Source organism: Caldiplasma sukawensis, assembly GCF_052315375.1.
Taxonomy (GTDB): domain Archaea; phylum Thermoplasmatota; class Thermoplasmata; order Thermoplasmatales; family Thermoplasmataceae; genus Cuniculiplasma.
The window spans coordinates 1-81,809 of sequence record NZ_JBLSDG010000006.1 but is presented as its reverse complement, the minus strand read 5'-3'; the positions used below and the strand labels follow the sequence as shown (position 1 = coordinate 81,809).

The 81,809-nt window shown below is 36.7% G+C and carries 88 protein-coding genes and 3 tRNA genes; 52 read left to right on the top strand and 39 right to left on the bottom strand.

Annotated features, from left to right (window positions below; genetic code table 11):
* Positions 1-400 precede the first annotated feature (400 nt).
* Positions 401-1,273: a hypothetical protein gene (locus ACNF4Z_RS04800; RefSeq protein WP_458328106.1), complete on the bottom strand. Its 873-nt coding sequence runs from the start codon at positions 1,271-1,273 to the stop codon at positions 401-403.
* Between the two features lie 1,039 nt (positions 1,274-2,312).
* Here ACNF4Z_RS04800 and ACNF4Z_RS04795 point away from each other — a divergent pair.
* Positions 2,313-2,600, top strand: a complete 288-nt coding sequence (locus ACNF4Z_RS04795) for a PIN domain-containing protein (RefSeq protein WP_458328105.1) — start codon at positions 2,313-2,315, stop codon at positions 2,598-2,600.
* A 318-nt stretch (positions 2,601-2,918) separates the two neighbouring features.
* Here ACNF4Z_RS04795 and ACNF4Z_RS04790 read toward each other — a convergent pair whose 3' ends face one another.
* Positions 2,919-3,065 carry a hypothetical protein gene (locus ACNF4Z_RS04790; protein ID WP_458328104.1) on the bottom strand — a complete coding sequence of 49 codons (147 nt, stop codon included), beginning with the start codon at positions 3,063-3,065 and terminating at the stop codon, positions 2,919-2,921.
* Between the two features lie 735 nt (positions 3,066-3,800).
* Here ACNF4Z_RS04790 and ACNF4Z_RS04785 point away from each other — a divergent pair.
* The 6 genes from ACNF4Z_RS04785 to ACNF4Z_RS04760 all read left to right on the top strand — a co-directional run bounded on the left by ACNF4Z_RS04785 (position 3,801) and on the right by ACNF4Z_RS04760 (position 6,592).
* Positions 3,801-3,977: a hypothetical protein gene (locus tag ACNF4Z_RS04785; RefSeq protein ID WP_458328103.1), complete on the top strand. Its 177-nt coding sequence runs from the start codon at positions 3,801-3,803 to the stop codon at positions 3,975-3,977.
* A 448-nt stretch (positions 3,978-4,425) separates the two neighbouring features.
* A complete protein-coding gene (locus ACNF4Z_RS04780; RefSeq protein WP_458328102.1) occupies positions 4,426-4,638 on the top strand; it encodes an antitoxin VapB family protein in 213 nt (70 codons plus the stop codon).
* Complete coding sequence (locus tag ACNF4Z_RS04775; RefSeq protein WP_458328101.1) at positions 4,620-5,012, top strand: type II toxin-antitoxin system VapC family toxin; 393 nt, start codon at positions 4,620-4,622, stop codon at positions 5,010-5,012. The genes ACNF4Z_RS04780 and ACNF4Z_RS04775 overlap by 19 nt, the downstream gene beginning before the upstream one ends.
* 256 nt (positions 5,013-5,268) lie before the next feature.
* Complete coding sequence (locus ACNF4Z_RS04770) at positions 5,269-5,628, top strand: transposase (RefSeq protein ID WP_458328100.1); 360 nt, start codon at positions 5,269-5,271, stop codon at positions 5,626-5,628.
* A 183-nt stretch (positions 5,629-5,811) separates the two neighbouring features.
* The gene (locus ACNF4Z_RS04765) at positions 5,812-5,952 is read left to right on the top strand and encodes a hypothetical protein (protein ID WP_458328099.1); all 141 of its coding nucleotides are present in this window, start codon (positions 5,812-5,814) and stop codon (positions 5,950-5,952) included.
* Positions 5,953-6,406: 454 nt separating this feature from the next.
* Positions 6,407-6,592 carry a hypothetical protein gene (locus ACNF4Z_RS04760; protein WP_458328098.1) on the top strand — a complete coding sequence of 62 codons (186 nt, stop codon included), beginning with the start codon at positions 6,407-6,409 and terminating at the stop codon, positions 6,590-6,592.
* A 330-nt stretch (positions 6,593-6,922) separates the two neighbouring features.
* Here the strand turns inward: ACNF4Z_RS04760 and ACNF4Z_RS04755 are convergent, their stop codons facing one another.
* The 4 genes from ACNF4Z_RS04755 to ACNF4Z_RS04740 all read right to left on the bottom strand — a co-directional run bounded on the left by ACNF4Z_RS04755 (position 6,923) and on the right by ACNF4Z_RS04740 (position 9,471).
* Entirely contained in the window at positions 6,923-7,240 is a 318-nt protein-coding gene (locus ACNF4Z_RS04755; RefSeq protein WP_458328097.1) for a type II toxin-antitoxin system PemK/MazF family toxin, read from the bottom strand.
* On the bottom strand, positions 7,233-7,457 hold the full coding sequence (locus ACNF4Z_RS04750) for a hypothetical protein (RefSeq protein WP_458328096.1): 225 nt from the start codon (positions 7,455-7,457) through the stop codon (positions 7,233-7,235). Before ACNF4Z_RS04750 ends, ACNF4Z_RS04755 begins: the two co-directional genes overlap by 8 nt.
* Before the next feature lie 934 nt (positions 7,458-8,391).
* Positions 8,392-9,216: an MFS transporter gene (locus tag ACNF4Z_RS04745; protein ID WP_458328108.1), complete on the bottom strand. Its 825-nt coding sequence runs from the start codon at positions 9,214-9,216 to the stop codon at positions 8,392-8,394.
* 81 nt (positions 9,217-9,297) lie between these two features.
* Entirely contained in the window at positions 9,298-9,471 is a 174-nt protein-coding gene (locus ACNF4Z_RS04740; RefSeq protein WP_458328095.1) for an MFS transporter, read from the bottom strand.
* 926 nt (positions 9,472-10,397) lie between these two features.
* Here ACNF4Z_RS04740 and ACNF4Z_RS04735 point away from each other — a divergent pair.
* Positions 10,398-10,541, top strand: a complete 144-nt coding sequence (locus ACNF4Z_RS04735) for a helix-turn-helix domain-containing protein (RefSeq protein ID WP_458328107.1) — start codon at positions 10,398-10,400, stop codon at positions 10,539-10,541.
* A gap of 281 nt (positions 10,542-10,822) precedes the next feature.
* Here ACNF4Z_RS04735 and ACNF4Z_RS04730 read toward each other — a convergent pair whose 3' ends face one another.
* The 3 genes from ACNF4Z_RS04730 to ACNF4Z_RS04720 form a co-directional block, all read right to left on the bottom strand.
* Positions 10,823-11,278 (bottom strand): type II toxin-antitoxin system VapC family toxin, encoded by a 456-nt coding sequence (locus tag ACNF4Z_RS04730; protein ID WP_458328094.1) that lies wholly within the window; start codon positions 11,276-11,278, stop codon positions 10,823-10,825.
* Positions 11,279-12,567: 1,289 nt separating this feature from the next.
* A complete protein-coding gene (locus ACNF4Z_RS04725; RefSeq protein WP_458328093.1) occupies positions 12,568-13,077 on the bottom strand; it encodes an aspartyl protease family protein in 510 nt (169 codons plus the stop codon).
* On the bottom strand, positions 13,078-13,302 hold the full coding sequence (locus ACNF4Z_RS04720; RefSeq protein WP_458328092.1) for a hypothetical protein: 225 nt from the start codon (positions 13,300-13,302) through the stop codon (positions 13,078-13,080).
* A gap of 760 nt (positions 13,303-14,062) precedes the next feature.
* Here ACNF4Z_RS04720 and ACNF4Z_RS04715 point away from each other — a divergent pair.
* Together ACNF4Z_RS04715 and ACNF4Z_RS04710 are read left to right on the top strand one after the other, a co-directional pair.
* Positions 14,063-14,878, top strand: coding sequence for an alpha/beta fold hydrolase (locus ACNF4Z_RS04715; protein ID WP_458328091.1), 816 nt, complete (start codon positions 14,063-14,065; stop codon positions 14,876-14,878).
* 7 nt (positions 14,879-14,885) lie between these two features.
* Entirely contained in the window at positions 14,886-15,434 is a 549-nt protein-coding gene (locus tag ACNF4Z_RS04710) for a WHG domain-containing protein (RefSeq protein ID WP_458328090.1), read from the top strand.
* Between the two features lie 88 nt (positions 15,435-15,522).
* On the opposite strand, the gene ACNF4Z_RS04705 is transcribed toward ACNF4Z_RS04710, so the two are convergent.
* Positions 15,523-15,594, bottom strand: a tRNA-Ala gene (locus tag ACNF4Z_RS04705).
* 99 nt (positions 15,595-15,693) lie between these two features.
* Here ACNF4Z_RS04705 and ACNF4Z_RS04700 point away from each other — a divergent pair.
* Complete coding sequence (locus tag ACNF4Z_RS04700; protein WP_458328089.1) at positions 15,694-16,119, top strand: hypothetical protein; 426 nt, start codon at positions 15,694-15,696, stop codon at positions 16,117-16,119.
* Here the strand turns inward: ACNF4Z_RS04700 and ACNF4Z_RS04695 are convergent.
* Positions 16,106-16,855 (bottom strand): DNA adenine methylase, encoded by a 750-nt coding sequence (locus ACNF4Z_RS04695; protein WP_458328088.1) that lies wholly within the window; start codon positions 16,853-16,855, stop codon positions 16,106-16,108. The genes ACNF4Z_RS04700 and ACNF4Z_RS04695 overlap by 14 nt on opposite strands.
* 94 nt (positions 16,856-16,949) lie before the next feature.
* Here ACNF4Z_RS04695 and ACNF4Z_RS04690 point away from each other — a divergent pair, with 94 nt between their 5' ends.
* The 12 genes from ACNF4Z_RS04690 to ACNF4Z_RS04635 all read left to right on the top strand — a co-directional run bounded on the left by ACNF4Z_RS04690 (position 16,950) and on the right by ACNF4Z_RS04635 (position 29,706).
* Positions 16,950-17,912, top strand: coding sequence for an NAD(P)-dependent oxidoreductase (locus ACNF4Z_RS04690; RefSeq protein ID WP_458328087.1), 963 nt, complete (start codon positions 16,950-16,952; stop codon positions 17,910-17,912).
* Positions 17,913-17,958: 46 nt separating this feature from the next.
* A complete protein-coding gene (locus ACNF4Z_RS04685) occupies positions 17,959-19,056 on the top strand; it encodes a hypothetical protein (protein WP_458328086.1) in 1,098 nt (365 codons plus the stop codon).
* Entirely contained in the window at positions 19,053-19,871 is an 819-nt protein-coding gene (locus ACNF4Z_RS04680) for a hypothetical protein (RefSeq protein WP_458328085.1), read from the top strand. The genes ACNF4Z_RS04685 and ACNF4Z_RS04680 overlap by 4 nt, the downstream gene beginning before the upstream one ends.
* 37 nt (positions 19,872-19,908) lie before the next feature.
* Entirely contained in the window at positions 19,909-21,360 is a 1,452-nt protein-coding gene (gene gvpD / locus ACNF4Z_RS04675; protein WP_458328084.1) for a gas vesicle protein GvpD P-loop domain-containing protein, read from the top strand.
* A 32-nt stretch (positions 21,361-21,392) separates the two neighbouring features.
* The gene (gene hemB, locus ACNF4Z_RS04670; RefSeq protein ID WP_458328083.1) at positions 21,393-22,361 is read left to right on the top strand and encodes a porphobilinogen synthase; all 969 of its coding nucleotides are present in this window, start codon (positions 21,393-21,395) and stop codon (positions 22,359-22,361) included.
* Positions 22,362-22,387: 26 nt separating this feature from the next.
* Positions 22,388-24,142 carry a M61 family metallopeptidase gene (locus ACNF4Z_RS04665; protein ID WP_458328082.1) on the top strand — a complete coding sequence of 585 codons (1,755 nt, stop codon included), beginning with the start codon at positions 22,388-22,390 and terminating at the stop codon, positions 24,140-24,142.
* Between the two features lie 253 nt (positions 24,143-24,395).
* Positions 24,396-25,226 carry a fumarylacetoacetate hydrolase family protein gene (locus ACNF4Z_RS04660; RefSeq protein WP_458328081.1) on the top strand — a complete coding sequence of 277 codons (831 nt, stop codon included), beginning with the start codon at positions 24,396-24,398 and terminating at the stop codon, positions 25,224-25,226.
* The gene (locus ACNF4Z_RS04655; protein ID WP_458328080.1) at positions 25,207-26,046 is read left to right on the top strand and encodes a hypothetical protein; all 840 of its coding nucleotides are present in this window, start codon (positions 25,207-25,209) and stop codon (positions 26,044-26,046) included. The genes ACNF4Z_RS04660 and ACNF4Z_RS04655 overlap by 20 nt, the downstream gene beginning before the upstream one ends.
* Positions 26,046-27,905 (top strand): ATP-binding protein, encoded by a 1,860-nt coding sequence (locus ACNF4Z_RS04650; protein WP_458328079.1) that lies wholly within the window; start codon positions 26,046-26,048, stop codon positions 27,903-27,905. The genes ACNF4Z_RS04655 and ACNF4Z_RS04650 overlap by 1 nt, the downstream gene beginning before the upstream one ends.
* An 88-nt stretch (positions 27,906-27,993) precedes the next feature.
* The gene (locus tag ACNF4Z_RS04645) at positions 27,994-28,686 is read left to right on the top strand and encodes a TenA family transcriptional regulator (protein ID WP_458328078.1); all 693 of its coding nucleotides are present in this window, start codon (positions 27,994-27,996) and stop codon (positions 28,684-28,686) included.
* 45 nt (positions 28,687-28,731) lie between these two features.
* Positions 28,732-29,283 carry a histidine phosphatase family protein gene (locus ACNF4Z_RS04640; RefSeq protein WP_458328077.1) on the top strand — a complete coding sequence of 184 codons (552 nt, stop codon included), beginning with the start codon at positions 28,732-28,734 and terminating at the stop codon, positions 29,281-29,283.
* Positions 29,284-29,292: 9 nt separating this feature from the next.
* On the top strand, positions 29,293-29,706 hold the full coding sequence (locus ACNF4Z_RS04635) for a PPC domain-containing DNA-binding protein (RefSeq protein ID WP_458328076.1): 414 nt from the start codon (positions 29,293-29,295) through the stop codon (positions 29,704-29,706).
* Here ACNF4Z_RS04635 and ACNF4Z_RS04630 read toward each other — a convergent pair whose 3' ends face one another.
* From ACNF4Z_RS04630 to hppD, 4 genes are read right to left on the bottom strand one after another with little or no spacing between them, the layout of a single operon-like run.
* A complete protein-coding gene (locus tag ACNF4Z_RS04630) occupies positions 29,707-30,756 on the bottom strand; it encodes an iron-containing alcohol dehydrogenase (protein WP_458328075.1) in 1,050 nt (349 codons plus the stop codon).
* Positions 30,741-31,886: a homogentisate 1,2-dioxygenase gene (locus tag ACNF4Z_RS04625; protein ID WP_458328074.1), complete on the bottom strand. Its 1,146-nt coding sequence runs from the start codon at positions 31,884-31,886 to the stop codon at positions 30,741-30,743. Before ACNF4Z_RS04625 ends, ACNF4Z_RS04630 begins: the two co-directional genes overlap by 16 nt.
* A 1-nt stretch (position 31,887) precedes the next feature.
* Positions 31,888-32,745 (bottom strand): fumarylacetoacetate hydrolase family protein, encoded by an 858-nt coding sequence (locus tag ACNF4Z_RS04620; protein WP_458328073.1) that lies wholly within the window; start codon positions 32,743-32,745, stop codon positions 31,888-31,890.
* 4 nt (positions 32,746-32,749) lie between these two features.
* On the bottom strand, positions 32,750-33,832 hold the full coding sequence (gene hppD / locus ACNF4Z_RS04615) for a 4-hydroxyphenylpyruvate dioxygenase (RefSeq protein ID WP_458328072.1): 1,083 nt from the start codon (positions 33,830-33,832) through the stop codon (positions 32,750-32,752).
* A gap of 174 nt (positions 33,833-34,006) precedes the next feature.
* Here hppD and ACNF4Z_RS04610 point away from each other — a divergent pair, with 174 nt between their 5' ends.
* Genes ACNF4Z_RS04610 through ACNF4Z_RS04600 form a run of 3 tightly spaced genes read left to right on the top strand, consistent with a single transcriptional unit; the run spans position 34,007 to position 36,055 of the window.
* Complete coding sequence (locus tag ACNF4Z_RS04610) at positions 34,007-34,222, top strand: transcriptional regulator (protein WP_458328071.1); 216 nt, start codon at positions 34,007-34,009, stop codon at positions 34,220-34,222.
* 50 nt (positions 34,223-34,272) lie between these two features.
* Entirely contained in the window at positions 34,273-35,397 is a 1,125-nt protein-coding gene (locus ACNF4Z_RS04605) for a DUF373 family protein (protein WP_458328070.1), read from the top strand.
* Entirely contained in the window at positions 35,387-36,055 is a 669-nt protein-coding gene (locus ACNF4Z_RS04600) for a 6-hydroxymethylpterin diphosphokinase MptE-like protein (protein WP_458328069.1), read from the top strand. Before ACNF4Z_RS04605 ends, ACNF4Z_RS04600 begins: the two co-directional genes overlap by 11 nt.
* Here ACNF4Z_RS04600 and ACNF4Z_RS04595 read toward each other — a convergent pair.
* Positions 36,045-36,695 carry a 2-phosphosulfolactate phosphatase gene (locus ACNF4Z_RS04595; protein ID WP_458328068.1) on the bottom strand — a complete coding sequence of 217 codons (651 nt, stop codon included), beginning with the start codon at positions 36,693-36,695 and terminating at the stop codon, positions 36,045-36,047. The genes ACNF4Z_RS04600 and ACNF4Z_RS04595 overlap by 11 nt on opposite strands.
* Before the next feature lie 58 nt (positions 36,696-36,753).
* On the opposite strand from ACNF4Z_RS04595, the gene ACNF4Z_RS04590 reads away from it, so the two are divergent.
* The 4 genes from ACNF4Z_RS04590 to rpl12p all read left to right on the top strand — a co-directional run bounded on the left by ACNF4Z_RS04590 (position 36,754) and on the right by rpl12p (position 39,203).
* Positions 36,754-37,227 carry a 50S ribosomal protein L11 gene (locus ACNF4Z_RS04590; RefSeq protein ID WP_458328067.1) on the top strand — a complete coding sequence of 158 codons (474 nt, stop codon included), beginning with the start codon at positions 36,754-36,756 and terminating at the stop codon, positions 37,225-37,227.
* Positions 37,228-37,297: 70 nt separating this feature from the next.
* Positions 37,298-37,942: a 50S ribosomal protein L1 gene (locus ACNF4Z_RS04585; protein WP_458328066.1), complete on the top strand. Its 645-nt coding sequence runs from the start codon at positions 37,298-37,300 to the stop codon at positions 37,940-37,942.
* A complete protein-coding gene (locus ACNF4Z_RS04580) occupies positions 37,939-38,874 on the top strand; it encodes a 50S ribosomal protein L10 (protein ID WP_458328065.1) in 936 nt (311 codons plus the stop codon). The genes ACNF4Z_RS04585 and ACNF4Z_RS04580 overlap by 4 nt, the downstream gene beginning before the upstream one ends.
* A gap of 17 nt (positions 38,875-38,891) precedes the next feature.
* On the top strand, positions 38,892-39,203 hold the full coding sequence (gene rpl12p, locus ACNF4Z_RS04575; RefSeq protein ID WP_458328064.1) for a 50S ribosomal protein P1: 312 nt from the start codon (positions 38,892-38,894) through the stop codon (positions 39,201-39,203).
* 292 nt (positions 39,204-39,495) lie between these two features.
* Here the strand turns inward: rpl12p and ACNF4Z_RS04570 are convergent, their stop codons facing one another.
* Positions 39,496-40,161: a DUF981 family protein gene (locus ACNF4Z_RS04570; protein WP_458328063.1), complete on the bottom strand. Its 666-nt coding sequence runs from the start codon at positions 40,159-40,161 to the stop codon at positions 39,496-39,498.
* 89 nt (positions 40,162-40,250) lie between these two features.
* Here ACNF4Z_RS04570 and ACNF4Z_RS04565 point away from each other — a divergent pair, with 89 nt between their 5' ends.
* Genes ACNF4Z_RS04565 through ilvA form a run of 4 tightly spaced genes read left to right on the top strand, consistent with a single transcriptional unit; the run spans position 40,251 to position 43,573 of the window.
* Positions 40,251-40,787, top strand: a complete 537-nt coding sequence (locus ACNF4Z_RS04565; protein ID WP_458328062.1) for a hypothetical protein — start codon at positions 40,251-40,253, stop codon at positions 40,785-40,787.
* Between the two features lie 52 nt (positions 40,788-40,839).
* The gene (gene ftcD, locus ACNF4Z_RS04560; RefSeq protein WP_458328061.1) at positions 40,840-41,736 is read left to right on the top strand and encodes a glutamate formimidoyltransferase; all 897 of its coding nucleotides are present in this window, start codon (positions 40,840-40,842) and stop codon (positions 41,734-41,736) included.
* A complete protein-coding gene (locus ACNF4Z_RS04555; protein ID WP_458328060.1) occupies positions 41,736-42,350 on the top strand; it encodes a cyclodeaminase/cyclohydrolase family protein in 615 nt (204 codons plus the stop codon). Before ftcD ends, ACNF4Z_RS04555 begins: the two co-directional genes overlap by 1 nt.
* Positions 42,338-43,573 (top strand): threonine ammonia-lyase, encoded by a 1,236-nt coding sequence (gene ilvA, locus ACNF4Z_RS04550; RefSeq protein ID WP_458328059.1) that lies wholly within the window; start codon positions 42,338-42,340, stop codon positions 43,571-43,573. The genes ACNF4Z_RS04555 and ilvA overlap by 13 nt, the downstream gene beginning before the upstream one ends.
* On the opposite strand, the gene ACNF4Z_RS04545 is transcribed toward ilvA, so the two are convergent.
* A complete protein-coding gene (locus tag ACNF4Z_RS04545; protein WP_458328058.1) occupies positions 43,570-44,655 on the bottom strand; it encodes an OBG GTPase family GTP-binding protein in 1,086 nt (361 codons plus the stop codon). The two genes, ilvA and ACNF4Z_RS04545, sit on opposite strands and share 4 nt — an antisense overlap.
* A 145-nt stretch (positions 44,656-44,800) precedes the next feature.
* Here ACNF4Z_RS04545 and ACNF4Z_RS04540 point away from each other — a divergent pair, with 145 nt between their 5' ends.
* The 3 genes from ACNF4Z_RS04540 to speE are packed head-to-tail and all read left to right on the top strand — an operon-like array spanning position 44,801 to position 46,970.
* On the top strand, positions 44,801-45,484 hold the full coding sequence (locus ACNF4Z_RS04540) for a hypothetical protein (RefSeq protein WP_458328057.1): 684 nt from the start codon (positions 44,801-44,803) through the stop codon (positions 45,482-45,484).
* A 31-nt stretch (positions 45,485-45,515) separates the two neighbouring features.
* Entirely contained in the window at positions 45,516-46,130 is a 615-nt protein-coding gene (locus ACNF4Z_RS04535; RefSeq protein ID WP_458328056.1) for a cyclase family protein, read from the top strand.
* A gap of 15 nt (positions 46,131-46,145) precedes the next feature.
* Positions 46,146-46,970 carry a polyamine aminopropyltransferase gene (gene speE, locus ACNF4Z_RS04530; RefSeq protein ID WP_458328055.1) on the top strand — a complete coding sequence of 275 codons (825 nt, stop codon included), beginning with the start codon at positions 46,146-46,148 and terminating at the stop codon, positions 46,968-46,970.
* On the opposite strand, the gene ACNF4Z_RS04525 is transcribed toward speE, so the two are convergent.
* From ACNF4Z_RS04525 to ACNF4Z_RS04495, 7 genes are all read right to left on the bottom strand, one after another.
* The gene (locus ACNF4Z_RS04525) at positions 46,963-47,337 is read right to left on the bottom strand and encodes a DUF3198 domain-containing protein (RefSeq protein ID WP_458328054.1); all 375 of its coding nucleotides are present in this window, start codon (positions 47,335-47,337) and stop codon (positions 46,963-46,965) included. The two genes, speE and ACNF4Z_RS04525, sit on opposite strands and share 8 nt — an antisense overlap.
* 27 nt (positions 47,338-47,364) lie before the next feature.
* The gene (locus tag ACNF4Z_RS04520; protein WP_458328053.1) at positions 47,365-47,922 is read right to left on the bottom strand and encodes an XTP/dITP diphosphatase; all 558 of its coding nucleotides are present in this window, start codon (positions 47,920-47,922) and stop codon (positions 47,365-47,367) included.
* On the bottom strand, positions 47,919-49,505 hold the full coding sequence (locus tag ACNF4Z_RS04515) for a bifunctional N(6)-L-threonylcarbamoyladenine synthase/serine/threonine protein kinase (protein WP_458328052.1): 1,587 nt from the start codon (positions 49,503-49,505) through the stop codon (positions 47,919-47,921). The genes ACNF4Z_RS04520 and ACNF4Z_RS04515 overlap by 4 nt, the downstream gene beginning before the upstream one ends.
* Before the next feature lie 36 nt (positions 49,506-49,541).
* Positions 49,542-50,753, bottom strand: coding sequence for a glycosyltransferase (locus ACNF4Z_RS04510; protein ID WP_458328051.1), 1,212 nt, complete (start codon positions 50,751-50,753; stop codon positions 49,542-49,544).
* Positions 50,754-50,794: 41 nt separating this feature from the next.
* The gene (locus ACNF4Z_RS04505; protein WP_458328050.1) at positions 50,795-51,673 is read right to left on the bottom strand and encodes a pirin family protein; all 879 of its coding nucleotides are present in this window, start codon (positions 51,671-51,673) and stop codon (positions 50,795-50,797) included.
* A gap of 74 nt (positions 51,674-51,747) precedes the next feature.
* Positions 51,748-52,584 (bottom strand): Mrp/NBP35 family ATP-binding protein, encoded by an 837-nt coding sequence (locus ACNF4Z_RS04500; RefSeq protein ID WP_458328049.1) that lies wholly within the window; start codon positions 52,582-52,584, stop codon positions 51,748-51,750.
* Between the two features lie 35 nt (positions 52,585-52,619).
* Positions 52,620-54,047 (bottom strand): DNA-directed DNA polymerase II small subunit, encoded by a 1,428-nt coding sequence (locus ACNF4Z_RS04495; protein ID WP_458328048.1) that lies wholly within the window; start codon positions 54,045-54,047, stop codon positions 52,620-52,622.
* A 66-nt stretch (positions 54,048-54,113) separates the two neighbouring features.
* Here ACNF4Z_RS04495 and ACNF4Z_RS04490 point away from each other — a divergent pair, with 66 nt between their 5' ends.
* Complete coding sequence (locus ACNF4Z_RS04490; RefSeq protein WP_458328047.1) at positions 54,114-54,977, top strand: DMT family transporter; 864 nt, start codon at positions 54,114-54,116, stop codon at positions 54,975-54,977.
* 9 nt (positions 54,978-54,986) lie between these two features.
* Here ACNF4Z_RS04490 and ACNF4Z_RS04485 read toward each other — a convergent pair whose 3' ends face one another.
* The gene (locus ACNF4Z_RS04485; protein ID WP_458328046.1) at positions 54,987-59,729 is read right to left on the bottom strand and encodes a glucodextranase DOMON-like domain-containing protein; all 4,743 of its coding nucleotides are present in this window, start codon (positions 59,727-59,729) and stop codon (positions 54,987-54,989) included.
* A gap of 179 nt (positions 59,730-59,908) precedes the next feature.
* Here ACNF4Z_RS04485 and ACNF4Z_RS04480 point away from each other — a divergent pair, with 179 nt between their 5' ends.
* From ACNF4Z_RS04480 to ACNF4Z_RS04470, 3 genes are all read left to right on the top strand, one after another.
* Positions 59,909-60,343 carry a 4Fe-4S binding protein gene (locus ACNF4Z_RS04480; RefSeq protein ID WP_458328045.1) on the top strand — a complete coding sequence of 145 codons (435 nt, stop codon included), beginning with the start codon at positions 59,909-59,911 and terminating at the stop codon, positions 60,341-60,343.
* 17 nt (positions 60,344-60,360) lie between these two features.
* Positions 60,361-60,433: transfer RNA gene (locus ACNF4Z_RS04475), tRNA-Gln, on the top strand.
* 14 nt (positions 60,434-60,447) lie between these two features.
* Complete coding sequence (locus ACNF4Z_RS04470; protein ID WP_458328044.1) at positions 60,448-60,642, top strand: MoaD/ThiS family protein; 195 nt, start codon at positions 60,448-60,450, stop codon at positions 60,640-60,642.
* On the opposite strand, the gene cca is transcribed toward ACNF4Z_RS04470, so the two are convergent.
* Both cca and ACNF4Z_RS04460 read right to left on the bottom strand, forming a co-directional pair.
* Positions 60,617-61,942 (bottom strand): CCA tRNA nucleotidyltransferase, encoded by a 1,326-nt coding sequence (gene cca / locus ACNF4Z_RS04465; protein WP_458328043.1) that lies wholly within the window; start codon positions 61,940-61,942, stop codon positions 60,617-60,619. The two genes, ACNF4Z_RS04470 and cca, sit on opposite strands and share 26 nt — an antisense overlap.
* Positions 61,942-62,322 (bottom strand): nascent polypeptide-associated complex protein, encoded by a 381-nt coding sequence (locus tag ACNF4Z_RS04460; protein ID WP_458328042.1) that lies wholly within the window; start codon positions 62,320-62,322, stop codon positions 61,942-61,944. The genes cca and ACNF4Z_RS04460 overlap by 1 nt, the downstream gene beginning before the upstream one ends.
* A 122-nt stretch (positions 62,323-62,444) precedes the next feature.
* Here ACNF4Z_RS04460 and ACNF4Z_RS04455 point away from each other — a divergent pair.
* Positions 62,445-62,517, top strand: a tRNA-Phe gene (locus tag ACNF4Z_RS04455).
* A 146-nt stretch (positions 62,518-62,663) separates the two neighbouring features.
* Positions 62,664-64,208: a DEAD/DEAH box helicase gene (locus ACNF4Z_RS04450; protein ID WP_458328041.1), complete on the top strand. Its 1,545-nt coding sequence runs from the start codon at positions 62,664-62,666 to the stop codon at positions 64,206-64,208.
* On the opposite strand, the gene ACNF4Z_RS04445 is transcribed toward ACNF4Z_RS04450, so the two are convergent.
* A complete protein-coding gene (locus ACNF4Z_RS04445) occupies positions 64,205-65,158 on the bottom strand; it encodes a replication factor C small subunit (protein WP_458328040.1) in 954 nt (317 codons plus the stop codon). The two genes, ACNF4Z_RS04450 and ACNF4Z_RS04445, sit on opposite strands and share 4 nt — an antisense overlap.
* 250 nt (positions 65,159-65,408) lie before the next feature.
* Here ACNF4Z_RS04445 and purN point away from each other — a divergent pair, with 250 nt between their 5' ends.
* Both purN and ACNF4Z_RS04435 read left to right on the top strand, forming a co-directional pair.
* A complete protein-coding gene (purN, locus tag ACNF4Z_RS04440; RefSeq protein WP_458328039.1) occupies positions 65,409-65,999 on the top strand; it encodes a phosphoribosylglycinamide formyltransferase in 591 nt (196 codons plus the stop codon).
* A 58-nt stretch (positions 66,000-66,057) separates the two neighbouring features.
* Positions 66,058-66,444, top strand: coding sequence for a DUF302 domain-containing protein (locus tag ACNF4Z_RS04435; protein ID WP_458328038.1), 387 nt, complete (start codon positions 66,058-66,060; stop codon positions 66,442-66,444).
* A gap of 53 nt (positions 66,445-66,497) precedes the next feature.
* Here ACNF4Z_RS04435 and ACNF4Z_RS04430 read toward each other — a convergent pair whose 3' ends face one another.
* Positions 66,498-67,679, bottom strand: a complete 1,182-nt coding sequence (locus tag ACNF4Z_RS04430) for a glycine C-acetyltransferase (RefSeq protein WP_458328037.1) — start codon at positions 67,677-67,679, stop codon at positions 66,498-66,500.
* 41 nt (positions 67,680-67,720) lie between these two features.
* Positions 67,721-68,443: an alanyl-tRNA editing protein gene (locus ACNF4Z_RS04425; protein ID WP_458328036.1), complete on the bottom strand. Its 723-nt coding sequence runs from the start codon at positions 68,441-68,443 to the stop codon at positions 67,721-67,723.
* A gap of 143 nt (positions 68,444-68,586) precedes the next feature.
* Here ACNF4Z_RS04425 and ACNF4Z_RS04420 point away from each other — a divergent pair, with 143 nt between their 5' ends.
* Positions 68,587-69,093: a hypothetical protein gene (locus ACNF4Z_RS04420; protein ID WP_458328035.1), complete on the top strand. Its 507-nt coding sequence runs from the start codon at positions 68,587-68,589 to the stop codon at positions 69,091-69,093.
* Here the strand turns inward: ACNF4Z_RS04420 and ACNF4Z_RS04415 are convergent.
* Positions 69,085-69,996 carry an acetamidase/formamidase family protein gene (locus tag ACNF4Z_RS04415; RefSeq protein ID WP_458328034.1) on the bottom strand — a complete coding sequence of 304 codons (912 nt, stop codon included), beginning with the start codon at positions 69,994-69,996 and terminating at the stop codon, positions 69,085-69,087. The two genes, ACNF4Z_RS04420 and ACNF4Z_RS04415, sit on opposite strands and share 9 nt — an antisense overlap.
* 108 nt (positions 69,997-70,104) lie before the next feature.
* Between ACNF4Z_RS04415 and htpX the strand changes: the two genes are divergently transcribed.
* The 3 genes from htpX to tmk are packed head-to-tail and all read left to right on the top strand — an operon-like array spanning position 70,105 to position 72,163.
* Positions 70,105-71,073, top strand: coding sequence for a zinc metalloprotease HtpX (gene htpX / locus ACNF4Z_RS04410; protein ID WP_458328033.1), 969 nt, complete (start codon positions 70,105-70,107; stop codon positions 71,071-71,073).
* A 5-nt stretch (positions 71,074-71,078) separates the two neighbouring features.
* Positions 71,079-71,504, top strand: a complete 426-nt coding sequence (locus tag ACNF4Z_RS04405; RefSeq protein ID WP_458328032.1) for a hypothetical protein — start codon at positions 71,079-71,081, stop codon at positions 71,502-71,504.
* Positions 71,505-71,548: 44 nt separating this feature from the next.
* Entirely contained in the window at positions 71,549-72,163 is a 615-nt protein-coding gene (gene tmk / locus ACNF4Z_RS04400) for a dTMP kinase (RefSeq protein WP_458328031.1), read from the top strand.
* On the opposite strand, the gene map is transcribed toward tmk, so the two are convergent.
* Together map and ACNF4Z_RS04390 are read right to left on the bottom strand one after the other, a co-directional pair.
* On the bottom strand, positions 72,156-73,028 hold the full coding sequence (gene map / locus ACNF4Z_RS04395) for a type II methionyl aminopeptidase (protein ID WP_458328030.1): 873 nt from the start codon (positions 73,026-73,028) through the stop codon (positions 72,156-72,158). The genes tmk and map overlap by 8 nt on opposite strands.
* Before the next feature lie 3 nt (positions 73,029-73,031).
* Positions 73,032-73,661, bottom strand: a complete 630-nt coding sequence (locus ACNF4Z_RS04390) for a helix-turn-helix transcriptional regulator (protein ID WP_458328029.1) — start codon at positions 73,659-73,661, stop codon at positions 73,032-73,034.
* Between the two features lie 84 nt (positions 73,662-73,745).
* Here ACNF4Z_RS04390 and ACNF4Z_RS04385 point away from each other — a divergent pair, with 84 nt between their 5' ends.
* Both ACNF4Z_RS04385 and ACNF4Z_RS04380 read left to right on the top strand, forming a co-directional pair.
* On the top strand, positions 73,746-74,066 hold the full coding sequence (locus ACNF4Z_RS04385; RefSeq protein WP_458328028.1) for a Rieske (2Fe-2S) protein: 321 nt from the start codon (positions 73,746-73,748) through the stop codon (positions 74,064-74,066).
* On the top strand, positions 74,063-75,766 hold the full coding sequence (locus tag ACNF4Z_RS04380; RefSeq protein WP_458328027.1) for an FAD-binding protein: 1,704 nt from the start codon (positions 74,063-74,065) through the stop codon (positions 75,764-75,766). The genes ACNF4Z_RS04385 and ACNF4Z_RS04380 overlap by 4 nt, the downstream gene beginning before the upstream one ends.
* 2 nt (positions 75,767-75,768) lie before the next feature.
* On the opposite strand, the gene ACNF4Z_RS04375 is transcribed toward ACNF4Z_RS04380, so the two are convergent.
* Entirely contained in the window at positions 75,769-76,344 is a 576-nt protein-coding gene (locus ACNF4Z_RS04375) for a hypothetical protein (protein ID WP_458328026.1), read from the bottom strand.
* A 59-nt stretch (positions 76,345-76,403) separates the two neighbouring features.
* Between ACNF4Z_RS04375 and ACNF4Z_RS04370 the strand changes: the two genes are divergently transcribed.
* Positions 76,404-76,952, top strand: a complete 549-nt coding sequence (locus ACNF4Z_RS04370; protein WP_458328025.1) for a GNAT family N-acetyltransferase — start codon at positions 76,404-76,406, stop codon at positions 76,950-76,952.
* Here the strand turns inward: ACNF4Z_RS04370 and ychF are convergent.
* The 4 genes from ychF to ACNF4Z_RS04350 all read right to left on the bottom strand — a co-directional run bounded on the left by ychF (position 76,924) and on the right by ACNF4Z_RS04350 (position 81,671).
* Positions 76,924-78,078 (bottom strand): YchF-related putative GTPase, encoded by a 1,155-nt coding sequence (gene ychF, locus ACNF4Z_RS04365; RefSeq protein WP_458328024.1) that lies wholly within the window; start codon positions 78,076-78,078, stop codon positions 76,924-76,926. The two genes, ACNF4Z_RS04370 and ychF, sit on opposite strands and share 29 nt — an antisense overlap.
* Complete coding sequence (locus ACNF4Z_RS04360) at positions 78,078-78,518, bottom strand: UPF0179 family protein (RefSeq protein WP_458328023.1); 441 nt, start codon at positions 78,516-78,518, stop codon at positions 78,078-78,080. Before ACNF4Z_RS04360 ends, ychF begins: the two co-directional genes overlap by 1 nt.
* A gap of 13 nt (positions 78,519-78,531) precedes the next feature.
* Complete coding sequence (locus tag ACNF4Z_RS04355; RefSeq protein WP_458328022.1) at positions 78,532-79,593, bottom strand: NAD(P)-dependent glycerol-1-phosphate dehydrogenase; 1,062 nt, start codon at positions 79,591-79,593, stop codon at positions 78,532-78,534.
* Positions 79,594-79,673: 80 nt separating this feature from the next.
* The gene (locus ACNF4Z_RS04350) at positions 79,674-81,671 is read right to left on the bottom strand and encodes a M13 family metallopeptidase (protein ID WP_458328021.1); all 1,998 of its coding nucleotides are present in this window, start codon (positions 81,669-81,671) and stop codon (positions 79,674-79,676) included.
* Positions 81,672-81,809: the final 138 nt, after the last annotated feature.

Here is an 81,809-nt window from a genome sequence, read left to right as displayed (position 1 = left end):
TTCCATTTTGCTCTGATTATAAAATGTGAAATGAAACTCTCTTTTTTTCCCAATATTACCACCTTCAAATGCATTGATTCAATCTTGGTTCAAACCCGGGAGCAGGATTTGTATTTAATAGAGGATAATGTTCAGAATATATATCATTATCGAGTAGGCTTATCTATCCATTTTACACCGAATAATGAGTAGAGCATAATAAACATAGAACCTATTAGTAATATTGAATAGATCTTTACCGAAATTACATATGAAAGTTCTTCGTTAAGCAGAATGGCTAAAAAACAAATTATAGCCGCACTGGCAACAATCGAGAAAATGATTCGGTTTCTTCTGTTCCATTTTGCTCTTATTATAAAATGTGAAATGAAACTCTCTATTTTTCCCAATATTACCACCTTCAAATACATTGATTCATTATTGGTTCAAACCCGGGAGCAGGATTTGAATTTAAGACAGGATAAGGAACATTTACTGTAATGAACCACAGGTTTATGGTGACATAACCCACTCCGAAATAGATTCCTTGATAACCTCCCATAGCGTCAATAAGTTGCAGAACTGAGGCTGTAAATGCTGCGATCGCAATTACAGCCGAAAAAGCTGTCACTAAGGTATCTGCTGAAACGGCGAGAAAATCGGCGATTACCGGAGCAGCCTTACTAACTAAAAACCCAAAACCACTTCCACCTATTCCAGGAAGAGCTATATAAGTTATCAATCTTTCAGTGTTTTCCTGATTGAATGATAGTATGAATGCATTATTGGGGCCTATTTCATCTGTCCAACACAGTATTTTTCCAAAATTTATGTTTTCTTTGTGTATTCTTCCTCCTACTCCTCCTGTATCTGATATTTTTGCCCTCGTTATATTAAAATTGCTTGTTAATTTTAGAACTTCGATTTTTTTGTTTGTAATGGAGACAAATGAAGATGAAAAAATTTTTCCTTTGTAATAAACAGATTCCTTTATTCCCAGATCACTTTTTGGATTTGTTTTTGATATATAATATGTCAAGTGTATACTGACATATGGATCAATATTTTCAGTAATCTGTTTTGCATCAACCATTTTGTTTTCCCTAATGATTGATCTTTCAATCATTAAATTTGAATTGTTTATATTTGATAAATGTTTTACTCCTGGTAAAGTAACTTCAGAATCACCTGCAACATGACTATTATGAACAGTGGCAGGTTGAATCCCTGTACCTAACAAAATCACAACAATCATTATAGCTGTTATTTCCAATAAAGATAGTTTTAAATTCATATTAAGGAAGTAATGTTTTTAGATATATATATATATATATATATTCATTATTTATATATTACATTGTAACTAAACAATCTGAAAACGTAATACTAAAGCCAGAAAGATAACTACTTTAAAAGTCTGTTCTGAATATAAGTATTTCAGTTGCATTTTTTATTTTGAATATGGTGAAAATTCTTATTGTAAAATAGCAGGAGAGTATAACTAAGGATTAAATTAGATATAACTTACCTGAATCAATTCAATTAACACATATTAGTTTAATCTCATGAAACAATTGAATATATTCCCAGATCACATGTTTGATTAATTCATTCTAAATACTGTAATATTCTGCAAAGTTTCCATTTCAAGCATTTCAAGTGGGAACGTGTAAATACTATTGACATGTATTAACACACCTGTCCATGATGGATGGTGCACCTGAACCTGTTAAGAAAACTTAGTTTATTATGAAAGTAGAGCATTGAGAGAATATGGAACTCAAATCGATAGGAATGAACTATTATCTGTATGTTGCAGGGGAGTATGGAATATAGCAAAACAAATGAAAAAAAGAACGTTATCATGGTATCTATAATTTACAAACAAATAATTTGGATAGAAATCTACGTTGCTTATGGATGAGCATTTTGAAATCTTTATTGAGAAAGGTCTCAAGATTTTCAACTAATTTTAGAATGGAAGGGGAATATTTGATTAAAATTTTAAGCGAATACTATGATCTCTGATTAACTACAAATACCATAAATAAAGATAGAATTTAACCGTAATATGTTTATGTAGTATAAATATCAAAATTCACGGTCTAAACAACCATTAACCTTGATGATGACATATATGCATAAATAGTTAAGGAATCAGCAGAAAAGTGAGGTAGCACAAAGAATATTTCTAAAATCATAAATCAGCATCTGGGGAGCCGGATGAAATCTACAAAAAGGGGGAAGAGCAGAATCACTTTCAAGGTTATTGAGAATTTTTCATCACTTGACGCAAACAGTGAAATAAGGGCTGAATGGGAGGAGAACAACAAATGAGAGTGTATATAGACACAAATGTTCTGGTGTATGATACCATAGAGAATCCGCCACACCATACCAGTGCAAATGAGCTTATGGATAGTTCCAATGATCCCATAATAAATTTGCTCTCAATTGTTGAACTTGGTTTTGTGCTTCCAAGATATGGAATAGATAATAATAATGTCAGAAATAAAATTGATGAATTATTGCATAGTGAATATTTCACCAAATCCTGGCTTTCTGGAAAGACAATAGAGAAGGTAACCAATTTAATGGTTGAAAACAAGCTCAGCTTCTGAGATTTTAATGACTGGATAATAGAATAAGATGCATATTCGTGAAAGACATCTTTGGTCACATTTGACAAAATATTATATAATGAATACAAGAACCTTGGCATTCAAGTTATTGAGATATAGTTTGATGAAAATTTGGATTTAATTAATGTTTCAAGCCAATACTATGATTAATTGATTTTAGTAAGCTCGGCCATTAATATGTATCACATCCTAAATTGTTTTCTAAATTTTCCGCATTAAATATTCTTCTACAGAATTGAGTGGTCCGTGTTTTCCAGTTAATCTCGTAATGAATTTTTTAGCCACATCTTCTATTGCCTAATATCTTCTTATTACAATAGATATAATGCTTTCAATTGTGCCTTTTTCTATAATTGGTACCCCAAAAGACTTAAATAGTATTTCCCTAGCTTTGGTTAGGTCCTCGTCACTCTCCACTATATTGAATGCCAGTAACTCATCCATTACTCACGCACATCCTTGACTATGAGCCTGTTCTAATCCGCTGACAATTTTGGCTTTTTATTGATCTAATTTTTCACTATTAAGGATACTAACCTTGATCGTTCTATACTCAATCAATTTAATACGATTCTTTGAATCTGGCGATTCTTCAGTAGGTTTTAACATGCTTACTAACCTAACGCATACTCCTTTTTTAGTTATATTCTTTGCTATCATTGCTACATGCTTAATATACGAATTCTGATATTCACCGAACATAAAAATACTGAAGAATGTGGAGTTTTCTAGATTCAAGAGCTGTATCATAATGACACATCTCACACGAACAATCCAAGGTAGTGTATCATCTTTCTCGGTTTTTTTCTAAATCTGTGATTTGTATAACTGTACTACTCTTTCAAAGGACTTTCTTTTTCCTCGACAATCAACGAAATGATTTTCTATATGGTTCATCTTAAACAAAAGAGATCATCCTGGCTAAATTTCAACAAATCATGAATTAACAAGTCTTTTCATAGTTTCATATATTTTATTTCCTGGAATATGATTATGTGGTGAATATCAGATACAATGGCAACATCATTATTGATCAGACATTCTATGATCTTTGCCTCGTTTACGGACAATCCCATTTTTATCAGATGATCTAGTAAGTCTGCTATTGTTACACCAAAAGTGAACAATTTACAATAAGATATCTAAAACATAACTGTGAAATGCCATTGGATGATAAAAATGAAGAATCACGGAGATAAACCTATAAAATTAATCGAACATGGAAAAACAAACTATAATGTGAGGATTCGAAAGGTAAACTTTTTCTTTCTTTCCATTCTGATTGAACAGTTCTGGCTGGGAATTACAATTAATCCCGAGATGAACATATCGATGAAACACATTGGAGCAATTTAGTCTATACTGTAGTTTGGAGTTCACTTTGATTTTGTTATGGTACACATCATTAATGGATTTATCATTCTTTTAGTATTTCTAGTATTCCTTGTCATTAGTTTTAAAACTCAGTTATTGTCAATAAGAATATGTGCGATTGTAATCCTTGCTGGAGTAATTGGTGAAATAGAAAACGGAATCTTGTTCTAAATGTCTGGATAATTCTTCGTTTGGTCCATAGGAATGGCAATCCGGGCTATCACTTTCATGATAGTTTCTGCAATCAGTCTATAAGGAATTGGCATAAGAATAGAAATCAAGACATCTATTGGCATTGTTTTCTGCCTTTAAATGCATTGGTGGTGGCGTTGTCAAAACATTTAACAGATCCTTAAAATCAGAATGCGTAAGGCAATTTTAACTTCATCCGTATAAAAGTATAAATAATGTTTAAACATAAACATATGTTATGTCAAAAACCATAACCATTAAGAAATCAGTTTATGATGAACTATTAGGGTGTAAAAAAGAAAACGAAAGCTTCAGTGAACTTCTTCACAGACTTGTTAAATCACAGAACAAAAAAGAAATGCTTTTGTCTCTACGTGGAAGCATGGAATTTGAAAACAAGAATGAGTTTATGGCGGGAATAAAAGATAAAAGGTGGGAGAGGAGAAATTGATTCTTCTGGACACCGATGTTATTATAGAGATAATGAACAAGAAATCAAGCATAGGCAAGGTATTCATGGACAAAATTATGGAAAGTGGAGAAGAATATTGCACGAGTTCAGTCAACATGCATGAGTTACTTTATGGCATACAAAAATACTCAAAGGACTCTCGCCTAATCGTGCAGATGACAACACTGGAATACACTAAAAAAGATAGTGAACTGTCTGCCCTGTTAGAACTAAGTGCGGAAAGAAAAGGAAAGTCAGTTCCAAGAATGGACGCTATTATTGCGTCAATAGCAATTAATAACGGCTGCTCGCTTTATACCATGGATGAGCATTTTGAAATCTTTATTGAGGACGGTCTCAAGATTTTCAAATAAAGTTAAAATGGACAAGTTAGGATTTGATTAAAGTTTTAAGCGAATACCGTAATTTAAGACATAAGAACCTAATTTTCTTATGAGCAGTTCTAATAACCCTCTCATTAAACACCTAACTTTTATTCATGAAACACCCATGTTAAAGTATTGGTGGCCTTCTTGTTCATGCGTTGAAAGAGAAATACAATTCAATGAAGATAAACGATCCATTGGTATCCATTAAGAATGCCATTGACTGGGATGCATTTACACCCTATTGAATTCTCTGTATCACAATGATACAGATAATTGTGGAAGGCCAAACATACCTGTGAAAACCAAGATCAAGGTACTGTTCTCACATAGCATGTTCAACATGGTTGATGAGCAGTCTGAAACACTCATAAAATATAGAATTTCATTCATAAACTTTCTTGATTTTCCTGATCAGTTCCAGGATGCTAAGACCATATGGTTATTCAGGGAAAAATTATCCAGAACAGGAAGATATCGAATCATATGGAATGAGTTACAGAGAAAGCTTGAATTGAAAGGCATCAGGGTGAAAAAAGGTTCAGTTCAGGATGCAACATTCATAACGTCAGGTCCTAGACATTTGAAGCATGATGAACAATGAGCAGAAGGAAATACAAGAAGTTCAAAGGATTGATCATTCACCAAGAAAAACAAAAAAATTCTTCTATACAGGATAAACACAATTGTTGATGACAACATTCCTTTTCCAGTTATAAGATCCTATGCTGTCACAACAGCAAAGGATCATTACACAACAATCGATCTTTCAAAAAGAGGAATCACAGTGTACAGAGACAAAGGATACTTCGAACATGATCCAAAGGGAATAGATGGCACAATGGATCGATCCGTAAAGAATCATAAATTATCAATTGAATCCATAAGGAGGAATCTGGTGATATCAAGAAAGAGATCACTTGTGTAATATCCATATGCAATCATGAAAAGAGTATTTCATTTTTCACTTGTCATGGTTACAAAATTGAGAAGAGAGGGTGAAGTTCATGTTTGCATGTTTTGCTTACAATGTACTTGCATTGAAGATCATCAATGGATAGCATTAGCTATCAGATATTCAAGAAATTTTAGGGGAAAAAATGATAAAAAGAGATAATTAAGAAATTAAACAGTCAAAAAGAGCTTGATTTTCAGGTGTAATCTGGAAGTTATTCAGAAAATTTACAGAACGAGGTAGAAAATAAAAACCTTTTATATATTTCTGCATTTTATGAATAGGGAATTTTTCGGAAAAAAAGGACAATGTCAACGCTGGCTTCACCGATGAAGAAAAATTAGCTAGGGAAGAGAGAGCAAAGGAGATATATTCAATCAGAAAGAAATTATATAAACAGAATCCCGAGGAGTCTTAAAAAGAAGTAGTGTTTAAGATTTCAGAAATGGATGAACCTGGTCGGTCAATTGCAACATACTTGCATGCTTTAATTAAGGGGGCAGATCCAAGACTCACTCCACGAACATTTTACAATATGCCATTTTATGAGAAAAATGGTTCAGTTCTTTTGTTTTTCAGGAAAAACTTAAGTTTAAAACGAGATATGCCCTAGTTGGTTTAAGTCATAAAGCGAACCTGGGCAACAGAACCATATGGCTTACAGGTTTCGCAGTAGCAGAATGGAACCCGGATGCGGGGAAGAGGTTAAAGGAATTAATTTCAAAAGCAATTTCTTAGTCAAAATATATCTCTCAGCCCGTGAATTAGAAACTTACCTTTTAATGTTTTAGGTTAACACTACTTTTCATGCCTTAGGTAGTTTTTAGATCTACGGCTATATTGAGGATATTACGAGATTTACGTGTGAATTGTACAAATGGTTTTATATAGGTCCGATATGTGAAGTTAGGTAATATTGCTCATTATAGTAGATGCGAATCTATTATACTTGCTTAAGTAGCGAAAGTTTCTTTGTGAATTCGTCAAAGACCAAATTCCTTTTTTCAGGGGTCAATCGGAATACAGTTTTAATTATGGCACTATTTGTAATAGTAAAGATATAATTCAACTTAATTACACTATCCTGGGCAGCTCCTTCACTTTTCAATATGCTTATACCACTCATTTTTGTGTTAGTTGTTATGCCTGCTATTACAATGTTCCCAAATTCCTCGAATAATATGAGGGCTGGTCGAATTTTAAAGTCATCTGAATCAGGGAATTTCACTCTTGTCAATATGACGTCTCCAGGTTCAGGCATTTTCCCACCCAGAGTAGTCGCCCTCTCCCCATAACTCTTTCATCCTCTCTTCCTGAGCCTTTTGCACAAATGTTTTAAGTTCACTAACCTCTCCTGCATTTTCTATAAGATTAAGAATTATCTCGCTATAGGTTTCCCGCCGATATCTTTTAAACTTTTTAAGTGCCTCTACAACCGACCTATCAAGTTGAATTGTTGTTACGCTAGATTTTGACACTATGTGTTATCTATATTTTGTATATAATGTTTTATACCATCTACTATAGTTCTAATATAGTACATTAATACTCGCCATTATATTATCTGTGATACAAATCGACCACAAGTAACTTGATTTCCTTAAATCACGCGTTATAAATTCTATTTTGAACCACTATTACGTTCAAGTTGAAAATAATGCATTGGATTTTATGCATTACATATAAAGAAATTCAGTTATAGCCAGGTTGGACCGATCGGGATTTGCTTAATTTATTAAGCGAATACTATGTCCATGATTTTTCGTTTTTCATAGCCTTTCATTTGTTGGATCTTTATAGGACAATTTTTCAATTGGTTTGTGCTTCTATAAGTATTCCTCAAAGAAAAATTCAGGGTAAAAATCTCTCTTCTTATCAGTTTTCCTGAAAGCATAAGGAGGCAAAAAATGCCAAGATTACCGCTATGGCCTGAAAGATTTCTGCCATCCAGCCATATCTACCCCTTTAAAGGTTCAAGTATCTCCGCAATTGTCCTGAAAAGCGTAATCTTCACAGCTACGTTGTGGCCATGCACCACCTATAGAGAAAATTCAGAGGCTTTGAACATAATTTCATTTATAACGAATTTCCCGTTATAACCTGATTCTATGTCTTTTAATTCAAATGTGTGCATATTATTTCACCAATTTATACTGATTGTAAGAATTTGTGTCAAACGCTCACAATCATTTTTGATCCTTATTCTCAATACTGTTTTTCTTCCTAAAAGATTCTCTCAGGTATGTATCAGGGTACCTATCAGAATTATTGTCAAATCCACGTAAAACACTTTTCTAAGAGAAGACATGAGGGCTGGAGCAAATATCCTTGGAAACCACTTTGTCGCAGAGATCGCTGAAAGAGCAGATGGAGAAATTTGCGACGAAATATGAAGCAGCGTTACAATTTCGTCTATTGGATTAATGCCAAGCAATGCACTGAAATGGGATACGTGGACGGAAGTGATGAAAGCGATTTTGCAACAGAGGTATTAATGCCAGCACTGGTGAGGCCTGAAAACGGAGTGTGTGGGAGCATGGCAGTCAATTCTATTATTAGTAGAGTAAAGAATATTACCATACTTGCGGTTGATCCTACGTTTCTCAAAGTTGAAAACATCCCTGATGCTACTCCCCTATCCTCAGGCGAAACAGAAGACATTAATGCTGATGCATTTGGTGCGTTGAACCTACCGTAACCTGCACCGAAAACAAATAGCAAAACCCCCTTTTCTGCATACAAGAAATTCGCACTTATAGTGGTGAGCACGAATATTGCAAATGCTGCCATTACCAGCCCGGTATTTGCTATGCCATTCGAACAGTACTTATCAGATAGCTTGCCGCCGATAGGGCCAAATATTGTCATTCCAACTGTCATTGGTAACATAAATATTCCAGCCCAAAAAGGAACGCTATTATAGGAATAACCATGCAGAGGAAGCCATATCCCATGCAATAGAAAGATGATCATAAACATCATTCCCATCATGCCCATCCCAGTGATCATAGCAGCAAAACTGCCAAGTGCAAATCCACGTATCTTGAACAGGCCTAACCTGAACATGGGCTGTTTCTCTCTTCTTTCAATAAAGGGAAAAGCTATGAGCATAACAGTTCCAATAACTAAAGCAGCTATGACCCATGGACTTCCCAACCCCATTGAACTCGATCTATATGGAACTAGGCCATAGGTGACACCTAAAAGTAGGATGACAAGCCAGATACCGAATGTCAAATTTCCAGGGATATCAAGCCTCTTTATTCTTATAGGAGAGGTCTCCTTCAATTTTAAGTATAACCATATTGTGCCAAGAACTCACACAGGCACACTTATAAGAAATACGTACCTCCAAGTTATCACAGAAAGAACGCCTCCGAGTAAGATACCAAGACTCATCCCCTCCGTAGCTGCGATTAGATTTATGCCCAGTGCAAATCCTCTTTCTTTCTTGGTAAAGTTATCCGTTATTATTGCGTTGGAATTTGCCATCAGGAATGCCCCACCTAAGGTCTTAACCATTCTAAATAAAATCAGATCCAATGCTCCGAGATCTCATTTGTTGGGTGTGAAGAAGAGGAGTATTGATCCGAAGGTGAATATTGCAAATCATAAATTGAAAAGTTTTACTCTGCTAAACATGTCCGAGAGTCTTCCAATTGTAACAAGAATCACTGCGGTAATTATCATGTCAGCAATCAGAATCATAGTAGATAGGCGAACGCCCCCTGCGATAGTGGATTGAGATCTATCCCTTTGAATATAGATGGAAGCGCAATGAGAAGAATACTGGAGTTTATTGCTGCCATAAGTACACCCATAGTCGTGTTTGAAAGTGCAACCCATTTCTCTTGAATCATTTTTATCATCTTTGCATATTATCACTAGCCATAAGTTAATTGTAGAGTATACTCTATATTATATAAGAAAGACTATTAAAGCAGGTGCTTTAATGAAATCATGCAAAGGTAGTCATCGAAATTGAAAAAAGTAGCGAGATTCCGAATAAGGAACCAAGTGGCGCCATAGAGATTGCTTTAATGATGCGAAATGTTGAATTTTTCAGGGTAATTTACTTTCTCAGGAAAAGGGCTGATGAGTTTTCGATTATTATACAGGTGAAATTTTTGGGGAAGGGTCATGGTGTCGAGGATCTTCCGTTCTTGAATTTCCCATAGATCAACGTTCAGATTCTCGATTTCAATTCTTTAAATGAAATCTATACAATATTTGTAAAAGGTAATCCACCCATCAATTTCATCGAATCAGACAAGACCAATGCTAAACTCTAAATTTTTCCTTTATCAATTGACGTCAACAACGGCAAATACCTCCTTACATTCCTAAACAATTTAGAAGATATATTGAAATTCATTGAGGCCAGAAAAAGTGAAGGGTTTGATTTAAGAGTCTTATCTGTGACAAAGGCAAGACTGCCAATAAGTTCGCCATTGGATAGTCTTACATGTAGGCAACTCGTGGTTCTTAAGGAATCGTACTATTCCGGCTATTACGATATTCCACGAAAGATAAATTCTGACCAGGTAGCAAAAAAACTATGAATTGCAAACTCAACATTTGTTACTGATATAAGAAGAGCAGGGAACGCATAATGGACGAGCTATTTAACAGCCATTAATAATGAAATAACAAAGTTCCCAATGTTTTCTTTATTTTAATGCTAAGGAGAATATTAACATACACGGAGGTCTTGAATTAATCTATGAGAGTGAAATACAAAGAATAAAAATAATGGACCGGTTGAGATTTAATTAAAGGATTAAGTGAAAACTGTTGAGCACACTGGAATTAAAGCACGGTTGTTTATTTAAGGGGACAATGTTCATCCTATATAAAACGAATTTAAGCCGGAGGAGAGTGCCAACTTATGAAGTTTTTCATCTCCAGTGTAAAACTCGTTACATCCAGCTTCAATAGCACTTGTAATCTGTAAGGCATCAGCAACATAGATATGGTGTTTTATCACAACATCCCAGCTACTTTCCAGTACGCTTTCCGATAAGGTAATTATCCTGATTCTGCTTATCTTCTTGAGCCTCGCAGTCTCATTCGAGAATCTGCCCATAACTTCATCCAACTGTTCCCTTGTAATTCTTTTCTGTCTGTGTGCCCTGTCAAATACTCCAATAACCTCCCCAATATTCCAAACATTAAAAGAAAGCAGAACGTTTCCTAGATAAGCTTCACTGTATTGTGCTCGAATAAATTCCGAGCCAGTTTCATACACATACCTCTTTACTATTGCGCTACTGTCAAGATATGCGACTTTCTCTGTCATCCCGCATGCTCCTTACTAGGTCAGATACCTTGCCCTTTGGTTTAATCGGCTCAAAGTCCAGTTCAGATTTACCACATCTGGAATATTTCATCAAGGATTTGTCTAAATTTAAATACAGCTCGTTTTCGATAGCATCCTCTAGGATGGAGCTTATATCCATACCTCGCTGTAATGCGAAATTCTTAAGCTCCATCCAAATCTGTTTGTCTATGGATATACTCGTTTTAACTTTCATTTAAATTTAAATGGTATATTGGTATAATACTATTTACCTTCATACCAGAACTATGGGTAATGAAAGCCCTTCCAAAAACAAGTAGAATTGATAGAATAACACTAAGAAGAAGGCTCTCCAACAAAAGCCATAGGGGTAAAATAAATCTATTATAAAAAAAACTTTTGTCCCAAGCGCCTAAATGGCACATCTCTTAGCCATTTCACAAACCAAATAGGAGCGTATCTTCATTCTTGCGCCCTTCGAGTTTGCTTTCAAAGACATTATGAATTAAAGGTTTCATCATCACAAGCCATATTGAATCAAGTGGCAAAATTGTATGGGTACCAATTGTGGATATCAATTGAAATAAGCTTTGAACTGAATTTATTGATAATTTTCCTAATTATTTTAGCAATATGAACCACTTGCCTATTTCTCATCTTTGAACAAAGGGAAATTGGAATCCAAAGACCATGATCTAGTTTGTAAATCCGAGCCATTGGTTCGTATAATGTGGACTGGAGAATCCTTATTGTCATCGACAGCCACGATGTGATATCAGAAATCTTAAACAAGGGCAACTATTTCTCAATTTGCACTGAAGCTTCAAAGATTGACCAGTACATTTTTGCCGGAACTGGGAACTTCCCTGAGTAGCAAAATGCATTAAATGGACCTGTCTGGATTTGATTAAAGTTTTAAGCGAATACCAAAAATCCATGATAAAAAGCCTAATCTTAGGAGGCAAATTCTATCTTTAGCCAATAGTTAAACAAGGATATCCTTTCGTGATTTATAAGTTCCCAATAGCCTTTGTCAATAAAAAAGGTCAAATAAGCACCTTTTTGTATATTATCGATCATAACTTGCAATGATGTGTGATCAACAAGAATAAGTTTCAAACTAGCAAAACCAACGATAAGTGTATTGTTAGCAAGCAAAAGAACCTGTCAATTCCCTTTGAGTCCCCTTTAATTTAAATCTCCAAAAATCTCCAATTGCCATATTATATGAGATAGAATCTCAGCAAATAGGGGACTAACACTAACATAACAAATAGTTACTTAAATAGCTAATCAGATATACTTATTTGACCTGTTTGTCCATTATAATGCATATGCCAATTACTCATAGTCTCCCTTCCAATAAGACAATGAAAAGATTGGTTAGCTAAATCAACTTCTGTTGCTCTCAGCATGTCATAACTCTTAAGGTTAGAGCCTGGAAAACTTAGAGATACAAAATAAACTGGAGAAATTTTCGCTCCATTTGCTGTTAGATTGTTCGTCACTCCCTTCTTCTTTAGACCAAGGGCAGAGGCAATTTTCTTATCAATAGCAAGACCTGATGCCCCAGTATCAACTAGAGCATTGCAAAGAAATGGTTGAGGAGTTTGCAACCCCTGAGTCTGGAGTGTGGAAACAGTAAGCATGTCTGGAGATATCGCAACATTCAAAATTATACCTTGTTGTGCCAAAAATAATGCCCCAACTGAAGGATTCCATTGCAAATTGATTTTTTTAGGGTCACTAGGATCTGCGGCTGTTTTGAAACCCATTGGGGATATTGTAAGTAGCCCCATTTACGCCACCGAAGCCAGAAAATTCAATGGCTGTTGTTCTGTCATTTGTATTATTAATACATCTTCTACGCCAAATAGCTCGAGGGCTTTTCTATGCGCATCCTGAAAATTAGAAAATGAACCATGTACTTTTTTATCCTTAATTAGAACAAACATATTTTTGTATTCTCGCATAAATTTCTGTTCATTTTTTTTATAAAATTCAAGGTCTTCTTCAAATGTCATAATCTTATATTTCGGTCTTGTGTATATACTTTTTCAGATCTGACATTGTTATTTCTCAGTCGACTTTTCTATTATTCAAGGCTCCTGACCGAACGCAAGAAATGTTATTGAAAAATTTAATTGCATGCGAATGAGAAAGGCGCTTTTTAATGAGTTTGATAGGACCTCACATTCACTTAACGACTTCTCTCCTTTAGGCATCTCTACTGTCTTTATGACCCACAATGCAGCAATGAAGGATATAGAGATCAAAAATGTCAGAAAAGGGAAAAACAGCTATCACTCACAAACTCTCATAAATATAGGATGAGTGCAGACGGTTATCTTATCCTCTTCTCTCTGCATAGCTATCCAATGCTGTCTAAAAAATTAACTCAGTCTGAGGATACTGTATTACCTGTTTACAAATAATCGTAGGAAATTAAAATTCACTTGATGGAATAAAACTATGAATTTCTTGTATTCCTGTGTGTATATATGCGCATAATGACACAAAAAAGAGAGAGTGGGTTTGTTCATTGATAGTGAAATCCTGGACAATGCCAGAGCATATGGCCTTAATCTTTCAACCTTCAAGACCTCCTACCTGAAAGTCTGGCGAAAAAACCCATCCTTTATTTTCTTTGCAGACTCAGAAAAATTCCGAGTGGACCGGTCGGGATTTGATTAATGTTTTAAGTGAATACTGCGAACGCACTAACCTTATATAATTAGGATAAATCTTAATATTAATAGTTAATAACTGGAGGAGGAAATCAAAATGACGACCACAAGGTATATGACAGTTGGTGAGGGAAGAATTGCATTTGAGGACACAGGAGGAAGTGGAATGCCTATACTGCTAGTTCCAGGCATGGGTGATCTGAAGGGTGTTTACAGGTTTATAACTGGTGATTTGAATAAAAGAGGATTCAGAGTTATCACTATGGACTTGAGGGGAATGGGTGATTCAAGTGCTAGATGGAAGGATTATTCCGAATCATCAATTGCTCTTGATATTGTTACACTCATCAATAAACTTGACTTGAAATCAGTTGTTCTTGTAGGTAACTCGATATCAGCGGGGGCCTCCATTATAGCTTCCGCCAAGCACCCTGAACTAATTACAAAGCTAGTCCTCATCTCACCTTTTGCACGCAATGTTCCTATATCACATTTCAAGCTTTTTCTTTTCAGGGTAGCCATCGTAAGACCTTGGGGCCCCTGGGTTTGGGCCAATTACCAGTCTTCCGTTCTCTATCCTTCTGTCAAACCTCCAGACATGGAAACCTATCGTTACTCTATACGGAAAATGCTTTCCCAAAAAGGCAGGATGAAAGCTTTCCAAAAGATGGCCGCAACTAACCATGACAAAGCGCAAGAGAACATTGAAAAATTGAAGGTGCCTACTATGGTAGTGATGGGTTCCAAGGATCCAGATTTTCCAAATCCCAAAAATGAAATGGAGTGGCTAGCTGAACAAATCGGTGCAAAAACGTTAATGATTGAGGGTGCAGGACATTACCCTCAAGCCGAATATCCGGAAGAATTTATAAAATGTTTAATAAATTTCATAGGTGAAGGCAGTGTCTCATAGGGCTGGGTTGACTACAGAAATTGTCGTAGATACAGCAATGAAGATTGCAGATGAAGAGGGTTTAGAAAAGCTAACTCTATACAGGATAGCCGAGGAGCTAGGAGTAAAGCCACCGTCTCTGTATGAGCATGTAAAAGGAACGGATGATTTGATCAAACTCTTGAGATTAAAAGGTCTCAAGCTCATGGCTCAGAAATTGCAGCACGCTGTTATAGGAGTTTCAGGAGATGATGCCATTAAAGCGTTTGCCGATTCATTCAGGCTTTTTGTAAAGAAACATCCTGCAGTGTATAGTGTAACAGTGAAAAGTGATGTTGCAGACAGTAAAGATGTCATATCTGTTGCAGAAGAAATAATTGATACGATTTATGCTGTACTGAAAATTTATGGTATAAAGGAAGACAAACTCGTTCACGCCACAAGATACTTACGCAGCGTGCTACATGGGTTCGTTTCACTGGAAATGTCTGGTGGATTTGGAATAAAAATCAGTCCAGATAAAAGTTTTGAGATGGTTAAAGAAATCATAATATCAAATATGAATTATTGGGTTTGAAAATCTTTTTGTGAAACCATTAGGAAACTATGGCTCATTACTTGACTATTAACAAAAGAAATGGACTTAGATTCCTTGAACAGAAAAGTGGACCGGTCGGGATTTGAACCCGAGGCCTCCTGCTTGCGAAGCAGGCGATCTACCGCTGATCTACCGGCCCGTAACCCAAAATGTTTTACCTGTAATATACCTTTTTTATTTGATCAAATAGAGTTCTGATCATGGTGAAAATTATAATCCTTGTTCTAATAATCATGCAATGAAGCCAGTTGAATATGAAAGGCCATGGATCAGGGATAAACTGGGTCTAAAGGTTTTCACCATAGTTGTTGTTATTTTATTTTCAACAATAGGGCTTCTTTCCCTGCAAAATTCATTTTTTGGACCAACCATCAATATCCAGTCTATTTCAGTTGTAACCAAAGTTAATAATGGTGCTGAGAATTCCTACATCTTTGATTATGGGAAATTTACATATTCAGGCAATTCAAGGATTTCCATTTCATTTCCTTTAAAGTTTGATGCATCAACTGGTGTGATAACAAAAATTGCTGTTTCTGATGGATTTTCAGTAGCGTCATACACTTCTGGAATCATAAGTTCTGGTCAATCTGTCAATGTGATTCTAATTTCACCGGATTACAATTTTTTTGGCAACCTTAACATTTCAATCACTCTTTCCTGAATTTATAGTAGAAGGACAGATAAGTAAATTTTCTCTCTTTCTCTTTTCCTCTGTTCAGATCATATTTCCTTGTAAATGAAGGATTTCCAAATATTCTTTCAATCATGGGATTTCCACTCTCAAAATTAATCAGGTATGAACCCTCAATGCCATCAAGCACATCTTTCAGTTTTTTGTAATCTTCCTCATTGAAATTCTTCACATACCATTTCTTTCCTGGATATGGTGGATCAACGTAGAAAAAGGCATCTCTTTCATCATTCCTGAAAACTTCTGTCCAATCAACTGAACTCAACTCCCATGAAGAAACTCTTGAAATTATGGCAGGCATCCTGTTCAGTGAGTATTGAAATCTCTGCAATCCTCCTTTTTCCTTCTCTGTTCTATAACTCTTACCGAGCCCGCCAAATCCAACATTATACTCATATATGCTTATTATTGCTCTCTCCACAGGATCTCTTGTTTTTGAATTTTTCTGATCAACTATTGTCTTCCATCTCTTAATTTTTTCAAGCAGCTTTTCAGGCTCATTCTTTATAACAAAGAATATGTTAAAAAGTTCACTGTTAATTTCATTGTATGTTATGCGTTTAGCATTCACATTGAGAGAAACGTTTCCTGAACCACCAAAAACATCAATGAATGTTTCTGCATTTGATTTCAGGAAAACTTCATTTATATCCCTTAAGCTTTGCCATTTTGCACCGGGATATCTAATTATCCTGTAATATTTCACAAACAACATATATTGAGAAAATTTAAGTTTTCCCAAATTAATGTAGTAATAAAAAAAGCATCTCTTTTTAAATAACTTCCTTTAATTCAATTTCATGGATAAAGAAAACACTCTTCTCTTAATGATAACCTTGAACCAGGAGGATAGAAAAAAAATTATGGATATTGGTCAAAAATATGGAGTTAATATTGAATTCTACAGAGATGGCATGGATTTATCAGAATACAAATTTTTTCTATTCGGTTTCGGAAAGCTCCGTGAGATTTCAAAATATACAAACATGATGAAAAATCCAATAATGATACAATCTCTTTCTGCAGGAGTTGACATGGTTGATCTGCGGAGTATCCCTAAGGGGACAGTTTTCTGCAGCAATGCTGGTGCATATTCAGTTCCAGTGGCAGAGCATGCCTTCTCTATGTATTTGGCCTTATCAAAAAATCTTCTGACAAATCATATGAAAATGAGGGAAGGGATATTTGATCAGAATACAGAAAGTGACCAGATAAAGGGAAAAACAGCGGGAATAATTGGCTACGGTGGTATTGGAAAAGAGATCGGAAGATTATGCAAAGGGGCCGGAATGAATCTTTTTGTAATTTCAAGGAAGGAGGAGGATAATGTTGATTTCTTCGGAACCTTAGATAAGATCGATTATGTGTTGAGGAACAGTGATGTAATCTTCATTTCAATACCACTGAATAAGTACACGAGGAATCTTATAGATAAGAACAAACTGAATATGATGAAGGAAGAAGCAATTATAATAAATGTTGCAAGAGGGGACATAATAAAAGAGGAGGATCTATATGAACACCTGAAGAGCCATAAAAAGTTCAGGGCAGGTATTGACACATGGTGGCATGAACATCCGGGCAGATTCTCAGAAAAATTTGATTTCCTCTCTCTTCCAAACGTGCTGGGTTCTCCCCACAATTCGGGAATAGTTAAAACAATGGAACAGTACGAGAAAGCAATAGAGAACGTTTCCAGTTGCATGAGGGGAGAAAGACCTAAAAACATTGTTAAAATGGAAGACTATTTTGATATATTATAAAGAAAACGATAAAAAAATATAGTAAAAGAGTATGTGAAAACAGGAAATGCAAAACACAAAATACACACCAATTGATGAAATAAAGAAAGAGCTAACGGATATCACAATAAGAGGTAGGATACTGTCAAAGTCAAAAAGGGAGACAACAACACAAAAGGGTCCCCTTGTATACTTCTACGGTTTGATTGGGGATGAAACAGGTGTTCTTCCATATACTGCCTGGTATATGCCGGACACTGCTGTTGAAAAATCATCTTACATTATCAAAGGGGCATATTCAAAAATTTTCAAGGATAAAGCAAGACTTTATTTTGACAGAAGAACAGTTTTCACACTAATCCCTGATCAGATAGAGGTAAAGAGGGAATACAGGAAGTATAAAATCAGGGATATATCAATGAAGGATCGGTTTGTCTCTGTTGAGGGGGTCGTGGAATCACAGGATGAAAGGGAATACACTTCAAAAGAAGGGGAACAGAAAAAGCTCTACAGATACGTTATGAGGGATAATACAGGGTGGATAAGCATAACCTCATTCAATAAAAAACTGGAGGTGGGCAAGGCTTATGAAATAGAGGGTGCAAGGGTTGATGAATTCAACGGTTATTATTCATTATCACTTTTCGGTTCCTCAAAGATATCTGAGATATCATACAACCTTAATGATAAACCGGGCATTTCATTCATATCTGAGATAGAGAACCCAGTGGGAGGATTGAGGATCACAGGATTTCCTGTATCTTCAGGAGACAGAAGTGGACTAGTTACCAGATGCCCGGAGTGTAGAAAGCTCGTTGACGATCTCAGGTGTCCAGATCATCCGGACAAAGAGCTTGAGCTTGATATCTATCTTTCCTTCACAATTGATGACGGATCAGGCTATATAATGGTAAATGCAGGGTTTGATGCTCTCAAGGAAATACTGGAAAAAGATGATTCATATCTAAAAAACAAGGAAAAACCACCTTTAAAAAGAGAAGTTTCGAAAATGTTGGAGGAAAAAGTACTGTCAAGAGCTCTCGAAATTCATGGAAACGCAAGAAATACAACAAGAGGACTCGCATTCAGGGCACTTAAAATTCTGCCTATTGATGAATCAAATGTTAAGGAGATAGAGAGCATACAGGAGGAAGAATTCTTATGATGGAGAGAAAAAGGGAACCATCCTACTGGGTATTTTCAAGAGAAATTTCAGAGAACTCTCAGACAATAGAAGAGAGCGATGAGGACGGAAAAAGGGAATATACAATAACACCAACAGGGGTCATTGGAAGAAGATTCGTTTTTTGCGGTACAGTGACTGAGAAGAGGGTTGAGGATAACAGTACAAGGCTTGTTATATCTGATAGAACGGGGGCATTTTACGTGAATGTATTTCATAAGGAATTCAATGAACATATATGGAAAAACATGGAGAAAATAAATGAAAACAGTAACGTTTTTGTGGTTGCAAAGATAAATTTTTTCAGAAGTGCTGAGGGAAGATTGTTTTCAAACATGAATCCGGAAATAATCAAAGAAACTGATCTGAATTCGCTGAATTACTGGAATGCCAGAACAGGCCATTTTTTAAGGAGGAGACTGATGGCCATAAATGAGATCAAAAAAAGTCCTGAGATCGACATAAAGACACTGAGTGGAATGGGATTCACAGAAGAGGAGGCAAAGGGTGCTGTGGAAGCAGTTGCAAGATATGTAGATTACAATTATGGAACATTTGAGGAACTTCTTTCAGTGGTAAAGAAGCCTGAACTTCCTGAGGACACTTCCCTCCTGAAAGAGGAGGTTCTTGAAGAGATAAGGAAACAGACACCATCAGGTGGAATACACTATGATGATCTTCTTGTGTTTGTGAGAAACAAGGGAAAGGATGCTCTTGAACTTGATGAGATTTTAAACTCACTTGGAATAGAGGGAGAGATATATGAATCATCTAAGAGAAAATTTAAATCCCTCTAACAAAATACTTATTCAATTTAAGTAGAAGATGATTTAGATGCCAGATGATATATTTCAGATTTTCATAGACTTCTTCAATCAAAAATTTGGAAAATCACTTGTGATCAAGGGAAATCCAGGAACCGGAAAGACCACATTTGTTTTGGAACTTGCAAATAAACTAATAGAAACGCAGCCAGTTTATTATCTGTCTTCAAGATTCACAGATGAACCTCTTAAGGAAAGTTTTCCAATTGTGGAAAAAATATCATACCGTTTCAATGAGGATAAATTCAAACTCACTGGTGAATACAAATATGTTGTCACTGAATCCCTTCAAAAACTGGCTAAAAAAATTGAGGAGGAAACTGCAAGTGGAACATCAAATTTTAACACTTCAGGAATAGTATTCAATTTTGCTGATGTCATGCCGGAACTTAATTCCATATATTCATTTGTTGACACCAACATTGACAAGGGGCCTGTCATAATAATTGACTCAATTGAGGCAATATCTAATTCTTACGGCATTTCAGACAACCTGCTTTTCTCAATACTCCAGAATGATATTGTGGAGAAGAGCGGAGGCGGTTTAATAGCAATACTTGAGACAAGTGAGAATAAGGCTATTGAGTACTATTCTGATGGATCAATAAGTACCAGGATACGTTTCGAGAAAAACTATCTTTACAGGTATCTTTCAATTGAAAAGATGAGGGGAGTACCAATAGGCTCATCTCCATTTTTTCCATTCTCGTTAAAGAATGGAAGGTTTAATCTATATCCACAGATACAGATAAATTTCAGAATCGCAAAAATAAACAAGGAAATGGAAAAGGAGTCCGATGGTAAGATAGTTATGGGAGATTCCTCATTAATAGAACTTGGTATCAACAAGATGAATGAAATACCAACCGGCTCCATTTACATGATTCATATTGAGGGAAAAACAGACAGGCTCCAGTATGTTGCAGATATAATTAAAAATAATATGATAGTTTTCAATCTTTTAAAGGGAAACGGGGTTGTGGACTCAACATCATCCTCCTATGATACACGAAGATATCTTGAGATTGTGTTGGGAAAGAAAAATATGAAAAATTATCTTGCTTCGTGGATAACCAAGGAGAAGAAATTAAACACTTTTACAATTGAAGGGAAGAGCTTGGTTGAAGATTTCTCCCTTGAAACAATTGATTACAATTTTGCGGGAGAGGGAAGGATGAAACTCTATATTTTCTCTTCAGACTACATATCCCATCTCTACGGTGAAAACTATTCCAAAGACCTTCTGACCATGATAAACAACATAAGGTCAACAGGTGCAATAGTAATCTTTGCTGATGATAAGATGGCAAAGGAATACTCTCATTATGCAACAGTAACCATACATCTGATTGATTTGGATGGGTTGGTATATGCAAATATAGGTTCAACAAAAAATTACATTATTTATGAAAACATAAACGAACTTGGCCTGTCATCAATAGGTCTTATGGAAGTGTTGTAAAATAATATTATGAGGTATTACATACTGACTTCATGTATCCAGATCAAAGGCCTAGAAGACTCAGATCCTCCTCAGTGCTAAGGGACCTTGTTTCGGAATATTCAATTGATCATAAGAAAATGATCATGCCTGTTTTTGTGAACGGGAACATTGATAAAAAAATGGAAATCAAAAGCATGCCTGGCATTTTCAATTATCCACTGAATGGTGAACTGGAGGATTACGCCAGGTCCCTTAATGAAAAAGGTGTCAGATCAGTAATTTTATTCGGCATACCGGATCACAAAGATTCTGAGGGAAGCGATGCCTTCAGTGAAAAAGGTGTTGTACAGAGAGCCATTCAATATTTCAAAAGTAAGGGAATGTTTGTCATAACCGATCTGTGTATGTGCGAATACACAGATCATGGGCACTGTGGAATTGTGAAAGGTAATGATGTTGATAATGATGAGACACTTTCCTACTATGAAAGAATTGCTGTCAGTCAGGCAAAGAGTGGTTCTGATATGATTGCACCAAGTGGAATGATGGACGGACAGGTTGCAAGCATAAGAAAGGCTCTGGACTCTCATGGTTTTAAAAATATACCAATAATGGCATACTCTGCAAAATATGCATCATCACTGTACGGTCCTTTTAGGGATGCAGCACAGTCAAAACCAGGCTTTGGAGACAGAAAGACATATCAGATGAATCCATCAAACATGAATGAAGCAATGAAGGAGATTGAAATGGATATACAGGAGGGGGCAGACATAGTCATGGTGAAGCCCGCAACATTTTATCTTGACATAATCAGGCTTGCCAGGGAAAGATTCAACGTTCCAATTGCTGCCTATAGTGTCAGCGGGGAATATTCAATGATAATGAATGCAGTGAGATCAGGTTTTCTGGATGAATCAGCAATAACGGAACAAATTCTTTCCATATTCAGGGCCGGGGCCTCCATGGTAATATCCTACTTCACTGAGTATCTGGCAGAGAAACATAGGAACATTTAAAATTATATTAATATGGGTGTATCATAATGAAGCTCTCTTACTTTATAGAAATGAGGGATTGTAATTCAGGTTTCTACGAAATAGCCATGAACATTGAAAACATAGAGGAAGACAGTGTTATTGTAACAATGCCTGCCTGGACTCCTGGATCCTATCTCATAAGGGATTTTGCAAGGAATGTGAGAATGCTACGTGCAAGATCATTGGAGAATGAACCTATCGATATTGTAAGAAAGGACAAGTCAAGCTGGAGAATACTTAACGGACAGGCAAAATCATTCATAATAACATATGAGGTGTATGCGGGTGAATTATCAGTAAGAACATCACATCTTGACGGAAGGCATGGATTTGTTCTGGGTTCAAGTGTGTTTCTGTATCTTGAAGGATACAAAGATCAATCGGTGGAATTGACTGTAAAACCGCCACAGGGCTGGCATATTTCAACAGGTCTTGAAAAAATAGGAGAGAACAGGTTTAGGGCAACAAATTACGATGTGCTTGTGGACTGTCCAATGGAGATAGGAACACACAAATCCTTCATGTTTACAGTGGATGGAAAGGAACATGAGGTGGCCATATTTGGCGAAGGAATTTACGATGAGAACATCATAATAAGGGACATGAAAAAAATTGTGGAGGCCGCAAGAAATATTTTTGGTGGCTTTCCTTACAAAAGATATGTTTTTCTTATTACCATTATTGATCAGGAGGGTGGAGGCGGTCTAGAGCACATGAATTCATGTGCAATTAATATAAATCGTTTTTACCTTACGGAGGAGGAGAATTACAAAAAATTCCTTCTTATAGTGGCACATGAGTTTTTCCACCTTTGGAACGTTAAGAGAATAAGACCTTCAGAGCTTGGTCCTTTCAATTATAAGGAGGAAACTTATACAACACTTCTTTGGTTCTCTGAGGGGGTAACCGACTACTATGCAAAACTAATTTGCCTTAGAGCCGGACTTATTGATGAAAAACAATATTATGAGTTGATTGCAGATGACATTATGCAGTATTCAATAATGCCAGGAACGAAATACGAATCTGCAGCTGACTCATCTTTTGATGCTTGGATAAAACTTTACAAACCATCCCCCAACAATATTAACAGTTACGTTTCATATTATCTAAAGGGTCAGATACTCGGACTTCTCATAAATATAAGGATTGGGGAATTCACAAAAGGCACTAAATGCCTGGATGATGTCATGCGGGGCCTTATGGATAAATTTAACAGGGATGGAAAGGGAATAGGTGAAAAAGAACTCTTACAGATACTTAACGATGTGTCTGGTATGGACTTTTCTCCCTTTTTCCAAAGATTTGTAAGAGGAACTGAAAAGATAGATTTCCAGAAAGAACTAAAGAGAATAGGCCTTGAATTAAAGGAAATATACAGAAAGGATGGAAAAGAGGAAAAAAATGGTACCATGGGACTCTTTCTGAGGGGGGAAAAAGTAGAATCCGTTATAGAAGGTTACCCCGCCCAGAAGGCAGGCATATCTCCAGGTGATGAGATAGTTGCTGTTAACAATTACCGTTTTACATCACATTTCAGGAAGCCTTTTATAAAATCCTATTCACAGTTGGAAGTTGATCGATTCCCTGAATTCAAACCCGGTGATGAAGTCAACGTGAAATATTTCAGAAATTCAATTCTTTATGATACAACTGTAATTCTTGCAGAACAGTTCCCGGAAAAAATTGACATATATCCATCAGCAGAAAGGGATGAATCAAAGGATAAAATCAGGGGAAAGATATTGAGAGGGCAGTGAAGAAAAATCTTAAAATTTTACAAATTTCATTTCACACATATCTCAGATAATCTCTCTAAAAGAATAGGAATCTATTTATCAATAAAATTCAGAACGAAAGAGGAATGGGAAAAAATCAGGATGAAGTTACATCAACAATTGAGACTGAAAGAACGGTCTCAAAAAAATAGTAAAACTCTTCGTATAATATGACCTTACGAAACTACTATTTAATTTGAAAAACAATATTATTCAATTTTGTATTTCCACAAATATGATGGGAAAATTTTTAATCAGAAATGGCAGAACTTATATTGCAAAAATTTCTGGAGATGACATTCTTGTATATTCAGATCCTGTGGAAATAAATTCTGCGTTTTCAATGATAAACAAAATAGATAATTCTGAGTCAAAGTTTCATCCTATTGATGCCTCATATGAAGAACTGTTGATACCGGTTGATCCGGAAAAAATACTCTGCCCCGCTTTGAATTACGCTAAACACTCACAGGAAACGGGGCAGAAAAGGCCTGATTTTCCATATTTTTTCAGCAAATTCAGGAACTCCCTTAATACGATGCATGGTAACATTGAAAGATACAGGGAAGACAAACTTGATTATGAAGGAGAGATATGTGCCATAATTGGGAAAAAGACAAAATTTTGCTCCATAAGAGAGGCAGAGGAATCAATAGGAGCATATGCCGTGGTAAATGACGTCAGTGAAAGATCAGAACAGGATAAGTTCAGTGAGTCTCTGGGAAAAAACTGGATACCTGCAAAAACAAGGGACGGATACCTTCCCATTTCTAATACATTCTCCACGGAACCAGAGGAAAGGTTCAGGATAGAAACTTTTGTAAACGGTGAAAAGAGACAGGATTCAATAGACGAAGAAATGATCTTCAGTTTCCCGGAGATGATCTCATACATTTCTAAATTCATGACATTGTATCCAGGAGATATGATTCTTTCAGGAACACCATCAGGTGTAGCTAAATCAGGTAAATTTCCATACCTGAAAAATGGTGATGTTATTGAAGTGAAAAGCGAAAAAATTGGACTATTGAGGAATAGGGTTGTGGATGCCTCTTCAGAACGTTAACTTGGGTTCACTTAAAAAAATAATTCTGCCATTTTCCAAATTATATTCTGATATGTGTGACAGTTATTCTATAAGAAAGCAGGAAAACAGACATATAACAGTGAGATTTTCCATTTATGATGTGACTGTTAAATATTTTTTTATGGATTGGTTTTTCTTCGGTTTTCCAAAAAACATGATGAGGACATCTACTGAATCTTACGGAAATTTTCAGTGTTTTGAGAAAAATGTTTGCAAGATTAACACCAATTATTTCAGAGGCATAGATTATCATGGAGCGGAGGCAGCTTGCTTTTACATAGATGATCTATGCGTTGAGATGCATGGAAATCCTGAAAATTTTGAAAAAGTTCTGAATTCTCTTAACATAATAAGAAGCACGAATAGCTCATTTTTAGTCAAATCATTTTACTGCCATGCAAAACCTGAATCTATTGAATGGTTTGAAGAAAAAAATATTGCAATGTTAAAATGGATAAAAAAAACTGATAGACAGGGTGATCTGATTGGTGATTCTCAGGGAACAGGAAAAAATATGATGATAAAAATATTCGTGAATGATTTGAAATCGTATTTCTGGTTCATGAGAGCAAGGAAAAATGAGGAAAGCACCTCCATTTATACATTCTGGAAAAAAGGTGATATTTTCAGGGAAAATTTCAGACTGGATGAATGGGAAATATATGGAATAAGCAGGAACGGGCCATGGATTTCATTAAGAAGGAATGGTGAATGGATTGAATACTTTTCATCTCCGTCTGGTAATGAAAAATATGTCACACATTTGATTGAAAACATTCATTTAGAGAGGAATATGTAATGGTTTACAGGTATTCAAGAACTCATTACCTGGAAAATAAGGGTGAGAAGTATAAGGGTCAAGCTGGAAAATACATTCTTGGCAAAAGATCAAATGGCAGCAATGTTTATTTCAGCGAGAGAGAACTTTTATTTCACTCACTCATTATAGGACGAACTGGCACTGGAAAATCAACATTTTTAAGATCAATTTTGAAAAATATAGGATCACTTGAAAACACCAATATTATAATGATCGATTTCCACGGTTCACTTGCAAATCAAATCTGTTCTGATCTTTCAAATAAGGAAATAGTGTATTTCGGAACTGATATGGAGAGCCAAATTGGTGTGGGCATTAACATACTGTCAGGTGCCAGAAATAACCCTGTATCACTATATCTTTTATCAAAGATACTTTCAAAGGAAGAGAGTTTTTCCTCAGGAACATGGGGACCAAGGCTTCAGACGATCTTCACCGCAATACTTAGAAAGGCTGTTGAGTTGAATGAAAATCTAACACTTGGCGACTTCCTGAATATAATAAACAATAGAGAAAAGATGAAAGAAATAATAAATAAATCGGACGAGCATTCAAAAAACGCAATTAAAAACCTAATAATCAAATGGGACCGATGGTCAGAGTACATATCAAGTTCAATCAACAAACTTCTACCTCTGGTGAGCGATTGTGAAATCTCATCATTAATAGGAAGAAGAGAAGATACCGTAGACATACACAGATTACTCCGTGAAGGAAACAGTCTAATCATAATTGACACATCAAAAACAAGGCACTCTCAACAACAATCATCAATAATAGCGGGTGCAATTTTAAACAGAATATGGACGGATGTAATTTCCAGAGGAACGGTAAAGAAAACTGTTATAATAATTGATGAGGCACAGAACCTTAACTCATCACTGGTAAATGAAATATTGAGTGAGGGGAGAAAGTTTAACCTTTTTCTTTTCCTGTCATCACAGTTCTTTCTGCAATACGATGAAGAAATTCAGGAATCAATACTCTCAAATTGTGGAAACTTTTACATTTTCAACGTATCAAAAAAGGATGCTGACAGAATTTCATCCCTTGTTGGCAATATTAGATTAAGGGATTCCATATTGAAATCCATACTGGAGGGAGGAATGCATAATATTACATACGTTGGTACAAGAGCAGAAAATGGATTAAGAGTGGACTCTTTCAAATCCATTCTTTTGGAAGACGATTATAAAATTCCAGATTTCAAAGGAAGTATAAGGAAATACGGAAGGAAAATTGAGAATGAAACAAATTTATATGGGAATAAAGAGGATCATAAACACCAAAGCCTTGAAATTCTCATTGAAAGCTATTTAAAATCCAAGGGCTACAGGGTATTCAAGGAGACAGACATAGGTGGATTAAAGCCCGACCTTTTCTTTTTTAAAAACGGTGTTCCTGTGTTTGTGGAAGTTGAAAACAGCGATATTAAGCACAAGAGTAGGATAGTGGAGAAGGCAATAAATTATAGTGCATCATATATGATCTTTTTATGCGGTGAAAATGAATCAACTTCCTTGAGGGATTTCTTTCTGAACAAGGAAAAAATTATACATTACCTAGATGAATTGAAAATGGAAGGACGTAACACTTTTTTCAATCCCTTGAAAATTTCCATAATAGAAGAGAGAAAAAATACATTTTACATATCAACAGAGAGTGGTCTAAGAAGATGGTCACCAGAATTCCTTTTCAACTCATCTTTCAGAATGAAGGAGAATGAAGATCCTCATTTACTGGAAATTATGGAAAAAAGCAAAACTCATTTTATAAAAAATTATAATAATATTAACAACTCAGATGAAAAGAAAACAGTTTTAGATTTTTTCATTTGAGTAAATATTAAAATAATGGTATCCAGTCTAATTGTTAACATATATAAATAAAAGGAATACTTTTATAATAAATTTCGATAGTTGAAATATGATAAACGAAGAAGTAAATGAGGAAAACTTTTACGAAAAAACATACAATTTTGTTAAGAGGCATTCTGCAACAAACAACGCATTTATCGACAGATTTGCTCGTGGAGATATAACCGTGGATGAATTTAAAAGATTCTCCATAGAGTTTTACCACTTTACAAGGGAATGGCCAGCCATTCTTGGAACACTACTTGTTAATACACCAAATGAAGATGATGCAGCAAATCTCACAACCATATTGGTTTCAGAGCTTGGAGACATGGATCCAACAAAGAGGCATGAACTGTTGTACAGAAAGTATCTGAGAAGTATAGGGATGGAGCCAGCGGATCTGGTTAAGAGAAAACAGTTGCCCACTACGAAGGAATGGCTTGACGGAATGAGAAGTTATTTCTCAGGAAACTACTACGAAGCACTTGGTGCTGAATTTGGTCTTGAAAACATGGCAATACCTATGTGGGACAAGATACTTTCTGGTTTCAGGGAATTTTTCAAAAAGCATCCCGAATTTTCAAAGGCAGATATAGAATATTTCACATTTCACAGAGAACTTGAATCTCACCATGAAGAGGCAATGGAAGATGTGCTTGGAACTCATAAGAAGGAAAAAGAGGCCAGGGAGGCTTTCTTCAGGGGTGCAGATGGTATACTGAACCTTGAGGAAAAGTTCTGGCTCGGTCTTTCAGATTAATATTTTTTGATAACAGTTTTTTATTCTTTTTTAATAATCCCAATAATGGATTTATTTCTCATTAGGCATGGCCAGACAGATTGGAACCTGGAAGGAAGGTGGCAGGGTTCCCTGGACATCCCACTGAATGAAAGGGGTGTAATGGAGGCAATCTCCTTAAGGGAAAAGGTAAATTCAATAAAACCCGATATAGTTTATTCATCAGATCTTAAAAGAGCATATGAAACAGCCAGGCTTGCCTGCAAGGATATGAATGTTCAGATCATTAAGGACAGCCGCCTAAGAGAAAGAAATCTTGGAGATTTTGAAGGGCTCACAACAGATGAGGTAAGCAGACTTACGGGAACTGAAATGAATATCCTCAGAATAATATCCTCAGACTGGGATGAGTATGGTGTTGAACCCCTTTCCTCACAGTTTAAGAGGGCAAGAGACTTTCTGAAAGATATCTCAGGTAAGAATTTTGATAAGGTGCTTATATTTTCACATGGAGTGATGATTGGTGTTATAAGTGAGATCATAACTGGTGAGAATTTTACCAAAAAAAGGATTGAGAACGGGCAGATCATCAGGTTAAGATTAAATAGGAATCTGTGATATTTTTCTATGATATGGAAAAAAGAGGGAAACATCATATATGCTAAACTGGAATATGAAAAGGATATTTTTGAAGAACTTGAAAATCTTGTTAAAGAGGCGGGAATTAAAAATGGTATGATCATTTCAGGTATAGGGGCAGGCTACAGTATGGATATAGGTTATTTTAAAGATGGAAAATATGAAAGGGAAGTTTATAAGAATCAGATGGAAATAACATCATTTTCAGGCTCAATTTCAGAGGATGAACCAAGGTTCCACATACACATAAATCTTGCGAGACAGGATCATACAATTATTGGTGGCCATTTATTTGGTGGGAAAATCAGGCCACTATTGGAATTAACCATCCTTGAAACAGGTGTGGCATTCGGAAGAAAGATGAACGAAAAATCAAATCTTAAGGAACTTTATTTCAAATAATTATTTTTTATTCACCAACTCTTTTATTAGATCAAGATGCCATGGTTCCCTTTCCCTTAGTTCTCTGAAAATTCCTTCCGCATCCTCCATCTTTATCCCGTACTTTGACATGGTTTCATAAAGTCCCAGATCCTTTAAAAGTCCCTGGATAAGATATGCGGCATCGTCCGCCTGATGCTTTTCTGCCTTAACTCCATCAATTGCTTCTGCAATCTCTTTCATTTTTTCAGGGAAAAATTTCCCATAGAATTTCATGGTCTCAGGTAAAGTGATGCAAGACGTTATTCCATGTGGAATGGAAAATCTTGCACCAATGATCTTACCTATGTTATGACTAACTCCCATTGGCGAATCATAGACCTGAAGATATGAATACCAGGCCCCAATGAAGCATTTTAGCCTTGCCTCATCTGTTGTGTATTCTATGTTATTGTAAAGTAATGAAATTGCTTTAAGTGCAGCCATTTTTCCAATATCTGAAATAGTTTCGTGTATGTATGTTTCCACAGCGTGATCAATGGCCCTTATGCCAGTTGACCTCCACAATCTCTCAGGGGTTTCCCTTGCAGATTCTGGATCGATCAGGATTGCCTTTGGAGTTATTGCCTTATCCCTCACTCCATTTTTGATACCGCCAACGCTGTAACCAGCTATATGTGAAAACTCTGATGCTGAAAGGGTTGTTGGGATGGCAATCTGTGGGATTTCTACATTATACTCATATCTTATCATTTTTGCTGCATCAATGACACTTCCGCCTCCCATTGATATTATTCCTGTACACTTTTCCCTTCTCATGGTATCTACAGCAATCTCTATATCTGAAATTGGTGAGTGTTCCCTGATATAATTTCCAATAACATAGTCAATGTCAATATTATTGATTACTTTCCTGAATGCGTTTGTTTTAGAAACGGAGGAGGATGTTATTATCATTACCTTACCTATTGAATAATCGTGTATTATTTTCCCTGCCCTCTCCAGAACACCCTTTCCGTAAATTACCCTGTCAATGGGAAGATAATTAAATTCCATTATTTCCTGTGCCATGATCTCATGTATTCTTGATCTTCAACATCAATTGCAAGCCTGGTTGGTATCATTGGATCGTAGGTCTCTATCATTACCGCAACTTCATCTGTCCCTTCTTTTCCTATTGCAGATTCTATGGCACCAGGTTGTGGCCCATGGATAATGCCTCTGACGTGTACGGTTATTGATCCTGGTTCTATTCCCTTTCTGCTCATGAAATTTCCGGAAGAGTAAAACAGAAATTCATCAACATCTATATTGTTGTGATAATATGATATTGGTATACTCCTCGGATGAAAATCATACTTCCTTGGAAGGAATGTTCCAACCATCATGGATTTAGACGAGAATGTTTCATGCACAGGGGGTGGTTGATGTAATTTTCCAACTATTGGGGCCATCTTGCTGACATTAATGGCCCATGGATAGAGATAACCATCCCATCCAACAACATCCATCGGGGAAGTTTCTCTCTCCTCTATTGCAAAATAATCCCCATAATCCACATACACTCTGAACTTTCCCTTTTTATCCTCAGGAGTCGTAAATTCAGGAATCCTTATGTCCCTTGTGTAGAATGGTGTTCCTTCCTTTAGCTGACCATACACATTCATGTATCTCTTTGGAATTGTTATGTTATCCCTGCTTTCTATTATCAAAAAATAAGAATCTGCACTGGAAGAAAACTTAAAAGTTAGCCCCTTTGGAACATAAATGTAATCATGTTTAGAGAACTTCACTTTTCCAAGAACAGAATTTAACTCACCATCACCTTCGTGAACAAAAATGATCATGTCATTCAGGGCATTCCTGTAAAAATCATCACTTTTCTCAAGAGGTTTTAAAACACTCACCTTTACATTACCTGCAATTAATAGCTTCCTTCTACCGTTTATAAAGTTCCCATATCTATCTATTTTTCCGGTTCTGTAATGTCTGTGTTTTAATTGGAAGTTTTCAATATTATCATTCTCAATTTTCTCATACTTTATGTCCACCACATCTGTAGGTTCATTTATGTGATACAGAAGGGAATATGGGCCATCAAAACTCTCCTCTCCAAAAAGTTCCTCTCTTCTAATTCTTTCCTTACTATCAAAGGTGTGCCTAAGTTCCGGCACTTCACCCATCTTTACGTAAAAAACCATATCATATCACCTCATTTTCAAGTTCACCAAGAACATTGGATTTAATTCTTACCACATCACCCTTTTTCAGATAATCTTCATCATTTGGGTTTCTTTCAAAAATGCACCCTCCTGGCAGTGTACCTGTCATTATGACATCTCCTCTGAGTATCCTAGAATCCATTGATATATATTCAATAAGCTCCCCGATTGACCAGTACATTGATTCCATATTTGACGAAGAGAATTTCTTTCCATTAATGTAAGATTCAACATTTATGTTAAAAGTTTTTCCATTCCATAGATCCATGATAGTATCAACAGTTGTCACATAGGGTCCAATACTTGTTGCAAAATCCTTTGATTTAGATGGGCCAAGATTTAATTTTGCCTCATCTTTCCAAACATCTCTTGCACTCCAATCGTTCATGAGTGTGAGTCCATAGATATATTTGAGGGCCTCTTCTTTTTTAATATTTGAACCGTTTTTTCCTATGATTATGCCTATTTCAACCTCAAGATCAAGACATTTAGTAAAATAAGGATACTCAAGTTTTTCCATATTCCCAAGTAATTTATCCTTGTTGGTGTAATAGTATACCGGAAATTTGTACCAGGTGGGATCCATATCAAGGCCTCTGGCCTTTCTTGAATTTCGCACATGTTCCTCGAATGCATAACAATCCCTTATCTGATTGACCACTGGAATTGGAGGGAGAAATTTTTCAAGAGTACCGTCTATTTTGATTTCATCATTGAACTCCCTAGTAATGCCATAATAACCATTTAGGTATACATTTTCAGTGATATCAAAATAATTTCCGTTTTCATAAGAAAAAAAAATTTCTCTGTTTTTGTAAAAGCCTCTACCAATTCTCATGATTTCACAGATTCCCTCTCTTTGCCTGGTCTTTTTCTATGGATTCAAAAAGCGCTTTGAAATTTCCCTTACCAAAGGAAGTTGCACCTTTCCTCTGAATTATCTCATAGAAAAATGTTGGCCTTGCTCCAGTTGGCTTTGTGAATATTTGAAGCAGATATCCATCATTATCCCTGTCTATAAGTATGTCAAGATTTTTAAGTTCTTCAATATCCTCATCTATTTTTCCTACTCTGTCTTCAATGTTGTCATAGTAGGAATCGGGTGCTTCCTGAAATTCAATACCATTCTTCTTCATTTTCCCAACAGTCTCAATTATGTTTTCAGTGTGTATGGCAATGTGTTGTACTCCAGGCATATGATAATAATCAAGGTATTCCTGTATCTGTGATTTTTTAAGTCCCTTTGCTGGCTCATTTATTGGGAACACTATCTTTCTGTTATTGTAATGCACAACCTTTGATCTCAGAGCTGAGTATTTTGTGCTTATATCCTTATCATCAAAACTTATTAAAGGTTCAAATCCAAAGCCCTCAACGTAGTAATTAACCCAATTCTCCATTTTTTTCTCTTCAACATTTCCAACTATGTGATCGAATCTCTTTATACCAAAATTTTTCGAATCATCTTCCACTCTGACAAAGCCCGGTGGTAAATCACCATCATACTCACCGTAATCAATGAGGGAATGTACAGTCTCTCCATAGGTACTTGCAACCGCTTTATAAATCGTACCATTATCTGTTTTTATTTTGGATGGTTCAGTAACCTTAACTATCTTCCTCTCCTTCACCTCACTTATGGTGTCATCCATGTTTTTCACTCTTATGGCAATATCTTTAACACCATCACCATGCTGAGCAATATGCCTCGCAATCTCTGAATCACCATCCAGAGGGGTGGTCAGCATTATTCTTGTATTGCCCTGTTCCACAAGATATGATATTCTGTCTCTCACCCCGGTTTCAAGTCCTGCATAACCTATTATTTTGAATCCAAGACCATATTTATGATAATAGGCCCATTGCTTTGATGATCCAACATAAAATTCAACATAGTCTACCTTATCAAGTGGTTTTTCCGTCATACTGTAATATCTAATATTTTATATAATAAGATTTCCCGACTTAATATATTCCATGATACTGATTATCATATAATTTTCACCTGTTTTTCAGTCTTTTCCTTTAAACCTTGTTTTTTTAATTTTAAATGTAATATAAGTATTTATATGCATTATATATCCCCCATTGATCATATTATGGACGAATTAACTCCAAATGCTAAAAAGGTTTATGAGTCACTGAAAAAAATCGGGGCAGTTAGTGAAGAAAAACTAAAAACTGCTGATGATATAATGAAGGCATCTTCCCTGGGAAAGGCCATAGTAAACGGGGCGCTTCAGGAATTACAGAATAAAGGATATGTAAAAAGAGTGGCAAGACAGAAAAGCGCAGGATATTTTGTGATAAAATAAATATTTTTCAGATAAATATTTATTCCTAACTTTCCTTTACATTATAAAGGATGAAAACTCTTATTCTTAACATAGACAGGGACAATGATTTTGGTGTAAAATGCGGAATCACTGCACCTGTCATAGGTTATTCTCAATGTTATAGTGCAGCCGTAAGGCTAATAACAGTTGACCCTGAAGATTCAGACGCAAATGCCCTTTTCGGTGCGCTAAAACACTATGAAAAACTACAATCAGAGGGGGAAGACATAGAAATAGCTCTTGTGACCGGGGACGAAGACGTTGGAGAAAAATCAGATCAGATCATATCAAAACAGCTGGACGCAATATTTAACGAGGAAAAATACGACAGCGTGATTTTGATATCAGACGGGGCTGAGGACGATTATGTGATCCCTCTGGTGTTGTCAAAGGCAAAGATAAGATATGTAAAACACATAATAGTGAGGCACAATCAGAACATAGAATCATTATACTATTACATTGTAAAGGCTGTCCAGGACAAAAAGATGATTAAAAAAGTTGCAGTTCCCGTTGGTCTTCTTCTTCTCACATACGGTGCTGTCTCTCTGATTTTTAACATAATTTTCGATTTCATGAGCGGAAAGTTCGTAAGCAATAACCCTTCAGATTATGCCGCAATATTTGTCACAGTGGTTATCGGGGCATATTTTGTAGACAAAGGTTTCGATATGGGGATGCATTTTTCCTCTCTTATATTGAGGTTGAGAACTTATTCAGAGGAAGCAAGAATAATGTTCATCGGACTCATTGTTGCAATAGGTCTTGTAATGGTTGGTATAGCTGACACATATTCACTTCTTATCGTTAAGTCACTTCCCGGCCTTGATAATTTTCTTAGATTCATTCAGAATTTCAGCCTTTGGATTTATGCAGCTCTCTTCACATTGGGCATATTCCGGATAGTTGACAGTTTCATAGGAAACGGTAAAAGAGATTTCAAAAATTATTATTCAATAATATTCCTTCTTGCTGCAGAATTGGTCTTCTTCGGCATGACGGGATACATAAGATTTGTTTTGAAGTATGAGACAAATCATTATGGAATTTTTTCTATGATACTCCTGTTTACGGGAATCGGCATAGCAGTTCTTACCGCAGTAATGAGGAAGAGATTACAGCCCGGTTTGGGGGCAGAAACAAGTGGAAACTGAAGAGGAACGATGGTGCAGAAAGTACAAAAACATATGTGAAAATTTAAAAATAAATTGTGCCGACGACTACACTTCATTTTCTATTCTAAGATCAAAATGTAAGTTTGAAGATGATGTCATTAAAAAATTGGAACTATTTCGTGGAAAAGATTTTAAAATAATCGGTGGTGCAAAAAAGGGCATTTCATTAAATGTGGGAAAAAATTCTGTGGTCTTAGTCGCAGATTCTGGCATTGAAAATTTGTCAAACATAGTGCCTGACATCATAGTTACTGATCTTGATGGGGAAAACGAAAGGATAAAAATGTGCGTTAAGTCTGGCTCCATACCAGTTGTACATGCACATGGAGATAATATGAATAAAATTAAAAATGAAAAGAATATTTTCGAAGGTTATTTTTTTCCTACAGGGCAGTCTTGCCAGATTCCTAAAAAGAACAACCTTTTTGGTTTTACAGATGGAGACAGAGCAGTATTGCTAGCAGATAGACTTGAAGCATCTTCAATTGAACTTCTATGTTTCGATTTTGAAAACCCTTCAGACAAAGGAAATCGTGAATTGAAAAAGAAAAAACTAGAAATTTCCAAGGAAATAATTAATGAAATTAGCATGAAAAGAACTGGAAAAACAATAGAGAAAAATGGTTTTATTTTTTGATAATTTCTCCATCTACAAATATTACTGGAAAATTCACAATGTTTGGCGTCAGAGCCTCATCTATATCCCTTCCCTGGCCAATCATCTTTAACCGTTTACTTCCATTGCTGTTTCTCACTTTTTCTATGAAATCATTTAAATTTACTTCTCCATTATGAAAATACGTCTCAACCGCCTGAGCGAAATAAAAATCCTCATCAGCAGTTCCGTCTGGCCTTCCGGACATAAAAATGTCAATTTCGTCAAATTGTTTAAGTTGGTCAATTGTTGCTGTGAAATTTACAAATGATCCTATATAAATAGGTCCATTATTTTCTATCCGTTTTAAAACCTTTGTACCATTTGTAGAGGTGAATGCAACAATTTTTCCTTTTAGATCTGTATGGTTTGCTTCATATGGTGAATTACTCATCTGAAAGCCGGGAATCTTGAAGCCATATCTTTCCCCTGAAAGAATTACTGATGGATCTTTTTTTTTCAAAAGTTTTACCTCTTTAATACTGGAAAATGGTATGACTTTCAATGCACCAGACTTAAGCATCAGTGGAATGGTAGTGGTCGATCTGAAAACATCTACAAGAAGCTTAGGATTGTCAGAAATTTTTAGGGCTTTTCTACCCTCAACAATGTTAACTCTCAATGAAGGGTTAATGTAAAAAAGTATTAAAATAAATCATCAATACAGTTTGGATATTCAAATGGCACAGGAAGTCAAAACAATGGTAGAGGGTGGAAAGGCAACAACTGGTCCTCCTCTTGGTCCAGCTCTAGGTCCTTTGGGGCTGAATCTTGGTCAGGTGGTAAAGGAAATAAACGAAAAGACAAAGGATTACGCTGGAATGCAGGTACCCGTCATAGTTAGGGTGACAGATCCTACAAAAAAGCTTTATGAGATAGAAATAGGCATTCCTCCAACATCTGCTCTAATTAAGAAGGAGATAGGGATAGAAAAGGGTTCAGGAAAGAGGAAAGAACAGATTGCAGGGAACGCCACATTGGATCAGATAAAGAAGGTTGCAAAAGCAAAGATGGATGCAATGTTATCAAATGATTTGAAAGCAGCAGTAATGGAGGTTCTTGGAACAGGACTCACACTTGGAATTACAGTGGATGGAGAAGACTGCAAAACAGTTCAGGAAAAAATAAGGAAGGGAGAAATCAAAATAGAGTGAAACATTTATTTAGTATTTTCCACTTTACCAATCTACCCGCATTACTGTGTTTTTTCACAGGAGGGATAATATGAGTTTGGAAGATAAGATTAAGAAAGCAAAACAGGAATCAAAGGAAAGAAAATTTACGGAAACACTTGATCTCGCAGTGAATCTGAGTGGCGTGGACCTCTCAAATCCGAAAAACAGGATAAATGAGGAGATAATACTGCCCAATGGAAGAGGTAAAGAGATGAAAATAGGAGTTTTTGGCAGTGAAGAGATGAAACTAAAGGCCAGAGATCATTCAGATTTCATTTTTGGTGTTGAGGACATAGGTAAATTTTCGGAAAATAAGAAAGAGTTTAAGAAGATAGTAAATCAGGTTGAATTTTTCATATCAGAGTCAACTCTGATGGCTAATATCGGTAAATCCCTAGGTACTGTTCTTGGTCCAAGGGGTAAGATACCAAGACCATTGCCACCAGGTCAGGACCCAGTTCCTGTAATAAACAACCTTAAAAAGACTGTAAGAGTAAGAAGCAGGGACAGAAGAACATTTCATGTTCCTATTGGCTCCAAAAATATGAAGGAAAAAGAGGTTGCGGACAATATAAGGGAAGTCATGAAAAGAATAGTTTCAAAGCTGGAAAAGGGATATGGAAACATTGAAAGCATATACATTAAAACAACAATGGGTCCAGCAGTTAAAATTGAGGAGGAGGATCTTAGATGAGCAAAATACCTTCATGGAAGCAGGAACTTGTTGCGGAGACTTCAGATAAGATATCAAAGAGTAAAGTATCCGCAATCGTAAGTATCAAAGGGATAAGAAACAAACAGCTTCAGGATATAAGGTTTAAACTAAAGGGCGTTGCATCTCTGAAAGTGATGAGGGGTACACTTCTTGTCAAGGCAATAGAAAGGGCAGGATTGAAGAACGGAGAGAAACTGATACCTTCAGTTAAAGGCCAGGTTGCTCTCATAACAACAGATGAAAATCCGAACAGATTATACAAACTTGTAGAGTCAACAAGGCAGAAAGCACCGGCCAGGGGTGGTGAAATATCTGAAGAGGATATAATAGTACCAGCAAAGGAGACGAATTTTCCACCAGGTCCAATGATTGGAGAGTTTCAAAAGGTTGGATTACAGGCTGCAATAGAGAAGGGAAAGATTGTAATAAAGAAAGAGTCTGTATTTGTAAAAAAAGGTGAAAAGATAAGCAGAGATAAGGCAAAGACTCTTGAGAGGCTAGAAATTTTCCCTATTGAAGTTGGTCTTGATCTTATTTCTGCATATGAGAGTGGAATAATCTTTAACAAGGAAGTACTCTCACTTACACCAGAAAAGATCATTTCGCAGATCGCTGGTGCATTTTCACAGGCAAAGGGTGTGGCTAAGGAGGCGCTGTTCTTTGTAAAGGAGATTATTCCAGACTACATTGTGAAGGCAACATTGGAGGCAGAGAATCTAGCGATTGCTGCCAACTATGTGGACGAGTCGAACGTGAGAATATTCCTGGTTAAGGCAATCAAAGAAGCAATGACCTTGAATAGCGCAATTTCTGGAGAGCCAAAAAAACAAGAGGAGCAAAAGGAAGAGGCTAAAGAGGAGAAAAAAGAGGAAGAGGACGGTACGTCAGGTTTAAATGCATTATTTGGATAAGGAAGGAGGTAATTGAAATGGAGTATATATATGGAGCATTGCTGCTACATGCAGCAGGAAAAGAAATAGATGAGGAAAAGTTGAAAAAGGTTCTGTCAGAGGCTGGAGTAACACCGGATGAAGCAAGGCTGAAATCTCTTGTTAACGGCCTTAAAGAGGTTAACATAGAGGAAGTACTTAAAAATGCAGCCGCAGCACCCGTAATGGCCGCAGCAGCACCCGCCTCTGGACCGGCAGCTGAAGCAAAACCGAAGGAAGAAAAGAAAGAGGAAAAGGAAGAGGCAAAAGAAGAAGAGGCAATGGAAGGACTGAGCTCACTCTTCGGATAAACACATGTTCAGTTTGAAAAGATTGCTGGCAGGTCTTCTTATATATGTCCTGCCTCTAATAATTTTTATCGTTTCGATCATAGTGATTCCTAATATATTATGGACAGCTATATCTTTGATATGGATTTTATCAGCCATTACCTATAAGATACTTATATTGCCAGATGACAGTAAAGAGACTGGCGTCAGGCAGAGAAATTAAATCTTTAGGCATTTGATTATTGAATATTAAAATTTAAAAATTATTTTGATTATTTAAAAAATAATTAAAAAATATCTTATAATCTCAAAATCATGGTGGAACTGCAAGATGTGAGAACACTGCATCAAATCCAATGTATCCTGATGCAATCATAGCTCCAAGAACCGCAATCCAGAAAAGTATTAAAATGACAGTCCACCCCTTCCAGGAAGGATTTCCCTTCTGAGGAACCCTATCTATTATGAGTGATACCGGGTATGAAAGGATTCCAACAAATCCAAATGCAATATACATCAGTAGAAGATCTATTGTTGTAGGTCCAATTATGCTAAGTTCATAGGCTCTTATTCCATAGTATATTGCCATTACACCCGCATAGGCTGCAAACAGTCCCACATATTGCATTTTATATTCCAGCCTTATACTTATGGCAAAGGCAATGATGACTATTGCAACAAGCGTGTACATGTCGAAGTAGAGGATATTAAATGAGCCCGGCAAAGGCCATACAAATTCTCCTTCCAGACCAAATGACAACATTACCAATCCAAGAATTGCCAGTGGAGCCATTCCAGGTTTCAGATGCTTTTCAATATCCTTCTCACCGTTTCTTCTGTAGTCAACATATATGCTGAGAGACATATACAGTATCATTAGGGCTGCCAGAGATAGTGTCAGAAGTTCAAAAGCCAAATCGTCTATAAACTTATTTTTCACCTTCCTTATGATATATCTTACTCTATAATTTGAGGACATAACTTTACAGTTCAGCTATAATATTATATTAATTGCAAATTCATTTGAAATCCAGGAAAATATTAATAATAAAATTTGAATTATAGGATATGAGAAAAGGTATTGCAATAATAGGTGCAGTACTACTTGTTCTAGCAATAATATTCTTTTTTGTAGGTCTTCATATAATAGTACCAAATGCTTCATCACTTGCAGGATCAAATGTAACAGTGAATCAGTATTCTGCAGGAAAATTTGATGCAGGCCCATTTAGCATAAACAGTACCTCTTCACTTCTTACACTCACAACCACAAATTCATCATCTGTGCTGGTGAGTGCTCAGAATTTAAGCAAGGTTAGCAATATGACGGGGGCTTGTGTTATAACCCCATCAGATAGAACATCATCCTCCGGTGAGACCATATTAATATATGATCACCTATCCAAAGGGGAATACTATCTTGTAACCTTTTCAAATTCAGCACCTACTGTTAAGGAGGTAACAGTTAACATAACGGGTACACTAATAGTGGGTGCCCTTTTAACTGTAATGTCTTTTATTATTGGTGTTATTGGTCTTGTTGTGCTTATAATAGGATTGGTAATGAAACCAAAGCGCCCAAAAGATCCGGAAATGATGTATTAAAAGTTATTAATACATATTCAAACATTTTTTAATATCATAATGATAACTGTATATGGGAATAATTGAATGCGTTCCTAATTTCAGTGAAGGAAGGAGAAAAGAGATCATTGATCAAATTGTTAAGAGTATAGAATCCGTAAAAGGAGTTAAGATTCTTGACACGGAAATGGATTCAAGTCATAACAGAAGTGTTGTAACATTTGTGTGTTCTGAGGAAAACGCCCTGGAAGCAGCTTTCAACGGAATAAAAACAGCATCTGAATTAATAGATATGAACAGTCACTCGGGAGAGCATCCAAGGTTTGGCTCTGCGGATGTGATTCCATTTATTCCCGTTCAGGGAGTTTCAATGAAAAAATGCATTGAACTTGCAAAGGAACTTGGAAAGATGGTTGGTGAACAGTTAAAAATTCCCGTATATTTATATGGTGAAGCTGCAATCAGAGAAGAAAGGAAGAATCTTGAAAACATCAGAAATAAAAATTTTCAGTTTGAGCAATTGAGGGAGCATATATCAGAGGAGAAAAATTCCCCTGATTTTGGCCCTAAAACCGTTGGGAAATCAGGGGCAAGCATTATTGGTGCAAGAGAATTTCTTATCGCATATAATGTTAATTTAAAAACACAGGATATGGAGATAGGAAAAAAAATAGCAAAGGCACTGAGGGCAAAGGACGGCGGACTGACATTTGTGAAGGCACTACCGTTCTTCATAAAGGAAAAAAACTGTGTACAGATTTCCATGAATCTCACAAATTTCAGAAAGACACCTATTTACAGGGCATTCGAACTGGTGAGATTAGAAGCCAACAGATATGGCGTGGAACCGTTTGAGTCAGAAATTGTAGGCCTTGTCCCTCTGGATGCAATTTCAGACTCCCTTTCCTATTTTTTGAAAATTAACGATTTTAAATCTTCTCAGATATTTGAAAAGAAGGTGTGGGAATAATGGATCTCTCAAGATTCCTTGAGGAATTAGAATCTGAAAGTCCTGCTCCAGGTGGAGGTGCAGCAAGTTCCCTTTGTGGAGTAATATCTGCAAGCCTTTCTCTTATGGTATCCAGATTAACAGTAGGAAGAAAAAAATATGAAAGTGTACAGATGGAGATTCAGAAATTAATATCCTCTTACATGAAAATAAAAGAATCACTGATGAAAATGATAGAGGAAGATACGGACGCTTTCAATAAAATTTCAGAGGCAAGAAAACTTCCAAAAGGCAGCGAGGAAGAAATAGCAGTTCGTGAAAAAGCCATTGAAAATGCAATTAAGCGTGCGACCATTGTTCCCTACAAAATAGGAAGACAATGTTTATCAATTCTTAGCCTGAACAGATATCTGATTAAAATTGGGAATAAAAATGCCTGGACAGATTGTGTGGCCTCATCAAAGATTGCGCAAGCCTCACTGGAAAGTGCTCTTTTAAACGTGGAAATAAATACATCATTTATGAAGGACAAAGATTTTTCCACAGAATACAGGATGAAGAGTTTGTTGATGATTGAGGCTGGAAGAGAAATGCTTAACTACATTCAGAAATCGGTGGGAAAATGGAATCAATAAAGGATGAGATGAAGGATCCAACAATAACTGACATATATGAGGCATCCAACTATCTAAAGGGAAAAATAGAAAACACCCCTCTGCTCTATTCAAAAACATTTTCCAATATTCTCAAGGCTCAGGTTTACTTCAAGCTGGAGAATTTTCAGAAAACGGGATCATTCAAATCAAGGGGGGCTCTATTCAAGATATCAAAATTGAGCCAGAAAGAAAAGGAGAAAGGAGTCATAGCATGCAGTGCCGGAAATCATGCTCAGGGTGTTGCGTTTGCAGCAACCACAGTTGGCGTTAAATCAACAATAGTGATGCCAACATATACTATCAGTGCTAAGGTAAATGCGGTAAGAAATTACGGTGCAGACATAATCCTGAAGGGCGAGAGTTATGTAGAATCCTTTTCAATAGCAAAGGAGATATCTGAGAAAGAAGGAAAAACCTTCATAGACGGATTTAACGACAGGTGGATAATATCAGGACAGGGTACAATAGGTCTTGAGATAATTGAAAAACTGGATCATCCAGATATGGTTGTAGTTCCTGTAGGCGGAGGAGGTCTGATCTCTGGTATATCTACGGCAATAAAATCAATATCACCAGACACAAAAATGATAGGTGTTCAGAGCAGCAATTGTGACTGTGTAATACAATCACTAAATGGTATAGAGAAGCCATCATCAAAAGGGTTCACAATAGCCGATGGAATCGCAGTTCAGAATCCTGGGGCACTCAATATAAGCATTATAAAAAAGAATGTGGATGGCATTGTCACGGTAAATGATGAGGAGATGGCTTATAGCCTTTTCAAGCTTCTTGAAAGGCAAAAAATTGTGGTGGAGCCATCAGGAGCTGCCCCACTTGCCGCGGCACTTTCTGGAAAAATTGATGTCAAGGGAAAGACTGTGGTTTTTGTGGTTTCAGGGGGGAATGTGGATCTCCTACTTCTCTCAAAAATCATATACAAAGGACTTGAAACCGATCTTGGCCTTGTTAGAATAGAATGTAAAATACCTGACAGGCCTGGAACACTTGAAAAAATAACAAACGTCATTGCTTCAGCCAACGCAAACATTTTTCATGCAGAGGTAGACAACCTATCAAAGGGAACACCTCCGGGGTACCAGAGTATAACCTTCAGCATAAACGTGAGAGACAGGGAACATCTTGAAATGCTACTGGACAAGCTAAGGGAGAAGGGTTATATATTCACAATAACTGAAAACTAATTTTTAGTATATATGGTGAGTATGTCTCCATCTGAAAGTTCATAATCAATACCAACTCTCATTTCCCTGATCTTTGAATTTTTAGAGATTACCAGTCCATATCTAAAAGAGTCAAGCATCTCCCTAGATATTTTTCTGCATGCTTCCCTTACAGTTGCCCCTTTCTTCAAAACCAGTGGTTTTTCAAAATCTGTCTCCCCTGCCCTATTTCTAAGGTATACCCTTACAAAGTCAAGGGAATTGTATATGCCATCCTTAAGTTCATCTATGCCTATCCCTGTTGCTGCAGACACTGGAAAAACCTTGCCGTACTTTTCCATGGATCTTATCTTTTCCTCATCATGTTGCATATCTATCTTGTTAACAGCAACGATGGCGGGTATGTAAACAACATTTCCCTTGAAATATTCTATTATATCGTCCAGTGTCACGTTCTCCCTGATGTAAAGCTCTGCATTGGTTATCTTGAATTCTTTCATGACCATTCTTATCTGTTCTTCGTCAATCTCAACGTTTTTAGGCTTTCTTATCCTTATTCCTCCACTTGATCCCTTCTTAATTCCAATATTCTTTCTTTTCTTGTTAACTTCAATACTTGCCTTTCTCAATTCTTCAATTATTCTATCCATCCCTTTGCATTCAATGTCAGTGGTCAATATTATAAGGTCAGCAGTCCTGACCATGCTCAAAACTTCCCTTCCCCTCCCGGTTCCAAGGGCGGCATTCTCTATAATTCCAGGAAGGTCAAGAAGCTGGATCTGTGCTCCATGGTACCTTAGCATTCCCGGTATAACTTTAAGTGTTGTGAATGCATAGTTTCCAACCTCACTTTTTGTATCAGTAAGTGCATTTAAAAGGCTGCTTTTTCCAACATTTGGGTATCCCACAAATGCAACCGAAGCATCCCCGGATTTCTGTAATGAGAATCCTGTTCCTCCACCTTTTCTATGTGACTCCTGTTCCATCTGAAGTCTTGCAATCTTAGCCTTTAGCATTCCAATATGTGCTTCCGTTGCTTTATTGTATTTTGTCCTCTTTATTTCATCCTCTATCTCCTGGATTCTCTCTTCAATGGTTGCCAATGAAAGATGTATTCAATTCACAATTTAATATATTTGATCATTCTGAAAAGATAATGTCTTAAGATCATTCTCCTTTAATTAATAAAGTAGATTGAATTCCATTTTTTAAATACACTTTTAAATAGTAATAAAAAATTCAACCTGAATGATGATAGATCCAGGAATATTTCTGGCAGCTCTGGGAATAATAGTTTTGGAGATGTCAGAAGCATCCGCTGTTTCAATTGCACTGGCTGCAGATCAGAAGAACATATACCCTTATCTTTACACAACAGCCGGTGTCATAACGGTTCTCATACCAACTGCCCTTGCTGGGGATTTCTTTCAAATTTTTCCAATCATATATGTAAGACTCTTTTCTGCAATACTCATCCTTTACTTTGCCCAGAGGCTGGCAAGAAGTGCAAGAAGATCAATGAAATTCCAGTATGCAAAGAATTTTCCAAAATCACACAAGGAAGAGGTTGGTGAGAAGGGCGTTAATGTTACTGCATACTCCGTGGGAATCGTGGAAGCCTTTGAGGCTGCAATAGTATTGATTGCTCTATTTCCAGAGAATTATTCTTCAACACTCATAGGGTTGATTGTTGGTGTATTAATAGTGCTTGCGTTCTCATACGTATTGAGGCAGAGTATAAGAAAACTAAAACAGGGAATAGTAAAAGTTTCAGTATCTGCAATTCTGTTCACCTTTTCAGCCTACTGGTTCATAGAAACTATAACAACAATTAACGATATATTCCTAATACCTATGTTCGTGCTTTTCTTCATACTGGTATATATATTTGCAACTTATGGAATTAAAAAATCAACAACTTCCCCGGCATAAAAACATTTAACTTTTGATTTCATAACTAACCATGATTAATTTCAGGGAAATAATAGATATAAGCATGCCAGTGGATGATACCACCCCTGTTTACGAGGGAGATCCTCAGATTTCAATAAAGGGAATAAGAAACAAGGAAAAAAATTACATACATATCACAGACCTGCATTTTGGAAACCATACAGGAACCCATTTTGATGCACCATTTCATATGATACCCGAAGGCAAGAAATCATCTGAAATTCCGCTTGACCATTTTATTGGAAATGCCACTGTGATCCAGGTTAATGGAGATTCGGTAAAAGTGGAAAATATACCGGAAAAACATAATGAAATAGTACTCTTCAAGACAAAAAATTCCGATTTTTCAGGGCAGTTTCATCGGGATTTCGCCTATATAGAAAAAGAAGCAGCCAAAAAACTTGCATCACACAATGTCAAGCTTGTGGGAATTGATTACCTTTCGGTTGACCCATTTGGGTTCGATTATCCACATGCGCACATGGAATTTTTACCCAGGGGTATTGTTATAGTAGAGGGGTTAAGTTTAAAAAATGTCACTCCTGGAGATTACTATTTCATAGGACTTCCCCTTAAACTTTCAACTGACGGAGCTCCAATGAGGGCAATACTTTTAAAATCATAGGTATTACTGAACGAGATGAAGCTCATAGAAAACTGGTTCTCAGAGAGGTATTCAGACAATCTTCAGCTATCCTTCAGGGTGAGTGATCAGCTGCTTTCTATAAGGACTGATTACCAAAGAATAGATGTTTTTGAAACCTACGATTTTGGAAAACTACTGTCAATAGATGGCACTGTTCAGCTGACTGAGAGGGATGAATACGTCTATCATGAAATGATAACAATGATGCCATATTACCATGCAAGGAAGAGACCTGAAAATGTCCTTGTCATAGGCGGAGGAGATGGGGGTGTTGCAGGAGAACTTCTGAAACTTGGGATTAAAAAAATTGTGAATGTTGAGATAGATGGACATGTGGTGGAGGTATGCAGAAAGCACTTTCCTCAACTCTCATCCTCATTCGATCAAAAGGGTGTTAATCTTATTATTGGAGACGGCATCAAATACGTAAAGGAGACAAAAGAGAAGTTTGATATGGTAATCGTTGATTCAACAGATCCAGAGGGCCCTGCTGAAGGACTCTTTGGCAGAGACTTTTATTCCAACGTAAGAAAAATACTTTCAGAAGATGGAATTGTTGTTGCTCAGACTGGTTCACCATACTATCAGCCCAGGGCAATAAAAATGGCAACTGATGCAATGAAAGCAAACTTCCAATACGTTATAACTTACACAGCTTTCATTCCAACCTATCCAAGCGGTTTCTGGAGTTTTACAATGGCTGCACAATACAAGCCAGAGATCAGGGAGGAGATTAAAATTAAGGGAAAGTACTTTAACGAACAGATATGCAGAGGCTCAACTGCACTGCCACAGTTTGTCCTGGATATGATCACCTGATCTTCCAGTAAGCTTTTCTTTCTTTTATCATCTCTTCGTAATTTTTTCCATGTTTTCTTGCAATCCTTTCAAGTTTTCTCAGATTCTTGATAAAATTTGCCTTACTTTCACTATTTATGTTCTTTCTGAAAAAATTATCATCCCTTATCCAAGCGTAGGAATAATAGAGGAAGACAAAAAAACCTATGAATGAGAGGGCAAAGACCCAGTATTGCCAGTTGCCTATTGAAACAAGGGAAAGACCAGAATTTTCTATGGCCATATTTCCTGTTATAAGGTCGTTAAATGTGATCAGGAAAAATATAAAGGAAATCACCATAAGGGCCATATAAAAGTACACATACAGGTTCTTGAAACTAAATGACATATCAGTCATCAATAAAACATGTATATTTTAATTTGAGCCTTTATTCAACCATTCCATGAATTTTTCAAGAGCCCTGATCCTGTGTGAAAGCATGTTTTTTTCATCCACGGTCATCTCTGCAAGTGATTTTTTGGAATCCACAGGTATGAATATTGGATCATATCCAAATCCCTTAACTCCGGAAGGTTTTGTTGAAATATTTCCTTCCACTCTTCCAACAAATTGATCTATTTTCCCCTCATTGCAATATGATATAACGGTTACAAAAAACGCATTTCTTTTCGAAATTCCGTTCATCAATTTTAATATCCCCTCATTTCCAATTTTTTTCTGAACATAGGAGGAGTAAGGACCGGGAAAACCGTTTAAACTTTCAATGTAGAGGCCTGTATCCTCCAGGAAAAAAGGCCCCTCAATTTTTTTATATAGATCTTCAGCACTTCTCCTGGAAATCTCCTCAGTGGTATCTGCCTGTATTTCATCATATTCAATATTTATCCATTCGATCTTTATGTTCTTTTTTTCAGCATACTGTTTCACTTCAAGAAACTTATGTTCATTGTGGGTTACAAACTTCAGAATCATGCATATCTCCTTCTTTCTTCGATTTTTTTCATTTCTTCAATCACTTTCTCCCCATCTCTGTAGCATTTTACATAAGATTTTAGGAAAATTTTAAAGAATTTTTCCCACTCCTCATATTTTGATTTCAAACTTTCCTTCATCAGTCTTATATCATATGCTTTTTCTGTAATATCCTCTGTTTTCTTCCCCATGGAAGGATCTATGAAATAGGACTTTTCATCTTTGTATAATATATTGTTCAGTGTCAGATCACCATGACACAGATTCGCCTGGTGCATCTTTCCTGCCTGTTCTCCGGCATCATTCAGGCATTTTTCCATTTCAATTCCTTTTAACAATGATGCCTGTTTACCATCTATGTATTCGGCGGCATAGGAAATATCATCATATATCTTCAGGGGAAGGGGGACATTCACACCGGCGGATCTCATCTGAAAAAGCATGGATATCTCATTTCTCATCCTTGATTTTCTTATAATATTATCCAGTTCCTCCCTTCTGTAAATTTTTTGGGGTCTGCTCTTTTTTATGCATATCAAACCTTTTATTTCTTCTATTGAAATTATGGATTCCGCCCCTTTCATCCGGTATTTGGTATTTTTGTCCTCTATCCATGGGGTTTTCACTTCATCTATTCTGTAATACTGATCTATAGCAGTATCTTCAATTTTTTGAAATCCTGAATATTTAGAAATGAGAAGCCCTGCCTGCCCTATCATTGCTCCATTGTCCATACAGTATTCAAGTGGCGTATCGAAAACTCTAACTCCATGCTCATTGGCCATATCCGTTATCATCTGATTAAGTCGTCTGTTCCTTGCCACTCCTCCAGCGGTGAGTATTTCACCCTTTCCGGAGGTGAACAGTGCTCTTTCAAGAATCTCAACAACCATTGAAAATGAGGTTTCCTGAACACTGAAAGCTACGTCTTCAGGCCTTTCACCCTTGCCTATGAGTGAAACTGCTGCAGTATATATGCCTGAAAATGCAACATCCATTCCTCTCACTGAATAAGGTATTTTTAGAAGCTTCTTCCCTTTTTCAGCCAGTTTTTCAATTTCAGGACCTGCTGGAAAAGGTATGTTAAGGGCCCTTCCCAGCTTATCTATCATGTTGCCTATACCAATGTCAAGTGTCTCTCCAAGAACAGAATAATGATCTGCCATATGTGCAATGATCTGTGTGTTTCCACCGGAAACATACAACATTACCGGATCATATGCACCGGATAACCTTCTTCCTATCTCAACATGGCCCAATGGATGATTGACACCCACGATTGGAACATTGTATTTAAGAGCAAAGGCCCTTGCTGAAGCTGCTGTGATCTTTAGAGATGGTGGCAGCCCAGGCCCCCTTGAAAAGCACACCAATTGTATATCTTCAGGCCTGATGCCTGCCTCTTCTATTGCCTTCTTAATCACAATGGGCGCATACTGGAAATGATGATCTGCTGTCTCTCTTGGATTTATCCCACCATTGGCTGGTTTGTATGTGTGAGAGACCATTGAATAAATTTTATTCTCGTCCAGCACAGACGCACTTATTGTATGGGCCGTACCCTCTATCCCAAGAGCGAGCATTAAATGTGTATGTTTTATTATTTAATACTCTTATTCCTATGCTTTTTTCAATGTGAACAGAGTATAGATACTTGATAAAAAGAGTATCAGAGAGCCAAGTGAACCCCACGCAAGGAGTTTAATATTTCTCTTAACATTGAAGTTAATAATTGAGAGTCCAAAGACCACGGAAGAAAGTGACGAAATATAGTAAAAGCTTCTGAAAATCATAAAATATGATCCCCTGTAAAACAGCTTCATAGAAAATGTATGAATAATCAGATTAATGAGTCCAAATCTGTATACCAGTTCCGCAGTCACAACGCCTCTAAAAAGTAAGGAGCCAAATAGCAATATTGGAATAACAAATGTGAAAAAGCTTTCTATCTTGTAAAATCTGTTTGCCTTCTTCATTGTACCGTTTCTTATATTTTCAAAGAAATTTCTCCAAGTGGTTCTTGTCCATCTCCCCATCTGTTTCCAGAGTGACTTGAAGTTAGCCTTTGGCTCCACAGTGACATTGCAGGAGAAGCATTTCTTTGCGTGGTAGCCTTTTCTTATTACATAAGATGTGAGTTCTGCATCGTCCCCGCCCCCCTGGTATATTATTTTTCCCCTGTATTTTTTTGTCCTGAATTCTTCAGAAACCACAAGATCTTTTATAACGTCCGATCTGTACATGCAAAAAGCTCCATCTATTAGCATTACTGAACCAAAATAGTTCATGGCTTTCTGTATTTTCTCCTTTGCCATTTCAAAAAACTCCATTGCATATCCTGTTGGTTTTCCATCGGATGTATCAAAATGAAGATTTCCACCAATCCCTCCAGTATCCGGTCTCACATTTTTCAATAATTGGCCAACTGCATCATCCGAGGGGATAACATCCCCATCCATGAAAACAACAAATGGTGTTTCAACACTTTCCATCCCAAGGCCCATGGAATCTCTCTTTCCTGATCTAGCCTTTTTACCAATGATTTCCACATTCATACCATTTAGCGCATCCCTGTAAATTTCAGGATTTCCGTCAACAACAACTATTGTTTTGTATACCTGTGGGATTATGATTCTCAAAGACTCTCTTATTCTTAACGGGTCTTCGTTGTAAACCGTTACTATGCAAGTGATATCTTCCTTCCCATAATGATTCAGAGGGTGATGTTCCTCATTCTTTTTGCTGAAATGGTAATTCAGAATATAATATAGCAAGGAAGTGATTGACCCAACCACACTCAGTAAAATGAAGATCAGGAATTCAATTCTCACAAAGATCTATTCTCCAGCTATTTAATTGTTTATTGGTACGATCATACAAACAGCACCTGCTTATCTTTCACAAAAGTGCCTTTTTGAAGATCGAGAAATGCCTGGTTTAGTTCCTCTTCTGTTGTCATCACAACAGGCCCGTACCATGCAATTCTTTCTCTCTGTGGCTTTCCACCTATTATTATGGCCTCTGATCCATTCTGGCCTGAAACGCTGAAAGTTTCACCAGTATCTGATAAAATGATAACCTGTCCTCTTGATATTCTATTTGAATTTACTGTAATTTCCCCATTCAGGCCAAGAACTAAGATCTTTTTGCCCTCCATCTCATTCAAGGTGATAGTTTCTCCATTAAATTTAAAGTGGAAGTAGGATATCTGGCTTGATTCATTAACATACGGGCCAGTAACATCTCCGTACTTTCCTCCTATTACCTTTACCTGTGTACCACCTTCCGTCTTATAAGTTTCAATTTCAGAACTCTTTCTGTAAATGTAGGTTGGTTTCTGCATCTTTTCCCTTGATCTGAGGTTAATCCACAACTGGACTCCATACACCTCTTTTTTTCCGCTTTTTCTCAATTCTTCATCATTGTATGCCGGCATCTCCTGATGAAAAATTCCGCTTCCGGCAACCATGCTCTGTATATCTCCTCCGTACATTCTTCCTCGATTTCCGTTGCTGTCTTCATGATCCGTTATCCCTTTAATCTGATATGTGAGGGTCTCTATGCCTCTGTGAGGGTGCCATGGAAAACCTGCCTCATATTCCTGTGGGATATCTGAGCCGAATAAATCCATGAGAAGAAAAGGATCTGTCATTTTAAATGTATTAGGACCTCCAAAAGTCCTAAGGAGTTTTACTCCAGCACCATCATAGGCAACTCTGCCCTGGATAATGCCTATTATACTTTTTTCCATGATACAGCAATGGATTTTTAATAAAAATAAGTATTATTTATTACATTCGTTGATACTAAATTACACTTTTAATATCATTTTTCAACTATTTTGATTAATTTTTGTCCAACCTCTTCATATATTTTTCTCACGGGCTCAGAAGATGTAACAGCAGGTATACCGGAATCTCCTGAACTCACAATCTCAGGAAATATGGGTATCCTTCCAAGGAAATTTATCCCCTTTTCCTTTGCAAGCCTTTCAGCTCCACCAGTCTTGAATATTTCTGTAACCTTTCCACAGTGGGGGCATGCAAAACCAGACATGTTTTCCACTATTCCAATAATATTCATCTTGAACTGCTCAGCAAAATTTATTGCTTTCTTTGCATCATTCAAGGCAACATCCTGAGGCGTGACAACAATGATCACACCATCTATTTTAGATGGTATCATCTGGGCAACGGTTATAGCCTCATCTCCAGTTCCAGGAGGAAAATCAATTATAATATAGTCTGTACCAGCCCATTCTGTATCCTCAAGAAAGTTGTGCATTATCCTTCCTCTCAATGCCCCCCTCCATATAAGTGCTGTATTCTCGTCAGGAAGTATGAACGCCATTGATACAACCTTAACCTTATTAAAGTTTGAAACTGCAGGTACTATTCTGTTACCATTTGCGGACAGCTTTTCTTTTCTAATTCCAAGCATCATTGGATCATCAGGGCCATTCAGATCAGCATCTATGAGGCCAACACTCCTCTCCTTCCCAAGGGTAACCGCAAGATTGACTGAAAATGTGCTCTTTCCAACACCACCTTTACCGCTCATAACAAGTATTGTATGCTTAACTCCAAGGTATTTGTCAGATTCCTCTGGAGGGATCTGTTTTACCGGTGGAGGTTCATTGATCTTAATTGTACCTTTTGGCATGTTACCTGTATTTCATCTTATTATAAATATGAAGATTATGAAAAATTCTTCTTGATCACATTCTTGGAATTCAGATCAAAAAGTGTCACTATGCAAGGGTCAGGTGAATAGTTCATCATTTTCTGATATTCTGTCTGGGACTGCCATGTTGAAGAATTAACATACCTCACACCATTATAGTTCCCAAGGAAATGCCCATGTATATGCCCAGTAATGAAGATGTCAGGTACCTCTTCTATTATGTGATGATCATCACTGGATGGTATTATGGGAGTTCTGCTTCCATATGGTGGCCCCAGATATCTTCTTTTTAACATGAGCTCTAGTACCTTTCCAACACTCTTGAAACTGCCGCCCGGTATGAGTTCAATAAGATCGTTTATGGCCATTCCATGGTATATGAGAATGTTTTTAGTGCCTATTTTCAGATTTGTTGGATTTGGAAGCATTTTAACATTTTTACCAAACAAATTTTTCACACCTTCTCCGAATGCTGGCTGAGGTTCTGCCAATCTCACAGTGTCGTGGTTGCCGGGCATAATATAAACGCTTATATCTTCAGGTATCTGGTTCACATATTCTGCAAGTGATGCATACTGCTCAATAGGATTCACAATTTCAAGATCATTCGCCTGTCCGGGATAAACACCAATGCCATCAACAACATCTCCACTCATTATTATGTGTCTTACATTGGCAGCATCCTCGCTGCTTGAATTGAACCATTTTATCATTCTTTCAAAATTTTCCTTGAGCAGTGTCTTACTACCTACATGTATATCAGAAATGGAACAGACATATTCTGGCTCTCTCACATCTTCTTGTATAATTCTGTTTGGAATGTCTGGTCTTATTATTTCCGAAGTAAATATCGCAGGTTTCTCCCTTCCATTAAAGTTTGAGGATTTTGGCTTTCTACCCACCAGCCCTATAACCTCGTCATTCAGTATTATCTCCTCAGATAGGGGATTGTTTTTCATTACTATTGCATCTATTGTAGAATCTTCATCTTCTACCGTTATTTTCAGATGACCATTCTGTGTCTTTTTAACATCAGCTACCATTCCTATAATCCTGTATTCTCCTGGTCCTCCGTCAACCACAGACCTTATATCCGAAACCTCTCTGAGTCTGCCCGCATTAAGTATTATTGATTTGAGTTTTTCATATCTGCTAATGAACATTCCTCTGAAGTCCTCTATGGAGTCACCCGCCTTTAACTGGCTGAAATCTATCTCCTTTATAACAGGAATGGATTCACTTTTCCCATCCATGAGAAGTGAAATAACATCGGAGTATCTGATTATGCCCTTTGAAATGTATTCATTTGAAAGAAATCTCATAATACTAGTTCCAAGTGATTTCTCAATTATGGTTTTAACTGCCTTTGGTTCTATGAGAATCCCATGTTTTTGGAAGAATTCAATTATCTCCTCCCTTTTTGTGAAAAGGCCATTATCCATTATGAATATGATATCATTTTAATGAATAAACGTAACCATTATTGCTTAATTTTAAATTCAGAAAAATTGGAAAAAACTGACAGTCTTTTCTTTCTTTCCATGATAATATTCTGGGGGCTTAACTATCCCCTTGTAAAAATAGGTTTCAGGTATGAAAATCCTTATGTTCTATTGTTTTACAGGCTTATTTTTGCAGCAATTGGCACACTAATTATTTTTAACAGACATCTTGTTTTCAGGTTTTCAAGGCGTTCATTTCAAAAACTCATTGTACTTTCACTCTTCAACATATTAATTTTTATGGAGCTCTGGTTCATAGGGGAGCAGTACATTTCAGCCTCCTTAACATCAATTATAATCTATACATATCCCATAACGTCCACCCTTTTATCAATCATATTCCTCAAGGAAAAATACAGAAAGGAAAGCATCCTTGGTATAATACTGGGATTTGCAGGAATTTTTGTTGTATTTTACAACGGTATTGATGTGCAGTATGTATATGGTATACTGATAGCCCTGGGCGGTTCAATTTCGTGGGCAATTGGTACAATATTTTACAAAAAATACATAGTTACTGAGGATAAGGCATCCGTTAATTTCTACCAGATTTTACTTGCAATAGCCCCTTCATTCATAATTGCCTACATTTCGGATCCTGGTACTTTAATATTCACCCCTCCACCAATTTTCATAATAATCACAATTCTGATGGGTGTTCCCGGTACCGCTCTTGCATATTATGCATACCTTCATCTGTATAGAAAGCTCAATGTATCTGTGGTGTCATCATTTCTTTTCCTTGTACCAGTTTCATCAGTAATATTTGCATATTTCTTATTAAATGAAAGCCTCAGCTATTTGCAATATTCGGGACTTGTTCTTATAGGTATAGGTATATATTTTTCTTCCCTGGGTTCCAGGCAATGATTAAAATTTTTAAAATAAAGTTTGGAATATGTTTAAATGATGATTAAAAAAGAATGAAAAATGAATAATGTTCACTGAAAATGCACTGTTGTAGGATATGAATACAAGATATTCTGGAAGAAATCCATTTCCATAAATTTCTGCAAAGGAAAGATCAGTTCCTGCATCATTTAATTTTTCACTCCTGCTGTCAAATGAATTGATCAAATATATCTCATTAGTTCCATTGTCATTGATATCAATTGCATAAATTCCAGATACTATAGAACCCTTATAGGAAGAGATGCCCGTTACATTTGAGTAGGGAATGTCTGAAAAGTCTTTTATTTCATAAAATGGGTATAAAATTAATCTGTGGAAAATTGGAAATTCAAAGTAATAGTAGGAGTATGCTCCCGTTGAATTTATAAAGGAAAGATCCACAATTAATCCAAGCTCTGATATTGTAATGTATTCTGCATTTATGTCAAGAGTGAACATTTTCTTAAATTCAATGTTATAGAAATTAATTGAACCATTGAAAGCCAACACTATACTTTTAGCATCTCCAAATTTAAGTATTGATGCTGAAGTTATATTCTGATGGAATGTTCTCTGTTTTTCAACAATCCCTTGGTTGACCGAATATATGTATGCGGTTTCACCAGATGTAATGAGGAGTTTGATTCCATTTTTGAATGTAAAGGGGGAAAGGGATGAAATGGTATCATTGAATTTCATTAGCTTCTCCTTTACCCAAACAATTCCATTTGAGGACATTGATCTGTATATCCAACCATCTGTGTAATAAAATACATTAACAAGACCTCCAAATTCAATTAAGGTGTCGAATCTTATATCATTCACTCTTAGCGCTCTCTCCCTTGCACTTCCATTGAGGTATATTCCTGGCAATGAAGCCAGATGTGTTGATGAGTAGTTTGATAGGAATATTTGTTGAGTCTGTGAGCTGTTTCCATTCACATCATATGGTGCAATGTAACTGAATATGTTTGGAGAATTGGGCCCTGTGGAGCCACCTCCCTGATATTCTGTTGCACTTTGGTATACCGGATCCCATCCATTTATTCCATAACCATCCTGAAAGCCAGATACAACAACGTATCCGTAATCAAGAAGGTTAGTGCCCGTTACTGATAATGGAACGAAAATATTCACCGTTGATGTGCTTAAATTAGACAGAATGTAATAACCGTTGTTCTCAAGCTGTCCAGTATTAGTAATAATGTATGCATTTTCAGGAAATCCATCTGCCTGTATAGCTAACTCCCAGGCAAAATTTTCTGTTACATCAGCATTAGGTCCTGCAAGCATGCCTATTGATCCATTTTCCCCAGGTCTGTGTATGTAAATATCTATTATTGGTTGGGAAAAACCGTATGGACCTCCAAATGGGTTGGAGAGGTTTCCAAACTTAACTGAAAATTCTGCATACTCTGAATTTTCTGAAACGTTAAAGTAAACCATTTTAACGGAATTTGCAGGATAATCGTATGAATTTTCCGGGTATGTGTAGTATCCAGGCCCATTTGATGGCTCATTATTTCTGACAGATGCAATCAGGTTAAACGAATTTATATTCAAAGGTATTTTTCCCTCAAGCGGGCCAAACATTTCACTTCTTTGTTTAATTTGAAGTACAATGGTGAATTCGAAGTTATTTCCAACTGAATATCCAATGGCGGAGAAAGGTATGTACATCTCCTCAGATATTCCAGTACCGCTGTAAATGCCCGAATATCCATTATTTATGAAAGAGCCGTTGAAAGATATGAATTCCTGTAAGGGTATGCCGTTGGCTAATGAATTATTGCCTTTAAAGTAAATAGTTGAGCTGTAATGAAGGGGCTCCCCATCAACAGTTGAGAATGATGCTCCTGGGTAACTAAGGCCTACAAGGTCCCCCTCACCTATGTTCGGGTTTGAAAAGTAAACCTCCATTCCATTTAACATAATGTGAGAATAATCACCAGCAAGCAAAAAAATCCCTGATGAGTTGAATTCATACCTCACATAGAATTTCTGCCCATTTACTTTGAAGTTGAAAAGTGCACTTCCATTCCACATGCTGTTGTTGCTCACTGATATGTATGTGCCAAAACTGGACTCACCAAAATTAAGGTAAGAACCATCCATTGGTGGTGTAACGGGCCCGGATGTAAGATTTTGGTATGGCTGTTGAGGTACTGTCCAGTTGTAACTGAGATAAGTGGGAATTGAAAGGCCAAGCACACTCAGGGCATTTCTCAAATCCCTTCTCAATTCATGTTCGAAAACTATATCGTTTTGAGCATAGAGATTCTGATCACCAGGATCAAATGAAAAGTATATGTCAGAACCCTCTGCTGCATAGATGGAGAACCATGCCTCGTCGTACCTTTCCTGCAGTGTTGTAACATTCCACTCACCAATGAATGGATAGTCACCTGCTTCATCTATGTATGAAAGATTCTTTGGTTGGATAAGATTTTTTTCCTCTCCATATTTCAGAACTTCAGATCTGACCTTTCCTAGCCATATCCAGGCCTGATCCTGAGTTGGATGTCCAGCCCATTGTGTAAGGTATGGAGAAACACTTCCAGCAGGACCCTGATAATTCCATGAACCAGTTGGCAAATAAGATAGATTCCCATGTGAATGATTCTCCTCAAAAATATACTCTTGAGGCGTTACTGTTCTGATAAATGAGCTATTTTGCTGAAGGGCCTTATAAAGATCCATAAGAAATGGGACTGCATCCTCAGGAAAGGGCGACTCAAACATCCAGTTTTCTCCATCTATTGCCACAGTTACAAGTGTATTGTAATGTCTGGATGCAGGTATTGTATTATATACATTTTTCAGATAGGCAATAAATTGATCAACAGCTGCCCAAGTTCCCTGAGATTGTGCCAATCCTCCGTAATTGAATGCCCAGTCGTTTGAAAGGGTTGAATCTCTGAAAACTATGTACACCTTGCTTCCATTTTCATTTACAAGATAGGACTCATAAAGAGATTCCATATTTGCAAGATTTGAATTTGATGATGACAACACACCCGCCTCACCAAGAACTGCCTGATCAGTTGAAGTCCATTTGACACCAGCTGAATAGAGGTATGGAATTATGGCATTGGATACAGCCTGTTCAGGAGTCCACTGGCCGCTTGGATAGAAACCGAAGTTTCTGAAGAATATTGTTCTTCCAATGTTTAACTGTGCCTGTACGTCTGTGTTAAAGGTACCCTTGTAAACTTCATTTCCATTCTGGTCAGTCCAAGAAGAAGTGAGTAGAAGTGGTAGAATAGGATGATCAAATGGAGTTGTCATTAGCTCAACGTTATTCAATTTATTGTGATCAAGTGCAAACTGGGTGATCACAATTCTTGCTTCTACTGGATAATACTTTATGATTGTGAATATATCATTTATTGAGAAATTTGTTGTGTAATACAGTGGAAGCAATGTAGTATTCTCATACTGTTTTCCAAGTTGCCCTGAAATTATTGGATAACTTACAGACCAGAGGAAGAATTCAACAAGAGCATCTTTCAATTCACTGTTGTTCAGTTGAATTCCTTTTGAATAGTATGAGAACAATTTTGCGTAGAGATTTCCAGCAGGTGTGCCTGACGAATATACCCAGGAAGGGGTATTAAATGCAAGGTCATTCTCAAGCACATACCTTACGGTTGTTGTATTCCAGGCGTACCTACCAACAAAGCTTTCCAGGAATGAATCGCCATATTCTTTTATTTCCCTGTATACAGTGTTATTCCACTGGCTTTGTGGAATAAGGGCTGCCATAATGTAGCTGTTATTGTAATTACCGTTCATTATTGCATCAATCTGGTACAGCAATGATCCTGATAATGAATAGGTAACATTAACCTCGGGATACTCTCCTAATATTATTGCCTGTTCTGCATACTCTTCCAGATGCACATCAGTCCAGGGTAGTAGCCAGTATGATGATCCCACAGAGGTGTAGAGAGGCTGATGATCATTGTAAATTATATCAAGGTTAATGGGATTGGTTTTGGCCGGTGAAGGTCCGTTGTATTTCAGGCTAAGATTAAGAAAATTATTTACAGTGAAATAATTTTCTTGATTTCCATCATTGTAAGTTCCTATTTGATTGAAGGGAATTCCAGTACCTACCCAGGATCCGCTTCCACCAACAATAAATGCTGCAAGTTTTATATTTTCTAATCCAGTATGGTTCTGGAAAATTTCACTCAAAGGTATAGCAATCTCAACACTGTTTGTACCATAATAGGTTTTTACATTTTCACTTTGCCCCTGAGGTGCCCTATCACTCATGTTTAAAGGTGTTTTGATTGAATATAACTGAGACGGGCCGCATGCATAATTTGCAAAAAAAACATTTACGGGTGAGGTGAAAATTATATTCCTTGTCCAAACGTTCATATTTGTGAAATTATAGGTACCAAGTGTTGAACCTGTGCCATTATTTATGAAAACAATAAAACCGTTATTGACATAATGGGCATAAAATCCCAAAAAAAGGCAAGTTTCGTTATACGCAGAGTAGAATGAACAAATATTATTCTGTGCACCCCATGCAGACTCATTTGTATTATCATAAATGAGAGCATTATTTCCAAAGTCAATGTAAGGATTACCTGTAAAATTTACATTTTTTTCAATTATTGTGTGATTATGTGTAATACTTGTGCCTAAACTTCCAGAGATAGAGGCTGCTGATAAGATCATTATAAAGGCTAGCGAAAAAGCTAATTTCTTTAGCATAGAAATAATAGAAATATTAAATATTAATAATTTGTTATTTTTATAAACAAACTACTACTCTTTATAGTTAAAAAGTATTGATACAATCTAAAAAAGTAAAAAAACATAATATTTATATTGCAAAGTACCACATACAAATAATTAAATAAGTTTCATTTAATATGGTTTCAGGTGCAAATATGGTAAAACTGGAAGAACTGGATTATAAGCCAAAGCCAATAGATGAGAACTTTGCAGAGAACTCTGATACCTACCCTGTTGTGGGAAAGCACAACGAACATGAGGTAAGGGGAGAGGGAGTTCAGAGAACAGATGCTGACGGGAAACCATATCCCACAAAGCTAGGTATACATGGAACCCATGTGGCTGTGGATTGGGAAGCTTGCATTGCTGACGGAGCTTGCATGGACGTATGCCCTGTAAGTCTTTATGAGTGGTTTTTGAATCCAGGTCAGTATGGAGCAGGGAATGATAAGAAGATAGCAGATGACAAAGAACTTTACGAAAAGTTCAGAACTGACAAATGCGATCCTGTAAGGGAAAACGAATGCATTTTCTGCATGGCTTGCGAGAGTGTTTGTCCAACAAGAGCAATAAAGATAACTCCCGCATAAACACATAACTTTTTTTTAGCCCCGTGGTGTAGTGGCCAAGCATATCGGACTTTGGATCCGACGACGGCAGTTCAAATCTGCCCGGGGCTGTTAATTGGATAATTATGATAAAAATAATAGGACGAATCTCAAAAAATGAAACCCTGGAAAAGAGTGCAAGTGTAGAAGAAATTTACAGATTACTGAACATCAACAGGGACAGATTTATTGCCGTGAAGAATGGTGTACCTGTAACTGAAGATGAAATTGTGAACCCTAATGATGATCTTTCAATCATTGAGGTTTTTTCCGGGGGATAAATGGCTCAATTCTCTCACAATATTTTTTATAAACCTGCTCTATCTTAACCTTTTCATTCTCAAATATAAATTCCCCACTATTCTTCATAGAATTCAGATTTTTTCCAAAATTTAAATCTGAAATTTTACTCTTGATTATGTTAAGTATGTCGGTCTCTTCAACTTTCAGATCCACCACAAGTCTCTGTTTATTGATATACGGACCCCTGAGAACTGAAGGATTGCCAATGTATTTTTTGTAAAACTTCAATGCGTTTTCATTGTCCACCTCCGGGCCCCAGTGCATTTTAACCGATGATATATTTCGGGACAAAAATTCCATAAGTATACTTACATTGTTTTCATCAGCATAGACCTCTCCATCCAGAAATGGTAATTCATTAATTTCTGAAAAAGTTTTTAATGATTTTAATGATAGATGAAGTTGCGGATATATTATATCATCAACAAGTTCAGGTCTTTTCATTTTAAATATAATTATAAAGGTGTCTCTCTCTCTGCATTTTTCCTTTTTATTTTTAATCAGTTCATAATCGAAGAATAAGGGTGACGGCTGATCAACATAAGCCCTAGCCGCCATTTTTAATACTGAAAGTGAATGTTCTGTGACAGCTGCCGCTGCATTTCTTGTTGCGTCCACAGGATCAATAAGAACAACAGGGGAATCAAATTTTTCAATATTATTCAGCACCATCCTTCCTTTCAATGATGAACAATATTTTATGAATGATTCAAATGTTCCAAACATTGTTATAAGCAGTTCAGAAACGTATCCTGAAAAACCTCCCGTTTTAAGTTCAGAACCATAAATTGACTGCCCCTTCAGAAAAAGCTTCAATTTTATTGCCTCATTTCTCATTTCATCGTTCATTCTTTCTTTTAGATATTTGGAATGAAGGGGAGTTCTGTCAACAGATGAAATAATTCTTTCTCCAGGTTTTATTTCAAAACAGGGGACAATATCAACCTTTGTTTCCCTAAAATAACCTGATACATATGGGTGCTCTGCAAATTTTGAAACAGGTTTTTCAAGCAGAGAGAAACCTGTATCTAACCCAATTTTCTCCATTTCCCTTTTGGAATAAATTTCTCTTGGAAATATGAGGAATATATCCATGTCGCTGTTTTTTAATGATGTTCCTCTAGAAAGGGAACCCACAAGTTCTGCCTTTCCTTTTATATTGTTTCCATTAAAATATTCCTCTATTTTTTTGATCAGAGATTCAGCTTTTCTAATCTCTCTCTCCAGTTCCTCTTTGGAAGGCCTGTATTTAATGATTATATCATCAATTTCTGTCATCATTTTTTTTTCTGTAATATTCTCATTATGGCTTCTGCCGGTTCACCCTCAGCTTCTTTCAGTGCTTTTAGAGCCTCTTCCCTGGTACCACCGGACTGTTCCATAACAAGCCTGACATCATCTTCCGGAAATTCTTCTTTTTTCTCACCAATCTCTGATGGCTGTTTCACAGGGCCCTTAATCTCCTTCATATCCCCAACTATCTGAAAACTCTTCTGCCCCTGTGCCTCTATCATAACAACCTGGGGGTTCTCTATTACATATGATTTGGAGCCGGCCTCCATCACTATTCTCTTAACATCTGTCATTTCAGTGGATTTGATACCCATCTGCTGCATCATTCTCTTAAGGTCTCTGGAGTTCATCCTTCCCGGTATCATATATGGTTAATTCATTAATCATAATGAAATTTATTACTGAATCATATGAAATATAAGAAGCCCATATTATTATCATTCTCACTTCTTAAAGGTTATATAAAATAATGGTATTGAGAGGTCAGGCCGTGATAGCTCAGCAGGGAGAGCGCCAGACTGAAGATCTGGAGGTCGCTGGTTCAAACCCGGCTCACGGCATCTTCTTTTTGAATTTCATGATTTAAAATTTCATATTACGATATCTTTTAAATAAATTAAATTAATAAATATAAGCAGAGGTTCAAAACTCTAAAATCTTTTCATTTTTCTGACAATCCATATAAACAATATGATAATATGTATATGTGGATGAAAGCGGTAATGAATTTCCAAAGATAGGGGGAATGAATCCAAGGAAATATCAGGTTGAGGCTTACAGAAAGGCTCTTCAATATAATTTATTACTTGTGCTACCAACAGGACTTGGAAAGACACTTGTATCTGCAATGGTAGCCCTTTCTTATCTTAAAAATGAAAAAAGATGCCTGATGCTTGCCCCAACAAGGCCGCTTGTTGATCAGCACCTGATAACAATGAGAAAACTTTTGAATGGAAATAATTTCACCATAGACTCAATAACAGGTGGAGACACAAAGGATGTAAGAAAGGATAAATGGGTATCCTCACATCTTCTTATAGGTACTCCACAGACTGTGGAAAAAGATATAAAGAATGGTATCGCAAACCTTGAAAAATACTTTCTCCTCATAGTGGATGAGGCCCACAGGGCAACCGGAAACTATTCATATGTTTTTGTTGCGAAGACTTTTCAGGATATGGGTGGTAGAAGAATCCTGGCAATGACGGCAAGCCCGGGCTCAAAAAACGAGAAAGTAGATGAGATAAAGGCAAACCTAGGAATTTCTGAGGTATACATAAAAACCGATAAGGATCCTGATATTATAGAATACATACACGGCTATGATATTGAACCAATTTACATTGAGATACAAAAAGAACAGATGGTCTGCATATCAATGTTAAGGGGTGCCAGGGAAGAACTTATATCATCTCTGGCAAGGTATGCCCCAGAGATAAAAAGGAGATCTGGAAGGCAGGATATATCCAGGTACATGCGACAGCTTTCAATGAAGGCAGCATCTGGAGAGAAGAATCTTTTCAGTGTGATTCCATTATTCACTGCACTTATGAGACTGGACGTCCTTTCGGAATATGTGGAAACCCAGGGTATAGAAGTTGCTTACAAAACACTTGAGGAGATGGAAAGATCTGAGGAAAAATCCATGAAGAGGACAATGGCAATACTTGATAAAAATGATTATTTTTTAAAGGCTAAGAAAATAATGAAACAGGAATATGAGGAGTTTGAAAACCCTAAATTCAAAAAAATTCTTGAAATGTGTGAGGATAAAATAAAGGAGAATGAGTCATCAAGGTGTATAGTTTTCACACATTTTAGAAAAACCTCAGAGTTTCTGTTAAAATATTTAACAAAAAATTCTACTTTAATAAAGCCAATAAGATTCGTTGGTCAGGCAAGCAGGGAAAATGATCCGGGGATGTCTCAGAAAAAGCAGAGGGAGGGAATAAGCGAATTTTCATCCGGTAAATATAATGTGATGCTTGCTACCAGTGTGGCAGAGGAGGGGCTTGATATCCCAGGTGCTGATATGGTAATTTTTTATGAACCTGTTCCATCTGAAATAAGGGCAATACAGAGAAGAGGAAGAACTGGAAGATTCAGGCATGGTTCTGTATATATCCTCATATTTGAAGGAACAAGGGATCAGGCTTATTATTATTCAAGCCTGAGAAAGGAGAAAAAGATGGTGAGCAGCCTTTCCAAAGATATGGAAAGGAAAAATCCAAGAAAAATTGATGAATATTAGACTTTCTCAACAGATACGCTGCATAATCTTGCTATAAGATAGTCAATCTGTATCTTCTCCGTACCTCCCTGAACTATTCTGTATTCTGCGTCTGCAAGTGCAAGAATGCTCTCCCTCTTAAGAACAGGAGGAACCTGTTCATACCTCATAAGAATGTGAAGACCTTTTACTATTTCAAGACCTGAATAACCCCTTTCCACAAGAAGATCCTGAGCTATCTTTGATGCCTCCTCAAAGTTTCCATTTCTCACATTTGCAAGAAGGGGTCTAAGTTCCTTCTCTTCCACTATTCCTTCCAGTTCATAAACGTCCCTGACCTTAGGCTCTTCAATATAAGAAATGGATTGAAGAGAGTTTATGGCTTTTCTAAGATCTCCATCAGAAAGCTCACCTATTGCCGAGTACACATCATCGTTTATTTTTAGATTTTCCTTCTCTCCAATTTTTTTAAGGGCCCTTACAACATCATCCTTTTCAAGTCTCTTGAATCTTAACACAATTGCCCTTGACTGGATTGGCTCAATTATGTTCGAAGAGTAATTGCATGAAAAAATGAACCTTAGATGTTCCGAATATACCTCCATGATCCTTCTAAGAGCGGTCTGCGCCTCCTGTGTCAGTTGATCTGCTTCATCAAGAAAAACTATTCTGTAACTATTCTCAGATAATGATCGCATCTTTCCAAAATTTTTGATATTTACCCTTATGGTATCTATTCCACGCTGATCTGAAGCGTTCAGTTCCATCAGGTTGTCCTGCCAGTTTTCACCAAGTATTTCTTTTGCCAGGGCCAATGCAGCGGTGGTTTTTCCACAGCCCGGGGGACCCGCAAGTATAATATTCTGAATTTCTCCAGCTTTTACAAAACTTGATAATACTTTCACGGCATCTTTCTGTCCTTCAAGATCCTCTACTCTGGAAGGTCTGTATTTTTCCACCCACATTTCCATATAAGGTAATTGCTCTTTAATAATATAATAATTCTCACATTTACAGAAATATATTGCATCAATCAGAATATTTGGAAATAAATTTCAAAAGAACATCAGTTTTATTTTTAAAAAATAAGTTTTTAATTTAAAACGCCTATATGCCAAAAAAAGTAATTTCTTAATTTTAGAATATTCTCTTTACACTTTTTTAAGAATAACTATCTTGTTATAGAGAAGTATTTTAAATTATCATAATATAACATAATGTATGGTCAGGCACAAGATTGCGGTTTTTGCTTCAGGCTCAGGAACAACATTTCAGAGCATTGTAGATCGAACAAAGAGTGAATCATCTTCATATCATGTTATCTTCCTGGTCACCGACAGGGAGGATTGCGGTGCTGTTTCAATAGCAAAAAACAATGGCATTGATGTGCTCCATTATGGTAACCGAGTAGTAGAGACGCTTCTGGATTCATCGGTGAGTCTTATTGTTCTTGCCGGGTTCCTCAAAATACTAAAACAGGATTTTATAAAAGCGTTCAACAATCGTATTGTTAACATTCACCCATCCTTACTGCCATCCTTTGGGGGCAAGGGTTTTTATGGAATGAATGTTCATCACGCTGTGCTAAGATCAGGGGTAAAATATACAGGGTTCACGGTACATCTGGTGAGGGAGGGTATAGATGATGGGCCCATAGTTTATCAGAAAATTGTGCCCGTACTTCCAGGGGACACTCCTGAAGACCTGCATGCAAGGGTTCATAAATATGAGTTGCAGATCTATCCGGGAATAATTGATATGATGCTTTCCAATGGATACGATGTTGTTGGAAACACTGTAAACATAATGTAAGACATGAAAGCATAAATTTTCAGAAATATTTTTGTATTAAAGTTTCATAAATATTTGTATGATTGATTTTATAAAGATAAAAAGTGCTTTTGATTTTGAAGAGACAATGAAAAAGGTTCTTGACTTTTTAAATTCAAGAAAAGTTCTGGTTTTTACAATTATAGATCATAAAAAAAATGCAGAAAGGGTAAACATGTTCTTGAATAAAGAATCTCTAATTTTATTTGGAACACCAGAGGTGGGCACCAATCTGATGATTGAAAATCCAGACTCAGGTTTTGAACTTCCATTGAGAATCCTGATATATGAAAAAGATGGAAGTGTCAACATTGTATTGCCAGACATTGATAAAACAGCTCAGAGATTTTCCCTCACAGATTCATCAGAATCTTTGAAAAAAATGAAAAACCTAATGGGAGATTTAATTGCCAACTTTAATATGTAATGAGATTGGCAGCTTAAAATTAATTTTTTATTTTTCAATATAATTTAGATTTTTTATATTAATTTCAACTTTTTCCCAACATTCTGAAAACCGTCAATACACATTGAAATCTCTTCATCTGAATGCAATGCAGATGGCATCAGTCTTATTCTGGCCATTCCTCTTGCAACAGTAGGATAGACTATAGGGGAGGCAAAAATATTTTCCTGTTCATACAGGAGCTTGCTCATCTCCTGGGTTTTTTTCTCGTCTTTTATGAGTACGGGTGTTATTGGCGTCTTCGTGTTTGTAAGTTCAAAGCCTGAATTTTTAAGACCATCCTGAAGTTTTCTAGCATTGTTCCATAACCTCTTAATGTAAGAATCATCCCTTTCCATTATTTCAATTGCCTTAATTACGGCTGCTGTGTCTGCAGGATTTAAACCACTACTGAAAAGGAAGGGCCTTGCCCTCTGTTTTAATAGTTCAATCAGTTTGGAACTTCCTGCAACAAATCCACCCATGGATCCAAGGGCCTTGGAAAATGTTCCCATTTCAACTTCAACCTTATGGGATAGCCCAAAGTGGTCAACTATTCCCCTTCCATTTTTCCCAAGAACACCCTCTCCATGGGCATCATCCACATAAAGCATTGCATCATATTTTTCCTTAATTTCCGCAAGTTCATCGAGCTTTGCCATGTCTCCATCCATACTGAAGACACCATCTGTGACTATGAGAGCTTTTTTACCTTCTTTTCTGTGCTCTTTCAAATTATTCTCAAGATCCTCCGTGGATAGGTGTTTGTAAACATATCTTTTGGCCGAACTCAGCCTCATTCCATCAATTATACTGGCATGATTCAATTCTTCGCTGAATAAAAGATCTTCCTTATTTACAAGCACCGGGATTGTACCAAGGTTTGCCAATAAACCGCCTTGGTAGACAATTGCTGCTTCCATATGCTTGAATTTTGCAAGTTTTTCCTCAAGCTTTATATGGAGTTCATTTGTTCCCGCTATTGATCTTACTGCACCAGCTCCAATTCCATAAGTTTCAATTGCGTCTATTACCGCTTTTTTTATTTCTGTGTGATTGGCAAATCCAAGGTAATTGTTGGAGCACATATTTAGAACGATCTTTCCTCCGATTTTTATATAGGCTCCCTGTGAGCTTTCCAGGGTTTTGTGGTTAACATACCTCCCAGAATTTTTAAGTTCATTCAGTTCATCATCAACCCATTTCATGTCAGTCATATTTTTCACATGTTTCCTTCTTAATTAAAAATTTCCAAAATTCATAGAAGATTGAAATACATTCTCTTGTTTTTGCTCCCTTTATTTTCAATTTTCTGCAGAACAATCGTTCCAACTTCAGATGTATTCTTCACATGTGTACCGCCGTCGGATTGCATGTCAACACCTTCGATTTCAATTATTCTTACCGTTTCCAGTGATTCCAATAGTTTTCTGCCCGGTTCCGTTCTGGCAAGGCCCTCAATTTTTAAAGCTTCATCCTTTGGCAAGAATTTTACGTTTATATTATGTTTTTCAGATATGATCCTGTTTGCATTTTCAATTATTTCATTGGCCAGGTCCTGAGAGAAATTTGAAACCGAAAAATCAACTCTTGCACGATCATCATATATCTGGCTCCCGGTTATCAACGTTTCATTATTGTAAAGATGAACTGCAGCATCAATTATGTGGACAGCACTGTGAAATCTCATCAGCATATGTCTTCTCTCCCAGTCAATTATTGCCTTTACATCCTTTCCTTTTATATTATGATCTAAATCATTTAAATCAGCCACATGAAGAACATCATCGCCAGACTTCACGGTATCAATTATTTTCATCTTCTTACCTTCACTTATAATCCAGCCTTTGTCTCCCGGCTGACCTCCTCCAGCTGCATAGAATACTGTCTTATCGAGAATAATCCCTGAATCTGTTATATCCAAAACATTGGCAGTGGTTTCCTTCAGATATGCATCCTTAAGGTAAATTTTTTCAGTCATTTTTTCACATTTTTTCATTATATTTGTCTTTTTTCAATTATTCACTTTTAAATTCTTGTTAAAATTTTCTTTCAGAGAAATTATAAGGAAAATAACAATTTCTGTTTACGAAATCAATATGGGGAAAAACCTTTGAATACTGGATGGGAATATTTGCAATTCTCATTCCACTAATGTCTCTTTACATTATCATAAGATTATTTGCCAGGTCAGTATATTCCTGGATATTCCTCCCTGTTAATGGAATACTTGTTTTTTCAATCTACTATGTTTATGGTAATATTGTAAGTGTAAATCTTACTGGAGGAGCACTTGCAATATTGATATTTCTTGTTTTTGTATTCAGTCCCTTACTGATGATAGTTATGAGATACAGAAGAAAGCATGAATTTTCAACAGGTTCATGGAAGGTTTCAAAAGCCTTCTACAATAATGCAATCCCGTATGTTTCTTCATTTATATACTACATTTTTTCCATAGTTTTTATTATTTCAGAAACATCTATTTTGAACAGTTTTGTCCAAAATTATATGTTTTATGTATTCATTATATTTAGCAGCATCTATTATATGGTCCTGGTTGCTGCAATTGTAAAACATGGAAAAATTATGGGATCAAACCTGAAAAATGAAAAAAATAGTTCAGAGTAAATCCGATGGCATTTTTAGAGAAACTACAAAATTTGGCTCATCAACTATTTCTGTAATTTCAAGATCTCCTACAATGCTTGCAAGTACATATGTCTCAGTATTATTGAGACCAAGGTAAGAGAATTCCCTAATCATTTCAAATAGAGCTTCCCTGGCACATTGGTAAAGGTCAGGGCCTACCCCTGTTGTCCATAAATATTGTCCTGATTCACTGAAAGAACCCCTTGCAACAGGTGTTTTTATTTTAGAATTTTTTAGAATTTCTAAATGAAATTCTATTACTGAATCAGTTTCTATGGCGGTTCCACACACCTCTCCATTACCCTGGCTGCCATGCGAGTCCCCAAATGAGATGTTTCCACCTTTGAGAAAAACTGGAAAACTTATGTGGAAACCCTCTGTCATATGCCTGAAGTCCATGTTTCCTCCAAAATGCTGTGGTGGAATCATTCCATACTCATTGGTGGCTGGTGACACCCCAACCACGCCAAGAAAAGGTCTATCTTTTATCCTGATACCTTTAAGAAAGTTTTCAGGATATACGCACTCCCAGTATCCATCCTTTTTCTTCCACTTTATCAGAATGCTTTCTGCATCCTTAATCAGTCCGAATCCTGGAATTACTGCTGACCAGCCAAAATTTCCACTTTTTATGCTGTCAATGTTAAGAACAATAGCATCTCCAGGTTCTGCCCCCTCAACTGAAAAAGGCCCGAATGCCCCGTCAAATGAATCCAGATTCATGGATTTAAATTTCTCCAGTGTGGTGTTCTCCCGGATCTTACCAACAGAAGAATCTGGTACATGAAGAATTACCTTTTCTCCTGGTTTAATGGTTCCACAAGGTACATTTTTAGCAGTCCATGAATAATGAATGAATTGTTCACTCCATTTCATTTCCATAATGTTCCATATTATGCAAATATTTAATTTATGACCTTCAAAATTATTACTTAACTCAATAAAAAATTTATTAGTAAAAGTTTATAATCCAATTTTTAATATATCATTATGAACCTAATGGGTGCAAAATTAAAAATTGCAACCATATTTGCCGGTATTGGAATAGCATTGCTGGCATCTCTTTTAATTATGGGAGTATCCTCTTATTTCTTTGGCACTTCAATTTCTTTTGGACTATTTGGAATTCTAATAATATTCGTATTTATCATGGATATCATTCAGTATCTCATATCGCCATACCTGATAGGATACATGTATCACCTGAAGGAGATAAGCCCTGGTGATTTTCAGTATTCTTCAGTGTATCAGTCATTGGAAAATGTCTGCAGGGTAAATAACATATCAGTTCCAAAGCTTTACATAGCCAACGTCCCTTTTCCAAATGCATTTGCATATGGGAATATAATATCTGGAAAGAGAATGGCAGTCACAGCACCAATATTACAGATTCTTAACAAGGATGAATTGGAGGCCGTTATGGCTCATGAGATAGGCCATCTGAAGCATCACGACGTTGCCCTTCTTATGGCAATAGGGCTCATACCTACACTGATCTTTTATTTCGGATATTCACTTCTATTCTCAGGTGGAGGAAGAAGATCAAATGGAACTGCTATGCTTGTTGCAATAGCACTTGTTGCAGTCAGTTTTCTTTTCAATATAATGATACTTGGTGTCAACAGAATAAGGGAGAGTTATGCTGATTACAATTCAGCAATTACAATGGAAAATGGCCCTCAGAACCTTCAGACGGCACTTGCAAAAATTGTCGCCACATCTTCAAGAAACACCTTTTTCAGAAGGAGGAAATCAAGAAGCAATCCATCATCTTCCCTTGGGAGTATGCTAATGTTTTCAGGTGAAAATGACGGTAATGACGCACAATATCATATGAACCTTATTGAGCAGTGGAAAAGAATGAAAGTCCCTCTCTCAAAGAGAGTATTCTCAGATCATCCTCACCCTGCCCTAAGAATACAGATGCTTGAAAAACTTAAAAATAATGGCTTTCAGTGAAACCGATGAATAAAGAAAGATTGCAGGAAGTTGCAATTCGAATAAAAAAAAGTATAAAAATTCCAGATTTTTCTTTTTTTGAAACATCTAATGGCCAATATGTTCCTGTAATGCAGGGTGATGAGATCTCCATGTACAGGCATGATGAGGAAACAATAGTGTTGATAGATGGTAGGAAGATTTATTTTAACGAGAGGGCAGTGGCAAAATTATACTTCTTTGCAGCTATTCTTGCAATAAAGGCTATAAGATTTCCATCTCCGGAGGAAAGCGGAAGACTTGTGTCAATAGTTGAAAGGGCAATTAACAGTGACAGAAGCGTAGTGATGAGAGAAATAGAAAAATTTGAAGAAAATGAAAGGAGGGAAATTATGGATTTTCTAATAAAAGAGGACAGATATTTCCTCCTGTTATTGTATGACTATCTTTAAAGTGGCATAACTTTAATTTTGAAAAATTATACAGATTGACTTTAATGACTCCATTTATAGTTTTAGAGGGCATTGACAGAACAGGGAAGTCCAGTCTCGTTGATCTTCTGTATACACATATCTCTGAATTGAATAGGGAAACAGTGAAAACACATGAGCCTACAGAGAGATTTGGAATGGGGTTGAATTTGGAGGGAAAACTAAAAAAGGAAGAGTTTCTCATACTCACAGCTCTGTTTTTGAGAGACAGGATGTTTCATAATGTGGAGATAAATAGATGGCTGGGAGATAGCAAAATTGTGCTATGCGACAGATATTCCCTTTCCACAGTGGCATACCAGGGTAAATATATGGCTGAATTCCTGGGTTCAAGAGAAGCAGCCCTTAACTATATGGGCATGGTGTGCAAACCATTTCACATTATGCCAGATCTTACAATTCTAATAACAATAGATCCGGAAGAGGCTGCAAGAAGAAAGACAAAGGAGGACAAATTGAATTTCTTTGAGAATTTTGAATTTTTGAAGGATGTTCAGGAGAATTTTTTAACAGCGATACAAAATAAAATTTTGTGCGAAAACACATTGATCTTGGATGGAAACAGATCACTTGACCAGCTTTTTAAAGATATATTAAAAAAAATTGAGGCATTTATTTAGTTGTTACTATTACTTCATCTCCATCAAAAAGAACAGTATGCTCATGCTGTGAGATCCTTGCATCACGGTGTTCCTTTAAAATTGGAAAATGTGATATCTGTTTCATAAAAATGTTCTTTTTTAGGTAATCCCTGTAATCCGGATATACGTCCTTTAACCACCTTTCTGCAAATGGCAGTGTGTTGAAATTGTCCACAACTGGATCCCCTTTCTTCAGTTTTGTACCATCAAATATGTATATATTCCCACCTGGCCCGTTGTGTATCATGCCTATACCCGTTGATGCAAATGGTTCAATGGCTATAAGTTGTCCTGGCTCAATTCTTCTTCCGTTTCCATCGTTATAGTTTGGAATGAAGATAGTTGAGTGAAGATCATACCTTTTTATACCATGTCCACCAAGATTCTTTACAGGTTTGAAACCATGTGCGACTATCTTCTCCTCTATTGCCTGGCCTATTCTCCAGATCTCAATACCGGGCCTTAACTTTGAAATTGCATTTTCAAGTGCCTCTTTAGAAGCGTCTATCAAATCTGAGTAATCACCTTTCCCTCCAACTTCCATTGTGGCTGCGTTATCTGAAATGTATCCATCCACCTGTGCACCTATATCAACCTTAACAAGATCCCCAGTTTTAAATGTCTTTTTATCATCAGGTGACGGTGTGTAATGTGCAGCCTCATTATTAACTGAAAGATTTAATGGAAAAGAGGGCTTTCCACCATTATCTCTTATAAATTTCTCTGTATTTTCAGCCACATCAAGAAATCTGGCTCCTGGCTCAATTAGGCTTAAAGCCTCCTGCAGTGCAAGTTTACCAAGTTTTCCCGCTTCTAGTATCTTTCTTTTCTCTTCAATTTCCAAGATTCAATCCCTCCTCTTCTCACTTCTGAATTCACAATAAGGGCGGCCTTCTACCTTGGTCCCGATTATTTCAAAATCCATTTCAAGCAGATCTCTAATCATAATTTTTTCCCTCTCACATGTTCCTGCATACCTTCTTGAAATCTCAATTATGGGACAATTGTGCTCAATAATTGATATTATTCCATCCTCCCTGCTTTTCAACTCAGGTTTGTATCCTTCTTCTCTTTTAATTTCCAGAAATTTATTAATTTTTCTTGAACTTTCTATGATATATTTTCTGTACTTTTCCGTTTTCTTTTTGTAAATTGAGGAGATTGCATTCATACTGGCTTCAACACCATAGTTTTCCTCAATGTATTTCAGGGTCTCTACAGCCATATTATCACATTCTTTAATGGAATCTTTAAGAATTTTGTCTGTATATCTTATAAAACAAACTGGCCTTCCCTTTTTTTTCTGTCTGTACTCTTTTACTATGAATCCTTCATTTTCAAGTTTTTTGATCCATTTTACAACTGCAGCCTTTGAAATACCAAGTTCTTTGCTGAGTTGTGAAAGAGAGGGATTCCCGAGTTTTATAATTGTATTTAACACCCTTGATCTCTGGCTACCCTCATAAACTGTTTCCATGATATTTCTGCATCAACAGAAATGATATAACGATTTCTTAAACAATCTAAAAAACCTTAAAATAATGTAATATGATAATCATACATGACTTGGTATAAAGTTGGAAAGGCCGACAAGATAGCTGAGGGTGACATAGCGAAGGTTAAGGCTGGAGACAAAGAGATTCTGATCATGAAGGACAGTGGAAAGATATATTCAACTTCAACTCTGTGCACCCATGAGGAGTACGATCTTGCTGACGGCTTTATGGACGAACATTGCCTAACTTGCCCCAATCACTTTGCTGCCTTTGATCCTGCTACGGGAAAAGTTGTTCATCCCCCAGAGGGTTCTGGTGATATTTCTCCACTGAAAGCATACAAGGTTAAGATTGAGAATGGAGAAATAATGGTGGATGTTGAATGAAAATAGTTGTTCTGGTAAAGCAGATACCGGACGTTAACAAAATCAGATTCAACCCTGAGACAGGAAGAATTGTGAGAGAAGGGGTTGAACTTATGATGAATTCATTTGACAAGAAAGCCCTGGAAGAATCACTGAGAATAAGGGAAAGAATAACAGATACAAAAATATTGGCAGTATCAATGGGGCCACCTCAGGCCATAGATGTACTTAATGAATCATTAAAATTTGGCGTTGATGAGGCATATCTAATTAGTGACAGGCTTTACGGTGGCTCAGATACCTGGGCAACCGCAAAAATAATATCTGAATTCATTAATAAGGAAAGGCCAGATATGGTACTTGCTGGAAAATATTCTCTTGATGGGGAAACCTCTCAGGTTCCACCTGAAATAGCAAGAATGTGCAATTACAATTTTATATCCTCTGCAATAAAGATAGACATTGATGGAAGAAGAATTAACGCATTGCAGTCATTTGAAAAGGGTACTAGGGAAGTTTCAACACTAATGCCGGTTGTTATATCTGTGGATGAGAAGATAAACAAGATAAGGGCAATGCCGGAAAACGTTCCTGATATGAGAGAAAAAGTAAAGATTGCTGACAGTAAATACCTGAATTTCAACTTCAACGGTGCTGAGGAATCCTTGACGGTTGTGAAGGGAACAAGCGAGGTTAAGAGCAGTAGAAGTGTGAAATTCATTGACATTAAAGAAGCAATAAAAATTATCAGAGAAGAGGGCAGAAAGAAATCTCAGGTGGAGGTTGAATATATAGAAGTTCCAGCTTCTGAATCAAAAAAAACCTGCATTTCTGTGGGTCTTTCAGATCCAAATCTTTTCCTTGAAATTGCAGGCAAATGCCAGCAGATTTCACTGGAATCCTCCTTGAGGCATGTTGCAATTGGAAATATTTCGCCAGAATCTGTTAAAGATCTTCCAGCATCTGAATACAGATATTTCAAAAGTGAAGATCCATCTGTTATTGCATCAACAATTGAAGAAGCAATCAAAGAGTTGAAACCAGAATTTGTAATTTTTCCGTCCACAAATCTTGGAAGGGATGTTTCATCGTTCATAGCAGCGGATATGTCATTGGGACTCACTGCAGATTGTATTGATATTAAGTATGAAAATGAAAAATTGATTCAATATAAACCAGCCTTTGGAGGAGGTGTACTTGCAAGAATAGAATCTAAAAAGGTTCCTGCAATGGCATCCGTAAGACCTGGAATTTTTATTCCATTGCGCTCTAAAAATAAACCTTCGGTTTTAAATATTGAAACAAAGGGTAAGGAATCAATTGAAATTAGGGGCGAATCAAGAGAATTCTCAACTTTTCCATCTATTCAGGGGGCAAGAATTGTATTTGGAATAGGAAGAGGAGTCAAGGGTAAGGGTAACGTCCAGAATATTGCAAATCTCATAATTTCAAAAGGATTTGCTGTGGCTGGCACAAGACCAGTTGTGGACATGCATTTTCTACCAAGGGAGGTTCAGGTTGGCCTCACAGGTGTCTCAATATCACCAGATCTTTACGTGGCACTCGGTGTTTCTGGCCATGATAACCATATGGTTGGTCTAAGATATGCAAAAAAAATTCTGGCAGTGAACAGTCAAAATGATGCACCAATTTTCAATAATGCAGATTACGGTTGTATTGCCAGCGTTGAAGAGTTCATAAAAGAACTGGAAAATCTCTAAAATTATGAACTATCATAATTTTTTATAGATTCTTCATACATCTGAATGCCTATTCCGGCTATCAAAAGGAGGCCTGCTACTATTTCTGCCTTTATGTTTACTAGTCCCAGGCCTAGGAGAGAGAACCATACAGCGAATGATCCAACAATCACGGACAATATAAGCTTGACATCGTCCTTTTTCCATAGTGCTATTATAAATGCAATCGCACCTCCCATAAGAGAATAAATTGCACTCAATCCTCCGATTTCGTAAAGTCCAAAAAGTACAAAGAAACCAAAAAAAGCCCCAAAAATTACATCCTTTACCCTATAAAAGATTAATCCTCCCACAACAGCACCGATGATCAATACAAGTATAACAGGAACCCCTGTGGGATGAAGCCTTATGAGTAAGAATGCCGTAAGAAGGAAACCAGCATATGCTCCAAATAACCATGATAATGCATCAAAGGCCTTTTTTCCAACAAAGAGGAGTATTATCCCCACAATGAGTATCAAAATGTATATTGTAAAAGAGGAAAAACCGAAAACGTCAGATGGTATCAGAGATTTGGAAGTGAGAGGGGTGATATTCATTGTCTAAAAAATATTTCAGCTTAATTAATATATCTGTATAAATTCATTGAGGGTTATTCATGGAAAGACCAATTATAAAAGCAGGAAAAAATGTATCTCTAGGATTGATAGAAAGATCAGACGCCGAATTTTTTTATACCACACTTAACAATCCTGATGTAAACAGAAATCTCACATCCTTCATGCATGCCTATACACTCATTGGGGAGTATGAATGGATAGACAACAATTCCATTGTTGGTGATAAGCAGATAAATTTCGCAGTGATCGAGAACTCATCAAAAAGGATATGCGGAGTTGCAGGTCTTAGCAACATGGATAACAGGCAGGTAGGAACTGCAGGGTATTTCCTATCCAAAAATTCCTGGGGAAAGGGTTATGGCACAGAGGCTCTGAAACTTCTTCTTGACTATGGATTCATGACACTGAATTTAAGGAAAATAATTGCATATGTTTACCAAACAAATCCTGCCTCATACCGGGTGATGGAAAAAAATGGGATGAAGCTGGTGGGCAGACTAAGAGAACAGTGTTTTATCCCGGAACATGGATATTCAGATGAACTGATATACGAGATACTCAGGAGTGAGTATGTGAAACTATCCTGATCACATCTCCATTTTTCAGTTCATGATTTTTTCCAACAGCTATTTTTTTTCTGCAATCGATGGCCTTTATGAATCCTTCTCCTATTTCAGTGTGAACAGCGAATGCAAGTTGCTGAGCAGTGGCTCCGTTATTCATAACAAAAGCATCAGGGAGAACGTTTCCATCCTTGTCTGTCCACTTTGTTTCGTCATATACAGGATAAACAACTATCCTGTTCATCCTATCAATTATGAGCCATTTCAAAAGATCCTGGGCTCTCATAATGCTTTTTGAGGCATAGGCATTTCTGATTATTGATATGGCATTTTTTTGTTTTTCCTTGGCTTTATCTGTGGCTTCAATGTGAAGTATGTCACTTAAAATGGAGTTATTAACAGCTTTTGCAATGGAAAGTTCATAATCCGCACTTATAACAGGATATTTAAGAGACTTCAATTCACCGTTTTTCAGGAGGTCTCCTTTGTTTATCACCCTCACTATTGGTCTCACCTTTGAAAAAAAGACCTCTGCAAATTCCTGGAATTGTGCGTCTCCCCAGTCTTGAATTTTGGATGGAAAAGAGCCGGCTATAAGTACCTCTTTAAGTTCTTTCATACCTATTCCAAAAAAAGAGACCTTTTCAATTATTTTATCTTCAAGGGGAAGATTTGACTGCTTGTATTTTCTTACAAGTTTTTCCCAGTCTCTGGAAAGCCTTGAAACCATCCATTTTTTTATTTCAATTTCTATCATTTCAGCTTCCTTTTCAATTTCATGTGGTGAGAGTATTTTTCCGTTGTCATCAACGGGGCTTATGAGATGAATGAAACTATCTGCCTCTCTTAGTGAATCTAGAAATTGATTTCCCATGCCTTTTCCCTCTGAAGCCCCTTCTATAAGTCCTGGTACATCAAAGATTTCCACAGAAACATATCTGCTACCATCAATGCAGAAACCACTTCTGGGATTACACTTATTGCCTATTTCATTGTGAGGACATTCAACTTTGAAATATCCAATGGCAAGGTTTGGCTCTATGGTTGTAAATGGATAATTGCCTATGGCTGCATTAACCCCTGTGACTGCGGAGAAAAATGTTGATTTACCGGCATTGGGTTTTCCTATAACCCCTACCTTCAGCGTCACTATGCTCTTTTCCCTTCAATAACTCTTATATCATACCCGAGAGGGCACTTTACCTTTTCCCCAATTGATTTTATTGTTATCCTTAAATCCCCCGGATGATGCATCATGTTGCATTTTTCTATATTGGGACATGTCAAATGTTCGCATTTTCTTCCCTTAAGAGTAATTGTTGATCCTTCAATTACCCTCTTGGTATATTCAACCAGATATGGTTCTTCCACCTCTTCCACCTTAACTGTGGACACAGAATTCTTATTGAATACATTACATGGGTGAACCTTATCTCTCACCTCAACTATCCTGTACAGTTTACCCTGCTCCAGGTTAAAACAAACATTCTTAATTTTACATTCTGAACATGTCTGAAGAGGTTTAACATACCTGAATACGTGTCCCTCCGCCGCCTGATCAACTCCTATTAGTGTTATCCTTCCAGCCATTTTAACCCAACTCTTAATCTATTATCCCGGTTATTCTAAGAGCATTTTCAGCAGCACTGTAGCTCAGATCAGTATCTCCAAGTATTGTATATCTTTCAGGCCTTATTCTGTGAGCGCTACGAACAGCGTCTATCATCACACTTTCCTCTATGCCGTAACTTGATGATTGAAGTTTTATTCCAATACTTTCGTAAACTCTTTTCAATCCTTGCCAGTCACCACCGTGGAAAAACATTGCAATTATTGAACCAATTGCCACTTCCTCACCATGTATTGCCTTACCTGGAGAGAAAGTTTCTATTGCATGTGCAATAAGATGTTCGCTTCCACTGGCTGGCCTTGATGATGAAGCTATGGCCATTGATGTACCTGACGCCAGTATTTGCTTTGTAACCAGCCATACTGATTCTTCCACACCTGGCATTATAAGATGTACTTTCTCAACAAGTTCCCTTGCTGCATACTCCGCGATTGCAGCTGCACTACTGCTGAAATCCTCACCTTTTAATCTGTTTGCAAGTTTCCAATCAAGTATTGAAGTCTGATTAGCAATAACATCTGCAGCCCCAGCTGCGAGATACCTGTAGGGTGCCCTAACAAGTATGGATGTATCAGCAATTATGGATACTGGCATTGCACCCTCTTCTGAAACTGACCATCCGTTTCTTTTTATTGATGCTCTTGGAGATGCTATGCCATCATGACTTGGTGTTGTTGGAATGCTTATGAGTGGAATATCCATTAGATATGCAATTTTCTTTGCAAGATCTATCTTACTTCCTCCCCCAACTCCAAGAACTATATCAGGTGCGTACTCTTTTGCACTCATCTCAATTTGATTCAAATTTTCTTCTGTAGCATTGCCCGTTTTTATCATCAAACAGTCGAGGGTTGCATCCTCAACCATGTTCAGAACTTCCCTTCCAGCAATGTTCTCTGTAAAACTGCCTGTTATGATCATGACCTTATCCCCTCTGATATTCTTTTTAACTACCTCTGGTACTTTTTCCAGAACTCCGTGACCTACGAACACTTCCCGGGGGAATTGCATCATTTTATATTTGCTGAACTCCATGTCAAAGCCAGTTTACCATGTAATTGAATAATATAAATGTTCTTAAACTGTTTCTGACAAATAAAAAAAATATAATTTATTCACCAGATGAAGACCTTTTCCAGCATATTCTTTTTACCATTTGCAAATTCCTGAAAGACCTCATCGAACTTCTCATGGTTCCTTGGAGGTATTTCCCCTCTGAATCTTGCCGGAGAATGAGGATCTATTGTTATCCTCCGCTTGCTTTCTTCATCCCTGGTATTGGCTTTCCATACTTGCGCCCAGGATATGAAAAATCTCTGTTCCGGTGTAAGTCCATCTATTCTCTTTCTCAATTCAGGATTTTTCTCCAGTCTCCTTTGCAATGCATTGAATGCTATGTAAACTCCACCCAGATCTGCAATGTTCTCACCCAGGGTAAGTTTTCCATTGATTTTAAACCCAGGCAGGATTTCGTATGAGCTGTACAAACTCACCACATGATCAGCCCTTTTTCTAAAATTCTCTGCATCTTCTTCACTCCACCAGTCATTGAGATTTCCCATGTCATCGTATTTTCTTCCCTGATCATCGAAACCATGGGTTATCTCATGAGATATAACACCGCCAATAGCACCATAATTCACGGCATCATCCGCATTAACATCAAAGAATGGGGGTTGCAGTATCCCAGCTGGAAATACTATCTCATTATCAGTTGGTGAAAAATAGGCATTCACTGTTGGAGGAGTCATAAACCACAGCTCTCTGTCCACATTTTTTCCTATCCTTTCAATCTGTCTTCTGAATTCAAAATTAGCGGATCTCAGGTAATTTCCAACGAGATCATCTGGTCTTATTTCAACTGATGAATAATCGATCCATTTTGATGGAAACCCTATTTTTGGTCTGAATTTTTTGAACTTTTTCAGAGCCCTTTCCTTTGTTTTTTCTGACATCCAAGGAAGATTTTTAAGTCTCTCTTCAAAAACTTCCCTTATATCGTTCACCAAGGTTTCCATCCTTTTTCTTGCCTCCGGTCCAAACTCCCTTTTTACATAAAGTTGTCCCAAAGCTTCCCCTACCATTCTGTCTATTATGCTGACAGCTTTTTTCCATCTTTTTTCAGGTTCCATTTGTCCCATCAAAGTTCTGCTGAAGAAGTCGAAATTTTCCATTTCAAATTCCTTATGCAGAAATGGTGCTAATGTTCTCAAAACAGCCCATTTCATGTAATTTTTTATAACCTTAAGTTCCGTGTCATCAATCAATCTATCCAAAGAACTCATAACCTCTGGCTGACCAATTATTATGTAATCAACCGATGGTGATTGAGAGAGTTCAAGAAATCTTATGAAATTAATATGCTTAAATTCTTTTTCTACCTTATCCTTTTCAAATCTGTTGTAATTTTTTTCACTTTCTCTTAATTCATGCTGTGGTCTGCTTGCCTCAGCAATTTTTTTCTCAAAAGTGAAAATTTCATTTGCAGTTTTTGATGCCTCTTCTTCACTCAATCCATAAAGAGAAAACATTTTTTCAACGTGTTTAATGTATTTCTCTCTAACATTGCTGAATGCATCCAAAAGATAGTAGTCTCTGTTAGGCATTGAAAGTCCACCCTGATAGATGTAAAAAGCGTAATAATCACTGTTTTTTCTGTCTCCCATTGAGAATGCTCCAAACAGAACTGGTATTCCATTTGAATAGAGAAATTGCGCAACATCAAGAACATCTTTCTTTGAATTTATTGAGTCTATTTTTCTCATTATGAAATTCACAGGTTCTAGTTTTCTTCTTTCTATTTCTTCAGTGTCCATAACTGAAATATAGAAGTCCCCCACAATCTTTTCAACGAAGTCTCTGCTATCAGCTTTCAAGGCGCATTCTTCAGCAATTTTTCCAAGAATGTAAATATTTCTCTCTCTAAGCTGATTGAAAGAACCCCACTGGGATTTGTCAGAAGGTATGGGGTGTGTCTCCAGCCATTTTCCATTGGAAAAATGATAAAAATCCTCCATGGGATTGTATCTCATATCCATATATTCTATTGAAAATTTGCTTTCTTCTGGTCTTTCGTCCTCCCTGATCTTTTCCAATTGCTTCATTAAAACCATAGTGTCCCAAATGTTGTGTATTTATAAAGGATACCTCCTTTGGAACATTTCCTTAATCTCATCAATGCATTTATAATATCCCCTCAATGATCTCATTGACCATTTGTCATTTATCTCTGCTGCTCTCAGATAAATGAT

Excerpts from the sequence above, each read along its gene's own strand:
- ACNF4Z_RS04800 (WP_458328106.1), bottom strand. The coding sequence starts at position 1,273 with ATGAATTTAAAACTATCTTTATTGGAAATAACAGCTATAATGATTGTT.
- ACNF4Z_RS04795 (WP_458328105.1), top strand. The coding sequence starts at position 2,313 with ATGAGAGTGTATATAGACACAAATGTTCTGGTGTATGATACCATAGAG.
- ACNF4Z_RS04790 (WP_458328104.1), bottom strand. The coding sequence starts at position 3,065 with ATGGATGAGTTACTGGCATTCAATATAGTGGAGAGTGACGAGGACCTA.
- ACNF4Z_RS04785 (WP_458328103.1), top strand. The coding sequence starts at position 3,801 with ATGAAGAATCACGGAGATAAACCTATAAAATTAATCGAACATGGAAAA.
- ACNF4Z_RS04780 (WP_458328102.1), top strand. The coding sequence starts at position 4,426 with ATGTCAAAAACCATAACCATTAAGAAATCAGTTTATGATGAACTATTA.
- ACNF4Z_RS04755 (WP_458328097.1), bottom strand. The coding sequence starts at position 7,240 with ATGCCTGAACCTGGAGACGTCATATTGACAAGAGTGAAATTCCCTGAT.
- ACNF4Z_RS04740 (WP_458328095.1), bottom strand. The coding sequence starts at position 9,471 with ATGGCAAATTCCAACGCAATAATAACGGATAACTTTACCAAGAAAGAA.
- ACNF4Z_RS04730 (WP_458328094.1), bottom strand. The coding sequence starts at position 11,278 with ATGACAGAGAAAGTCGCATATCTTGACAGTAGCGCAATAGTAAAGAGG.
- ACNF4Z_RS04725 (WP_458328093.1), bottom strand. The coding sequence starts at position 13,077 with ATGGGGCTACTTACAATATCCCCAATGGGTTTCAAAACAGCCGCAGAT.
- ACNF4Z_RS04720 (WP_458328092.1), bottom strand. The coding sequence starts at position 13,302 with ATGACATTTGAAGAAGACCTTGAATTTTATAAAAAAAATGAACAGAAA.
- ACNF4Z_RS04715 (WP_458328091.1), top strand. The coding sequence starts at position 14,063 with ATGACGACCACAAGGTATATGACAGTTGGTGAGGGAAGAATTGCATTT.
- ACNF4Z_RS04700 (WP_458328089.1), top strand. The coding sequence starts at position 15,694 with ATGAAGCCAGTTGAATATGAAAGGCCATGGATCAGGGATAAACTGGGT.
- ACNF4Z_RS04690 (WP_458328087.1), top strand. The coding sequence starts at position 16,950 with ATGGATAAAGAAAACACTCTTCTCTTAATGATAACCTTGAACCAGGAG.
- ACNF4Z_RS04685 (WP_458328086.1), top strand. The coding sequence starts at position 17,959 with ATGCAAAACACAAAATACACACCAATTGATGAAATAAAGAAAGAGCTA.
- ACNF4Z_RS04680 (WP_458328085.1), top strand. The coding sequence starts at position 19,053 with ATGATGGAGAGAAAAAGGGAACCATCCTACTGGGTATTTTCAAGAGAA.
- gvpD (WP_458328084.1), top strand. The coding sequence starts at position 19,909 with ATGCCAGATGATATATTTCAGATTTTCATAGACTTCTTCAATCAAAAA.
- hemB (WP_458328083.1), top strand. The coding sequence starts at position 21,393 with ATGTATCCAGATCAAAGGCCTAGAAGACTCAGATCCTCCTCAGTGCTA.
- ACNF4Z_RS04665 (WP_458328082.1), top strand. The coding sequence starts at position 22,388 with ATGAAGCTCTCTTACTTTATAGAAATGAGGGATTGTAATTCAGGTTTC.
- ACNF4Z_RS04660 (WP_458328081.1), top strand. The coding sequence starts at position 24,396 with ATGATGGGAAAATTTTTAATCAGAAATGGCAGAACTTATATTGCAAAA.
- ACNF4Z_RS04655 (WP_458328080.1), top strand. The coding sequence starts at position 25,207 with ATGCCTCTTCAGAACGTTAACTTGGGTTCACTTAAAAAAATAATTCTG.
- ACNF4Z_RS04650 (WP_458328079.1), top strand. The coding sequence starts at position 26,046 with ATGGTTTACAGGTATTCAAGAACTCATTACCTGGAAAATAAGGGTGAG.
- ACNF4Z_RS04645 (WP_458328078.1), top strand. The coding sequence starts at position 27,994 with ATGATAAACGAAGAAGTAAATGAGGAAAACTTTTACGAAAAAACATAC.
- ACNF4Z_RS04640 (WP_458328077.1), top strand. The coding sequence starts at position 28,732 with ATGGATTTATTTCTCATTAGGCATGGCCAGACAGATTGGAACCTGGAA.
- ACNF4Z_RS04635 (WP_458328076.1), top strand. The coding sequence starts at position 29,293 with ATGATATGGAAAAAAGAGGGAAACATCATATATGCTAAACTGGAATAT.
- ACNF4Z_RS04630 (WP_458328075.1), bottom strand. The coding sequence starts at position 30,756 with ATGGCACAGGAAATAATGGAATTTAATTATCTTCCCATTGACAGGGTA.
- ACNF4Z_RS04625 (WP_458328074.1), bottom strand. The coding sequence starts at position 31,886 with ATGGTTTTTTACGTAAAGATGGGTGAAGTGCCGGAACTTAGGCACACC.
- ACNF4Z_RS04620 (WP_458328073.1), bottom strand. The coding sequence starts at position 32,745 with ATGAGAATTGGTAGAGGCTTTTACAAAAACAGAGAAATTTTTTTTTCT.
- hppD (WP_458328072.1), bottom strand. The coding sequence starts at position 33,832 with ATGACGGAAAAACCACTTGATAAGGTAGACTATGTTGAATTTTATGTT.
- ACNF4Z_RS04610 (WP_458328071.1), top strand. The coding sequence starts at position 34,007 with ATGGACGAATTAACTCCAAATGCTAAAAAGGTTTATGAGTCACTGAAA.
- ACNF4Z_RS04605 (WP_458328070.1), top strand. The coding sequence starts at position 34,273 with ATGAAAACTCTTATTCTTAACATAGACAGGGACAATGATTTTGGTGTA.
- ACNF4Z_RS04590 (WP_458328067.1), top strand. The coding sequence starts at position 36,754 with ATGGCACAGGAAGTCAAAACAATGGTAGAGGGTGGAAAGGCAACAACT.
- ACNF4Z_RS04585 (WP_458328066.1), top strand. The coding sequence starts at position 37,298 with ATGAGTTTGGAAGATAAGATTAAGAAAGCAAAACAGGAATCAAAGGAA.
- ACNF4Z_RS04580 (WP_458328065.1), top strand. The coding sequence starts at position 37,939 with ATGAGCAAAATACCTTCATGGAAGCAGGAACTTGTTGCGGAGACTTCA.
- rpl12p (WP_458328064.1), top strand. The coding sequence starts at position 38,892 with ATGGAGTATATATATGGAGCATTGCTGCTACATGCAGCAGGAAAAGAA.
- ACNF4Z_RS04570 (WP_458328063.1), bottom strand. The coding sequence starts at position 40,161 with ATGTCCTCAAATTATAGAGTAAGATATATCATAAGGAAGGTGAAAAAT.
- ACNF4Z_RS04565 (WP_458328062.1), top strand. The coding sequence starts at position 40,251 with ATGAGAAAAGGTATTGCAATAATAGGTGCAGTACTACTTGTTCTAGCA.
- ftcD (WP_458328061.1), top strand. The coding sequence starts at position 40,840 with ATGGGAATAATTGAATGCGTTCCTAATTTCAGTGAAGGAAGGAGAAAA.
- ACNF4Z_RS04555 (WP_458328060.1), top strand. The coding sequence starts at position 41,736 with ATGGATCTCTCAAGATTCCTTGAGGAATTAGAATCTGAAAGTCCTGCT.
- ilvA (WP_458328059.1), top strand. The coding sequence starts at position 42,338 with ATGGAATCAATAAAGGATGAGATGAAGGATCCAACAATAACTGACATA.
- ACNF4Z_RS04540 (WP_458328057.1), top strand. The coding sequence starts at position 44,801 with ATGATGATAGATCCAGGAATATTTCTGGCAGCTCTGGGAATAATAGTT.
- ACNF4Z_RS04535 (WP_458328056.1), top strand. The coding sequence starts at position 45,516 with ATGATTAATTTCAGGGAAATAATAGATATAAGCATGCCAGTGGATGAT.
- speE (WP_458328055.1), top strand. The coding sequence starts at position 46,146 with ATGAAGCTCATAGAAAACTGGTTCTCAGAGAGGTATTCAGACAATCTT.
- ACNF4Z_RS04525 (WP_458328054.1), bottom strand. The coding sequence starts at position 47,337 with ATGTCATTTAGTTTCAAGAACCTGTATGTGTACTTTTATATGGCCCTT.
- ACNF4Z_RS04520 (WP_458328053.1), bottom strand. The coding sequence starts at position 47,922 with ATGATTCTGAAGTTTGTAACCCACAATGAACATAAGTTTCTTGAAGTG.
- ACNF4Z_RS04515 (WP_458328052.1), bottom strand. The coding sequence starts at position 49,505 with ATGCTCGCTCTTGGGATAGAGGGTACGGCCCATACAATAAGTGCGTCT.
- ACNF4Z_RS04505 (WP_458328050.1), bottom strand. The coding sequence starts at position 51,673 with ATGGAAAAAAGTATAATAGGCATTATCCAGGGCAGAGTTGCCTATGAT.
- ACNF4Z_RS04500 (WP_458328049.1), bottom strand. The coding sequence starts at position 52,584 with ATGCCAAAAGGTACAATTAAGATCAATGAACCTCCACCGGTAAAACAG.
- ACNF4Z_RS04495 (WP_458328048.1), bottom strand. The coding sequence starts at position 54,047 with ATGGATAATGGCCTTTTCACAAAAAGGGAGGAGATAATTGAATTCTTC.
- ACNF4Z_RS04485 (WP_458328046.1), bottom strand. The coding sequence starts at position 59,729 with ATGCTAAAGAAATTAGCTTTTTCGCTAGCCTTTATAATGATCTTATCA.
- ACNF4Z_RS04480 (WP_458328045.1), top strand. The coding sequence starts at position 59,909 with ATGGTAAAACTGGAAGAACTGGATTATAAGCCAAAGCCAATAGATGAG.
- ACNF4Z_RS04470 (WP_458328044.1), top strand. The coding sequence starts at position 60,448 with ATGATAAAAATAATAGGACGAATCTCAAAAAATGAAACCCTGGAAAAG.
- cca (WP_458328043.1), bottom strand. The coding sequence starts at position 61,942 with ATGACAGAAATTGATGATATAATCATTAAATACAGGCCTTCCAAAGAG.
- ACNF4Z_RS04460 (WP_458328042.1), bottom strand. The coding sequence starts at position 62,322 with ATGATACCGGGAAGGATGAACTCCAGAGACCTTAAGAGAATGATGCAG.
- ACNF4Z_RS04445 (WP_458328040.1), bottom strand. The coding sequence starts at position 65,158 with ATGGAAATGTGGGTGGAAAAATACAGACCTTCCAGAGTAGAGGATCTT.
- purN (WP_458328039.1), top strand. The coding sequence starts at position 65,409 with ATGGTCAGGCACAAGATTGCGGTTTTTGCTTCAGGCTCAGGAACAACA.
- ACNF4Z_RS04435 (WP_458328038.1), top strand. The coding sequence starts at position 66,058 with ATGATTGATTTTATAAAGATAAAAAGTGCTTTTGATTTTGAAGAGACA.
- ACNF4Z_RS04430 (WP_458328037.1), bottom strand. The coding sequence starts at position 67,679 with ATGACTGACATGAAATGGGTTGATGATGAACTGAATGAACTTAAAAAT.
- ACNF4Z_RS04425 (WP_458328036.1), bottom strand. The coding sequence starts at position 68,443 with ATGACTGAAAAAATTTACCTTAAGGATGCATATCTGAAGGAAACCACT.
- ACNF4Z_RS04420 (WP_458328035.1), top strand. The coding sequence starts at position 68,587 with ATGGGAATATTTGCAATTCTCATTCCACTAATGTCTCTTTACATTATC.
- ACNF4Z_RS04415 (WP_458328034.1), bottom strand. The coding sequence starts at position 69,996 with ATGGAAATGAAATGGAGTGAACAATTCATTCATTATTCATGGACTGCT.
- htpX (WP_458328033.1), top strand. The coding sequence starts at position 70,105 with ATGAACCTAATGGGTGCAAAATTAAAAATTGCAACCATATTTGCCGGT.
- ACNF4Z_RS04405 (WP_458328032.1), top strand. The coding sequence starts at position 71,079 with ATGAATAAAGAAAGATTGCAGGAAGTTGCAATTCGAATAAAAAAAAGT.
- tmk (WP_458328031.1), top strand. The coding sequence starts at position 71,549 with ATGACTCCATTTATAGTTTTAGAGGGCATTGACAGAACAGGGAAGTCC.
- ACNF4Z_RS04390 (WP_458328029.1), bottom strand. The coding sequence starts at position 73,661 with ATGGAAACAGTTTATGAGGGTAGCCAGAGATCAAGGGTGTTAAATACA.
- ACNF4Z_RS04385 (WP_458328028.1), top strand. The coding sequence starts at position 73,746 with ATGACTTGGTATAAAGTTGGAAAGGCCGACAAGATAGCTGAGGGTGAC.
- ACNF4Z_RS04380 (WP_458328027.1), top strand. The coding sequence starts at position 74,063 with ATGAAAATAGTTGTTCTGGTAAAGCAGATACCGGACGTTAACAAAATC.
- ACNF4Z_RS04375 (WP_458328026.1), bottom strand. The coding sequence starts at position 76,344 with ATGAATATCACCCCTCTCACTTCCAAATCTCTGATACCATCTGACGTT.
- ACNF4Z_RS04370 (WP_458328025.1), top strand. The coding sequence starts at position 76,404 with ATGGAAAGACCAATTATAAAAGCAGGAAAAAATGTATCTCTAGGATTG.
- ACNF4Z_RS04360 (WP_458328023.1), bottom strand. The coding sequence starts at position 78,518 with ATGGCTGGAAGGATAACACTAATAGGAGTTGATCAGGCGGCGGAGGGA.
- ACNF4Z_RS04355 (WP_458328022.1), bottom strand. The coding sequence starts at position 79,593 with ATGGAGTTCAGCAAATATAAAATGATGCAATTCCCCCGGGAAGTGTTC.
- ACNF4Z_RS04350 (WP_458328021.1), bottom strand. The coding sequence starts at position 81,671 with ATGGTTTTAATGAAGCAATTGGAAAAGATCAGGGAGGACGAAAGACCA.